This is a genomic window from Alcanivorax sp. 1008 (genome assembly GCF_020667895.1).
Classification (GTDB): domain Bacteria; phylum Pseudomonadota; class Gammaproteobacteria; order Pseudomonadales; family Alcanivoracaceae; genus PGZG01.
Map to the genome: position 1 here is coordinate 1 of NZ_JAFMPS010000009.1, position 109,483 is coordinate 109,483.

General features: G+C 56.0%; 104 protein-coding genes, 1 tRNA gene, 1 other RNA gene and 1 pseudogene. 57 read left to right on the top strand and 50 right to left on the bottom strand.

Annotated elements, in window-relative coordinates; translation table 11 throughout:
* From J1C54_RS11030 to J1C54_RS11045, 4 genes and pseudogenes are all read left to right on the top strand, one after another.
* A pseudogene (locus J1C54_RS11030) lies at positions 1–1,542 on the top strand (type I restriction endonuclease subunit R); the annotation flags it as partial.
* 779 nt (positions 1,543–2,321) lie between these two features.
* A complete protein-coding gene (locus tag J1C54_RS11035; RefSeq protein ID WP_229147620.1) occupies positions 2,322–4,712 on the top strand; it encodes a TnsA endonuclease N-terminal domain-containing protein in 2,391 nt (796 codons plus the stop codon).
* Positions 4,702–5,787: an ATP-binding protein gene (locus J1C54_RS11040; RefSeq protein WP_229147623.1), complete on the top strand. Its 1,086-nt coding sequence runs from the start codon at positions 4,702–4,704 to the stop codon at positions 5,785–5,787. The genes J1C54_RS11035 and J1C54_RS11040 overlap by 11 nt, the downstream gene beginning before the upstream one ends.
* On the top strand, positions 5,784–7,172 hold the full coding sequence (locus J1C54_RS11045; RefSeq protein ID WP_229147626.1) for a hypothetical protein: 1,389 nt from the start codon (positions 5,784–5,786) through the stop codon (positions 7,170–7,172). Before J1C54_RS11040 ends, J1C54_RS11045 begins: the two co-directional genes overlap by 4 nt.
* Before the next feature lie 237 nt (positions 7,173–7,409).
* On the opposite strand, the gene J1C54_RS11050 is transcribed toward J1C54_RS11045, so the two are convergent.
* Positions 7,410–7,486, bottom strand: a tRNA-Arg gene (locus J1C54_RS11050).
* 219 nt (positions 7,487–7,705) lie between these two features.
* Between J1C54_RS11050 and J1C54_RS11055 the strand changes: the two genes are divergently transcribed.
* From J1C54_RS11055 to J1C54_RS11065, 3 genes are all read left to right on the top strand, one after another.
* Positions 7,706–8,395, top strand: coding sequence for a response regulator transcription factor (locus tag J1C54_RS11055; RefSeq protein WP_229147628.1), 690 nt, complete (start codon positions 7,706–7,708; stop codon positions 8,393–8,395).
* Between the two features lie 81 nt (positions 8,396–8,476).
* Entirely contained in the window at positions 8,477–11,038 is a 2,562-nt protein-coding gene (locus J1C54_RS11060) for a CHASE2 and HATPase_c domain-containing protein (protein ID WP_229147630.1), read from the top strand.
* 72 nt (positions 11,039–11,110) lie between these two features.
* Positions 11,111–11,566, top strand: a complete 456-nt coding sequence (locus tag J1C54_RS11065) for a cytochrome c5 family protein (RefSeq protein WP_229147632.1) — start codon at positions 11,111–11,113, stop codon at positions 11,564–11,566.
* Between the two features lie 62 nt (positions 11,567–11,628).
* Here the strand turns inward: J1C54_RS11065 and rep are convergent, their stop codons facing one another.
* On the bottom strand, positions 11,629–13,650 hold the full coding sequence (gene rep / locus J1C54_RS11070) for a DNA helicase Rep (RefSeq protein ID WP_229147634.1): 2,022 nt from the start codon (positions 13,648–13,650) through the stop codon (positions 11,629–11,631).
* A 168-nt stretch (positions 13,651–13,818) separates the two neighbouring features.
* On the opposite strand from rep, the gene J1C54_RS11075 reads away from it, so the two are divergent.
* From J1C54_RS11075 to J1C54_RS11095, 5 genes are all read left to right on the top strand, one after another.
* Positions 13,819–14,577 carry an SDR family NAD(P)-dependent oxidoreductase gene (locus tag J1C54_RS11075; RefSeq protein WP_229147636.1) on the top strand — a complete coding sequence of 253 codons (759 nt, stop codon included), beginning with the start codon at positions 13,819–13,821 and terminating at the stop codon, positions 14,575–14,577.
* A gap of 10 nt (positions 14,578–14,587) precedes the next feature.
* A complete protein-coding gene (locus tag J1C54_RS11080; RefSeq protein ID WP_229147637.1) occupies positions 14,588–15,787 on the top strand; it encodes an acyl-CoA dehydrogenase family protein in 1,200 nt (399 codons plus the stop codon).
* Complete coding sequence (locus tag J1C54_RS11085; RefSeq protein WP_229147638.1) at positions 15,787–16,791, top strand: phosphotransferase family protein; 1,005 nt, start codon at positions 15,787–15,789, stop codon at positions 16,789–16,791. Before J1C54_RS11080 ends, J1C54_RS11085 begins: the two co-directional genes overlap by 1 nt.
* A gap of 4 nt (positions 16,792–16,795) precedes the next feature.
* Positions 16,796–17,152 carry a DUF6285 domain-containing protein gene (locus J1C54_RS11090; RefSeq protein ID WP_229147639.1) on the top strand — a complete coding sequence of 119 codons (357 nt, stop codon included), beginning with the start codon at positions 16,796–16,798 and terminating at the stop codon, positions 17,150–17,152.
* Between the two features lie 122 nt (positions 17,153–17,274).
* Entirely contained in the window at positions 17,275–18,147 is an 873-nt protein-coding gene (locus J1C54_RS11095; RefSeq protein WP_229147640.1) for a metal-dependent hydrolase, read from the top strand.
* A gap of 11 nt (positions 18,148–18,158) precedes the next feature.
* On the opposite strand, the gene J1C54_RS11100 is transcribed toward J1C54_RS11095, so the two are convergent.
* Positions 18,159–20,321, bottom strand: a complete 2,163-nt coding sequence (locus tag J1C54_RS11100) for a sensor histidine kinase (protein ID WP_229147641.1) — start codon at positions 20,319–20,321, stop codon at positions 18,159–18,161.
* Between the two features lie 122 nt (positions 20,322–20,443).
* Between J1C54_RS11100 and J1C54_RS11105 the strand changes: the two genes are divergently transcribed.
* Positions 20,444–21,088 carry a response regulator transcription factor gene (locus J1C54_RS11105; protein WP_229147643.1) on the top strand — a complete coding sequence of 215 codons (645 nt, stop codon included), beginning with the start codon at positions 20,444–20,446 and terminating at the stop codon, positions 21,086–21,088.
* Between the two features lie 14 nt (positions 21,089–21,102).
* On the opposite strand, the gene J1C54_RS11110 is transcribed toward J1C54_RS11105, so the two are convergent.
* The 3 genes from J1C54_RS11110 to J1C54_RS11120 all read right to left on the bottom strand — a co-directional run bounded on the left by J1C54_RS11110 (position 21,103) and on the right by J1C54_RS11120 (position 24,813).
* Entirely contained in the window at positions 21,103–22,587 is a 1,485-nt protein-coding gene (locus J1C54_RS11110; protein ID WP_229147645.1) for a YifB family Mg chelatase-like AAA ATPase, read from the bottom strand.
* 94 nt (positions 22,588–22,681) lie between these two features.
* Positions 22,682–24,568 carry an ankyrin repeat domain-containing protein gene (locus J1C54_RS11115; RefSeq protein WP_229147647.1) on the bottom strand — a complete coding sequence of 629 codons (1,887 nt, stop codon included), beginning with the start codon at positions 24,566–24,568 and terminating at the stop codon, positions 22,682–22,684.
* Entirely contained in the window at positions 24,565–24,813 is a 249-nt protein-coding gene (locus J1C54_RS11120) for an accessory factor UbiK family protein (protein WP_229147648.1), read from the bottom strand. The genes J1C54_RS11115 and J1C54_RS11120 overlap by 4 nt, the downstream gene beginning before the upstream one ends.
* A gap of 302 nt (positions 24,814–25,115) precedes the next feature.
* On the opposite strand from J1C54_RS11120, the gene glnK reads away from it, so the two are divergent.
* The 3 genes from glnK (at position 25,116) to J1C54_RS11135 (ending at position 27,908) form a co-directional block, all read left to right on the top strand.
* The gene (glnK, locus tag J1C54_RS11125) at positions 25,116–25,454 is read left to right on the top strand and encodes a P-II family nitrogen regulator (RefSeq protein WP_229147649.1); all 339 of its coding nucleotides are present in this window, start codon (positions 25,116–25,118) and stop codon (positions 25,452–25,454) included.
* A 96-nt stretch (positions 25,455–25,550) separates the two neighbouring features.
* Positions 25,551–26,825 carry an ammonium transporter gene (locus tag J1C54_RS11130; protein WP_229147656.1) on the top strand — a complete coding sequence of 425 codons (1,275 nt, stop codon included), beginning with the start codon at positions 25,551–25,553 and terminating at the stop codon, positions 26,823–26,825.
* 165 nt (positions 26,826–26,990) lie between these two features.
* Complete coding sequence (locus J1C54_RS11135; RefSeq protein WP_229147658.1) at positions 26,991–27,908, top strand: alpha/beta fold hydrolase; 918 nt, start codon at positions 26,991–26,993, stop codon at positions 27,906–27,908.
* Here J1C54_RS11135 and J1C54_RS11140 read toward each other — a convergent pair.
* Positions 27,901–28,593 carry an START domain-containing protein gene (locus tag J1C54_RS11140; protein ID WP_229147659.1) on the bottom strand — a complete coding sequence of 231 codons (693 nt, stop codon included), beginning with the start codon at positions 28,591–28,593 and terminating at the stop codon, positions 27,901–27,903. The genes J1C54_RS11135 and J1C54_RS11140 overlap by 8 nt on opposite strands.
* 131 nt (positions 28,594–28,724) lie before the next feature.
* Positions 28,725–29,156, bottom strand: coding sequence for a helix-turn-helix domain-containing protein (locus J1C54_RS11145; protein ID WP_229147660.1), 432 nt, complete (start codon positions 29,154–29,156; stop codon positions 28,725–28,727).
* A gap of 137 nt (positions 29,157–29,293) precedes the next feature.
* Here J1C54_RS11145 and J1C54_RS11150 point away from each other — a divergent pair, with 137 nt between their 5' ends.
* Complete coding sequence (locus tag J1C54_RS11150) at positions 29,294–29,671, top strand: hypothetical protein (protein WP_229147661.1); 378 nt, start codon at positions 29,294–29,296, stop codon at positions 29,669–29,671.
* Positions 29,672–29,677: 6 nt separating this feature from the next.
* Here J1C54_RS11150 and J1C54_RS11155 read toward each other — a convergent pair whose 3' ends face one another.
* From J1C54_RS11155 to J1C54_RS11175, 5 genes are all read right to left on the bottom strand, one after another.
* Positions 29,678–30,424, bottom strand: a complete 747-nt coding sequence (locus J1C54_RS11155) for an SDR family oxidoreductase (protein WP_229147662.1) — start codon at positions 30,422–30,424, stop codon at positions 29,678–29,680.
* 12 nt (positions 30,425–30,436) lie between these two features.
* Positions 30,437–31,123, bottom strand: coding sequence for a histidine phosphatase family protein (locus tag J1C54_RS11160; protein WP_229147663.1), 687 nt, complete (start codon positions 31,121–31,123; stop codon positions 30,437–30,439).
* A gap of 1 nt (position 31,124) precedes the next feature.
* Complete coding sequence (locus J1C54_RS11165; protein ID WP_229147665.1) at positions 31,125–32,198, bottom strand: phosphotransferase family protein; 1,074 nt, start codon at positions 32,196–32,198, stop codon at positions 31,125–31,127.
* Position 32,199: 1 nt separating this feature from the next.
* Positions 32,200–33,006: an SDR family oxidoreductase gene (locus J1C54_RS11170; protein WP_229147666.1), complete on the bottom strand. Its 807-nt coding sequence runs from the start codon at positions 33,004–33,006 to the stop codon at positions 32,200–32,202.
* 94 nt (positions 33,007–33,100) lie between these two features.
* A complete protein-coding gene (locus tag J1C54_RS11175) occupies positions 33,101–34,309 on the bottom strand; it encodes an acyl-CoA dehydrogenase family protein (RefSeq protein WP_229147667.1) in 1,209 nt (402 codons plus the stop codon).
* A 108-nt stretch (positions 34,310–34,417) separates the two neighbouring features.
* On the opposite strand from J1C54_RS11175, the gene J1C54_RS11180 reads away from it, so the two are divergent.
* From J1C54_RS11180 to J1C54_RS11215, 8 genes are all read left to right on the top strand, one after another.
* Positions 34,418–35,320: a LysR family transcriptional regulator gene (locus tag J1C54_RS11180; protein ID WP_229147668.1), complete on the top strand. Its 903-nt coding sequence runs from the start codon at positions 34,418–34,420 to the stop codon at positions 35,318–35,320.
* Entirely contained in the window at positions 35,287–35,622 is a 336-nt protein-coding gene (locus J1C54_RS11185; protein ID WP_229147669.1) for a DUF3185 family protein, read from the top strand. The genes J1C54_RS11180 and J1C54_RS11185 overlap by 34 nt, the downstream gene beginning before the upstream one ends.
* Before the next feature lie 149 nt (positions 35,623–35,771).
* On the top strand, positions 35,772–37,043 hold the full coding sequence (locus J1C54_RS11190; RefSeq protein WP_370635651.1) for an APC family permease: 1,272 nt from the start codon (positions 35,772–35,774) through the stop codon (positions 37,041–37,043).
* Positions 37,044–37,080: 37 nt separating this feature from the next.
* Positions 37,081–37,527 carry a YqaA family protein gene (locus tag J1C54_RS11195; RefSeq protein WP_229147673.1) on the top strand — a complete coding sequence of 149 codons (447 nt, stop codon included), beginning with the start codon at positions 37,081–37,083 and terminating at the stop codon, positions 37,525–37,527.
* A 54-nt stretch (positions 37,528–37,581) separates the two neighbouring features.
* On the top strand, positions 37,582–38,163 hold the full coding sequence (locus J1C54_RS11200) for a cytochrome b/b6 domain-containing protein (protein WP_229147676.1): 582 nt from the start codon (positions 37,582–37,584) through the stop codon (positions 38,161–38,163).
* 47 nt (positions 38,164–38,210) lie between these two features.
* Entirely contained in the window at positions 38,211–38,528 is a 318-nt protein-coding gene (locus J1C54_RS11205; RefSeq protein WP_229147679.1) for a PepSY domain-containing protein, read from the top strand.
* A 3-nt stretch (positions 38,529–38,531) separates the two neighbouring features.
* On the top strand, positions 38,532–39,200 hold the full coding sequence (locus J1C54_RS11210; RefSeq protein ID WP_229147680.1) for a response regulator transcription factor: 669 nt from the start codon (positions 38,532–38,534) through the stop codon (positions 39,198–39,200).
* The gene (locus J1C54_RS11215) at positions 39,197–40,531 is read left to right on the top strand and encodes an ATP-binding protein (protein WP_229147681.1); all 1,335 of its coding nucleotides are present in this window, start codon (positions 39,197–39,199) and stop codon (positions 40,529–40,531) included. The genes J1C54_RS11210 and J1C54_RS11215 overlap by 4 nt, the downstream gene beginning before the upstream one ends.
* Positions 40,532–40,610: 79 nt before the next feature.
* On the opposite strand, the gene J1C54_RS11220 is transcribed toward J1C54_RS11215, so the two are convergent.
* Positions 40,611–41,252, bottom strand: coding sequence for an OmpW family protein (locus J1C54_RS11220; RefSeq protein ID WP_229147682.1), 642 nt, complete (start codon positions 41,250–41,252; stop codon positions 40,611–40,613).
* Between the two features lie 148 nt (positions 41,253–41,400).
* Here J1C54_RS11220 and J1C54_RS11225 point away from each other — a divergent pair, with 148 nt between their 5' ends.
* Positions 41,401–42,006 carry a PolC-type DNA polymerase III gene (locus J1C54_RS11225; RefSeq protein WP_229147683.1) on the top strand — a complete coding sequence of 202 codons (606 nt, stop codon included), beginning with the start codon at positions 41,401–41,403 and terminating at the stop codon, positions 42,004–42,006.
* 62 nt (positions 42,007–42,068) lie between these two features.
* Here J1C54_RS11225 and J1C54_RS11230 read toward each other — a convergent pair whose 3' ends face one another.
* Together J1C54_RS11230 and J1C54_RS11235 are read right to left on the bottom strand one after the other, a co-directional pair.
* Positions 42,069–43,634 carry an NAD(P)/FAD-dependent oxidoreductase gene (locus tag J1C54_RS11230; RefSeq protein ID WP_229147684.1) on the bottom strand — a complete coding sequence of 522 codons (1,566 nt, stop codon included), beginning with the start codon at positions 43,632–43,634 and terminating at the stop codon, positions 42,069–42,071.
* Between the two features lie 163 nt (positions 43,635–43,797).
* Complete coding sequence (locus tag J1C54_RS11235) at positions 43,798–45,762, bottom strand: hypothetical protein (RefSeq protein ID WP_229147685.1); 1,965 nt, start codon at positions 45,760–45,762, stop codon at positions 43,798–43,800.
* A gap of 250 nt (positions 45,763–46,012) precedes the next feature.
* Here J1C54_RS11235 and J1C54_RS11240 point away from each other — a divergent pair, with 250 nt between their 5' ends.
* Positions 46,013–47,566: an FAD-binding protein gene (locus J1C54_RS11240; protein WP_229147688.1), complete on the top strand. Its 1,554-nt coding sequence runs from the start codon at positions 46,013–46,015 to the stop codon at positions 47,564–47,566.
* Between the two features lie 18 nt (positions 47,567–47,584).
* A complete protein-coding gene (locus J1C54_RS11245) occupies positions 47,585–48,400 on the top strand; it encodes an SDR family oxidoreductase (RefSeq protein WP_229147690.1) in 816 nt (271 codons plus the stop codon).
* An 8-nt stretch (positions 48,401–48,408) separates the two neighbouring features.
* Here the strand turns inward: J1C54_RS11245 and speE are convergent, their stop codons facing one another.
* The gene (gene speE, locus J1C54_RS11250; RefSeq protein ID WP_229147692.1) at positions 48,409–49,260 is read right to left on the bottom strand and encodes a polyamine aminopropyltransferase; all 852 of its coding nucleotides are present in this window, start codon (positions 49,258–49,260) and stop codon (positions 48,409–48,411) included.
* 195 nt (positions 49,261–49,455) lie between these two features.
* Here speE and speA point away from each other — a divergent pair, with 195 nt between their 5' ends.
* Both speA and J1C54_RS11260 read left to right on the top strand, forming a co-directional pair.
* On the top strand, positions 49,456–51,342 hold the full coding sequence (gene speA / locus J1C54_RS11255) for a biosynthetic arginine decarboxylase (RefSeq protein WP_229147694.1): 1,887 nt from the start codon (positions 49,456–49,458) through the stop codon (positions 51,340–51,342).
* Complete coding sequence (locus J1C54_RS11260) at positions 51,335–51,784, top strand: DUF4112 domain-containing protein (RefSeq protein ID WP_229147696.1); 450 nt, start codon at positions 51,335–51,337, stop codon at positions 51,782–51,784. The genes speA and J1C54_RS11260 overlap by 8 nt, the downstream gene beginning before the upstream one ends.
* 110 nt (positions 51,785–51,894) lie before the next feature.
* On the opposite strand, the gene slyD is transcribed toward J1C54_RS11260, so the two are convergent.
* Both slyD and argH read right to left on the bottom strand, forming a co-directional pair.
* On the bottom strand, positions 51,895–52,380 hold the full coding sequence (gene slyD / locus J1C54_RS11265; RefSeq protein ID WP_229147699.1) for a peptidylprolyl isomerase: 486 nt from the start codon (positions 52,378–52,380) through the stop codon (positions 51,895–51,897).
* Positions 52,381–52,480: 100 nt separating this feature from the next.
* Entirely contained in the window at positions 52,481–53,866 is a 1,386-nt protein-coding gene (gene argH / locus J1C54_RS11270) for an argininosuccinate lyase (protein ID WP_229147701.1), read from the bottom strand.
* Between the two features lie 126 nt (positions 53,867–53,992).
* On the opposite strand from argH, the gene J1C54_RS11275 reads away from it, so the two are divergent.
* From J1C54_RS11275 to J1C54_RS11305, 7 genes are all read left to right on the top strand, one after another.
* Positions 53,993–55,036 (top strand): sensor histidine kinase, encoded by a 1,044-nt coding sequence (locus J1C54_RS11275; protein WP_229147704.1) that lies wholly within the window; start codon positions 53,993–53,995, stop codon positions 55,034–55,036.
* 2 nt (positions 55,037–55,038) lie between these two features.
* Positions 55,039–55,779, top strand: coding sequence for a LytTR family DNA-binding domain-containing protein (locus J1C54_RS11280; protein WP_229147707.1), 741 nt, complete (start codon positions 55,039–55,041; stop codon positions 55,777–55,779).
* Between the two features lie 77 nt (positions 55,780–55,856).
* Positions 55,857–56,168, top strand: coding sequence for a TRL-like family protein (locus J1C54_RS11285; RefSeq protein WP_229147709.1), 312 nt, complete (start codon positions 55,857–55,859; stop codon positions 56,166–56,168).
* 75 nt (positions 56,169–56,243) lie between these two features.
* Positions 56,244–57,185 (top strand): hydroxymethylbilane synthase, encoded by a 942-nt coding sequence (gene hemC / locus J1C54_RS11290; RefSeq protein ID WP_229147712.1) that lies wholly within the window; start codon positions 56,244–56,246, stop codon positions 57,183–57,185.
* Positions 57,185–57,901 (top strand): uroporphyrinogen-III synthase, encoded by a 717-nt coding sequence (locus tag J1C54_RS11295; protein WP_229147713.1) that lies wholly within the window; start codon positions 57,185–57,187, stop codon positions 57,899–57,901. Before hemC ends, J1C54_RS11295 begins: the two co-directional genes overlap by 1 nt.
* Before the next feature lie 19 nt (positions 57,902–57,920).
* Positions 57,921–58,979, top strand: a complete 1,059-nt coding sequence (locus tag J1C54_RS11300) for a uroporphyrinogen-III C-methyltransferase (protein ID WP_229147714.1) — start codon at positions 57,921–57,923, stop codon at positions 58,977–58,979.
* Positions 58,976–60,208: a heme biosynthesis protein HemY gene (locus J1C54_RS11305; RefSeq protein ID WP_229147715.1), complete on the top strand. Its 1,233-nt coding sequence runs from the start codon at positions 58,976–58,978 to the stop codon at positions 60,206–60,208. Before J1C54_RS11300 ends, J1C54_RS11305 begins: the two co-directional genes overlap by 4 nt.
* A 10-nt stretch (positions 60,209–60,218) precedes the next feature.
* Here J1C54_RS11305 and J1C54_RS11310 read toward each other — a convergent pair whose 3' ends face one another.
* A complete protein-coding gene (locus J1C54_RS11310) occupies positions 60,219–60,932 on the bottom strand; it encodes a flavin oxidoreductase (protein ID WP_229147716.1) in 714 nt (237 codons plus the stop codon).
* Positions 60,933–60,990: 58 nt separating this feature from the next.
* Positions 60,991–61,644 carry a ribose-5-phosphate isomerase RpiA gene (gene rpiA / locus J1C54_RS11315; RefSeq protein ID WP_229147718.1) on the bottom strand — a complete coding sequence of 218 codons (654 nt, stop codon included), beginning with the start codon at positions 61,642–61,644 and terminating at the stop codon, positions 60,991–60,993.
* Positions 61,645–61,742: 98 nt separating this feature from the next.
* Here rpiA and ilvA point away from each other — a divergent pair, with 98 nt between their 5' ends.
* Together ilvA and J1C54_RS11325 are read left to right on the top strand one after the other, a co-directional pair.
* The gene (gene ilvA, locus J1C54_RS11320; RefSeq protein ID WP_255612624.1) at positions 61,743–63,275 is read left to right on the top strand and encodes a threonine ammonia-lyase, biosynthetic; all 1,533 of its coding nucleotides are present in this window, start codon (positions 61,743–61,745) and stop codon (positions 63,273–63,275) included.
* Between the two features lie 198 nt (positions 63,276–63,473).
* Positions 63,474–63,620 (top strand): hypothetical protein, encoded by a 147-nt coding sequence (locus tag J1C54_RS11325; RefSeq protein WP_229147720.1) that lies wholly within the window; start codon positions 63,474–63,476, stop codon positions 63,618–63,620.
* Here the strand turns inward: J1C54_RS11325 and J1C54_RS11330 are convergent.
* The 4 genes from J1C54_RS11330 to J1C54_RS11345 form a co-directional block, all read right to left on the bottom strand.
* Entirely contained in the window at positions 63,610–64,194 is a 585-nt protein-coding gene (locus J1C54_RS11330; RefSeq protein WP_229147723.1) for a 5-formyltetrahydrofolate cyclo-ligase, read from the bottom strand. The two genes, J1C54_RS11325 and J1C54_RS11330, sit on opposite strands and share 11 nt — an antisense overlap.
* 47 nt (positions 64,195–64,241) lie before the next feature.
* Positions 64,242–64,424, bottom strand: a non-coding RNA gene (gene ssrS, locus J1C54_RS11335) — 6S RNA.
* Between the two features lie 57 nt (positions 64,425–64,481).
* Entirely contained in the window at positions 64,482–64,781 is a 300-nt protein-coding gene (locus J1C54_RS11340; RefSeq protein WP_229147724.1) for a cell division protein ZapA, read from the bottom strand.
* The gene (locus J1C54_RS11345; protein WP_370635652.1) at positions 64,778–64,990 is read right to left on the bottom strand and encodes a TIGR02449 family protein; all 213 of its coding nucleotides are present in this window, start codon (positions 64,988–64,990) and stop codon (positions 64,778–64,780) included. Before J1C54_RS11345 ends, J1C54_RS11340 begins: the two co-directional genes overlap by 4 nt.
* Positions 64,991–65,142: 152 nt before the next feature.
* On the opposite strand from J1C54_RS11345, the gene J1C54_RS11350 reads away from it, so the two are divergent.
* From J1C54_RS11350 to J1C54_RS11400, 11 genes are all read left to right on the top strand, one after another.
* On the top strand, positions 65,143–65,727 hold the full coding sequence (locus J1C54_RS11350; RefSeq protein WP_229147726.1) for a UPF0149 family protein: 585 nt from the start codon (positions 65,143–65,145) through the stop codon (positions 65,725–65,727).
* A gap of 10 nt (positions 65,728–65,737) precedes the next feature.
* Entirely contained in the window at positions 65,738–67,063 is a 1,326-nt protein-coding gene (pepP, locus tag J1C54_RS11355; RefSeq protein WP_229147727.1) for a Xaa-Pro aminopeptidase, read from the top strand.
* Positions 67,053–68,264, top strand: coding sequence for an FAD-dependent monooxygenase (locus tag J1C54_RS11360; protein WP_229147728.1), 1,212 nt, complete (start codon positions 67,053–67,055; stop codon positions 68,262–68,264). The genes pepP and J1C54_RS11360 overlap by 11 nt, the downstream gene beginning before the upstream one ends.
* A gap of 134 nt (positions 68,265–68,398) precedes the next feature.
* Positions 68,399–69,835 (top strand): DUF4397 domain-containing protein, encoded by a 1,437-nt coding sequence (locus J1C54_RS11365; protein WP_229147729.1) that lies wholly within the window; start codon positions 68,399–68,401, stop codon positions 69,833–69,835.
* Between the two features lie 165 nt (positions 69,836–70,000).
* Positions 70,001–71,011, top strand: coding sequence for a Fe(3+) ABC transporter substrate-binding protein (locus J1C54_RS11370; RefSeq protein ID WP_229147731.1), 1,011 nt, complete (start codon positions 70,001–70,003; stop codon positions 71,009–71,011).
* 57 nt (positions 71,012–71,068) lie between these two features.
* Positions 71,069–72,682 carry an iron ABC transporter permease gene (locus tag J1C54_RS11375; RefSeq protein ID WP_229147734.1) on the top strand — a complete coding sequence of 538 codons (1,614 nt, stop codon included), beginning with the start codon at positions 71,069–71,071 and terminating at the stop codon, positions 72,680–72,682.
* A gap of 83 nt (positions 72,683–72,765) precedes the next feature.
* Positions 72,766–73,836, top strand: coding sequence for a glycine cleavage system aminomethyltransferase GcvT (gcvT, locus tag J1C54_RS11380; RefSeq protein ID WP_229147736.1), 1,071 nt, complete (start codon positions 72,766–72,768; stop codon positions 73,834–73,836).
* 63 nt (positions 73,837–73,899) lie between these two features.
* Positions 73,900–74,292, top strand: a complete 393-nt coding sequence (gene gcvH / locus J1C54_RS11385) for a glycine cleavage system protein GcvH (protein WP_229147738.1) — start codon at positions 73,900–73,902, stop codon at positions 74,290–74,292.
* 66 nt (positions 74,293–74,358) lie between these two features.
* Complete coding sequence (gene gcvPA, locus J1C54_RS11390; RefSeq protein WP_229147741.1) at positions 74,359–75,714, top strand: aminomethyl-transferring glycine dehydrogenase subunit GcvPA; 1,356 nt, start codon at positions 74,359–74,361, stop codon at positions 75,712–75,714.
* Positions 75,711–77,180, top strand: coding sequence for an aminomethyl-transferring glycine dehydrogenase subunit GcvPB (gene gcvPB / locus J1C54_RS11395; RefSeq protein WP_229147744.1), 1,470 nt, complete (start codon positions 75,711–75,713; stop codon positions 77,178–77,180). Before gcvPA ends, gcvPB begins: the two co-directional genes overlap by 4 nt.
* Positions 77,181–77,219: 39 nt before the next feature.
* Positions 77,220–78,416 carry a class I SAM-dependent rRNA methyltransferase gene (locus tag J1C54_RS11400; RefSeq protein WP_229147746.1) on the top strand — a complete coding sequence of 399 codons (1,197 nt, stop codon included), beginning with the start codon at positions 77,220–77,222 and terminating at the stop codon, positions 78,414–78,416.
* A gap of 6 nt (positions 78,417–78,422) precedes the next feature.
* Here the strand turns inward: J1C54_RS11400 and xerC are convergent, their stop codons facing one another.
* The 10 genes from xerC to J1C54_RS11450 form a co-directional block, all read right to left on the bottom strand.
* Positions 78,423–79,367 carry a tyrosine recombinase XerC gene (gene xerC, locus J1C54_RS11405; RefSeq protein WP_370635650.1) on the bottom strand — a complete coding sequence of 315 codons (945 nt, stop codon included), beginning with the start codon at positions 79,365–79,367 and terminating at the stop codon, positions 78,423–78,425.
* Positions 79,333–80,046, bottom strand: coding sequence for a DUF484 family protein (locus tag J1C54_RS11410; RefSeq protein ID WP_229147749.1), 714 nt, complete (start codon positions 80,044–80,046; stop codon positions 79,333–79,335). The genes xerC and J1C54_RS11410 overlap by 35 nt, the downstream gene beginning before the upstream one ends.
* A gap of 12 nt (positions 80,047–80,058) precedes the next feature.
* A complete protein-coding gene (gene dapF / locus J1C54_RS11415) occupies positions 80,059–80,901 on the bottom strand; it encodes a diaminopimelate epimerase (RefSeq protein ID WP_229147755.1) in 843 nt (280 codons plus the stop codon).
* A 158-nt stretch (positions 80,902–81,059) separates the two neighbouring features.
* Positions 81,060–82,208 carry an OmpA family protein gene (locus tag J1C54_RS11420; protein WP_229147758.1) on the bottom strand — a complete coding sequence of 383 codons (1,149 nt, stop codon included), beginning with the start codon at positions 82,206–82,208 and terminating at the stop codon, positions 81,060–81,062.
* A gap of 43 nt (positions 82,209–82,251) precedes the next feature.
* A complete protein-coding gene (locus J1C54_RS11425; protein WP_229147760.1) occupies positions 82,252–83,478 on the bottom strand; it encodes a serine hydrolase domain-containing protein in 1,227 nt (408 codons plus the stop codon).
* Positions 83,479–83,611: 133 nt separating this feature from the next.
* Positions 83,612–84,415: an ABC transporter ATP-binding protein gene (locus J1C54_RS11430; protein ID WP_229147761.1), complete on the bottom strand. Its 804-nt coding sequence runs from the start codon at positions 84,413–84,415 to the stop codon at positions 83,612–83,614.
* Positions 84,412–85,542: an ABC transporter substrate-binding protein gene (locus tag J1C54_RS11435; RefSeq protein WP_229147763.1), complete on the bottom strand. Its 1,131-nt coding sequence runs from the start codon at positions 85,540–85,542 to the stop codon at positions 84,412–84,414. The genes J1C54_RS11430 and J1C54_RS11435 overlap by 4 nt, the downstream gene beginning before the upstream one ends.
* Before the next feature lie 52 nt (positions 85,543–85,594).
* Complete coding sequence (locus J1C54_RS11440; protein WP_229147767.1) at positions 85,595–86,485, bottom strand: ABC transporter permease; 891 nt, start codon at positions 86,483–86,485, stop codon at positions 85,595–85,597.
* A 12-nt stretch (positions 86,486–86,497) separates the two neighbouring features.
* On the bottom strand, positions 86,498–87,514 hold the full coding sequence (locus J1C54_RS11445; protein ID WP_229147771.1) for a fatty acid desaturase: 1,017 nt from the start codon (positions 87,512–87,514) through the stop codon (positions 86,498–86,500).
* A 23-nt stretch (positions 87,515–87,537) separates the two neighbouring features.
* On the bottom strand, positions 87,538–88,410 hold the full coding sequence (locus J1C54_RS11450) for a sugar phosphate isomerase/epimerase (protein WP_229147773.1): 873 nt from the start codon (positions 88,408–88,410) through the stop codon (positions 87,538–87,540).
* Between the two features lie 214 nt (positions 88,411–88,624).
* On the opposite strand from J1C54_RS11450, the gene J1C54_RS11455 reads away from it, so the two are divergent.
* The gene (locus J1C54_RS11455; RefSeq protein ID WP_229147775.1) at positions 88,625–88,996 is read left to right on the top strand and encodes a MarR family transcriptional regulator; all 372 of its coding nucleotides are present in this window, start codon (positions 88,625–88,627) and stop codon (positions 88,994–88,996) included.
* Between the two features lie 62 nt (positions 88,997–89,058).
* Here J1C54_RS11455 and J1C54_RS11460 read toward each other — a convergent pair whose 3' ends face one another.
* Both J1C54_RS11460 and J1C54_RS11465 read right to left on the bottom strand, forming a co-directional pair.
* Positions 89,059–90,174, bottom strand: a complete 1,116-nt coding sequence (locus tag J1C54_RS11460) for an acyl-CoA desaturase (RefSeq protein ID WP_304504406.1) — start codon at positions 90,172–90,174, stop codon at positions 89,059–89,061.
* A gap of 2 nt (positions 90,175–90,176) precedes the next feature.
* Positions 90,177–91,250, bottom strand: coding sequence for a ferredoxin reductase (locus J1C54_RS11465; protein WP_229147776.1), 1,074 nt, complete (start codon positions 91,248–91,250; stop codon positions 90,177–90,179).
* 150 nt (positions 91,251–91,400) lie between these two features.
* Here J1C54_RS11465 and fabR point away from each other — a divergent pair, with 150 nt between their 5' ends.
* The gene (fabR, locus tag J1C54_RS11470; protein WP_229147777.1) at positions 91,401–92,066 is read left to right on the top strand and encodes an HTH-type transcriptional repressor FabR; all 666 of its coding nucleotides are present in this window, start codon (positions 91,401–91,403) and stop codon (positions 92,064–92,066) included.
* A 23-nt stretch (positions 92,067–92,089) separates the two neighbouring features.
* Here the strand turns inward: fabR and J1C54_RS11475 are convergent, their stop codons facing one another.
* The 3 genes from J1C54_RS11475 to J1C54_RS11485 are packed head-to-tail and all read right to left on the bottom strand — an operon-like array spanning position 92,090 to position 95,469.
* Positions 92,090–92,485, bottom strand: coding sequence for a hypothetical protein (locus tag J1C54_RS11475; RefSeq protein WP_229147778.1), 396 nt, complete (start codon positions 92,483–92,485; stop codon positions 92,090–92,092).
* 12 nt (positions 92,486–92,497) lie between these two features.
* On the bottom strand, positions 92,498–94,570 hold the full coding sequence (gene recG / locus J1C54_RS11480) for an ATP-dependent DNA helicase RecG (RefSeq protein ID WP_229147782.1): 2,073 nt from the start codon (positions 94,568–94,570) through the stop codon (positions 92,498–92,500).
* Positions 94,567–95,469, bottom strand: coding sequence for a hydrogen peroxide-inducible genes activator (locus tag J1C54_RS11485; protein ID WP_229147785.1), 903 nt, complete (start codon positions 95,467–95,469; stop codon positions 94,567–94,569). The genes recG and J1C54_RS11485 overlap by 4 nt, the downstream gene beginning before the upstream one ends.
* Before the next feature lie 71 nt (positions 95,470–95,540).
* Between J1C54_RS11485 and J1C54_RS11490 the strand changes: the two genes are divergently transcribed.
* Complete coding sequence (locus tag J1C54_RS11490; RefSeq protein ID WP_229147786.1) at positions 95,541–96,359, top strand: NAD-dependent epimerase/dehydratase family protein; 819 nt, start codon at positions 95,541–95,543, stop codon at positions 96,357–96,359.
* A 1-nt stretch (position 96,360) separates the two neighbouring features.
* Here J1C54_RS11490 and J1C54_RS11495 read toward each other — a convergent pair whose 3' ends face one another.
* The 5 genes from J1C54_RS11495 to J1C54_RS11515 form a co-directional block, all read right to left on the bottom strand.
* Complete coding sequence (locus tag J1C54_RS11495; RefSeq protein WP_229147788.1) at positions 96,361–96,747, bottom strand: Rid family detoxifying hydrolase; 387 nt, start codon at positions 96,745–96,747, stop codon at positions 96,361–96,363.
* 39 nt (positions 96,748–96,786) lie between these two features.
* A complete protein-coding gene (gene spoT, locus J1C54_RS11500) occupies positions 96,787–98,898 on the bottom strand; it encodes a bifunctional GTP diphosphokinase/guanosine-3',5'-bis pyrophosphate 3'-pyrophosphohydrolase (protein WP_229147792.1) in 2,112 nt (703 codons plus the stop codon).
* Between the two features lie 129 nt (positions 98,899–99,027).
* Positions 99,028–99,291, bottom strand: a complete 264-nt coding sequence (gene rpoZ / locus J1C54_RS11505) for a DNA-directed RNA polymerase subunit omega (protein WP_229147797.1) — start codon at positions 99,289–99,291, stop codon at positions 99,028–99,030.
* 27 nt (positions 99,292–99,318) lie between these two features.
* Positions 99,319–99,957, bottom strand: a complete 639-nt coding sequence (gmk, locus tag J1C54_RS11510; protein ID WP_229147799.1) for a guanylate kinase — start codon at positions 99,955–99,957, stop codon at positions 99,319–99,321.
* Between the two features lie 3 nt (positions 99,958–99,960).
* Complete coding sequence (locus J1C54_RS11515; RefSeq protein WP_229147803.1) at positions 99,961–100,824, bottom strand: YicC/YloC family endoribonuclease; 864 nt, start codon at positions 100,822–100,824, stop codon at positions 99,961–99,963.
* Positions 100,825–100,952: 128 nt separating this feature from the next.
* On the opposite strand from J1C54_RS11515, the gene rph reads away from it, so the two are divergent.
* Genes rph through J1C54_RS11530 form a run of 3 tightly spaced genes read left to right on the top strand, consistent with a single transcriptional unit; the run spans position 100,953 to position 102,946 of the window.
* Positions 100,953–101,669 carry a ribonuclease PH gene (rph, locus tag J1C54_RS11520; RefSeq protein ID WP_229147807.1) on the top strand — a complete coding sequence of 239 codons (717 nt, stop codon included), beginning with the start codon at positions 100,953–100,955 and terminating at the stop codon, positions 101,667–101,669.
* Positions 101,670–101,672: 3 nt separating this feature from the next.
* Positions 101,673–102,314, top strand: a complete 642-nt coding sequence (pyrE, locus tag J1C54_RS11525) for an orotate phosphoribosyltransferase (protein ID WP_229147809.1) — start codon at positions 101,673–101,675, stop codon at positions 102,312–102,314.
* A 2-nt stretch (positions 102,315–102,316) separates the two neighbouring features.
* Complete coding sequence (locus J1C54_RS11530) at positions 102,317–102,946, top strand: hypothetical protein (RefSeq protein WP_229147810.1); 630 nt, start codon at positions 102,317–102,319, stop codon at positions 102,944–102,946.
* A 13-nt stretch (positions 102,947–102,959) separates the two neighbouring features.
* Here the strand turns inward: J1C54_RS11530 and slmA are convergent, their stop codons facing one another.
* The 5 genes from slmA to coaBC are packed head-to-tail and all read right to left on the bottom strand — an operon-like array spanning position 102,960 to position 108,679.
* The gene (gene slmA / locus J1C54_RS11535; RefSeq protein WP_229147811.1) at positions 102,960–103,550 is read right to left on the bottom strand and encodes a nucleoid occlusion factor SlmA; all 591 of its coding nucleotides are present in this window, start codon (positions 103,548–103,550) and stop codon (positions 102,960–102,962) included.
* 10 nt (positions 103,551–103,560) lie between these two features.
* The gene (argB, locus tag J1C54_RS11540) at positions 103,561–104,457 is read right to left on the bottom strand and encodes an acetylglutamate kinase (RefSeq protein WP_229147814.1); all 897 of its coding nucleotides are present in this window, start codon (positions 104,455–104,457) and stop codon (positions 103,561–103,563) included.
* Positions 104,458–104,467: 10 nt separating this feature from the next.
* Entirely contained in the window at positions 104,468–106,966 is a 2,499-nt protein-coding gene (locus J1C54_RS16645) for a phosphomannomutase/phosphoglucomutase (RefSeq protein WP_304504407.1), read from the bottom strand.
* A gap of 37 nt (positions 106,967–107,003) precedes the next feature.
* Positions 107,004–107,456, bottom strand: a complete 453-nt coding sequence (dut, locus tag J1C54_RS11550) for a dUTP diphosphatase (protein ID WP_229147818.1) — start codon at positions 107,454–107,456, stop codon at positions 107,004–107,006.
* A 2-nt stretch (positions 107,457–107,458) separates the two neighbouring features.
* Positions 107,459–108,679 (bottom strand): bifunctional phosphopantothenoylcysteine decarboxylase/phosphopantothenate--cysteine ligase CoaBC, encoded by a 1,221-nt coding sequence (coaBC, locus tag J1C54_RS11555; protein ID WP_229147825.1) that lies wholly within the window; start codon positions 108,677–108,679, stop codon positions 107,459–107,461.
* Between the two features lie 178 nt (positions 108,680–108,857).
* Here coaBC and radC point away from each other — a divergent pair.
* Positions 108,858–109,483: DNA repair protein RadC (radC, locus tag J1C54_RS11560; RefSeq protein WP_229147829.1), on the top strand; the 626-nt coding region annotated here is incomplete at its 3' end.

The following is a 109,483-nucleotide window of genomic DNA, read 5'->3' on the forward strand; positions in this document are numbered from 1 at the left end:
CCCGATGCTGACGACACCGAGGTGGAATCGAAAAAGGCCTCTGCCACGCTGGCGCGCTGGGTGCGCTTGCATCCGCACAATATCAACCAGCGGGTAGAAGTGATTGTGGAGCACTTCCGTGGCCATGTGCGCCACTTGCTCGATGGTCAGGCTAAGGCCATGGTGGTCACCGGTAGTCGTCAGGAGGCGGTGCGTTACGCGCTGGCCATGCGCGCCTATGTGCATGACAAAGGCTACGAGGACGTACACCCGCTGGTAGCATTCTCCGGCAGCGTGCCGCCGGATGAGGTGATCCCTGAAGAAGTCACAGAAACCAGCAGCCTGCTCAATCCCGGCCTGCATGGCCGTGATCTGGCACAGGCCTTCGACACCGACGATTTCAATGTGATGATCGCCGCCAACAAATACCAGACCGGCTTCGATCAACCCAAGCTCTGCGCCATGTACGTCGACAAGAAGCTGCAGGGCGTGGACTGCGTGCAAACCCTGTCACGCCTGAACCGGACCTTCCCCGGCAAGGAAACCTTCATCCTCGATTTTTACAACGATCCGCAGGACATCCTCGATGCCTTCGCGCCTTACTACAACAAGGCCGAGCTGGAGAATGTGTCTGACGTGAATGTGGTGTACGACCTGCAGAAGACGCTGGATCAGGAGCAGATCTACCACTGGGAAGAAGTCCGCGAGTTCGCTTTGACGTTCTTTGATCCGACGGCCGCCAGCAGCAAGCTCAGCTATTACTGCCACCCGGCCAAGGAGCGATTCGCCATCCGTTACAAGGCCGCGCTTGATGATATTCGCGTCTGGCGGGAGAGCTTGAGAGCGGTAGAGCGCAATGGTCATAAAGCCGACGGCAAGCGCGCCGAGCAGGAGCTGAAGGAAGCCGGGGAGCGCAAGGACGCCCTGGATCTGTTCCGCAAAAACCTGCAGAGCTTCGTCCGGGCTTATGAATTCCTTTCTCAGATCGTTCACTACGATGACGTCGAGCTGGAGCAGCTGTGCGTTTACGCCAAACACCTGCACCCGCTGCTGCGCGTGGACCGACTGGATGAGGAAAAGGTAGACGTGACCGAGCTACAAATGACGCACTACCGCCTGACCAAGCGCGCCGAACACCAGCTGCGACTGGAGGAAGAGGATGGTGAGTATGGCCTCAAGCCGCTCAGTGAAGTGGGCTCAGGCAAGCCCCATGACCCGGAGAAGAAGCGCCTTTCCGAAATTATCGAAAAGCTGAATGATCTTTTTGGGCTTGAAGTCACCGAACAGGACAAGTTGCATTTCGCTAATGGCATTGCCGACCGCATTGGTCGAGATGAAGAAGTTATGGAGCAGGTGCGTTCGCACAGCGCCGAGCAGGTAATGCATGGCCTTTTTCCGAAGAGGGTCACGGACGCAGTGCTGGATGCCCTTGGCGATCATGAGAAGTTGTCGGTGCCGATTCTGGAAAGCCAAGATACGCAGAGGGAGTTTGCGCTGGTGATTCTCCGGATGCTCGCGGGTAGGCTGGGGGAAAATAGTGCTCCAGAAACCGCCCATTGGTGATGTCATTGCATGCCTGCTATCTGCGGCAGACCCAGCTTAGTTGCTTACATCTTTTGCCCCCCCCCCCCGACATTAATCTTTAATTTTTCAATCGAAGAATTGAAGACGGAAAATGTACATAAAGCATTACCTGACTTCCATATAGAAAAATAGTGCTCGGCCGGGAAAGCAGAAATTACTGCACTCACAATTTATAATTTTTCCTATGATATTCGTAGAATATGGAAGATTTATCTCAATTAATAAGGCGAGATATAGAATAATTCAAATTGAATTCGCGAAGTAATCCTGCGACAGAAAGTGTTTAATATTCGGATTGCTGGCGGGAAAAATGATAATAGGCCGCACTCTATTGATTCGCTTTTATAGCCCTTTTTCAGATCATTTCCCGTATAAAGTATACGATACGGAATCTGATGGAACGTCGATCAAAATCACGCCGAAAGATATTTCAACTCTGCCAGAGAAAACTTCGAGAAATCCCTTCGTCCGTCACAAAGAAAATTGTTGTTCTATGAAAGAAAAATGGTTAGGTTGCCGAGGATTTCGTTGCGACTTATCGTCGCGGTGCCTAATAACTAGTGCGGAGAATCAATATGTAAAGCGGCAGCCATATAGCTGAGAGAGATTGGACCTTGGCGCCAACCAAGGCCCGGGTTCTGCAAATGCCCCCCCCCATCATCTCTCCAAAAATCAGAAGTGTCAATACATCAGACATCTGTCTGCGGGCGTCCTTTGGCCGAACAAAGCCAATATTGCCCCAGACGGGAGGAGAGGCTATGCGCGAAATAAATCAGGGTCGGCTCACGGAGTTGGCACTACGATCAGATCAGTTGACGGCGGCCGGCAAGTACCTCGTGCTTTCCGCTCTTAAGAATGGACCGGTGAGAAGGGTCGGCGACGGTGCTTCCAGGTCAATGTCAGGTTTCTTTTACTCGAGCAAGAATGGATCGACGGTTTATGTAGAGTCGATGACTGAGCTCAGGTTCTGTATGTCGCTTGAGCTCAACAGCCAAGTCATTGGATACGTTGAGCAACCCATGACTCTCAATATCGAAATTCCCGTGAGGGGGAAGAAGAAGGCGAGAAAGGGGTCATATACGCCTGACTTTTTAGTTTTCTACCAGTCTGGGGAGATAGAGCTTTTTGAGGTGAAGACTCGTGATGATCTGGAGTCGCTGTGTGGCAATGAGCCAGACATGTGGAAAAACGATGATGGTAAGGTCAGCTTTGTTCCTGCGGAGGATGCAGCTCTCAGTCTTGGCCTCGGTTTTAGCATATTCGCAGCCGAGATAAACAAGGTAAGGGATGCAAATCTTGAGATCTTATGGGCTTGTATAAACAATAGCGCGTACCTAGAGCATCGCTACGATAGTCAGATTCGGGCGAAATCACTCGATTCGCTAAAACGGCACCTTGGCCGGAGAGGCGATCTCTCTCTTACAGAGGCCAGAGAATATCTTGGCCTAGAAGACTACTCCTTACTAATCTACTGGCTGGCTCATGGGCTTATCAAATCCGATTGGTGTAACTTCCCTATCATATTCTCTGATGACTTTAGTATCTGGGAAGGGGAAAGAGAGGACATTCCACAAAATAGGAACGAAATCTCTACGTCAATAGAGCGAGAGATTTTCGGAATTAAAAGTCCAGAGGAACAAAGGAGTATAGAGAAGGCACTGCACAGGTATGAGTCTGGATCCTTGGCCAGAGCAACGCGGTATAGGTGGAAGAATAAGATTCAAAGTGCGTTGAGTCGTGGCGAAAGCGCGGAGTCAGTAATTCTTCCGAAGCATAAAGAAAAGGGAAATAGAAGCCCCCGTATATCCCCTGAAGAGATGGATGTGCTGCAATCCAGTGTGAAAAAGTACTTCCTCAATAGCGAGGGTAACTCCTTCAAGGTTTCATATCTGAGATACTGGAATGATATGGAGGTATGCTTGCCTGGCAAGCGGCCAGTATCCATCACAACATTCAAGAAGTACTGCAAATCCGTTGACCATGTTTTAGCTGCTCGTGCGCGAGGGGGTCGGCGTCTGGCAAATTCGGTTGCACCTTCTGTTATAGCAGAGCGACGTCGATTGAAAACCGGCCTCCCTTTCATGATCGGAAGCATTGATCATTGGATTATGGATAGCAAATTTATTGTTTCCGCTGGTAGCAAGATAAAAGTTAGACCAATACTGACCGTGCTTGTAGACCATGCAACGCTCACAATCTTGGCCTGGTGCATCACCCTGCTACCGCCCTCTGTGCGTAATATTTCGCTAGTCTTCAGGCATTGTGTCCGGAAATGGGGGCGTATTCCTATGATATGGAACTCGGATCAGGGCGCTGAGTTTCTAAGCAAATTTATGCGCGATGCTCTCGGCGGCTATGAAAGCGGTCATCTACTGCGCCCGCCAGCAAATGGCCGATTCGGCTCGGAGATTGAGGGTACATTTAACAGGATCAGAAATCTATTCTCGCAGGCAATTGGAGGGTTGGTGCATAGATACGATAAATCTAGATCATTTGACAGGCAGTGCGACTCTAATAATAGAGCATCCGTAAACATTACTGAGCTATGCGCAAGATTCTCGATATTTGTGGAGCAATACAACTCGAGAATTATTGGAAATCAATCTGTCGATCCGATTGTCCAGTTGCAGAATCTGCACGGAGACTATCCTTTCTCAGGTACAAAAATTGACGTCACAGATGCATTCTACTTTCGTACTGCGATCGATGTTCCTGACGGCATAAAATTAACCAACCAAGGAATACTTCACAAAGGTACTTGGTATAACTCCGATAGCACTCGCAAGTTCATTGGGAGAAAAGTTCCTGTCAGGTTTGACCCTGAAGAACATTCCATGATCTACGCTCTACTGGGAGAGAGTTGGAAGAAGTTGACAAGTACAAATCATGAAATGGAAAAGCTTAGATCAATTCATGACCATACGGCACACAACGCATGGATGCTTGATGGTCAGGAGATAAGAAAACGAGTAAAGCTAGAGATAGATAGACAAATTCTACGCGAGCAGAAAGATTTTCAGACGAAAATTGACGTGATTCAAGATGATTCCGAGACCAATGAGCCCCAAGGGAAATATGGTCCTAGTAAAGAACCAGTTGAATATTTTGATCCCTTTTCAATATTTGAAGGAGATCATTATGAAGGCTGATAGCAAATCACTTCAGAAGAGATTTCATGCTCTTGATAGTATTTTCGTCCATAAGGCACTTTCTGATGCGGTAGGTCAGATTATCTATAGGATGGAGTACCTTCAAAATAACATCATTACGCTTGTTGGGCCAACTCAGGTTGGAAAGACAACAGCCATGAGGTTGGTTGAGGAGTCGTACTCTGCCCAAGTTGAGGTGGGAGCTATGAGATTTGTCAGGCTAAATCTCAGGGCGGGCTCTGGAAATATCGATAACGAGAGGAAAATCATATTCCAGAAAATTCTTGACCAACTAGCGTTCCCGGGCAAGACCTATCAGGGCATCCCGGATGAGATGATAGGTCTTACCTCAAGCCGAATTAGGAGGTCTTCGCTGACCGAGCTCCGAGTTGCTGCGGAGCGAGCTCTAAGTACCGGCCAGATAACAGTGGTAATTGCTGATGAAGCCCAGGAATTATCTGCGGGTGTCAATTCTTTTATTCCCTGCAAGGGTCAGATGTCGGTACTAAAAGATCTTTCTGGCCACGATAACGTAATTGTTGTGCTGGTTGGCGGGTATGCCGTGATGGATATCTATGCAATAGATCCGCACTTGGGAGGTCGTCTTAGTGTCGTTGGATTTCATCCATATTCATCGACCGGAGATGGGAAACGCGAGTTTGCTTTATCGTTGAATAAATTGACCGAAAATCTACCAGTCAAAAGCAAAAGAGGATCTATGCTCGATTGGTTTGACAGGCTATATGAATTTTGCTGCGGAAATATCGGAATTCTTCAGAAAGTTGTGAAAGAAATTATTGCCGAGGCGGATTTGATGGGCGCAGAAGAAATCACCGAAGAGCATGTTATTTCTAGAACTGAGGATGTGTCTTCGAGAGATGCGCTGCTAGAAGAATATGCAATTGGGCTAAGTTGTTTCCCCAGCGTGCAAATTTTCTCGGCGGAACAGATCATTTCCGCCTACAAAACAAGAGAAGGGAAATCCCCCTCGGTGGGAGGTGGCGTAAAAGGTGGGAGGAAGGGCCGCGCCAAGCAGACCAAGGTATCCGGTGATGTTCGCGGAGGTCTGATATGAAAAAATTTCTAAAAGCGTCAATTATAGGAGTTGGATCATATGAGATCGAATCATTCATGTCATTTTTTTGCAGATGGGCATGGCTTCATTTTCTAACACCTTCTGCCTTTGCTCTGGAGGTCGCGAGGGCCTGGGAGGATATAACGGGAGAGAGATTTCCAGTAAATGCAAAAGGATTTCATAATGTGAGACAACTTTTGAGGCCTGCGGAGTTTTCCTCAGCGTTTCTGCATGCGTCTTCTATCATCTTGGATGATCTTGATCTCGAAAAGGGAACATTCACCCCATTGGAGGATTGTATTTCAATTTCATGCCTTATAAATCCAAGTGCGTCTTGGTGTGGTGATTGTTTTCTTGAGCATCTTGATCATGGCACGACACCATACATTCGGCATTACTGGACGATTAGATCCGTAAAACGATGTCTTCGTCATGGGGGTTATCTGCGTATTGTCTGCCCACACTGCGGATCTCTGCAGGATAGGCTTGTCATTCAGGAGTCGGTAGCTCATTGCCAATCTTGCAGAAAGTTTATGGCTATTAGAGGAGATGGAGGGGATATTCCGTGTCGCGAGAATATCGATGAGCATTCCATCGCAATGATGCACCTCTGCGATCTTGTATCAAATGGGTGGCGTGCTAATAGAGACGTTATTAGAGATAATTTGTTGAAGATACTTAGGGCAAGACCTTTTGCATATAGCCCGCCACACCCGTACAAAAGAAGCGATATTGTAGCGAATGATTATTACAATGTGGTTTCTAATTGTAGGAAGTTCATAGCAAATAGGGATCGCCGCATTTCTGTTCTTGACATACTTAATATTTCTGAGTCAGTGGCAAACATTTCCTTTCTTGAGGTTCTGACGTCGGAGAGACCGGTTTGGCAAACTGCGCTGAAGTTGGGTACCACACTTCGTCTGCCGGCTTATCACATGCCCATTAGGCCGGTGAAAGATCGCCACAGAGATCATTTTGGGGTTTTGCATAGATTCAAGCAGATTGCCTCAAAGGAAGGTGAGATTCATTCGCTTAAGGTAGTCGCGGCGAAGCTGGGGGTCTCGGTCGGATATTTGCAGTATCGATTTCCCTCGGAAGTTTCAGATTACCGACTGAGATATAAGACATACAAAGAGCAGGACCGTCGGCTAAGGCGGGCGAAAGCAATAACGGTTGTGAGGGCTTATTTGGCAGATGCGAGGTGGCCGGAAGAGAGGGTCTCAAGGCCTAAGTTAGTGGAGGAGCTGAGGGTCCGGACGGGGCTCGGGAGGAACGATCTTGATAGGGCTGCGATCATGGTCATGGGGGTCGGCAAGGCCAAGGTTGCTTATCGCACCAAACCTAGATCGAAGCTGCCGTCGAATGTCTTTGAGGACGTTGGCTAGGTCCGTTGACTCGGTGCGGTGGGTATTCTGCGACGGGGCGGATTGCTGAGATGTATTCACATCTAGATGGCTTGAAGCGGCAGGGTACTGGGGGGATTACCGGGGCGTCTGGTCTAGCTGGGTGGGGAAGGCTACTGTTTGGCCGTCTCACTTTATGGTTATGTGAAAAACCATAAAATGAGAAAACGTCTCACTATATGGTTCCACAATCAAGAAACAGCTAGACGGCTGCTTGAATGGCGCACCCGACAGGATTCGAACCTGTGACCCCTGCCTTCGGAGGGCAGTACTCTATCCAGCTGAGCTACGGGTGCGGAAATCATCGTCTTGCAAGACCCGGCACAGGGCCGGGCCGCGAATGATAGCGGCTTTGCCTTCGTAGCGTCCACCGGCATGGTGAAAATGCTCTCTTTCTGTTCCCAGGAGACTTGTGGGCGTTCCCATTTTACAATTTTTTCCAACGACTGATCGGTCAGTTAGCTACTCTTCCCTTAGGGCCGGCCTTGCTTCCTGACCGGTCATGGAGAGATCGATTGAGAATAGCCTATCTGGAAGATGATCCGGCCCAAGCCGAACTGGTCCGCCACTGGCTGACGGGAGCAGGGCACTCCTGTTCCCACTGCAGCAACGGCCGCGAGTTAATGACGTTGTTGCGTCGTGACAGCTTTGATTTGCTGCTTCTCGATTGGGAAGTGCCGGATATGTCCGGCGTCAGTGTGCTTGAGGAAGTGCGAGGTGCGGGCAATAGGGTACCGGTGCTATTCGCCACCCAGCGCGACGACGAGGCGTCCATTGTCGGGGCATTGGGCAAGGGTGCAGACGATTATATGGTCAAGCCCGTCAAGCAGGCTGAATTGCTGGCTCGCATTGCTGCGCTGGGCCGTCGTGCCGGCATTGAAGACTCCCATCAGGAAGAAAGCTTCAGTCTTGGCCCATGGCAGATCGACCGTGGCCGCCGCACTATTTCCGTTGAGGGGACAGTGGTCAAGTTGACAGACAAGGACTTCGAGCTGGCCTGTTACCTGTTCCAGAACGTGGGCAAACTGTTGTCGCGCGGCCATTTACTGGAAAAAGTCTGGGGTATCATGACGCCCATCGAGTCACGCACGGTGGATGTGCATGTCAGTCGTATCCGCCGTAGCCTGCATATTCGCCCGGAAAACGGCTATCGGATCAAAACGGTGTACCAGCATGGCTACCGTCTGGAAGCTGTGACGAACTGATATTTGGCATTCTCTCGTTGCATTCCGTTCACGGTTCGGACTACATAAAGGTGTTATCCGAGCCGGGAAAGGACTCCGATTGTGGCCGATCTGCTATTGCGTCGCCTGCTGTACCGTTTTCACCTTGAGCATCTGACGATTACCGTCCTGCTGGGGCTGCTATGTGCGGTACTGGCCGGGACTGGCGCTCTATCGTCCGTTGATCGGCGGCTCTATGACGGCCTGTCCGGCACTCTTTCGGCAGAGCCAAACCCCGACATTCTGATCGTTGCGATTGATGACTTCAGCCTGCGTCAGATTGGCCCCTGGCCCTGGGATCGCGCCGTCCACGCGGCGCTGGTGAATCAATTGCATGACTACGGTGCCCGCGCAGTGCTGGCTGATTTTCTTATTTCCGGGCCTGACGCCGCCCGACCTGACAGCGATCGGTTGCTGGCCGAGGCGCTGGCAAGGCATGGCCGTGTCTACCTGCCGGTGCATGTCGAGCAACTGCGAGGTGGTCAGACGGTAGAAGGGCTGCCCTGGCGTGAATTTGCCGAGGTTGCCCATCGCCTCGGTCATGTTGATCTGGTTATGGACAGTGATGGTGTGGTGCGCAGCCTGTGGCTGCGCTCTGGCGTTGGCCAGGCGTTTTGGCCTCATATCGGTCTGGCCCTGCTGGAGGACGAGGCTCCCTTAGTGGCCTACCAGTATCAGCGGCGTGAGCGTGGTGACAGCAGCGCCAGACTGAATATTCGCGACTACCCACGGCGCATCCCATTCAGTCAGGGGGAGTATCCACGCGTTTCCGCGGTGGATTTAATCGACGGACGGGTACCAGCAGAGCTGGTTGAAGGGCGTATAGCGCTGATTGGTGCCACTGCAGAAGGGCTGGGCGACAGGTTTAAAACCCCCCGCTATGGCGACCTTTCGGTGCCGGGAGTGGAGATTCATGCACGGGTGCTGGATGGTCTGCTGCGTGATCAATTGATCCGCGACGCCTCGCCGCTGGTCAGCGTGCTGTTGAGCGTGCTGATTGCATCGTTGGCGCCACTGCTGCTGCCATTTTGCCGGCCGGGCTGGGGGGTGCCTTTGATAGGCACGCTACTGCTAGTGGCAATGGTGCTATGCATGGTACTGCTGCGCAGTGAAATCTGGTGGTCGCCGGCAGCGGCAATGGTCACTGTGCTTGCCGCAGGACCGCTGTGGACGTGGCGGCGGCTTGAATATAGTTTCGATTATCTGCAGCGCATCATCAGGCAGATGATGCGTCCCGGCGAACACAGCGGCCGCTTGATGCAGCCTGCCGATATCGCGCCGTTGTTGCGTATGCTGGGGGCGCTGCCAATACGTGCCTGGCGGCTGGAAAATCGGGCAGCCACCGGCGGCCTGCAAACCGGCGGTGAATCAGTGGAAGACTCCAGCTGGCAAGGGCAGTCGGCCAGCCATTACCTGTTCAGTCGCGGCCATGAGCAGTTTGAGCTGAGCTTGTTGTGGCGCAGTCCCCTGTTGGCAGAGCAGCTGGAAACAACGGTCCAGGCCATGCTGGCCAGAGTATCCGCACCGGCACCGACGCGGGCGGCGGCACTGCGATCAGTGGCTGGCTTGGTGGATAGCATTGGTGGGGCAGAACGCAGGCAGCGTGGCTTAACGCGAGCTCTGCATGCTGCCCTGTCGAAGCTGGACCAGGGAGTGCTGCTGGCGGATGCCTGCGGAGAAGTGCTGCTGGCCAACAACCGATTGCTTGACGTGCTGGAGCTGAAGGGACGCTCCTTGAGCGGCTGGCATCTGCTGGATCTGGCCCGTGACCTGAGGCTGGATGATGGCCGTTGGAACGATTTGCTGACCTCCGCCCTGGAGCAAGGCAGGGTGGAGGTTGAGCTGCCTGGGCGCCATGGCGAGTCGCTGTTGCTAGCCATCAGCCGGGTCGATGCCGGTGGCCAGATCGGTCAGGTGATCATTCTGCAGATCAGTGATATCACAGCGTTGGTGCGGGTGCGCCGTACCCGTGCGGAGTTGCTGCACTTTCTGTCCCACGACTTGCGTTCACCCATGATTTCTATTCTGGCGCTAACAGAAAAAATGCGTCAGAGCCCCGGCGGTACCCGCTTGCCGGACTTCCTTGACCAGCTGGATGTTCATGCCCGTCGTAATCTGGGGGTGGCCGAGCAGTTCCTGCAACTTATCCGGCTGGAGTCCATGCTGCAGATCGACATGATTGATCTGGACATGCTGTCGGTGGTGGAAAGTGCCGTAGAGCAACTGCATGAGCAGGCCGAGATGGCGGAGGTAGCCATTCGGGTGGATTACCGTGATGAAGATCAGGTCTGGGTGCGAGGCAATCATGAGCTGCTGACCCGGCTTCTTGTCAATCTGCTTAGCAATGCGGTGCGCCACAGCGTGCCGGGCAGTTCTGTGGATGTGCGGCTATATCTGGACAATGGCGAGGTGTGTTGCGAGGTGCGCGACCGCGGCGCGGGTATTGCACTGAACCGTCAGTCACAACTGTTTAGCCAGCTGCAGGAAGATGGCAAAGGGCTTGGCCTGCGCTTTGTCGGGCTGGTGGCCAGTCGTCATGGTGGCCGGATGTTATTGGCCAGTCAGCCGGGTGAAGGCTGCCGTTTCACTCTCGCTTTACCGGCTCTGGTGTTGGATGAGCTGTAATCCCTACGCGGCGTGGGTATAATGCCGCCCGACTACGGCTCCGGCCGACCCAGGCATAGAGAGGTAACTACCGTGAAAAAGCTGATTGTATCTGCAGCCCTGTCCGCCCTGTTGGCGTCCGGCGTCGTAATGGCCAAGAGCACCAAGGAAATCTCCCCGTACCCGTTGGGTGAGCGTTCCACGTTCAGTGATCGCGCTATTGCCGAGCGCCTTAGCCCGGTAGGCACGGTCTGTGTAGAAGGTGAAGACTGTGGTGGCCCCGCCGCGGTTGAAGTGGCTGCTGGTCCCCGCGCCGGTGATGCGGTTTACAACGGTGCCTGCATGGCCTGTCACGCGACCGGTGCTGCTGGTGCACCGAAAGTTGGCGACAAGGCTGCATGGGCTCCGCGTATTGGTCAGGGCATGGCCACGCTGGTGAAGCACTCTATCGAGGGCTTTAACGCTATGCCGCCGAAAGGCATGTGCATGGATTGCTCTGATGATGAAATCAAAGCTGCCGTGGAATACATGGTTGGCCAGAGCCGTTAATCGCGGCGAAATAGAAAAGGGCGCTGCGGCGCCCTTTTTTGTTGATGTTTTCTAAGCTGATACTAGCGATTGAGCATGGCTTTGATTGCTGCCAGAGTGTCTTCTGCTACTTGCTCGGTTTTTGACTCGTCCACCTGCACGCCTTCCCCCTGAAAATCGATATCATCTGCAGGCATTTCCTCGACGAAACGACTGCGCGCGGTGTCGATTCTCTCTCCATATTGTTTGCGCGATAGCGCGTGTGTCATGGTAAGAGTTTCGCGCGCCCGGGTGATGCCTACGTACATCAGGCGACGCTCCTCGGTGATACTGTCCTCCTCAATGCTTGTCCGGTGTGGCAGCAGCTCTTCCTCCACCCCCATCATATAGACATGGGGATATTCCAGGCCCTTGGCGGCATGCAGGGTAAGCATTTGCACCCGATCGGAATCATCCTCTTCCTCTTGCTGCTCCAGCATGTCGATTAATACAAGCTTGCGGATAACTGCCTCAAGGTCGGAGCTGTCATCCTCCTCTTCCTGTTTGTTAAGCATACGTTCGATGCTGGCCACCAGTTGGCCAACATTCTCCACTTTCTTTTCACCAATACGCGGGCTACTGGCCTGAGTGATAAGCCAGCCTTCGTAATCCATATCGCTGATTAATTCTTTTACTGCCTGCAGGCTGTTGTCGCTAAAACAGTATTGGCGTTTGTGATCCAGCCAGCTTTTGAACTCTCGCAGTCGCGCCGCAGCTTTGCCGCCAAGTGCTTCGTCTAGCGCGATATCGTCACACACATGATACATGCCTTGGCCACGCTTGACCGACCAGTTGGCCAGCTTTTCCAGTGTTGCCGGGCCGATCTCACGGCGTGGTGTGTTGATGATGCGGAGAAAGGCGTTGTCGTCATCCGGGTTAACCAGCAGGCGCAGGTAACACATCAGATCCTTGATCTCGGTGCGGGCGAAAAAACTTTGCCCACCAGACACCTTGTACGGTACCTGCATGGTCTGGAACTTCATCTCAAGCAAGCGAGACTGGAAATTTCCCCGATAAAGAACCGCAAAGTCCTTCCACTTCAGCGCCTTTGTCAGGCGTTTATGGATGATGTCGCCGGCAATCCATTCGGTCTCCGCCTCTTCGTCGCGCAGCGACATCACCCGGATTGGATCGCCGTAGCCATAATCTGACCACAGTGACTTTTCGAAAACATGGGGGTTATTGGCAATTACCGCGTTGGCAGCCTTGAGAATGCGACCGGTGGAGCGATAGTTCTGCTCCAGCTTGATGACTTTCAGATCAGGAAAGTCGCTTTGCAGCTGAGCCAGATTCTCCGGCTTTGCTCCGCGCCATGCATAGATCGACTGATCATCGTCGCCCACCACGGTGAACTTGTTGAGCGGCTCAACCAACTGTTTGACCAGCTCGTACTGACAGCCGTTGGTATCTTGATACTCATCCACCAGCAGATAGCGGATGCGATTGCGCCACTTCTCCAGAATTCGCGGCTGCTCACGAAACAACAATACCGGGAGCAGGATCAGGTCATCAAAATCTACCGCGTTACAGGCTCGCAGCATGCGGTTGTATTCGCCGTAGGTGATGGCGGCGCGCTGCAGCTCTTCGGAGTCGGCACTGGAGAGCGCCTGCTCCGGTGTCACCAGGTCATTTTTCCACTGGGATATCTTGCTCTGGAAAAATTCCACTGCCTGGATATCGCGTTCCGACTCTCCACGATGCAACAGCTCGCGCATCAATTCACGGCTGTCAGATTGGTCGAGAATGGAGAAGCCACTGCGTAGCTTGACTGCGGCCATTTCGGTTTTCAGGATCCGCAGCCCGAGGTTGTGAAAGGTGGAGACGATCAGGCCGCGGGCATCCTCGCGGGGTACCAGCTTCAGCACCCGCTCCTTCATTTCCCGGGCTGCCTTGTTGGTGAAGGTTACCGCGGCAATATGGCGCGCCGGCATGCCGCGCTCCTGAATCAGAGAAGCAATCTTCTGGGTGATCACACTGGTTTTGCCCGAGCCAGCGCCAGCCAGCACCAATAGCGGCCCATCGGTCCAGTTCACGGCTTCCTGTTGACGGGGATTAAGGCGGCTCACAGCGGGGTTCCTTCAGCGGGCCGCCATGATACCAGCTCAAGGCCGGCCGCTGACACCAGCGTCCGCAGGACTGAGCGATTCCGTCCTTGTTGCCGACGGGGGCGTCCTTTAACGTCGGCCCTCTATAGGTTCGCCGTGCGGACCATCTCTGACCTTGAGGGCCCTGTGATGACCGATAACCTGTTCTCCCTGAGTGGCAAACGCGTGCTGATTACTGGCGCTTCCAGCGGCTTTGGTGCTCATTTCGCCAAGGTGCTGGCCGGTGCCGGCGCCGACGTAGTGCTTGCGGCACGGCGGGTGGAGAAACTGGAGGAAACAGCGACCGAGGTTCGGGCGCTGGGTCGTCATGCGGTGGTTCTGCCTATGGATGTGTCCAGCCATGCCAGTGTTGAAGAGGCTTTCAGTGCCATGCCGGAGATCGATGTGGCCATCAACAATGCCGGCATCAACCGCGTTGGCACCTGTGACGGTCTTGATGAGGAAGACTGGGACGCGGTTGTTGATACAGACCTGAAAGGTGTCTGGGCAGTGAGCAAGTTTGCCATTCGTCAGTGGCGCCGCGATAGCCGCCCCGGCAACCTGATCAATATTGCCTCCATCCTCGGCCTGCGGGTCGGAGCCCAACTACCGCCCTATACTGCCTCTAAAGCGGCGGTGATCCAGCTAACCAAGTCTATTGCGCTTGATTACGCTCGCTACAACATTCGCTGCAATGCTATTTGCCCTGGATTTTTTCGTACCGAGATCAACAGCGACTGGCTGGAAACCGAGGCCGGCATAAGTCAGATCAAACGGGTGCCAATGCGACGTACCGGCGAGATGAAGGAAATGAGCGGTCCTCTGCTGATGCTTGCTTCCGATGCCTCTGCTTATATGAGTGGTTCAATTATTGCCGTTGATGGCGGACACCTGTGCTCGTCGCTGTAAGGAGAACATGATGGATTTTTCACTGCCGCAGAATATTGAAAAGCTGCGATTAAAGGTGCGCGACTTTGTCGCCAAAGAAGTCATGCCGCTGGAGCAGAACAAGAGCAATTTTGATGAGCACGAAAACCTCAATGAAGATGTGGTCGCAGCATTGCGAGTGAAAGCAAAAGCGGCTGGGCTGTGGGGTTTTCAGGTGCCGAAAGAATATGGCGGCCTTGATGTCGGCGTGGTGGGAATGGCGGCGTTATATGAAGAAGCGGCGCGCTCGCCATTCGGGCCGGTAGCGTTTAACTGCGCGCCGCCGGATGACGGCAACATGATCGTGCTTAACAAGATTCTTTCTGAGGAGCAAAAAGCTCGCTGGTTGCAGCCCATCATCGACGGCAAGGTGCGCTCTGCTTTTGCCATGACCGAACCGGATGGCGGTTGTGGTTCTGATCCGTCTCTGACCTATACCAGTGCTACCCGGGAGGGAGATAACTGGATTATTCGAGGACGAAAGTGGTTCATTACCGGAGCAGAAGGCGCGCAGATTTTTATTCTGGTCGCGAAAACTTCTGATGACCCACGCAAGGGGCTGACTGCCTTTCTGTTTGATGCGGATCAGCCCGGCTGGGAGGTTGTCCGGCGTATCGGAATCATGGGCCCGGAAGAGCATGGCGGGCACTGTGAGCTCAAGTTTGATGGTCTGGTGATTCCGGACAGTCAGCGCCTGCTGAATATCGGCGATGGCCTGAAAGTTACCCAGATCCGTCTTGGTACGGCGCGCTTGACCCACTGCATGCGTTGGCTTGGTCTCGCCAAGCGCTGCATGGAAGAAGCCGCCGGCTATGTGGAGAAGCGCATGAGCTTTGGCACCACTCTGTCCGAACACGAAGGCGTGCAGTGGATGCTCGGCGATGTGGCCAAGGACATTCAGATTGGCCGGCTGCTGACTATGCAGGCCGCCTGGAAGCTTGATCAGGGGGACTTTGCCCGCACCGATATTTCCATCGCCAAGATTCATGTGGCTGACACGTTGCATAAAGCAGCTGATACCGCGATTCAGTTGTGTGGTGCGCGTGGCTACTCAAAAGACACCTTGCTCGAATGGATCTATCGCTATGCCCGTCAGGCCCGTCTTGTGGATGGCGCCAGCGAAATTCACAAAATGGTGTTGTCTCGTGCCTACCTGAAAGAAAAGGCAGATTTCTTTCACTGGGGCGTGTAATGCAGTCAGTTGAACAGAAGGCCATTGCCGACTGGCTTGCTGCAAAAACTGGCAAGCCGGTGCAGCTCAGTAATGTGCGGGCGCTTTCCGGTGGCGCTATTCAGGAAAACTGGGCGGCAGATATTGATCTGGGTGATGAAGTTATTGCAGCGGTGATTCGCTGCGATGCGCCTTCGTCAGTATCCGACAGTCTTTCCCGGCAGCAAGAGTTCGCGCTGCTTAAAGCCGCCTTTGCCAATGGTGTTACCGTGCCGGGGCCGTTGTGGCTTGGCGATCCGGCGCTATTGGGTCGTGATTTCTTCATCATGCGTCGCGCCAATGGGACCGCCGCCGGGCACAGGCTGGTGCGTGATCTGTCGCTGGCAAATGATCGTCCGGCGCTGGCCCGACAACTGGGTCGCGAGTTGGCACGGATCCATGGGATCAGGCCACCCCGTGATGATCTGGACTTTCTGCCGCTTCCAGAGATTCATCCTGCCCAAGAGTTCGTTGATAGTGCACGTGCATTTCTGGATCAGTATCACAGCGCTTTTCCGGCACTGGAATGGGGACTGAACTGGCTGGAAGATAATATGCCGGCACAGGAGCCGCTATGCCTGGTGCATCGTGATTTCCGTACCGGCAATTACATGGTGGATGAGAATGGCCTGACGGCGGTTCTTGATTGGGAGTTCACTGGCTGGTCACAACCGCTGGAAGATTTGGGGTGGCTGTGTGCGCGGTGCTGGCGCTTCGGCCAACAGGGTGATGATTATGCGGTGGGCGGCATTGGTCATCGCGACGATCTGTTTGCCGGCTATCAGGAAGTATCGGGCCGCAAGCTTACCGCTGAGCAGGTGTACTATTGGGAAGTTTTTGCTCATCTGCGCTGGGCAATGATCGCCATCAAACAGGGTGAAAGGCATTTGTCCGGTGCGGAGCCATCCCTGGAGCTGGCGCTAACCTCGCACATTGTTCCCGAGCTGGAATTACACATCCTGCGTATGACCGGGTTGGAGGGCTAAAACTATGCGTATTCAACCGGACGGAATTAATCTGCTTGATACGGTCACTGCTCTGTTGCGTGATCAGGTGCTGCCGTCTGCTGCCGCTGACCAGCAGTACGCCCTGCGTATGGCTTTGAACGCTATTGGCATTGCCCGTCGACAGCTGGCCAATGGCAGTCAGGCTGAACAGCAGGAGCAGGCATTGATGGCCGAGCTGCTGGCGGAGCAGGGCAGTCACGAGCAGCTATCTCGGCTATTGGCCAGGCAGGTGCGTGAAGGCAAGGTCAAAAGCAGTATGCCGCTGCGTGATTTGTTGTGGCAGGTTACGCTTCAGCGCGTTCGGGAAAGTGCGCCGCGCTATCTCAAGCAGGAAGGATAAAGCCGTTCTCAAATGCCAGAATTTCTGGAACCGCTGTTCCGGATTGGCACAAAATGCCCTGAATGTCTGCTCGGCGACGGCCCATACTTTGGTCATTGCGGATAAGCCACAGGAGTTAGCCAATGAATGCCCGCGCCCAGACAGCCATACGTCGTACTAATAAAAGTGATATTCAGCCGCGCAAGATGGATTTCCAGTTCGATCCAGGCATTGAGCGTTACTGGTTCGGAGGCGATCAGTTCAAGACTCTGTTGCTGACTGCGCTGTCCTGCACTTTTCCTGAGGGGGAGCGTTTCTTCGTCCGTTCAGTGCGCCACTACCAGAAAAATCTTACCGACCCACTGCTCAAGGAGCAGGTAAAGGGCTTCATTGGTCAGGAAGCGCACCATGGCAATGAGCACGAAGTTTTCAATGCCTTTATGGAAGAGCGTGGTGTGCCCACCAGCAAGGTATCGGACTTTGTGCTGAATGGCCTGAAGATGCAGGGCAAGGTGTTGTCGCCGGAGCGTCAGCTCGCCAAGACCTGTGCCTTGGAACACTTTACCGCCATGCTGGCCGAGTTGATTCTTGAGCGTCCTGAATTTCTCGAAGGCATGGATCAGCGCATGCTGCCTCTATGGTTGTGGCATGCCGTTGAAGAGAGCGAGCACAAGGCGGTGGCTTTTGATGTCTATCAGGATCAGGTAGGCAGCTACTGGACCCGTACCAGCGAAATGGCGATCACCACGGTCGAGTTCGTCGGCTTCACCATTTTCCATTACTTCCAGCTGCGTGCGGAGATGGATGACAAGACGGATTTTCGTTCTGTAATGAATGGCTTCAACTGGCTGCTGGGCAAGCCGGGCTGGCTACGTCGTCTGGGGCCGTCCTATCTGGCTTACTTCAAACGAGATTTTCACCCTTCTAAGAAAGACAGCAGTCAGCTACGTCAGCAGGGACTGGAAAAGTTGGCACGCATGCTGAACCGTCCAGAGCTTCTCGAATTCGCTGCCTGAAACACGCCCTATCAGAGCGGGAGAGGGTCTCCCGCTCTATCGTCAACTTGCAACGGCACACGCACGTTTACCCACCAGAAATCCTGCTGCACGCCGATGCCCGCCACACCGCCGAGACGTGTGGCTCGTTGCCTGATAATGCCAATGCCGCGACCTTCGTGGGAGCCCATTTTGTCCTGGTTCAGGCCATCGTTTTCCACCGATATGGCCAGTGAACCTTCCCGCTCAGACAGCTTGATCCTGATTACTGATGGGGCAGCATGGCGTAGCGCGTTGCTGACTGCCTCGCGGACAATTCTTGTCAGGTCAGCAATACGGCGCTGATCAATCTCTGTATCCAGAGAGGCCAGCGAGGAATGCCATTCAAGCGTTACGCCGCCAGCATCGCAACGCTGACGTGCTTCCTGCTCCCACTGCAGGGCTGCCTCATCCAGAGATAGCGTGAAGGTCTCCATAGTGCTGAGCAGGTCACGCAGATCGCGAATGGCATCCCTTACCAGTTTCTGTTCATCGGTGGAGTTGCTACGGTGTAACAGGGTCAGCAGTTTGGCGCCCAGATCATCATGGATATCCTGACGGATACGATCGCGTTCACTACGCGCGCCCTGTTCATGGGCGCTTAATGACTCCTCGACTAAACGATACAACTGCAGAATCAGGGTCGCCGCTTCGATATCGCGGGAAGTAAAAAGTCGCGCGCCTTGATCCGCATGATGTAATCGCAAAACAGTATGATCTGCCGGGCTGGGTAGCTGAAGGCACAGCCCGTTGTCGGTGATTGCTGGCTTGACCAGTGTGCCTTCCGTTTCGGTGATGTCCAGCGGGTTAAATACAGCAGCGGCCGACTGTTGAAGTGCGTTGCCGAGCTGGTTGGTGCGCGAAGCGGAAACCATTGGCGGCATTGCCTGAGCCAGCCAGTCCTCAATGGTTCTGCCGCGCCGTCTGGCCAGCTTGCTCCATAGCCACTGACGCAGAGGAAAATAGATCCATCCCACCAGTGCAACTGCGAGACTCAATGCAATCGGTTTTGACAGCGCCAGGAAGCTGACCAGCAGTAGATCGATGGCGATTACTGCGAGACCGCCAAGAAACCATGCCCAGATAGAAAACCACCAGCGCTCCAGCTGGAATAGCTTGTAGCGGGTTATGCCGAAAGCCAGTCCGATGTACATGATCAGGAACGCGCCAAACATAACGCCTTGAGAAGCTGGCGGCATGACGCCCAGCGCGGCAGGAATGATAATGACGCCGGCGAATAGACCGGTGGCAAGGTAGATGGACAGCAGAAACCAGCGCAAAGCGGCACGGTCGGCCGGCTTGCTGCGCGTGCCCAGCCACTGGAAAAAGGCGAACACAAAGCTGAGGGCAAAAATAGCCAGCACGGACAGATGGAATTGTGCGCTTGTGCTGGTCAGTTGCAGGGTATCAGAGACCCATGTCAGTGCGGCAACCAGATAGCACAGTGAGGCAATGGGAAAGCGGCCGATGCGGATCGGGTAATGCCACAGCAGGCTGGTCAGGGAGGCGGTGAAGAACAGCGCTCCAAAGTGATTGGCGATGGACAGGGTGCGAAACAGGTCACCGTCGATCAGCAGCTCGCGGGTGCTGTATACCGCAGCGGCGGGGGCGAAAATCAGATAGCCAATACCTGTCATGAAGTACAGGGCGGCAGGCAGGCTGCGGAGACGTACGCTCCAGACGATGGCTCCGGTCATGGCGCCAATCATGCCGAACGCCACCTGCAACCAAAACAGCAATGGCAACGAGTGAAGCGGCCGCGTGCTGGTGGCCAGAGCAAGTTGTTCGCCGCTGTCGCTGACCACGGAAAGGCTACCGCTGCTGGCAGCGTTAGCGAGGGTGCTGCTGTCGTCCATCAGTTGGTTGTAATCGGCGTATGCCGGCAGCACATCAGGCTCTTCAATTAGCAGTACTGCGTTGGCGTCGATGTATCTCTCTGCAGCCTGAAAGCCGGTGGCCCGCATGCCATCGGTGAATGTGGCAGCATTCGGCCCATGACGATCGACGCTCTGAACGGTCAGTCCGCCATCAGGGTGAACAGACCAGCTGATCCCGGTCCAAGGCAGTGACAGGGCGGTACTTACGCTTAGCAGCAGAACGCACAGGGCCAGCAGGCCGCTGAGTGTCACGGTCAGGCGGGGAGAAGGATTGAACACAAGTAGGCTTCCTGTCTTACTGATATCAAAAAATACCACCCGCGTTTATGGGGGTAGGTGGCGACGCGACACCGTGCCATCATCGGGATTCTGTGGAAAAAGTCACGACAACGGAAGAGCAAATGGACTGCAGTGATATTTTACTTGTAGAAGACGTGGTCGATGTGAAGGTTTGGCTGACCCGTCTGGTGCACAGCCATTTCCCGGACAGTGTGGTCAGAACTGCTGAGAACCGGGCTGCCGCCTTGCTGGCTGTGGGTGAGCGCCCGCCGTGCCTGGCACTGGTGGATCTGGGCCTGCCCGATGGCTCCGGCATCGACATCATCCGCGCCCTGAAAAAAGTGCGTCCGGAATGCACCTGCGTTGTGACCACAATCTTTGATGACTCTGACCACCTTTTTTCCGCCCTGCACGCCGGGGCCGACGGTTATCTGCTTAAGGATGAGCCGGAGGAAGAGTTCGTTCTGCACCTGCGAGGGATCCTTGCCGGTCGCCCTCCACTTAGTGCTGCAATCGCTCGTAAGCTACTTGGCGTATTCAAACCGGTGCCGGAGGAAACCGTGCGCCTGGCGCCACGGGAGGAGCAGGTGTTGACGCTCATTGCTCGCGGTTACAGCGTGCGCAAAGCGGGCGAGATGCTGGGCATTTCCCAGCACACCGTGGCGGGCTATCTGAAAACCATCTACCAAAAGCTGCAGGTTAACTCGCGGGCAGAGGCCACCCTTAAAGCAGTGGATTTGGGGTTGGTGGCTTCGTTGGTACGTTGAGTATTGGCTCTGGCTCAGGGTTGGCTTAGCCGGTAACTAAGTGCCTCGGCAAGATGCGCAGTGGAAACCTGTGTTTCTTCCTGCATATCTGCCAGTGTGCGCGCCACTCGCAACGTTCGATGTAGCGAGCGGGCGGATAACGTCATCCGTTGCATCGCATCACTTAGCCAGGCGCCATGGGCTGCAACTATGGGCTGTAGCTCGCTACTGCTCAAATGCTGGTTGAGCTTCTCCTGTCTGGATAGCTGGCGCTGGCGAGTGGCACGGACTCTTTCGCGCACTGGGCCGCTGGCTTCGCCTTGATCCAGTGACACCAGCTCATCTGGCTTAACGGCGGCAACCTCCAGATGCAGATCAATGCGATCTAGCAGCGGGCCGGATAGCTTGGACTGATAGCGCCGTGCCTTTTCACAGCTATAGCCGCAACTGCGCTGCGGGTCGCCGAAGTAACCGCAGGGACAGGGGTTCATGGCAGCAACAAGCTGGAAGCATGCGGGAAAGGTGGTTTGCCTTGCGGCTCTGGCAATGCTGACTTCGCCGGTTTCCAGTGGTTCGCGCAGTACCTCCAGCACGCGACGATCGAACTCGGGAATTTCATCCAGAAATAGCACCCCATGGTGGGCCATGGAGATCTCCCCAGGGCGCGGATAGCTGCCGCCACCGACCATGGCAATGGCGGAGGCGGTGTGGTGGGGGCCTCGAAACGGCGGCAGGTAGAACTGCGCCGGTGGGCGCGGCCGGTGTAGTGAATGAATCGCTGCCACATCCAGAGCCTGCTGCTCATCAAGGGGCGGCAGCAGGCCGGGCAGACGACTGGCGAGCAGGCTTTTGCCACTACCCGGCGGGCCACATAGCAGCAGGGAGTGGCCGCCACTGGCGGCGATTTCCAGAGCACGTCGCGCCTGTGGCTGACCTCGGACGTCTGATAGACAGGGCCCAGCGCTATCGGCGGCTGGCATGGCAGGCGGGCTGGCCGGAGATAGTGGGGTGATTCCTTTGAGGTGGGCACAGGCAGCTTGCAGGCCATTGGCGCCGAGCACTGACGCGCCGCGGCACAGGCTGGCTTCCTCAGCATTATCTGCGGGCAGTAGCAGGGTACGACCAGCCCGGGCGCATGCCAATGCTGCCGGTAACACCCCCATCACCCCGCGCAGTGCCCCGTCTAGCGCCAGCTCGCCGATGCATTCGAGGCCATCAATGGTCTTGCCGGACACCTCACCGCTGGCGATCAGAATGCCTAGCGCAATGGGCAGGTCAAATCGTCCGCCATCCTTGGGCAGATCCGCCGGAGCAAGATTTACGGTGATACGGGTCTGCGGAAAAGGAAAGCCTGCATTAACGATGGCGGAGCGCACCCGATCACGTGACTCGCGCACTGCGGTGGCCGGCAGCCCAACAATGGTGAACGCCGGTAATCCGGGGCCAAGATGGGTTTCCACTCTTACCGACGGCGCCTGAATACCTAGCTGGGCGCGACTGAATACCTGCGAGATGGCCATAGATCCTCCTGTTTTGAGGAGTGTCGATGGCGCTTCGGGTTCGGCGCGTACTTGATAGCCGCCACCCCGGGTCAGTGATTGGCGAGAATCGCTGTCAGTACTGCGCAGGGGGCTCCGTTGAGAGTCTGGCCGGTGAAGCCAGTCGCTTGCGCCATGGGCCAATTGCAAACAACACGGCCGCGATGGCCATGGTCAGGTAGTGCTGGCCGGCCGGGCTGCTTATCAGGCAAGGGTCGCATTGATACAGCAGGGCGCTGCTGATCAGAATGGTGCTGGTACTGCTGACAAACATCCACAGCAGCGATGGCCACATCGGCTTGCGTAGCGCCAGAGCAATGCCTGTGACCACCAGCCACAGCGCCAGCATGGGCGACAGGCCGAGAGCGAAGAATGCTGACGGTCGCGCGCTCATAGCAGGCCACTGCCAGCCGGATGTTTCCTCTTTGACCCACTTGTGTTGCAGTGATTCGGGCATGGCCCAGCTATAGCAGTGCAGTGAGCAGCCCTGCCCATTAAGCCGTTGCGGGTCTGCACCATAACGAAGCAGCAGGTCGACCAGCGGCCAGCGCTGCAGTCTGGCAGCGCGTAGCAGCGCGGTTTCTCCCTCGGCGCCAGCCATATCCGGGGACAGCCCGGCGACCAGCAGCACTTCAACGATTTCCGCGCTGGGCTGTTCGCTGCCGACGTAGTCGAGCAGTAGCAGGGGATGCCGGTCAGTAACATCGGGCAGCCCGCGGATGATGGATTGAATGACGGGTAGCCTTCCTGTATCCAGGGCCTTAGGTAGAAGTGAGCGCTTGCCAGTAATGGTGCGGGTCGGGTCGGCGCCTGCTTTGAGCAGGGCCTGGACCAGCCATAACTGGTCACTGTCCAGTGCACGTTCCAACGCCGTCATGCCCTGATTGTCGCGCCGATCTGGCTCCAGACCAGCATTCAATAATTGCTGGAGGCGCTTGTCATCCAGGGATGCGCCGCCCTGATCGAAGGGAGGCGGAGGAGTAATAAATGCTGCCGCCAGAGTGCCGTGTTGGCGCGAGCTCAGGTTGGGGTCGGCGCCACGGGCCAGCAGTCGGGACGTGGCCTGTTCGTTGGCAAAAAATAGCGGTGGAAAGCCGCTCTCCGGCAGCTCATTCAGGGGGAAGCCGCCGGCCAGCAGCCAGTCCAGCTGCTCGTAATGTCCTTCTGTCGCCAGTCGCCATGCCAGATCACCGCCGCCTTGACTGAACACCAGCAGGGCGTCAGCCCCAGCTCGCCAGAAGCTTTCAGCACTTTCCGCCGATGCCCCTTGCCAAAGCAACTGAGCCAGAGCTCGACTGGCGTCCACCGGATCGAGCTCGGTGGTGGGGAAACGGATCAGTAACTGATGAAGCAAGTCAGCACGCTGTGCTTGAATGAGCGCCTCTATTAGTAGTTCTCTGTCCTCGTCGCCAAGATCACCGGCGGCAGTATTCAGCAGCAGGGCAAAGGTTGTGCTGTTGTTGGGGTGGAGTACTGCATGATTGAGGGCATGGTGGCCGTCTCCATCCAGACTGAGCGGGTCGGCACCCAGAGCGATCAGTTCAGCGCTGACTCGACTGTCCGCTTCGGCACTGGCCAGATGCAGTGGTTGAATGCCCCGATTGTCGGCCAGATCGGCCGCTGCGCCGCGGCTAAGCAAAAGTAGCGCAGTGTCCTGATAAAAGGCGGCCTGTGGCGGATTGTCAGCCAGTCGTTGCAGGGAGATATGCAGAGCACTACGACCGTTCGCATCGGTTTGCTCAGCACTGACCCCGGCATCAAGCAGACGTGCCGGCCATGCTTGCGGGGCAACAGCGTCGGCATTCAGAGGACAGTCAAGCAGGCGGTGTAGAACCAGAGCATCCTCGACCAGAGTTTCCAGTGGTTGTGCAGCCAGAGCTTCCTCTCCGGCGCACAGCGGGTCCTCGGCGGCGGCAAGGTGTCCGGCAAAAAGCAGTCCGGCGATGGCGGGCAGCAGCTTCACGGGGTCAGACGACGCTCCAGCTCAGCCACTTCCTTCTCCAGTGCCTCCAGTTTCTCCCGGGTGCGCCCCAGTACTTGCTGCTGGATATCAAATTCCTCGCGGCTAATCAGGTCCAGCCGGCTGATGCCTTCCTGCAGAACCGCGCGGGCGCTGCGTTCCAGCTCGCCCCTTACCTGTTCCAGTCCAGCGGGCAAGTGGCGGCCCAGCTCCGCCACCAGTCGGTCGATAAAGGGTTGGTCTGTCATGATGTTGGTACGTCCACTGGCAATCTTGTTAGGACACTCATGTTAGCACGGCATCCTTGTAGAAAAGAGTTGCACCATTTTGGGGAGTGCAACTTAATCGTGCGCTATAATCGAGCGAGAACCCGAGGCCATGCTTCGGTGTTTTTTTTCAACCCACTGAAAAAACACGCATTTTATCTATTGGCATGGATCGTGCGTTTAGCGAGGCAAGCAGGGGGAAACCTCTGAAGACTGGAATGGGGCACCGCCTCGATTCGGAACAGGTACGACGCCGGTGACGGCGTAGCCATCAGGAGAGAGACATGAAACTTGTCACTGCCGTTATCAAGCCGTTCAAGCTCGACGATGTGCGCGAAGCATTGTCTGAGATTGGCGTGCAGGGCATCACGGTGACCGAAGTTAAAGGCTTCGGGCGCCAGAAGGGCCACACCGAGTTGTATCGCGGTGCGGAGTATGTGGTGGATTTTCTGCCGAAAGTGAAGATCGAGGTCGCCATCGCTGATGGTTCTCTGGATCAGGTGATCGAAGCCATCGCCAAGGCTGCGAACACTGGCAAGATCGGCGACGGGAAAATTTTCGTCACCGAGCTTTTGCAGGCAATCCGAATCCGGACCGGCGAGGCTGGCGAAGACGCGGTTTAACCGCCTGACGCCAAAACGGTTTGCAGTCTCAGGGCTGCACAAAAAACGTCACGATCCATGCCAACGATTTGACGTGTCCATCTGGAGGGTTACACCGTGGAAAACAACATTTACGAACTACAGTACGCTATCGACACCTTCTACTTCCTGGTGTGCGGCGCGCTGGTTATGTGGATGGCGGCCGGCTTCGCTATGCTGGAATCCGGCCTCGTCCGTGCCAAAAACACAACTGAGATCCTGACTAAAAACGTCGCTCTGTTTGCAGTCGCCAGCATCATGTATTTGGTGTGCGGCTACGCAATCATGTACGGCGGTGATCTGTTCCTGTCGGGTATTGCCAACGTTGATGCCGATGCTGTGCTGGGTGATTTTGCTGCCCGCGAAGACGGCTTCCGTGGCGGCTCTATCTATTCAGGTGCCTCTGACTTCTTCTTCCAGGTGGTGTTTGTTGCCACTGCGATGTCGATTGTCTCCGGTGCGGTGGCTGAGCGTATGAAGCTTTGGGCTTTCCTGGCTTTCGCAGTAGTCATGACCGGCGTTATCTACCCGCTGGAAGGTAGCTGGACCTGGGGTGGCAACGACGTATTCGGCATGTACAACCTTGGCGACCTTGGCTTCAGTGACTTTGCAGGTTCAGGCATCGTTCACATGGCTGGTGCTGCTGCCGCTCTGGCTGGTGTACTGCTGCTTGGCGCTCGTAAAGGCAAGTACGGCAAAGACGGTTCGGTGAACGCCATTCCGGGTGCCAACCTGCCGCTGGCTGCACTGGGTACCCTGATCCTGTGGATGGGCTGGTTCGGCTTCAACGGCGGTTCGGTTCTGAAGCTGGGTGACATCTCTAATGCCAACGCGGTTGCCATGGTGTTCCTGAACACCAATGCTGCAGCAGCTGGTGGTGCGATGGCTGCGCTGGTTACTGCTCGCCTGCTGTTTGGCAAAGCTGACCTGACCATGCTGCTCAACGGTGCTCTGGCTGGCCTGGTAGCGATCACCGCAGAGCCGTCCACTCCGACTGCCCTGCAGGCCACCATCTTCGGTGCCCTCGGTGGTGTACTGGTAGTGTTCTCGGTAATCACCCTGGACAAGCTGAAAATTGATGACCCGGTTGGTGCTATTTCGGTTCACGGTGTAGTTGGTCTGCTGGGCCTGCTGCTGGTGCCGATTACCAACGATGGTTCGAGCTTCAGCGGTCAGTTGATCGGTGCTGCTACCATCTTCGTCTGGGTCTTCGTCGCCAGCCTGATCGTCTGGGGCATCCTCAAGGCCACCATGGGTATCCGGGTGTCCGAGGAAGAAGAGTACGGCGGTGTGGATCTGTCCGAGTGTGGCATGGAGGCTTACCCGGAGTTTGTCAGCAGCGGCAACAAGTAATCGCTGACAAGCAATACAGCAAAACAAAGGGCGCCTTCGGGCGCCCTTTTTGTTTTGTCCCTGACCGGGGGTGACCCGGCTGCACAGCCCCAGCGCCATTGCGGTCAACCATATCACCGATGAATGTCATTATCCTTTGGGCGTCGTAATTTCGCTGAGGCCCTCATGCATACCGCCACCACCCAAGTTCTGTCTAACGGTATCTCCTTGCTGGTGCATAGCTGGGGTGATCCGGGCAATACGCCGCTGCTGTTGGTGCATGGCTACCCGGACAACCACCGGGTCTGGCAGCCGGTGGCTGAGCGGCTGGCGGATCGTTTCTATGTGATTGCCTACGATGTGCGCGGTGCCGGTGGTTCCGATGTGCCGGTCAAGCTGTCGGATTACCGCATGGAGCAACTATCGCGAGATCTGCTGGCGGTGGTTGATGCATTAATTCCCGGACGCCAGTTTCATCTGGCGGGCCACGACTGGGGTTCGATTCAAAGTTGGGAGTCGGTTACTACTGAGCCTCTCAAATCGCGCATCCTGTCATTTACCACTATCTCCGGGCCGAGCCTCGACCATATGGGCTATTGGATGCGTAAACGCTTTACCAGTTTGTCCTGGCGTGAGCAGCGCAAGGCGCTCAGGCAGCTGGTGTCATCCTGGTACATCATGTTTTTTCAGTTGCCGGTGATTCCACCGCTGTCGTGGAGGCTTGGACTGGGCAAGTGGTGGCCAACCTATCTGGAGAAGCGTGAAGGTGTGTGCGAAGCGGCGGTAAACCCCACCCAAGCCAAGGACGGTCAGTATGGTGTCAACCTTTATCGGGCTAACTTCCAGTCCAAGCTGCTAAACCCGCAACCTCGCTACGCAGCAGCTCCAGTACAACTGATTGTGCCAACTGGTGATAATTACGTCGGCACCCAGCTGTTCGAAGACTTGCATGAATGGGTGCCGCAATTGTACCGCCGTGACATCGATGCCAATCACTGGGTGCCGCTCAGTCATGCGGACATTATTGCCCGTTGGATTGCCGAGTTCGCCGAAGCGGTGGATGCGGGCAAACTGTCCCAATGGAGTGCGGCGCACCTTAAATGAGAGGGGCACCGCCAGGAAATATCATGCCTTCCGTGCCCGGCAAATGGATGGGCAATTGATCGGCGCTGTCCAGCTGGTAGCGCGGAATCTTCATGCGTTCGTGCATTTTCTGCAGTGTGGTTAGCGGCGCGCGGGTAGCTACCAGATTGGCCAGCCACCCCGGGATCATGCCACCGGGATCAACGAAGGTTTCAAAGGTAATTCGGGTCCAGCCATCGGCTAGTGGTTGCAGAATAAAGCGGTTATCCAAGGCGGGCAGGCGCACGGTGCCGGGTATCTCGTCAATCAGGCCGTGGGCTGCCACGGTATGCAGTACGGTGGTCAGGGTTTGCGGGTCTTGAGTGATCTTGGTGCGAGCGACGCCATCTCGGTCGGACACCGGCCATATTCCCTTGATGTGGATATAGGCAATATCGTCTCCAGCCTCAGGTACCAGCCGGGCGGCATGGCACTGAAAAACCCACTTGGGGAAGTTCTCCACATCGGCCAGCACGGCGATTGCCGTCAACATGGGATAGGGCACTTCGATGCGACCGCGAAAGGCATTCAGGGGGTTGCCCTCAACCGGCTTGACCCAGACGTCCACATCAGTGCGTTCTGTGGCACTGCGTACCTGACGCCATTCACTGGCACTGGCCAGAGCTGGCAACAGAACGAGTAGAGTGATCCAGACGATTTTGCGCATCGGCTTCCTCATGACTTTTGTTGTTGTGGCTATTCAAACTGCAGCGTGATGGCAGAGAATAACAGCGGTGAGCGGCTATCTCTCGTGCTGAGTAAGCCATTGGAAGAGGTCTATGTAGGAAAATGCCGCAATCAGGGCCGCCTTTTTGCTCTACCGGCGGTCTTCCCTTCGCTATCCAGTAGAGCCGTGATGATTCTTGCGAGCGCTTCACGGTTTTCCACGGAAAGTAGTTCGATCATGGTGGCCAGCGCCCGGGCATCGTACTCTGCCGGCTGTTCGCGGGTGGCCTCTTTGGCCGTAGCAGGTGTGCGGTTGGCATCCCCAAAGCGTAGCCATTCCGGTGATACTTTCAGCCAGCGCGCTAGCACCACCAGCTTTTCTTGAGAGGGAATAGAAGTGCCCTCCAGCCAGCGCCGCACCGCCTGTGGTGACACCACGGAATCTGGCGACAACACGTTGAACTTGCGTGTTAAAGCCGTTGGGCTGGCCGTAGAAACCCCGGCCTTCAACAGGGATTGTTGTAAGCGTTCGCTGAACTGAAGTTTTTCAAGATGAGTTGCCATGCCGCTAAAGCTAGCACCGCGGCGATAACTATAAGTTCCGAATTAAAGTACATAATGGTTACCGTAGATGGTAACCACTCCCGTGAGCCTGGATGGCCCAGGGGATAAAAGGACTGCAGGCATAAGGAGAGTGCAGAGTGACTGTTTCAGACCGTTCTATGAGCCGCGCTGACCCGGAAAGGGTAATGCGTATTGGTGGCGTAATGATGTTGGTGCTGCTTATGATGCCGCTGGCCTTCTGGCTGCAGAAAAGTCTGCTGGTTGATAACAGCGTGCCCCGCTGTGATGCGGGTGCTGTGCTGAAGGAGCTTCGTACCCTAACCTCCGTCCGACATCCTCTGGACGCCATGGATCCGATCCGAGATATTCACAGCGTCGGTTTTGATGCGCAAATCGGCCACCGCATATGTATGGCAACCTTGGGGCATGGCGCTCATGCACGACAGGTGAAGTTTGCTATTAGTCATCGCAACAGCTCCCCGCCGATTTTGCGCGTGGAAGCCGTTAGCGACTGAGGGCCGTCAGGACATTCGACTGATCATCTTCAGCGGCATATTGCGCATCAGAAAGCCCATGACCGCCCAAGGCCAGCGCGGCACGCTGGCCTCGGCGGACTCCTTTTCAATGGCCTTGACCAGTAACCGGCATCCGGTTTCAGTGTCCACCATAAATGGGGTGTTTTTCACCTTCTCGTTAATTTCCGAACGGATATAGCCCGGATAAATAGTGCTGACCTTAATTGGCTTGCCAATCATTTCAGCGCGAATGCCTTCGGTCAGTGATGCTACCCCCGCCTTGGTGGCGGCGTAGGTGGTCAGATTTTTGGGCATGCCACGCATGGCGCTCATGGACGAGATCATTACCAGGTGGCCATCATTCTGAGCGCGAAAAATCTCCATGGCCGCTTCGCACTGGGCCAGCGCGGCAACAAAATTAGTTTCCGCAGTTTGCCGGTTGGCCCAAAAGTAGCCGGTGCCAAGGGGCTGGCCCTTGCCCATGCCAGCGTTGACGATAATCCGGTCAATGCCGCTAAACTCTTCGCGAAACTCACGGAACACCTCGAAAACCTGATCATAATTCAGTACATCCAGCGCCTTGATCGAGACCTTGATGCCGGGATGTTTGCTTTCAAGCTCAAGCTTCAACTCCTCAAGTCGATCGGTACGCCGCGCGCATAGCGCCAGATTGCGACCCATGGCTGCAAACTCGCGGGCCATGCCGCGGCCCAAGCCGGAACTGGCGCCGGTAATCAGAATGGTCTTGCGCATTGTTGTCTCCTGTTAGCGATAGGTAAGCAGGCGACGATGTTCGCCTTCGAAATGTCCATGGTCGTTAAAGGTGCTCAAATGCATGCCGCGGCGACCAACCACAATCTTGGTTACCGACGCATTAGCCACCACCCGGTTGAGTTTGCGCCATTCGCCGTCCGGCATATTCCATAGTCTTTTCACGGTGGCACAAATGGCACCACCAGATGTGAAGACCATGGTGCTGTCCACCTGATAGTTAACGATGCTATTCAGTGATTCGTCTATTCGCTGACGGAACATGGGCCAGGTTTCTTTGTATTCGTTGTCGTGTACACCGGACACCCAGCGATCCAGAGCCTGCTCAAAGAATTCCTGAAAGGCATCCTTTGGTCGCAGCGTGCGAGCCATGTCTGCCATCATATAGGTGCGACTCTTATATTTAGGGTTCTGGCGAATGATCAGCTCCTGATGATCGTATTCATTCCAGCCCGGGTCGACGCGCCACTCTGGGGATAATCCCATATGAGTCAAGACATGCTCGGCAGTTTGCTTATGTCTACGCATATTGCCGGCAACAATCATGTCTGGCCGACCGATGCGCTTTAGTAACACACCGCCAAGGTGCTGTGATTGTGCAATGCCGGTGGCGGAAAGTTCGTCATAGTCAGTTTTTCCCCATGACGCCTGACCATGACGAATCAAATATATCACTGCCATATTAGCGCTTGCCCTTGATGACTTTCTTGCAGGTGTGCTGCAGGTAGTGATTAAACAGCCAGAAATGCTTGAATGCAGGGTTACGCGTCTGTTTGTGATGATAGCGGTAGTAGATTTGCTGCACGATCACCGCCAGACGGAAGAGTCCATAAACTTCATAAAAGGTCCAGTTATCTGCTTTTAGATTCATTTTGTCGCAGTAGTAGTCCACCACTTCGCGACGAGTAAGCATACCGGGCAGGTGGGTTGGCTGCCTACGCAACAGGGTATTGATGCGATCATCATCCGCCTGCACCCAATAGGCCAGTGTGTTGCCGAGGTCCATCAAAGGATCACCCAGCGTCGCCATCTCCCAGTCCAGTACGCCGATAATATTTTGTGGGTCATCCGCATCCAGTACAAGATTATCCATGCGGTAGTCGTTATGAATGATTACCGTGCCGACATCGTCCGGCATATTGGCATGAAGCCAGTTGCGTACACTTGTCCAGCCTGGAACATTCCAGGTTTTCGATTTTTCGTAACGATCAGACCAGCCCGTAATCTGTCGCTTGACGTAGCCGCCGCCCTTGCCAATATGCTCGAGTCCGGCTGCTTGGTAATCTACTTGATGTAGCTCGATCAGCTTGTCGATTACGCCATGACATAGCTGTCGGGTCTGCCCTTCGCTGAGGGCTAGCTCCTTTGGTAAATTGGCCCGAGGAATAATCCCCTTGATGCGATCCATGACATAGAAATCACAACCCATCACCGCGCTGTCTTCGCATAGTGCCACCATGGTGGGCACCGCTGGGTAAACTGGTTTCAGAGATTGTTGGATACGAAACTCGCGCGCCATATCGTGAGCGCCTTTTGCCTTATGGCCAAACGGCGGGCGGCGCAGGATCAGATCCCGCTCCGGGTAGCTGAGCATATAGGTGAGATTGGAGGCGCCGCCAGAAAACTGTTTGATTGTCGGCTCGCCTTGCAGGGAAGGCAGTTGTTGTTTGAGCCAATCGTCCATGGCGGAAACATCAAAGCGTTCCTCTTCTCGAACTTCGCGAGGTTTATCCAGCAGCGCCTCATTGCCGGCCATGTTACTTCTCCAGCTTCTTGTAAAAACGTCGGCCGGAGTCGGCCAATCCATAGTTATACAGCGCGGGGACGTAACGCTTGATCAGCGCCAGTGCTTTGCCCTCAGTATGTGGCAGCTCAAGGAAGCGTTGCTTCTGTTGCGCCCGAACAATTTTTGCGGCCACTTGCTCCGCCGAAAGCTTGCCCCCGGATAATAGCTTTCTCACGGTCTGATCCATGCCTGCCTCCGGCGTGCGCATGCTCTCTGCCAGATTGGTCTGGAAAAAGCTCGGACAAACCACAGTGGTATGAATGCCATAGGGTGTCAGTTCGTGGCGAAGCGTTTCGGACAGAGACACCACGCCGGCCTTGGTGACATTGTAGGAGCTCATGGTCGGCGCATTGGCCACCGCTGCGAGAGATGCGATATTGACGATGTGGCCGCTCTTCTGCTTCTTGAACAGGGGAACAAAAGTACGGCAGCCGCGGATGACACCTTTCAGATTGATGTCGATAATCCAGTCCCAGTCTTCCATGCTTATCTTGTCGATTCTGCCGCCCGCGGCCACGCCTGCGTTGTTAACCAGTACGTCCAGTCCGTCCCAGTTTTCTATGGTCCACTCAAGCAGCGTATTCCAGTCTTCATCAATTGTGGTATTTGCCTTGACGAAATGCACATCGCCTAATGGGCGTAGCTCGAACTCTGCCTCGTTGCCGCGCTGTTCATTGATGTCGGTGATCAAAACCCGCGCACCAATTTTCAGATATTGCTTGGCCATCTCTTTGCCGAGGCCCGAGGCGCCGCCGGTAATCAGAACACGTTGCGACATTTTTTGTTCTCCATGAAAAGAAATTCGAAAAGGCAAAACGTCTGAGAGCGATCCCGCTACAGAATCGCTCTCAGAGGCCAGCTGCTATAGCCGATCAGTTCTTGTACTTCATCAACTCAAATTTCGCAATCAGGCCACGATGCACTTCATCTGGCCCGTCAGCAAGGCGCAGCGCGCGCGCTGCGGTCCATGCTGCCGCTAGCGGAAAGTCCTGACTCATGCCGCCGCCACCATGGATCTGCATGGCCATATCGACGACCTTTTGTGCCACGTTAGGGCAGATTACCTTGATCTGCGATATCTCGCTCATGGCTGCGAACACGCCCTTGTTGTCAATTAGCCAGGCGGCCTTGAGTACCAGTAGGCGAGCCTGCTCGATCATGATCCGTGCTTCGGCAATGCGCTCGCGGTTGCCACCCAGATTAACCAGCGGCTTACCAAAGGCCACTCGCTCGGTGCCGCGCTTGCACATCAACTCCAGCGCCAGCTCTGACAAGCCGATCAGTCGCATGCAGTGATGAATGCGGCCCGGCCCAAGGCGCCCCTGGGCAATTTCAAAACCACGGCCGGGGCCAGCTATGATGGAGCTCTTCGGCAGGCGGACATTGGTGAACTCTACTTCGCCGTGGCCGTAGGGCTCGTCATACATGCCCATGGCGGTGAGCATTCGGGTGACTTTAACTCCGGGGGTGTCGCGCGGCACCAGCACCATTGAATGCTGGGCGTGACGACCCGCAGTCGGGTCGGTCAGGCCCATAAAGATCAGCACCTTGCAATTCGGGTGGCCAATACCGGTGCTCCACCATTTGGTGCCGTTCAGTACCACCTCGTCGCCGTCAATCTTCGCTGTTGCCGCCATATTGGTAGCATCGGATGAGGCAACACCCGGTTCGGTCATGCAAAAAGCAGAGCGGATTTCGCCCGCCAGCAGCGGGGTGAGCCACTGGGTCTTTTGCTCTTCATTGCCGTAGTGATACAGCACTTCCATATTGCCGGTGTCCGGCGCGTTGCAGTTAAAGATCTCCGGGGCAATCGCGGAGCGCCCGGTCAGTTCCGCCACTGAGGCATAGTCGGTCACCGACAGACCGGCGCCGAGCTTGTCGTCCGGCAAGAACATATTCCACAGGCCTTCGGCTTTGGCCTTGGCTTTCAGTTGTTCGATGAGTGGTAGCACCACCCATTTGTTGTCCAGACTCTGCAGCTCCTGGTGATAGGCCTCCTCAGCCGGGGTGACGTGCTCGTCCATAAAGCGTTTTACGCGGTCGTAATAGTCCTGGGCTTTCGGGGAAAGGCTGAATTCCATGGTGGTCTCCGCATGGCTGCTGGCTTGGTCAGTGACAGTTGTTCCAGTGAGACTCAGTCTATGGCAGGCTCTACCCATTCATCCAATGAATAGTATTTATTACCATCTATGCATGACGCGAATATATCCAGAATCGACCTGAACCTGTTTGTGGTTTTCGATGCCATCGTCCGCGAGGGCAGCATCAGCGCCGCTGCGCGCAGCCTGAACCTGACCCAGCCGGCGGTCAGCCACGCACTGGCTCGACTACGCGACCGCCTTGATGATGAGCTGTTCGTGCGGCGGGGCCGGCAGATGGCCCCCACCGCCAAGGCGCGCAGCCTGATCGGCCCGGTACGTGAAGCACTCACAGGGCTACAGGCCTGCCTGTCCAGCGGACCCGCTTTTGACCCCGCCTCCGCCCGTCGCACCTTCGTGCTGGGTCTGCGCGATGGTCTCGAGGCCTGCGTGCTGCCACCTCTAATGCACAAGCTGATGGCGGACGCGGCGGGTATTGAGGTGCAGTCGCTCACCGTATCCCGCCGCGACACCCTGCGCGAACTTGCCGCTGGCCGCCTTGATTTGGCCATGGACGTGCAGCTGCCGGTGTCCGGTGATATCTGCCAGCTGCCGTTAGTCCAGTCCCCGCTGGTAGTGCTAATGCGACAAGGACACCTGTTGGCTGGTAAGGCCATGGCTCTGACTGACTACCTCGGCGCAGGCCATGTGCTCGTGTCATCGCGTCGTCGTGGCCCCGGGCTGGAGGACTTTGGTCTGGCACAGGCCGGCCACCAAAGGACAATCACTCTGCGCTGCCAGCACTATCAGGCAGCGATGGAAGTGGTAGCGGCGACGGATCTAATGCTGACCTTGCCGGCGGTGCTAGCTGAGCAGCTTGCGGGTGAGCGGTTTGTATCGGCTGCGTTGCCACTGCAAATACCACCCATGGAAATGCACCTGTATTGGCACCGAGATTTGGATGGCGATCCGGGACATCGATGGTTGCGGGGACTATTGCTGGCTGGGCGCTAGCGCGCTGGCTGACTGCAGGTGAACTATATAAATTGGCAGGTCAGATTATATTATTGTTTGGAATGGTCACTATTGTGGTGTTGGCTATAAAAACAGGTGGAGGAGATGGAATGAAAAATAAGTATATTGGAATCATATTTATTATTGCCGGGGCTATTTTGATGTACTGGGGCTACGATGTGTTTAACTCCGCAGGTTCGAAAATAAGCCGTGCTTTGAATAGTGGCGCTCCGATCGAAGCTTGGGCTGGCATGATAGGTGGAGCGATTTGCCTGGTCTTTGGAATATTCAAGGTGAAATAGGAATGTCTGCTGCCCGGTCCTCTCTGGTGGGGCGACCCCACGCGGATTATTAGTGACTCATCAGCATGCTTTGCCTGCCCATTAGATAGACCAAGTACAAGGCCAATCACATTAAATCTGTCCATAGAAAGCGAAATAAGTCACTTGGAATTCTTGAGCTAATCGCCATTGCTCTTGGCGGCATGGTGGGTGGAGGAATTTTTACCATCCTGGGAATTTCCGTGTCCATGGTCGGGGTTTATACCCCATTGGTCATCATTCTTGGTGGGTTGATAGCGTCCCTTGCGGCTTACTCATATATAAAACTAGGGGTCTATTATAAAGATGAGGGGGCGACCTACTCCTTTTATAAAAGAACCTTCCCCGGCTCCAGTTTTGCGGCTTCCCTTATTGGTTGGTGGGTTATATTCGGCTATATAAGCACTCTTGCGTTGTATGCCTATACGTTCGCATCTTATGCCATCAGCAGTATGCCCTTCGCCGACAGTGAATGGGCTCGAAAATTTGTTGCTGGTGCAGTAATTCTGATTTTTACACTCATCAATATTTGGAGTGTAAAAGGAATGGGTAAAATTGAAGACCTGATGGTTTACACAAAGTTAGTGATACTGGTGGTAATCTCCTTCGTCTTGATGAGTCACAGCCAAACGACCATCCCCGTATTGCTGCAGAACAACAATGACACCAGCATATTATCCATATTTATCGTGGCCTCCATTACCTTTGTGGCATACGAAGGTTTCCAGTTGGTTATAAATGCTGTCAATGAAATGGAAGAGCCGGAAAAGAATATCCCAAGAGCAATTTATTCGGCACTATTTCTGGCCATGCTGATTTATGTTGTTATTTCAATTGGCGCTATATTAGCTATTCCTTTTGAGGCCATTATTCAGAATAAGGAGTATGCCCTTGCAGCCGGCGCAGGGGAGATACTGGGGCATTGGGGGTCGGATTTCGTTATTTTGGGTGCGCTGCTAGCCACCAGCAGTGCTATTAGTGGCACTGTATTCGGCGCCTCACGGCAGATGGCCTCGATCGCTAAGGATGGCTACTTCCCCAAATTTCTTGCACGGCGGGTCAATAGTATTCCTGTTTTCGCGATTATGTGTATGTCGCTACTGGCATTTTTACTGGTCATTGTTGGCAGTCTACAGGTCATTCTTGAATTTGGCAGTGTCACTTTTCTGTTGGTGTCCGTGCTAATGGCCTTTGCCAACTTCAAGATTCGTCATCTAACCAAGTCATCAACATTAATTACCATATTCGCTTTCATTGGGCTTCTGTGTGGCACGGCCCTTATTCTGTTTTATGAGTTTAATAGTCAGCCGCAGCAGTTGGTTTTTATTCTGGTTATCTACGCATCGCTAACTGCCGGCTCATTCTTTTACTCCAGAAGCAGGCGCGTCCAAGCAGGCGTTTAGTGGCCATAATCTGGGCGATTTGAGTAGCAGGTAGAAAATGGAATACCTTTCCGAGCTTGGCTACGTCGGTCTTTTCATTGCCGCATTCCTGGCGGCGACAATTTTGCCGTTAAGTTCCGAGGTGGTGTTAAGCGCCTTGCTCCTGGGTGGACTATCGCCGACTACGCTTGTAATGGTTGCAACCCTTGGCAATGTGTTGGGCTCGCTTGCGAACTATGCTCTGGGCTATTGGGCCAGCCTGGTTATGGTTAAGAAATGGCTGAGAATTTCACAAGATGACTTTGAGCGGGCAGAGCAGCGATTTCGAAAATACGGCATGTTTTCGCTCTGTTTTGCCTGGGTGCCGATCGTAGGTGACCCATTGACGGTTATTGCAGGCGCTTTGCGGGTCCGGCTGCTATGGTTTCTTATCCTGGTGTCTGTGGGTAAATTTCTCCGCTATGTGGTGATCAGCTATATGGTCCTGAATGTCTATTCAGGGTGAATTCAGCTTGGTTTGAGAGACTGTGTCCATCAACCTACTGATGGGCCGAAAACCATGGCTACTAATACCGTTCGTATCTGGGATCCCTTTGTGCGGATCTTCCACTGGCTGCTGGTCGGCGCCTTCGTCGTCGCCTATGTCAGCGAGGATGACTATCTCGATATTCATACTATTGCCGGTTACACCGTTCTCACCCTGCTGATGCTGCGGCTTATATGGGGCTTTGTCGGCACCCGCCATGCTCGCTTTTCCGATTTTGTCCGGCCGCCGAGCGAGGCCCTGGATTATGTCAAGGAGTCCCTGTTGGGGCGGGCCAAACGCTATCTTGGGCATAACCCAGCCGGTGGCCTGATGATCGTGGCGATACTGGTGTCGCTGCTGGTTACCACTTTCTCTGGGATCGTCGTACTTGGCGCCGAAGAAGGCGCCGGGCCGCTGGCCGGAGTGATGGGAGGGGTGTCCCATTCCGTCGGCGAGGCGATGGAGGAGGTCCATGAGTTCTTCGCCAACTTCACTCTGGGTCTGGTGTTCGTCCATCTGGCAGGGGTGCTGTTCGAAAGCCTTCTGCACCGGGAAAACCTTGTCCGAGCGATGATTACCGGTGACAAGCCTGCGCTTGACGATGATTCAAAATAATCACTTGTCCATTTTTCTGTAATTAGTACATTCAAACTCTGGAGATCATGACTATGAAACGTTTTAACCTGATTGCCACTACGCTACTGACAGGCCTGCTCGCCGCAGGAACCACCTTTGCCAGTGACCGGCTTGACCACAATGAGATCTACAAGCTGCGACAGAGTGGAGAGATCATGTCTATGGAGAAGGTGCTGGAGCATGCCCGCACGATTCAGCCTGGTCAGTTGATTGAGGCCGAGCTGGAGCGCGAGAAAGGCGGCTACGTGTACGAGCTGAAGATTATCGATGCTGAGGGTCGTATGCATAAACTTGAACTGGATGCCCGTAGTGGTGAAGCGCTCAAACGCAAGATTGAGGACTAGGCGATGCGCCTGCTGATTGTCGAAGATGATCGGCAGCTAGCCGAGCGCCTTCAGCAGCAGCTCAGCGATGAGGGACTGGTCATTGACCTGGCCCACGACGGAGTGGATGGGCAGCATCTTGGCGAGGTCGAGGAGTATGATCTCGTGGTGTTGGATCTTGGTCTGCCGCGTCGCTCTGGGCTGGATGTCTTGCAGGCCTGGCGCAAGGCCGGGCGGGATATGCCGGTTCTGATTCTGACCGCTCGCGATGGTTGGCGAGAACGGGTGGAAGGTTTGCGCGCCGGGGCTGACGACTATCTTGGTAAGCCATTTCACGGTGAAGAGTTACTAGCCCGTATCCATGCTCTGTTGCGCCGCGCGGCGCCGCAGCAAGCCTTGCGGCTTCAAGTCGGCGCCTGGCAACTGGATGAGCGCCGCCAGTGTCTGGTTGATGGATCCCGTGAGCTGGCGCTGACTGCGACGGAGTTTCGTCTGCTGCGCTATATGCTTCGCCATCCTGGTGAGTTGCTATCTAAGACGCAGCTTGGCGAACATCTCTATGAGTATGCTTCTGAGCGGGAAAGTAACGTGCTTGAGGTCTATATTCGTAGGCTGAGGGAAAAGTTGGGTGCCGATTTCATTGAGACCCGCCGTGGACAGGGTTATGTCATGCATGCGAAGGGGGGTGGGTGAACTCACTGCGTTTACGTTTGCACCTTTTGGTCGTAGCAGGGCTGGCGCTGTTGCTATTAGTGCAAATGCTGGGTCTCAGGCTAATTCCGCAGACCTTGATAGAAAATTATGTGCTCACTCGGCTACAGCACGATTCCGATACCCTGTATGCCAGATTATTGCTCACACCGGAGTTGCCCGCACAGATATATCCAACTCTGGGCACCGTTTATGACACCCCACTTTCCGGGCACTATTTTCGCATTACCGCCGGTGATCATGTTATTCGCTCCCGCTCTCTCTGGGATGAGGACTTGGTCACGCCTACATTAACCCAGTCATTTAGCTCGGTCAGCCACCTTGCCGGGCCTGCCGGACAACAACTACTTAGCTACAGTCATCGTTACGAGGTGCATGGCGAGACACTGACCATTAGTGTGGCCGAGGATGTGACGGTGATGGAGGAAACTGTCCGAGGTTTGGAGCGCCAGCTGTTTGCCCTTAGTTTACTCGCCCTGCTGTTAGTGCTGGTGCTACAGGTTTGGATCCTGCGGCGCGCTCTACGTCCCCTCGACGACGCGGTTGAGTCCTGCGTTCTGTTGGAAAGTGGCCAAGCTCGGGAACTGAAAGAGCAGGGGCCCAGTGAGCTACAACCCCTGTTGCAGACAATTAATCGCCTTAGCCGACATCATGGTTTGCGTTTGGCACGCAGCCGTCGTGCTCTGGGTAATGTAAGTCATGCGCTTAAAACTCCTCTGGCAGTGCTGCAGCAACAGGCAGATGAAATGGATCGGCGTGGCGAGAAGTCAGAGGCCGACGCCATGCGTCTGCAGCTCGCTACCATGGGGCAAACTATCAGTCGTGAACTACATCGCGCGCGCATGGCCGGCAGCGGCACGCCGGGAGCTCGCTTTGACGCGCAGCTAGAACTGCCAGCGCTCTGTGAGGCGTTGAGGAAGCTTCATCACCGCCGGGTGGAAATTGAACTGACGATAACTGGAGAGCCGTGCGCGTTGGATGCGGACGACATGTTGGAGTTGTTCGGTAATCTGCTGGATAACGCCTGCAAGTGGGCTGGACGTCGGGTGCGTGTCTCTGTGCAGCAAAATACAGATGGTTTACGAGCGCAGATTGAAGATGACGGGCCGGGCGTGGAGCAAGAGAATTTAGGAAATTTGACCCAATCAGGCCTGCGGCTGGATGAAAGTCGCCCCGGTCACGGGCTGGGGCTGGGTATTGTTCAGGATATTGTAGAGCAGTATCAGGGAACGCTGAAATTTTCTCGCTCAACCGAGCTTGATGGTTTGCGGGTTGATGTGATTCTACCTATAGGAAAAAACGGCGCAGGCTAGAGGTCGTGTTTTTATATATTTAAGGAAAATCGGGCTATCAGAAGATAGCCCGATTTTTTTGTTAGCACAGCCCGATGAATCAGAACTTTATGCCAATGCCAACCATGTATACCCACGGGTCGATCTCTACATCAATCTTTGCCGCAGGAGCACCATTAACTGTTACTCGGGCGGTAGTGTCGATGGCCACATTCCAGACGCTGGCGCTGAACATCATGTTATCGCTCATGGGAATATCGAAACCGGCTTCATAGGCGATGCCAGTTGAATCGCTCAAGCGCAGGTCGGTGTTGCCACCCAGTGCCGCATCCAGTTCCGGGTCGGTTTTTTCACGGAAGAACATGGTGTAGTTAAAACCGACGCCCACATACGGCTGGAATTTCTCGCTGACATTCGGGTAGTAGTTAACCAGCAGGGTTGGCGGCAGGTGCTCGGTGGAACCAACATCGACACCAGCCAGTCCGCCGCTACCATTCAAATCATGCTCGAAGGGCAGCGCACCCAGCAGTTCAACGCCGACACTGTTATGCACCATATAGGTGGCGCTGATACCAAAACCGACACCGTTGTCGACTTCAACCAGATCCGGGTCGGAGCTGCTGTCTGGGGCCACCAAGGCCGGGCCAAAGCGAACGATGACATCACCAGCCTCGTAGGCAAGAGCCGGGGCGGCGAGACAGGACACGGCTACAGCGAGCAGAGTGGGGCGCAAAGCTTTCATGACTTTTTCCTCTTCTTGATAACTGGGGCTAGTGTGCGCCTGCCACAGAGTTAACTAATGATCTGGATCAAATGACCATGTGGTCTGTATGGGAAAGGCCTGCTTTGCTAAGGTAGCGGCCCCATTGATCAGATAGTAGCTCGCTGATATGCACCGCTATGCCGTAATCGATTTTGAAACCAATGGTCTGATGCCTGGCCAGGGTGGTCGTGCTCTGGAAGTGGCGGCGGTCATAGTAGAGGGCGGCGAGATTGTTGCTAGCTGGCAAAGTCTGATGAACCCGGGTGGGCGGGTGCCGCGATTTATCACTGACCTGACGGGCATTACCCCTGCCATGGTGCGCGCTGCACCGTCGCCTGATGAGGTGATGACGCAGATTCACGAGTTTGTTGGCGATGCCACGCTGGTTGCCCATAACGCCAGTTTTGATCGACGCTTTTGGGAGCACGAGCTGGACCTGTGCGGTCGCTTTTGTTCAAGCGAGTTTTTGTGCACGGTGTTGATTGGTCGCCGACTCTACCCATGGGCGCCCAACCACAAGTTGGCGACGTTGGTGGAGTTACACAATATTCCGGTGGACGGGCGTCATCACCGGGCGCTGGCCGATGCAAGTATGACCGCACGACTATTCCAGCGTATGCAGCAGGATCTGACCACGTTGTATGCAGAGCAGACGGCACAGGAAGGCTTCCTGCAGCGCTACCAGCGCATTAGCAGGGCCCAAGCAAAAAGTATTCCACCGTTTTACAGCTAATAAAAAAGCCGGGTATCCCTGAGGCGTACCCGGCTCTTTATTCTTCTGACTACGTTTTTAGGTCAGGCTTGTTTTGCCGTCTTTTTGCTAGCTGGCTTGCGCTGCGCTGCGCTGGGAGCTTTCTTGGTTTCCGCGGCCACCTTTACCGCTTCCACCGGCTTTGGTTTTTTCAACGCCGGTGGGTTACGGAACTCGAGAATGCCGTCATCGATCTTGGTGTAGCGCAACTGCGCCAGATCGAAGAAATAGTTCTGTTTGGTGGCCCACGGCGCCTTGTTCCCCTGTTTTGGGAAGATATGTTTGGCGCGCTGAATGTAGCCGGACTGCATATCAAGGAACGGTGACTCAGATACATTCGGATCACGCTGACGCGGGGTAACCTGACGTACACCCGTCTTGTCCATGTGATTCATCAGACGGCACAAGTACTCGCTGCTGATATCCGCCTTCAGAGTCCAGGATGCGTTGGTGTAGCCGAAGATCATGGCGGCATTCGGCACATCCGATAGCATCAGCGAGCGATAGGACATTGACTGGGTGATATCGATGGGCTTGCCATCCACCGCCACGTTGACACCGCCAAGCAGCTGCAAAGACAGACCGGTGGCACTGATGATGATATCGGCCTTCAGTTCCTTGCCGGACTTTAGCTTGATGCCGTCTGCGGTAAAGGTATCGATATGGTCGGTAACCACGGACGCCTTGCCTTTGCGAATCACCTTGAACAGATCGCCATTCGGCACCGCGCACAGGCGCTCGTCCCATGGATTGTAGCTGGGGGTAAAGTGGCTCATATCACCGTCTTTACCGAGCTGCTTCTCCACCATGCCAAGCAGCACCTTTTTCATAAACTTTGGCTGTGACTTGGACAGGCGGTAAATGCCCGCCTGAAGAGCAACATTGCGGCCGCGGGCGAGGTGATACACCACCTTCTCCGGCAGAACCTTGCGCAGCTGAACAGAGATCGGATCTTCCTGCGGCACCGTCGCCACATAGGACGGTGAGCGCTGCAGCATGGTGACGTGCTTGGCCTTGTCGGTCATGGCCGGCAGTAGAGTGACCGCGGTGGCGCCGCTACCGATGATCACCACGTTCTTGTCGGTGTAGTCGAGATTTTCCGGCCAGTGCTGCGGGTGAATAAAGGTGCCTTTGTAGTCATCCCGCCCTGGGAATTCCGGGGTGTAGCCTTCGGCGTAGTTGTAGTAGCCGGTACAGCTGATCAGGAAGTTGCCGCGCACTTTGGATTCGCTGCCATCCTTCTTCTGCACCGTCAGGGTCCACAGAGCATCGTCGCTGGACCATTCTGCGTTGACCACCTTGTGACCAAAGCGGATATGACGGCGCACACCGTACTCGTCAGCGGTTTCATTGATGTAGTTGCGGATCAGGTGGCCGTCGGCAATAACCTTGGGCTCGGTCCACGGCTTGAAGTTATAGCCGAGGGTGAACATATCCGAGTCAGAGCGAATTCCCGGGTAGCGGAACAGATCCCAGGTGCCGCCAATGGCGTCGCGGCCTTCCAGAATCATGAAAGTCTTGTTCGGGCAGTCCTTCTTCAGGTGCACCGCCGCGCCAATGCCGGACAGTCCGGCGCCAATGATGATCACGTCTACGGTATCGATGGCCATACTTACACTCGCCAATGTCAGGTTCAGATGAGCTGACCTTACCGGCGTGGCCCGATATGACGAAGGTCATTATGGGCCTTTCATGGGTCTGAACTGGCCGGGGTGACAAATTGGCCCGGTCGTCGGGGCCTTATTTGCTTCGATCATGGAGCAGAGCGCCCTGTTAGTCAGGTAGTGATATGTATCCTTTCTCATACATTTCAGTTTGATGCTTGTTCCAGTCCTGCTGAACCCTGTTGTTGGTGCGTTTCATATTTTCGTTGACGGTTGACCGCCACGCTTCAAGATCTTTTCGTTTCTGCTCTCTGCGCTCCATCTCTGCTATCCGCGCTGCATTTTCCTTTGCAAAAGCCGCTTTGGCCTGCTGCTGCCTTATGTACTCTTCCTGCGCGCGCTGCCTCTCGGCGACATGCTTTTGTAGTAGAATATTGGCGGTTGCGGGATTCCTTTCTACGTAACGACTTCTCTCGCTGTCCGTCGCGTAGCTGGAAAAAAGAAAGTCCTCAGCTATGTCTTTGGATACGTTAGCCGCCCTCTTCATTCCAGCCACATCCCCGGAATTCTTCGCTTTCCGGTAATCTATCCATGCCTGCCTGACCAGTTCGGCCTCCCGGGCTTCGGCGGCAATTCGTTCTTGCCTTTTTTCTTCTCGAATTGCGATTTTAAGATCATTCGCCGCTGCGTTAATGATATTCATACCTTCTTGGATCGAGGCAAATTCCTGCTTGGGAAGCGTTAAATGGAATTCATCAAGGGATATCCATTTGTTGCTGCCTAGTGGCTGCGCAAATAACCACCCGTCCGCGTGATAAGCAATGTCGTTCCAGAGCGGATCCGTCATGAGAGCGAAGTCCGCACTTGCTTTGCCCCAGGAATAGCCGCCAGCTTGATTGTCATAAGCGACCAGCCAGAATTTTGGCGCCAGACCCTCCCGCGTATTGCTGGTTACTTGCCCGCTTTCATTCAAGCGAACCATGATCTCAGCGGGCTTCACGCCCAGAGTACCGGGAGGGGCTTGAAATGTTCCGTCTTCCTGAAGAAAACCATATAGACCTTTGGTGCCCTGAAGGGGCCCGATGACATTCCAGATGACCCTGTGTTCTGTATTTGAAAGGCCTTGAGTGATGTCGGAATCCACCATGGGCTGGATTTTGAATTGCCCTGGCAGAAGTGTTTTGACCTCCTCCATCTTGTCGCCGCTAATGATGTGCAATTTATGAGTGCTTCTCCTCTCAATATCACTCCTGGCGTCTTTTGCAGCGATCTGCTCTGCCTGCGTCATTCTCTCGGGCGGTATGTTTTTCCTGTTGCCATACTGCATTACATAGGCCGTTGGGAAGAAAGAGTATGAATCAATAATGTCGGGCGTATATTTCAGTTTTGTTTCTTCATTGCTGACAAAAGCCAGATTGTTACCGGCCCTGAAAAGATAGTTCATATATTCTCTTGACCTTAAAGCGTATCCACCTCCCTTCTCTTCAAGAAAGTCGTGCTCGAAAGTCTGCTTCTCTACTTTGCCCCAGTGTTTCACTGTTACACCGTCCGCATTGATAAAGACGGCATTAATGTAGCCTGACCTGTCAGTGGGAATCTCGATAAAAAATGCGTCAGCATAGACGCGACCGTTTTCGAACTTCGTTTGATACGGGTGAACAAACACATCTTCAATGTATTTGGTGCCGGATGTATTTTGCGTAGAGCGAAAGGTAATAATTCCATACCTGTCCGTTTGCATAAAACCAATATCGACGTAGCAATCTTCTCGATTGACCTTTGCGCCGGGATATCTCAATCCATACGTCATATTGCCCTGTCTGGAGCCTTCTGATCCGACATCTTCGGACGCAGGATTTCTGCCATAGTATTTGCAAGATTTACCAGACGGCATCTTCCACAAAATGGTGTCTGCATTACCGGTGTGGTCCCTTTTCTCGACGACTGTTGTAGAGCCGGGCTTTGGCCGTTCACATGAAAATATTTGGTATGTGTTTTGTTTTTCAGAAATCGTTGCCACGACAGGACTGTCTTTGACACAGCTATACCAGGAATAATTGATTGGGGCGGAGCTGCACGCGGTAAGGAGGAGGGCAGCCGAAAACAAAGCCGCTTTTAGTTGAAGTTTGGACATCTTTGGCTCCGCTACCATTGGCCTTAAGGGACAGTTCCGAACAACTATACTATTGCTTTATCAAACAGTTCATTACCTCGCTGGGGCCGTGCGCCTACCCGAGCCCGATGGCGATATTGGTACCTTCGTCCTATTTACCTCTCCGGCAGCATAAGTAAGCATCGCTTGCCTGGCTTCAGGAGCGCCGGACGCTTGTCTGACGCGGTAATAACAACAATAGACCCGCCTGTGCGGGCACAGGACCGATACCATGACCGTAACCCTTCCTGCCTTGCTGGCGCGTGGCGCCACGCTGTCCCTGCTGTTGCTGATGTCCGGCTGCTACTGGGAAAACTGGACCAAGACCGAGTCGGTGGAGCCCCAGTATTTGGTGCAGCCGGAAAGTGCCGCGCAGCTGGTGGACTATGTCGGCCGGGCGAGCCGCGCTGGCAAGCGGGTGCGTATGACCGGTTCGGGGCACTCGGCCTCAGAGGTGGCGATTACCCGGGATGTCATGTTTACCCCGGAAAAGCTGAACAAACCGCTGGCGCTGGACCAAAGCCGCCTGAAGAACCCCAATGATCCGACCCTGGCCCGGGTCATGAGCGGCATCCGGGTGAGGGATCTGAACGCGTTTCTTGATGCCAATGGTCGCGCACTGATCAATATGGGTGGTTATGACGGTCAGACCATTGCCGGAGTGATGATGACCGCCACCCATGGTTCCGGTCTCGCCTACGGGCCCATGGCAGACCAGATCGTCAGTTTGCAGGTTGTCGGTGAGCGCGGCCGGATGATGCAGATCGAGCCGGCCAACGGCATTACCAACCCTGCTACCTGGCCTGGCTATCTGGAAGAAAATCGGAAAATTCCGGTTGAACTGATTCAGGATGACGACGCATTTAATGCGGCCCGGGTAGCCATTGGCTCTATGGGTGTGGTGTATGCAGTAACCCTGAAAACCGATCGCAAGTTCTGGCTGCGGGAAAAGCGTTGGAAGACCACCTGGGAGGAGCTGTCAGCGCCAGGCGGTGCCATTGAACGACTGATTGCCGGTCAGCCGGTTTATGCGGATCGTCCATCGCCGGAACATTGGGAGCTGCAATACAGCCCTTATGCCACCGCGGACGGCACCCATTCGGTGCTGGTGACCGAGCGTTACCGTTCCTATACGCCGCTGCCGGAACAGTCGCAGTCTCAGCGCGGCCAGCCCGGCACCGAATTTGTTTCTGGTTTGATTACCCTGTTTGAAAAGCCGCTGGCGTGGATTCTCAGCACCATTCCGAGTCTGGCGCCGACGATTCTCGAAACCACGCTGGATACCCAGCAGGATGATAATTTTACTAATGTCTCCTACCGCGTCTTCAATATTGGAGTGGTTAATTACACCGACGCTATCGCCATTGAGGCGGCCTTTGATATTCGCGACACAGTGGCCGGTATTGAGCGCTCATTCAGCCTGGCGCAATCCATGCTGGCCCGCGGCATTCCTCACACCGGCCCGATTGCGGTTCGGTTCGTAAAAAGCACGGACAACTTTATTGCCATGCAGCAAGGCCGCAATTCCATGTTCATGGAAGTCATTATGCTGGCGGACACGCGGGGCGCGCAGGATTTGCTGAAAACCTATCAGCGCACCATGCGCGATGAGTTCTCGGCGCGACCGCATTGGGGGCTGGATCTGAAGCTGCTGCAAAGTAGCGCGGAGGCGAGCGTCCTGTATCCCAAGTGGAACGACTGGATCACCCAGTTCCGTCGTTTCAACAAAGGCACATTCGACGGCAAGGTTACTGACCGGTTAGGCATTTCCGTCAAGCCACGCTAGATATCAGAAGGAAATGTAATGGCAGGCAAACTGAATTTTCGCGAGCGCTGGGTGCTGGTAACAGGGGCATCCTCCGGACTCGGTGAGGAAATGGCGAATCAACTTGCTGCCGAGTATGGGGCGAACCTGATACTAGTGGCGCGGCGAGCGGATCGCCTGTCAGATTTGGCCGCCAAACTGGAAAGCGCCCATGGTGTTCATTGCAAGGTGATCGCTGCAGATCTTTCCCGACATGGGGATGTGCAGCGTGTGTTTCATGAGGCAACCGCTGAGCATGAAATCCATGGCGTTATTCTTAACGCCGGTATTACCCATTTCGGCAAGCATCAGGATCTTTCCTGGGAGCGTTTTGAAACTCTACTGCAAACCAATTTGGTAGGCGTTGTCTGGCTGGTTAATAACTTTCTTCCCTACTTTGCAGGCAAAGGCATTGATGGGGCGATCATGTTAGTGAGCAGCATGGCAGGGATGATGCCAGTGCCGTATCAGGCCGCTTATGCGGGCAGCAAAGCGTTCCTGACAAACTTCGGTCAAAGCCTATCGGAGGAGCTGCGAGGGGAGGCGGTGTCGATCACAGTTTTCTCCCCAGGCGGAATTGCAACGCCCATGGCGCACAATAGTGATCTTCGCTACTTCGAGAACACCATGTTTCTTCAGGACGTAGCTTCCTGCGCGGCACAGGGGTTGGCCGCTATGGCAGCTCGCCGCAGGCTCTATGTGCCAGGGAAATTTAATCGCTTGCAGCTGTTCTCATCCCGATTTGTCCCGCGTGCATTCTCGGCAGCGCTAACAGGAGCGACTTACCGTAAGGCATTGAGGGCAGCGGGACACTAGGTCGGCGGTCAGCCCAGCGCTTTCTTCATAAACGGCGGCAACTGCAGCGCGCCCTCATGAATGCCGGCGGTGTAGTACTGGGTTTCAAAAGTTTTCCCAGCAGACGCATCCCGGCGGAAGCTGCCAACATCGCAGCCTTTACCGGCCATGGTGCAGCTCCACCATCCCGACGGATAAACCGGCTGCGGGAACGGCAGGGTCTGGGTGCTGGTGAAACCGGCTTCGCGCATGTTGGCGTGCAGGTCCTTAATGATGGTGTCAGCGTGCAGCAGTGGTGATTCGCTTTGCTGGACGATGATGCCGCCGTCGCGCAGCACACGGTGGCAATCACGGAAGAAATCCGCCTTGAACAGGCCTTCGGCCGGGCCTACCGGGTCGGTGGAGTCGACGATGATTATATCAACGCTGCCGGCTTCGCATTCCTGCATCCACTTCACACCGTCTATAAACAGCAGCTCGGCACGGGGATCGTTATTGGACTCGCATAACTCCGGAAAGTATTTCTCGGACATGCGGGTAACCATCTCATCGATATCGATTTGGGTGGCCTTTTCAACACCCGGGTGGCGCAGTACTTCGCGCAGGGTGCCGCAGTCACCGCCACCGATAATCACTACTCGCTTCGGGTCTGCATGGGCAAACAGTGCCGGGTGCGACATCATCTCGTGATAGAGAAAGTTGTCGCGGCTGGTGACCATGGTGCAGCCATCAATGGTCATCAGATAGCCGAAGGTGTCGGTTTCCCACATTTCGATATGCTGGTATGCGGTCTGCACCTGTTCCAGCTTCTTGGTCAGGCGCAGGCCAAAGGCGGTGCCAGCGGAGTCGAAATGTTCAATAAACCAGCGAGATTCGGTCATCGGGGCGGTACCTCTTGTGCTTGCCTGGTCAGGCGCAATGCGTGTCCCGGGGTAGGGGCAGTAAACGGGGCGCATTCTAGCCTGAATAAATGACCAATTCCTTACCTTCCGGCGGCTGGAGTTTTCAATGCGCAAGCCGCTGCTACTGGCGGCGCTGTGCGTCTATACTGCGTGCCATTATTGATTGGAGGTGCCATGAGTAGCTGGAGTACCGCAGACGCCCTGAGAATCTACAACGTGGACCGTTGGGGTGACGGCTATTTTGGTGTCGATAGCGACGGTCATGTCACGGTACGCCCGTGCGGCACGGATGATGGCCCGACCGCGCGGCTTGAGGATGTTTTGGCTGTATGCCGCGAGCAGGGGCTACGTAGCCCGGTGCTGGTGCGCTTCGGCGGCATTTTGCGGCACCGTGTGAAGATGTTGGCCGGTGCCTTTCGTGGCGCTATCAGCGCTCAGGACTACAAGGGCGGCTATACACCGGTTTACCCGATAAAGGTCAATCAACAGCGCCGGGTCGTCACTGAGCTGTTGCGTGGCGCCGAGGGTGATCAGGCGCTGGGATTGGAGGCTGGCTCAAAGCCGGAGTTACTGGCAGTGCTGGCCCTGTCCCGTGGTGCTGGTAGCACCATAGTCTGCAATGGCTACAAAGACCGGGAGTACGTTCGTCTTGCGCTGATGGGCGAGAAGCTCGGCTTCCGGGTCAATATCGTGGTCGAAAAGCTGTCCGAGCTGGCCATGATCCTGCGCGAGTCAGAGGACCTGGGTGTGGCGCCGCGTATCGGCCTGCGGGTCCGGCTAATGTCGATTAGCAAGGGTAACTGGCAGAACTCGGGTGGCGAGAAAGCCAAATTCGGACTGTCAGCAGCACAGCTGGTGGAGGCAGTAGAAATCTGCCGCGCCGCGGGCAAGCTGGACTGTGTACGCATGCTGCATTTTCATCTTGGCTCTCAGGTGGCCAATATTCAGGACATCAAGGCCGGTATGCGTGAGGCGGCGCGCTACTATCAGGAATTACGTGAGCTGGGAGCGGCGGTTGATACTATGGATGTGGGTGGTGGTTTGGGGGTCGACTATGAAGGCACTCGCTCCCGTTCCTACTGCTCAATGAACTACGCCATGGCTGACTATGCCTGGCATATTGTGCAGACACTGAAAGAGTTGTGTGACCGCTCCGGACTGCCCCACCCCCATGTAATTTCCGAATCGGGCCGGGCACTTACCGCACACCATGCGGTGCTGCTGGCCAATGTGATTGATCGTGAGACTCTGTCGATTAGTGATGTCTCGGTGCCTGCGGCGCAAGCCGCTGCGGAAGTGCAGTTGCTGTGGCAGCTGAATGAATCCTTGCGCGGCCCCAGTCCCAACTTGTTGGAGATCTATCAGGACGTGTTGGGGGCCTGGCAGGATATCCATCAGCGCTATTTGCTGGGTGAATTGTCGCTGACTGAGCGCGCAGTGGCGGAGCGGCTATATATCAACTGCCAGATTGCCATTCGTGAGCGCCTTGACGCATCGCGCAAGCATCAGCGCGCCTTGCTGGACGAGTTGAATGAAAAGCTGGCGGACAAGCTTTTCGTCAATTTCTCCGTATTCCAGTCGGTGCCGGATGTTTGGGGTATTGACCAGATTTTCCCGATTTTGCCGCTGTCCGGCTTGAATCGGATGCCAACCCGACGTGCCGTGCTGCAGGATATCACCTGTGATTCAGACGGCCGGATCGACCAGTATGTTGATGGCGAGGGCCTTGAGACCACGCTACCCATGCCGGATGGTGCTGATACGGAGTTGGGCATCTTTATGGTGGGTGCATATCAGGAAATTCTGGGTGACCTGCATAACCTGTTTGGTGATACGGATTCAGTGGACGCGGAAATTGATTCCGCCGGGCAGGTGCAGCTTGATCATGCCATTCAGGGCGATACGGTCAGTAGCGTACTGCGCCTGGTAAATTATGATCCGGAAAAACTACTGGATGCCCTGCGCAGCCATTGCGAGAAAGCTTCGCTCAGCACCGAGCAGCGGCAGCAGTTTGTGTTGGAAATGAGTGATGGCCTAGCGGGGTATACCTACCTTGAGTAAAAGAAAGGAACACGAATACCGTCAGGCGTTAGCGCGTCTGGACAAGTATTCCAAAATGACCGATTCGCAGTTCAGTATTCCATTTACTGGCATTCGTTTTGGCGTTGACCCGATTCTCGGTTTGCTTCCAGTGATCGGTGACTTTATTGGTCTATTACTATCACTGCCGGTGTTGATCGAAGCCAACCGTATCGGTGCGCCGGCAGAGCTTAAGCGCAAGATGATCCGCAATATGATTATCGAAGCGGTGATGGGGGTGGTGCCGGTAGTTGGTGATGTATTCGATATCTACTGGAAAGCCAATACTCGTAATACCGCATTGCTGCGCGGCTGGATCAAGTCCCACATCGTTCCGGAGAAAACCACGGAGCCAAAAGAGTGGCTGATGATTGTTGTGCTCGGATTGCTGCTGGTCGCTCTGTTGGCCTGGCTGATCCTGTAGCGTTGGCTTCAGTCAGGGCTTCTTACAGCGCAATACGCTTAATAAAAAAACGGCCCATAAAGGGCCGTTTTTTATTCTGGCTGATGCAGCCCCGGCGGGGGTGCGTCAACTCAGTGGTGATGACCGCCTTCGCCATGAACGTGGCCATGCTCCAGCTCTTCTTCAGAAGCTGCACGCACAGCAGTCACTTCAATGGCAAAATTCAGCACTTCGCCAGCCAGCGGATGGTTGCCATCTACGGTGACGGTGTCGCCTTCAATCTTGGTGATGGTGAACAGGCGAGGGCCGGCACCGGTGTCAGCCTGAAACTGCATGCCTGTCTCCAGGTGATCAACACCCTGGAAAGCTTCCCGCGGAACTTCCTGGATCAGTTCAGCGTGATGTTCGCCATAGCCGTCTTCTGGATTGACGGATACATCGAACTTGTCACCGGCGCTTTTGCCGGTAAGGGCGTTTTCCAGCCCCGGAACGATGTTGCCATGGCCGTGCAGATAGGCCATTGGCTCGCCGTGTTCAACCGACGAATCAACCTTCTCGCCAGCCTTGTTGGTCAGAGTGTAGTGGATAGATACCACCATATTTTCAGCAATTTGCATCTGTATCTCTGCTGCGGTCGTGGGTTTGAGGGGTTTATCCTACCGGTCTGACGGCGCCCTGCCTACCGCTGCTGGTCGGCAGGGCCGTCGTTGCCGCAGGTCAGAGCAGCTGGCGGGAGCGTGATACGGCGGCGCGAACTTGCTCTGGCGCGGTGCCGCCGATGTGGTTGCGCGCACTGACGGAGCCTTCCAGTGTCAGCACATCAAATACATCTTCACCGATCTCGTTACTGAACTGCTGTAGCTCGCTTAGCGACATATCAGCCAGATCTTTTTTGCTGGCGACGCCATGGGCAACAGCCTTGCCTACAATTTCATGGGCATCACGGAAGGCGATGCCTTTGCGCACCAAGTAGTCGGCCAGATCGGTGGCCGTGGCAAAGCCGCGGCGCGCCGCTTCACGCATGATTTCGCGGTTTGGCTCGATCGCCGGAATCATATCGGCGAAGGCACGCAGGCAGCCTTTCAAAGTGTCAGCGGCATCGAATAGGGGTTCTTTATCTTCCTGATTGTCCTTGTTGTAGGCCAGCGGCTGCGACTTCATCAGGGTTAGCAGTGCAATCAGATGGCCGTTAACGCGGCCGGTCTTGCCTCGCACCAGCTCTGGCACGTCGGGGTTTTTCTTTTGCGGCATGATAGAGCTGCCGGTGCAGAAACGGTCCGGCAGATTGATGAACTGGAACTGTGCAGAGGTCCACAGCACCAGCTCTTCGCTCATCCGCGACAGATGGGTCATGCACAGTGCGGCCAGAGCGCAAAACTCGATGGCGAAGTCGCGGTCACTCACCGCATCCAGTGAGTTAAAGCAGACTTCATCAAAACCCAATAGCTCGCGGGTGCGCTCGCGGATAATCGGATAGGTCGTGCCAGCCAGTGCCGCAGAGCCCAATGGCATGCGGTTAACCCGTTTGCGGCAGTCAGCAAGACGCTCGCGATCGCGCCGTATCATTTCAAACCAGGCCAACAGGTGGTGGCCGAAAGTGACTGGCTGGGCGGTCTGCAGGTGGGTGAAGCCGGGCATGATGGTGGCGGCTTCACGCTCAGCCAGTCCAAGAAAGCCTTCCATCAGGCGCTTCATTTCGCCATCGATAAAATCGATTTCATCACGTAGCCACAAACGGATATCGGTGGCTACCTGATCGTTGCGTGAGCGGCCGGTATGCAGCTTTTTGCCGGTGATGCCGATGCGGTCGGTGAGGCGTGCTTCAATATTCATGTGCACGTCTTCGAGAGCTACCGACCACTGGAACTCGCCGCGTTCGATTTCACCCTTGATGGTGTTCAGGCCCTCAATGATGGCGTCTCGCTCCGCATCGGTGAGCACGCCCGCTTCCGCCAGCATGGTGGCATGGGCGATGGAGCCGCGGATGTCCTGAGCATACATGCGCTTGTCAAAATTGACGCTGGCGGTGAAGGCCTGGACAAAGGCATCGGTGGACTCGGTGAAGCGGCCACCCCAGAGCTGGTTCTGTTGGGTATCGGTCATGATGGTCAGGCTCGGCGGATCAGCACATCGGGCGCGCAGTATATAAGGAACAGGCGCCGGATTCATGCGCCGGCTATCGTCCGCAATGCGGGTGCGGTATAACAGTTGTCGCCGATGAGGGATGCCATGGCCATAGAACAACAACAACGACAGTTCCTGCCTAACCTGTGTAGCACCCATTCAGTGCTGGTGGTTGTAGTGATCGCCCAGCTGCTGGCGCTGGTGACCACTCTGACGGCGGCGCTCTACAGCGATTTCTCCTTCGAGCGGCTGGCGGTTTCCTCCCTGTTTATTCAATGGGTCGCGCTGACCTCTGCGGCGCTGCTATGTGGCCTGCGTCCTACCATCAATAAGTTGCCGCTCGGCTGGGCCAGTCTGGTGGTGGTCATGGTGGTGGTGATTGATGCCTTCTGCTTTAGCCTGATGGCTGGTCAGGTATTGGACTGGATGGCCAGTGAAGTACTCATGGATCGCCGGGTCTGGGTGCGTGAGGCCTTAATCAGTGCCGCCATTGCCGCCATTATTGGCGGGGTGGTGATGCGCTATTTCTTTGTCCAGGAGCAGTTGCGGCAGAAGGACGAGGCTGAGCTGCAGTCGCGCATTCAGGCGCTTCAGTCGCGTATCCGCCCCCATTTCCTGTTTAACAGCATGAATATCATTGCCTCGCTAATCAGTGTCGATCCGGAGGCTGCCGAGCAGGCGGTGGAAGATCTGGCTCGCCTGTTTCGTGCCAGTCTGGGCGAAACAGGTAGCATGGTGACGCTGGAGCAGGAGCTTTCATTGGTGCATCGCTATATCCGTATTGAGCAGTTGCGCATGGGGGATCGCTTGCGAGTGGAGTGGGATATTCGCGTGGACCCTGAAAAGGTCACTATTCCCCAGCTGACCCTGCAGCCGCTTGTGGAGAATGCGCTTTACCATGGTATTCAGCCGCTGGCCGCTGGGGGGCTGTTAAAGATTGCCGTCTGGCAAGAGGATGGCAGGGTGCGTATTCTGGTAAGTAATCCCAAGCCGCCCGGAAACAGTGATCATCAGGGCAACCGGATGGCGCTGGAGAATATTCGCCTGCGTCTGGCCGCGCTGCATGGCAGCGGGGCCAGTGTGGAAGTGACGCCGGCAACAGAACACTACGATGTTCTTTTGACCTATCCGCTCAAGAAGGGAGACTGAATATGCGGGTGCTGGTATGCGACGACGAGAAGCTGGCTCGAGACCGGCTGGCGCGGCTCACCGAAGCAGTGCCGGATACCGAGGTGGTGGGCGAGGCCGCTAATGGCCGAGAGGCAGTTATTCTAGCCCAGTCCAAGCGTCCTGACGTGGTGCTATTGGATATCCGCATGCCGGATATGGATGGCATAGAGGCCGCTCGCCATTTGCTCAAGCTGGAGCACCCACCGGCGGTGATTTTTTGTACCGCCTATGATGAGCATGCCCTGCAGGCATTTAAGGTGCAGGCGGTCGATTACTTGCTTAAGCCAGTATCCAGGGAGGACCTTGCCACTGCTTTGGGGCGTGTTCATGGCATCAGCCGAAGCCGGTTGGATGCGCTGGAAGGGGAGGTCGATCCACAGGGGGCTGCCCAGCGGCGGCATATCAGCGCCCGTACCCACCGAGGTATTGAGCTCGTGCCGGTGAGTGAAATCCGCTATTTTCTTGCCGATCAGAAATACGTCACGGTCAAATACCCCGATGGCGAGGTACTGATTGATGACACCCTGAAAGAGCTGGAGGATGAGTTTGGCGAGCGTTTTGTGCGTATTCACCGTAATGCGCTGGTGGCCGTGGGGTGGCTGGAAGGTATGGAGTTGGCCACCGCGGGGCACTATCAGGTTCGTTTGAAAGGGGTGGAGGAGCGGCTGGTGGTCAGCCGCCGCCACGTGGCCGGATTACGCAAGATGATGGCGCGATTATGACGTGCTATGCTGCTCGCCGGCCTGCCCGGCGTGGTCCGAAGGTTCCAGATATCAGAACAACAACAGGGGATTGCCCGATGAAAAAAGTAATTGTACTGCTCGCCGCTACGGCTCTGCTGGGTGGCTGTGCTTATTCGGCCAGCCCGGTTTCCGGGATGATTTACAGCAATGTTAAAGCACCGTTCACTGCCACAGCTGCTCCAGAGCAACCGCAGCGTGTTGGCCGCGCCAGCGTTCGCTCGGTGCTTGGCCTGATTGCCACCGGTGACGCCAGCATCCAGACAGCGGCACGTAACGGCGGTATTCGTGAAATCCACTTCGTTGACTACGAGTCGCAGAACTTCTTTGGGGTTCTGGCCGAGTTTACCGTGGTGGTGTACGGCAACTGATGTCTCCAGGCGCCCGCCAACAAGCCAAGGCGGGCGCTTTCTGGCACACTTGCGCCTCTGTTCAGAGAGGCCAATATGACTGATTCTCCCCGCACCGACATTCTCCGTATCGCCACCCGCTCAAGCCCACTCGCCATCTGGCAGGCTGAATATGTCCAGCAGCGCCTGACAGCGTTGAATCCGTCGCTGCAGGTTGAGCTTATTCGCATCAAAACCCAGGGCGATATCATTCTGGATACTCCATTGGCGAAAATTGGAGGCAAGGGGCTGTTCGTCAAGGAGCTGGAGCAGGCCATGCTGGATGGCCGTGCTGACATCGCTGTGCATTCTATGAAAGACGTACCGATGGAGCTGCCCGAGGGGCTGACTCTGGCGGTGATCTGCGAGCGTGAAGATCCCCGCGATGCATTTGTCTGCAATACCTATGAACGTTTTGACGACCTGCCTTTTGCCGCCCACGTGGGCACCTCCAGTTTGCGGCGTAGCGCGCAGCTAAAGGCGGCCCGCCCAGACCTGCGCATTTCCAGCCTGCGCGGCAATGTGCAGACCCGGTTGGGCAAACTGGATAGTGGCGAGTTTGACGCCATTCTGCTGGCCGCCGCAGGTCTAAAGCGTCTTGAAATGGGGCACCGTATTCGTCATGAGCTTGCTCCGGAGGTTTGTTTGCCGGCGGTGGGTCAGGGTGCGGTGGGCATTGAGTGCCGCAGTGACGACGCGCGGGTACATGCGCTGCTGGCGCCGTTGAATGACCCGCTGACCTGGGATCGCGTGGTTGCCGAGCGGGCCATGAACCGGACTCTTGAAGGTGGCTGCCAGGTGCCCATTGCCGGCTATGCCGAGTTACAGGACGGCCAGCTCTGGCTGCGCGGTCTGGTGGCCAGCGAGCAGGGCGACCGGGTGCTGCGAGTCGAGGGCCGAGCACCCCGTTCAGAGGCCGCTGATCTGGGCCATGATCTGGCGCAGCAACTACTTAAGGCAGGAGCCGGAGAGATTCTTGCCGAGGTTTACGGTCGCTGATGGCTGCCGAACCGCTGCATATTCTGGTGACTCGACCAGAGGGCCAGCAGCATGGCTTGGTGGCGCTGCTGACCGAGGCCGGTTTTCGGGTTAGTCAGCAAAGTGCACTGACCATCGAATCTCTGCATCTGTCACCGCAGGCCAGACAGCGACTGGTGGATATCGATCAATACCATGCGGTTTTTTTTGTCAGTGCCAATGCCGCGCGATTGGCGCTCGAATCCCTTGATGATTTGTGGCCTCAGTGGCCAGTAGGCGTCCACTGGCTGGCAGTCGGCCCAGCTACTGCGGATATTCTTGCCAGCGCAGGGATACCGGTGGAAATGCCAGCCAGTGGATTCGATAGCGAATCCACCCTGCGCCTTGAGTGTCTGCGTGAACTACACGGCAAGCGCGTGTTGATTTGCCGCGGTAACGGTGGTCGCGAGTTGATGGCGGAAACCCTTAGGTTGCGAGGTGCTGAGGTAGATCAGCTGGTGCTTTATCAGCGCAGCTGTAATGTTGATTTTTGCTGGCCGCAGCAGTTTGTTGATGTATGCCTGGTGACCAGTTTGCAGGGCTGGCACTGTATTGCCGAACGGGTTCCGCCGCAATGCCGGGTGGTCGTGCCCGGTGAGCGTATTGCTGCTCAGGTGCGGCTTAGCCATGCCCATGTGCTGCTGGCTGATTCGGCAACTGATCAGGATATGTTGGCGGCCTGTCTGCAGTTGTCATAACACGAAGCCCGGAGGCTTCGTGTTAATACACCGGTTGCCGGTTGAGCCCCCGGCATTTATTGTCTTGCGCATGGGCAATCTGTTTTCCGAACAAGGACTGGGGAATAATTTGATGACAACTGGCCGGCGTGATGCTTTCTCCCAGCGCGGCGCGGCGCTGCCGTGGCTGTTGGTTTTGCTACTGTTGGTGGCGGCCGGTGGCGCGGGCTGGTTCGGTTGGCAGTGGCTGAATACTAGTGCTGCAGATGTGGACGAGCTGCTTGTCGAGATCGACAGGCTGACGCTGGTGCAGCAGGAGCAGCGCGAGCAGTACGACGACCAGGTGCTATTGCTGGCCGAGCGTCTTAACGGCATCGACCGCATGCTGGAAGAGCGTGACCGCCAGCTGCAGGAAATGCAGCAGGGTGGTATGCGCCAGTGGCTGGTTGGTGAGGCAGAAGCTCTGGCCAGTCTGGCTGGACAGAGGCTGTTGCTAACGGCGGATCTGGCGGCTACCCGGCGCTTGCTGGAAGGGGCAGACGCTACCTTGGCGCGCATCAGCGACCCGCAGACTCTGACAGCACGCCGCGCTCTGGCGACGGATATCGAAGCGGTTCGTGGAGCTGAGCAGGTGGATATTCCGGCGCTGGTTTTGCGTCTGGCGGCGTTACAGGAGTTGGTAGACGAGCTGGCGGTGCCTGCCTTGCCGGTTCAGCCGCAGGCGGATCAGGCTCTGCCTGATGATGCACTCTGGTGGCAGCGTCTGGTGCACAGCCTGCCGATACGTATCCAGCATGACGAGCAAGCAGCGCCCTTGCCTTTGGACGCCACTCAGGCTGCGTTACTGCGCCTGGCTCTGGACGGCTCCCTGCAGCAGGCACAGCTGGCCTTGATGCAAGCTCGACCGCAAGTTTACGACGCCGCTCTTGATCAGGCGGACAGGCTGATTCGCTCCCGTTTCGCCGGCAATGATTCGCGGGCCCGGCATCTACTCGCCTCGTTAGCGGACTTGCGTGATCAGGCAGTGCATCAGGCGCTGCCGGAAATCGGTTCCGGATTGGCGGCTATCCGCGCGCTGAAAGCGGGGCAGCCGCAATGAAGCGGACTTTCTTTGTCGTTGTGCTGTTGCTGGTGGGCGGCTTTTTCCTCGGCCGCTGGCTGCTGGCGGATCCCGGCTATGTGCTGCTGATTCGTGATGGATTGCGAGTCGAAGCCAGTCTTGGCTTTGTGCTGCTGCTATTAATTCTGGCGGCGCCGTTGTGGTCGATTATTACCCTGCTGGGGGTTTCGCTTTTCCGTCTTGCCGGGCTGGGTCGTGCCAGTCGCTGGCGTGAGCTGATTGCCAGACGGCGCCTGCGCGCGGGCTTTTTTGCGCTGGTTGATGGGGACTGGGCCCGGGCCGGGAGACTGTTTGCCGGAGCTTCTGCCAGTCAGACCTGGGCGGTGCCAGCACGTGCTGGCGAGGCATTGGCGGCAGCCGCCCAAGGGAACCATGAGCGAGTTACCGAGGTGCTCAAGCTGGCGGCTCAGCAGCAGCGAGGTCAGCCGATGGCGGATCTGCTGGCGGCGCGTTTGTTGCTCGAGGAGGGCGCCACTCGTCAGGCGCGGGTCAGACTAGAGGGACTCAGTGGGCGAGTGGAGCGTAATCCGCATCGTTTGCGTTTGTTGGCTGAGGTGCTGGAGCGAGAGCAGGATTGGCCCGCGCTGGTTGAATTATTGCCGATGCTGAAACTGTCTATTACTGATCAAAATGCCTTTGCGGTGCTTGAGCAACGGGCTTGGGCGGGATTATTGAATGCTGTGGCGCAGGCGCCAGGGGAGCCCGAAAAACGCTTGGCCGAGTTGCGTCGGACATGGAAGGAAATGCCGGCAACTTTGCATGGCAAAACGTCCATTCGTGCCCAGTACGCTGCTGCGCTGGTAGCCAATGGCGATGGCGCCGCCGCCTTTTCGCTAGTGCGTAAGGAGATCGAACAAAACTGGGACGACCGGTTGATTGCCGTATTGGAGGGCATTGCTAATGTGCCGGCGGAGAAGTTGCTGCAACAACTTGAGCAGTGGCTGGAAGTGCGCCCGGGAAGTATTGCTCTGCTTATTTGCGCTGGCCGCACGGCAATGAAAGCCAAGCTATGGGGCAAGGCGCGCAGTTTCTTTGATGGCGCAGCCAGAGCTGGCAGCGTCACCGCATTGGCTGAGCTGGCCCGTTTGCATAGCTCGCTGGGTGATACGGACAGGGCTCTGGCGGCGCTGGAGCGGCGCATGATGTTGCTTGATGAAGCCTTGCCGGTACTGCCGCTGCCGTCACCGAGACGGCGCGAAGAGTCCTGACGAATCGCGCTTAGCGCGGAGCGTAGTCGAACACGTCTGAATGAATATTAGCGGCCGGCACGCCGGCTGCTACCAGGGCATCAAATACTGCCCAGGCCATGGCTGGCGAGCCGCCGATATGAAATAGCGGCCCTGACGGGTCTTGCAGTTTTGCCAGCTCGGCCAGTGCTGCTTCGTGCACCATGCCGTGAAATTGATTCGCCGCAGGTGCGTGATTGACGGCGATGGTTTCCTGAAAGTCTTTCAGTTGTTCAAGGGTGTTGTCCGGCCATTGTGGCGGATAGATGTCGTCCACCTGCCGCCCCCCTCGGAACAGCCTCACCGGGAGGGAAAACTGTAACTCGGCCAACCTTTCAATCATGGCCCGGGCGGGGGCAAAGCCAGTGGAGCCGCAGATAAACCAAACGGGCCGATCCGGCTGCTGATCAATATAGCGCGTGCCTAGTGGCAAAGTCGCTGCCACCGTCGGCTGACTGCGCAGTTCGGCCATCAGGTCTACGGCGGACTGATTGTCCTCATCATGGCGGATATGGAGCAGCAGCTCGTTACCAGCGTCGCCAACCGCGTTGGCGATGGAAAACGCAGCGTCCTGATTCTGGCCCAATAGCAGGTATTGCCCGGCGTGCCAGTGGATGGGCTGGTCGCTGAGCAGACGCAGCCTGACAGCGCTGATGTTGCTGTTCAGCGGCAGAATTTCGGAAACTTGGCAATGCACGGTGTTCACCGGCCACTCTCCTGGAGCAATAGTTTTACTGGCACCAATCCGACAGGGGTTGCCAGCGTCAATAGCTCTCTACGCCGCGCGATGTTCCCATCAGTACGACATCTGCGGGGCGGCGGGCGAACAATCCATTGGTGACCACGCCAACGATATTGTTGAGCTGTTCCTCAAGCTTGATCGGTCTTGAGATATCCAGATTATAGACATCGAGGATGAAGTTACCGTTATCGGTGACAAAGCCCTCACGGTACTGTGGCCTGCCACCCATGGCAGCTAACTTGCGACCAACATAGCCGCGTGCCATAGGAATGACTTCCACTGGCAGGGGAAATTGGCCAAGCATTTTTACTTGTTTTGACTGGTCTACAATGCAGACAAACTTTTCTGCCACAGCGGCAACGATTTTCTCTCGGGTGAGCGCCCCTCCGCCACCTTTGATCATTTCGCGATGCAAGTTGACCTCGTCTGCGCCATCTACATAGACGGGTATCTGGTCAACTTCATTGAGACCTAATAGACGGATGCCATGGGCCTTGAGCCGCTCCGCTGAGGCCTCGCTGCTGGCTACCGCTCCGCGAATCTCGTTTTTTATGCTGGCCAGAGCATCAATAAAGTAGTTTGCGGTACTGCCGGTGCCGACGCCGACGACGGTGCCGGCCTGTACATAGCCGAGTGCTGCTTCCGCCACCGCCTTCTTGAGTGCTTCTTTGTCCATGGTCCGTTCCCCTGTCGAAGGCGGTGATTATAGGCTCATCCATAGCGTTTTGCCGCTTGCCTGCGTACCATCCTGAGATTATCTGTACCGGAACTACCATGTCTGACCGTTCGCTGCTTGACCAATATGTGCGCCGTATTCTTGAAGCCCGTGTTTATGACGTCGCCGTCGAAACACCGATTCATGCTGCTCCGCTGTTGTCCAAGCGGCTTGGTAATACGGTATGGCTCAAGCGGGAAGATCTGCAACCGGTGTATTCGTTCAAATGCCGGGGTGCCTACAACCGTATGGCCCAGCTCAGTGAAGAGCAGCTCGCCCGTGGGGTGATCTGTGCTTCCGCGGGTAACCATGCCCAAGGTATGGCGCTGGGGGCCAAGCATCTGGGTATTCGCGCGGTGATTGTCATGCCGCGCACCACGCCGGAAATCAAGGTGCGGGCGGTTCGTAATCATGGTGCCAGAGTGGTGTTGCATGGCGATGCTTTCGATGATGCCCTGCTACATGCCCGCGAGCTCGAAGAAAAAGAGGGGCTGACCTTCGTCCATCCATATGATGATCCCGACGTCATCGCCGGGCAGGGCACTGTTGGCATGGAAATCCTGCGTCAGCATGGTGGTCCGCTGGACGCTATTTTTATCCCGGTGGGTGGCGGCGGTCTGGCGGCCGGGGTGGCGGCCTGGGTCAAGTATCTGCGCCCGGATGTGCGCATTGTCGGCGTTGAGCCGGAGGATGCCGCCTGCCTTAAGGTGGCGATGGAAAAGGGTCGTCGCGAAGTGCTTAAGGAAGTTGGCCTGTTTGCCGATGGCGTTGCTGTGAAGCAGATCGGCAAGGAAAATTTTCGGGTACTGAAGCATTATTGCGATGAGGTCATCACCGCTAACACCGATGAGATCTGTGCCGCCATCAAAGATACCTTTGAAGATACTCGCGCAGTTACTGAGCCGGCTGGAGCCCTGGCGCTGGCGGGATTGAAGAACTGGGTGGCAAAGCATGGCGCTGAGGGGAAAGCCCTGATTGCTATTCAGAGCGGCGCCAATGTGAATTTTGATCGTCTGCGGCATATTTCCGAGCGCGCCGAGTTGGGTGAGCAGCGTGAAGCGATTCTGGCGGTGACCATCCCCGAGCGCCCCGGTGCTTTCCGACAGTTCTGTCAGGCGATCGGCAAACGGGCAGTGACCGAGTTCAACTACCGCTACAATGACCCGCAGCAGGCGAATATTTTTGTTGGCGTGCAGACTCGGTCCGGGGGCGCCGACTTGCTGCCCCTGCTGGAGGCGCTACGCGACAAGGGTTATCCGGTGGAGGATATGACCGGCAACGAAATGGCCAAGCTGCACATCCGCCATATGGTGGGCGGCCCTTCACCACGCAACGATCTGGCCGAGTTGCTGTTCCGGGTTGAGTTTCCGGAGCGCCCCGGCGCACTGATGGCATTTCTGCTGGCTCTTGGAGGCCGCTGGAATATCAGCCTGTTCCACTATCGTAATCATGGCGCTGCCTATGGCCGCGTGCTGGTTGGTTTCCATGTGCGCGCCGGTGAGCAGAGTGCGCTCCGCGCAGATCTGAAACAGATCCCCTATCCGATGGTGGATGAATCGGACAACCCCGCTTACCAGCGTTTCCTTGCCTGACCAGCCATTTATGCAAGGCTGTCCATTCGTACAGTTATCCACAGAAGTTAATAAATTATTCCTGATTTGAACGCTAACCTGTTGACACTTGGCATAAAACTGTTCAAATTTTGAACTGATTCTCGGTTTGTAAACAATCCACAGGCTACTGTTGCCGTCTTTGTGGATTTTTCATGTTTTCGTTTGGGGTTGCAGGTCATGAATAATAAGAAGCCGGATGCACTGCTGATTCTGGCCGTACTTTTCGCTGCTGGCGTGCTGTTTAGCGCTATTAGCCATGGCAGCGGGGAAGGAAAGGCAGACCCGCTGGCGGGTGGGCAGTTCGCACCGATTGTTAGTCGGTAATCACATCGTCCAGCGGTTGATCCCAAGGCGCTGCAGGCAGTGATTTAACTTTTTGAAAGGCATGGGCCACGCCAATCAGGTGGGGCCTTTTGGGCTGGCGAATCAAATTGGCCAAGGCCCGGTCGTAGAACCCTCCGCCCATTCCCAGCCGGTTTCCCGCCTGATCAAAAGCTACCAATGGCATCAGCAATACATCCAGACTCCATAGCGGGGCAAGGCTTTTGTGCTTCAGGGTCGGCTCCCCAATTTCATAGCGGTTGGCAACAAGCACTTCTCCCGGAGCCCAGGGAGCGAAGTGCAGGGCTGCGTCCGCATGGCGGGGCAAGATCGGCAAATACAAGGTGCGAGGCGGGTTGTCCGAGGTCAGCAATGCGGGCAGTGGATCGAGCTCACCATCAGAGGCCAGATAGACACCGACCCTGCGTGCCCGGCGAATCATTAACAGGTTGCAAAGATTGTGTGCCAGCCGATTAGAGGCGGCCCGTTGTTCTTTAGGAGAGAGGGCTTGCCGGCGACTGCGCATGTCTCGCCGCAACTGCTGACGTCGTTGCTGCTCGGCGGCGGACAGAGCCATCAGAAAACCTGCTTTCGGGCATCCGGCCCGACGCTGAAGAATTAAAGGCACCCTCCGGTAGAGCCGCTGCCGGCCTGGTCCTTGAACCCAAGGGTTCAAGGTGGAGACGGCAAGTGGAACGTCAGGCTTTCCGCCGCAGCGGACATGCACACAGTGCCACCATATTCGTCCCCGGGGGATAAAGCATCGGCTCAGGGACATAGCCTGGCTGGCGCACAAACCAGAGAACACCTGAAGTAGTATAGCGCAGTCGTTTGCAGATTGAGAGCTGTCCGGGCGGGCCGAAATCAGATATCGCGCAGCGCTGCCAGTTCTGCCTCTACACGATCGAGCAGGCGTCCGACGCGGTCGCCGCCATCCTGCTGTTGGGACAGCTCACCTTTTGCAAGCAGGAGGTCGTGGGCCAGGTTCAGGGCGGCCATCACCGCAATGCGCTCAAGTCCCAGTACATTCGAGGAGCGCACCTCACGCATTTTCTCGTCGAGGTGGCGGGCGGCGCGAATAAGGTTTTCCTTTTCCTCTGCCGGGCAGGCAACACGGAACTCCTTATCGAGCAAATGAACCAGCACTGAAGAGGGTTCGCTCATGGCTCCTGCTCCAGTGATTTGAGTCGGGAAATGATCGCTTCGACCTTGGATTTGGCCGCATCATTTTTTTTCAGAAGGTCGGCGCGCTCTTCCATCAGCTTGTGCTCACGCACCTGCATGGCCTGATTCTCACGGCGCAACCGGGCACTGATACTCACCAGTTCCTCGATGCGTTGTTCAAGTTGTTGAAGCTGCTGTTCCGTGGTCATGGCAAATGGCAAACTGTTCGCCTATGGTTATTATCCTGCGGAGAATCCCCTGACCTCAGACTATAGACACGCGTCTGCGGCCGGTCAACGCGGATTCTGCTTTGCCGCCAAACAGTTAGCGACCTTTTCAACATTTCTTATCAAGTGTGATCATGACTGATACCGATAGCGACCTGTTTCAACCACTGGCCGAGGCACTTAGCCATGCCAGTGTCCGCCATAGCCCGTCTGAGCTGCATGGCTTGATATGTGGCCTGCTCAGCACGGGCATCGAGACCGAAGCGCCGGAATTGCTCGGTGTGCTGGCTAGCCATGTGGACCTAACCGACAACTGGCCAGCACGGGCAGCTGATCTACTGGTGCAGCTGCGTGATCAGGCGGTATCCGCTTTTGACGGCGACGGGCTGGATCTGTCGCTGCTGCTGCCAGATGATGACGAGGAGCTGGCCCTGCGGGTAGCCGCCCTGGGGCAATGGTGTGAGGGGTTCCTGACGGGCTTTGGCACTGGTTCGGCCGGGGTCAAGGATGCAGAGCTGGCACCGTCCCTGCAGGAAGCGATTGCCGATCTGGCGGCGGTCAGTCAGGTGGATGTGCCGGATGGCGACGGAGAGGAAGAAGAAGCACTGCTGTCTCAAGTGACGGAGCATTGCCGCATGGCTGCGCTGATGGTGTTCACTGAATGGCAGCTTAAAGCGAGAGCTCCGGCCAAGAGCGACGCTTCTGTGACCAAGCATTGAGGTAAAAACAATGATTTCCCGCCAGGAATTCGCCCGCCGTCGGCGTGAGCTGATGGATAACATGGAAGAAAACAGTATCGTGATTTTGCCGGCTGCCCCGGAGCGGCGCCGCAATCGCGATATCGACCATGCTTACCGTCAGGACAGTGACTTCTGGTACCTGTCCGGTTTTCCTGAGCCTGAAGCTGTGATGGCGCTGATTCCAGGCCGTGAACATGGCGAGTTTGTTATGTTCTGCCGCGAGCGTGACCGGGAAATGGAAACCTGGCATGGCTATCGCAGAGGGCCGGAGGGTGCGGTAAAGGACTTTGGCGCTGATGATGCTTTTCCAATCTCTGATATTGATGAAATTTTGCCTGGCCTTATTGAGGGCCGTGACCGTGTCTACTACGACATGGGGCGAGATCCGGAATTTGATCGGCAGGTAATGAGCTGGGTGAATAGCATCCGGGCCAAAGTGCGCAGTGGCGCCCATCCGCCGGGTGAGTTTCTTGCCCTGAACCACTTTCTGCACGACCAGCGTCTGTTTAAGAGTTCACTTGAAATTAAAGTCATGCGTCGTGCGGGGGAAATTGCCGCGGCGGCCCATGTTCGTGCTATGCAGGTGGTTGAGCCGGGCATGTACGAATATCAGCTTGAGGCGGAGTATCTGCACGAGTTTATGCGCCACGGAGCGCGCGCGCCGGCCTATCCGACCATTGTCGGTGGCGGGCGTAATGGCTGCATTCTTCATTACGTGGATAACAACCAGAAGCTCAAAGACGGCGATCTAGTGCTGGTTGATGCTGGCGCTGAGTTTCATTGCTACGCCTCGGATATCACCCGTACTTTCCCGGTGAATGGAAAATTTTCAGCTGAGCAACAGGCCGTCTATGAGGTGGTGCTTGCCTCGCAGTTGGCGGCTATTGAGCAGGTGAAGCCGGGAAAACATTGGAATAGCCCCCATGAGGCTGCTGTGCAGGTGCTGACCCAGGGAATGAAAGACCTGGGCTTGCTCAAGGGGGAGGTAAGCGAGCTGATTGAAACAGAGGCCTATCGTCGCTTTTACATGCACCGCACTGGGCACTGGCTTGGTCTTGATGTGCATGATGTTGGTGATTACAAGGTGCACGATGAGTGGCGGGTTCTGGAGCCCGGCATGGTGATGACGGTGGAGCCGGGGATATATATCGCACCTGATGATAGCAGTGTTGCCAGCAAATGGCGTGGCATCGGTGTTCGTATCGAGGATGATGTGGCGGTGACGCGCAAGGGGTGTGAAGTGTTCACCGATGGCGTGCCCAAGTCTGTGGCGGAAATTGAAAAGTTGATGAAGAAAAAACGCCGTGCCGCATAGTGTTGATATTGTCATTGTAGGTGGTGGCATGGCAGGTGGGATGCTGGCCGCCGCGCTTGCAGAGCAATCATTGGATATCGTTCTTCTTGACGGCGCGCCCGAACCACAAATGCCAACGGGCGCGCCTGCTGCGCGGGTTTCAGCGCTGACAGAAACCAGTGAGCGTTTGCTCCGCTCAGTGGGTGTTTGGAAGAACATGCCAGCCCATCGTCTGCAGCCCTATGACAAGATGGAGGTGCGTGATGGCGATGGCACTGGTGAGGTGCATTTTAGTGCTGCCGACGCTGCTGCCAGTCACCTCGGTACGCTGGTAGAAAATGATAGCGTGGTTGCGGCAATTTTCGATTTCTGTCGCGCAGCTTGTCGAATTGACTGGCGCAGTGATTGCCGGGTTGCCAGTGTCGGCCGGCGTGAGCAGGGGTGGCGGGTTGAGTTGGCAGACGGGCAGGTCATTGATTGTCGTTTGCTAGTTGGTGCTGATGGCGCGCGCTCAATGGTGCGCAGTGCCGCTGGCCTTTCTGCGCCTTCTCGGGATACCGGTCATGTTGCCGTTGTCGCCACTTTGCACAGTGCTGTGCCCCATGATAGCTGTGCCCGACAGGCGTTCCTCGACAGTGGCCCGCTTGCGTTGTTGCCGCTATATGGAGACGGCCATCAGTGCTCGCTGGTTTGGTCCCTATGGCCGGATCGTGCCGCGCAGTTGATGGAGCAGTCCCCGGGGAGTTTTTCCCATGCTGTGACACAGGCAAGCCAAGCCTGGCTGGGTGATCTTCAGTTGGTTAGCGAGCCACTGGCGTTTCCGATTCATGACCTTCATGCCGGCGACTACGTTTGCCCGGAGCTTGCGTTGATTGGAGATGCCGCTCACGTAGTCCATCCATTGGCCGGCCAGGGAATTAATCTGGGCTTGCTTGATGCAGCTGTTCTTGCAGAAGAAATTGGCCGCGCCATAGAGTCCGGGCGCGACTGGTCTTCGCTGGCTTTGCTGCAACGCTATCAACGGCGACGTCGCGGTCATAATGCGTCGGTGGTTGCGGCCATGCGCGGTTTCAAAGTTCTGTTTGAACAGCGCTCGCCAGCATTCCGATTTTTCCGTAACACTGGCATGTCGCTGGTGAATCGTCACTCGATGCTGAAGGGCCTGCTTGCAGCTCAGGCGCTGGGCCGCTTTGATGATGCTCCCCAATCTGCTCGCAGTTGAATTTCTCACGCGATAATCACGGGTTTGTCGCAGTTTTGTATTTTATTTATTTCGGATCGTGCAATTGACTTTCGCTTGACGCGGCGAAGTAGAAATTGCGCCATCCAATCAGCAAATCAGAAAGGAGAACGGCAATGAAGGTATGGAAAAGATGGACCTCCGCCGGCGTCATGCTAAGTGCCGCATTGGTGGCAGGTTGTGGTGGCGATAGTTCGTTTTCAAGTGCAGATTTACGGGTCGTTCACGCCTCAGGCAATGCGCCAGCTGTGAATATTAATGTTAATGGAGGGCCGTTGGCTGCTGCGCAGCAGTTGAATTACTCCGAAGCGTCGTCAATTGTGCGGGTTCGTGACGCCACCTATTCGGTTTCGGTGGATGGCATATTGGCGGACGGTTCCGTTAGCGAAGTGCTTGCGCCCACCAATATTCTTCTGAACAAAGATCAAATTACCACTGTGGTTGCCATGGGTAATGTGGGTGGCGCCGGCGATCAGGAGTTTGCCCCGTTGCTGGTAGAGACCATGCGTGAAAAGGTCGCTTCGGACAGCACTCGCGTGCAGGTGGTCCATGCCTCCGTGAAGGCTGACGATGCGGCGCCTGCGGGGGTCAGTGTTTATGTCACCGCTCCAGAAGCTGATCTGCTTGGTGCGACGCCTTTGACCACGTTTAATTTGCGTGAGTTCACGGATCCGCAGACAGTATTCGCCGGGGATTATCGGATCCGCATTACACCAGCCGATAGTGATGCGGTGGTTTTTGATTCCGGGACTATCACGCTTCCGGGCGGTGCTGATTTGCTGATTGTTGCTGTCGATAGTTTTAGTCCTGGCTCGCCGGTAAAGTTATTGGTATCCACGGGTGACGCGGATACAGATTTTGTTATCGCTGATGAGAATATGCCGGCGGAAGTTAGGGTGGTTCATGCTGCTTCCGGTGTTGGTCCGGCGGAGGTATTTGCTTCATCGGTGGAGCTGGCTTTGGACAATGCGGAAATCGTTGGCAGCATCGGCTTTCGTAGCGAAACCAGCGTGCCGGATCTGGATCCTGCAACTGATTATGTCGTTCGGGTAAATGCTGATGGCGCCGGTGCTGTGGGCGCGCCGATTGAAGTCAGCGACATTGAATTAAAGTCCGGCAGCTACTACACCGCAATTGCGGCCGGGGACCTGCCAGGGGTCGGCGACCCGGACCTGGCCTTGCTGCTCGGTGAGGACGATCGTCGTCCTGTGGCCACGGAGGTGCGCCTGCGGGCTATCCATGCCGCCTCACTGGCCGGCACCGTCGCTGTGTTTGTTACGCCTACGGCTGATGCAGTAACCGTCGAGAGCATTGAAGTAGGCGATAGGGACCCAACTCTGCCTGCATTTGAATATCAGGAAATCACCTCGTACTTGCGCCTCGCGCCGGCCAACTATGATGTCCGCGTAGCGGTGCCGCAGCCGGGCGACAATTACTCGGTGGCCATAGATCTGGCAAATGTGGCGCTGGCCGGGGGGGATGTGGTGACACTGGTGGCATCCAATCCGGGTGGAGGGGATCCGGACTTTGACTTTGTCATCGTCAACGACTGAACCACGTTCAGGATCAAGAAAGGGCGGCCACCAGGCCGCCCTTTTTGTTGATACGGGTCAGCGTCGGTGTGTCAGTGAAGGGTGACAATGCGAGTGCTTGAAATCCATCTGCAGATATAGATAATGAGAACCATTATTATTACTGTTGTCATCCGGAGTACTGCAATGCGCATCGTCATCCGATCTCTCGCTGTTTCTCTACTGGCTGGTTGGCTGGTGGCCTGTTCGGAGCCTCCGAAGGAGCCGGAGGTGGTGGTGTATACCTCCCGCAAGGATCATCTGATACGCCCGGTATTCGACCTGTACACCAAGGAAACCGGGGTCAAGGTGCGCTATACCACGGATGATGACGGCGCCCTGATTACCCGTCTTGCTGCGGAAGGCAGCAATAGCCCGGCGGACCTGCTGATTACTGTAGATGCTGGCAACCTTTGGCAAGCTGCCGAGCAGGGTCTGTTCCAGCCGGTATCATCAGAGGTGCTGAGTGCCAATGTTCCTGCCAACCTGCGCGATAGTGAGAATCGCTGGTTTGGCCAGACCGTGCGTGCGCGCACTCTGGTTTACAACACCCAGCGGGTGGCGCCGGAAGAGTTGAGCACTTACGAGGCGTTGGCAGAGCCACAGTGGAAGGGCCGCCTGTGCCTGCGCACTTCCAAGAAGGTGTATAACCAGTCTCTGGTCGCCACTCTGATCGAGCGCCATGGTGAAGAGCAGGCAGAACAGATCGTTCGTGGCTGGGTTGAGAATCTGGCCACCGATGTATTCTCCAACGATACCGCATTGATGGAAGCTATTGCCGCGGGGCAGTGTGATGTGGGTATCGTCAATACCTACTACCTGGGCCGATTGATCACCGATAAACCCGACCTGCCATTGGCACTGTTCTGGGCCAATCAGGGTACCAGCGGTGTGCATATCAATATTTCCGGTATTGGTCTGACCAGACATGCACCGCACTCGGAAGAGGCCATCCGGTTGATGGAGTGGATGTCCACGGAGTTGCCCCAGCGTGTGCTGGCGGAGCAGAATCTGGAATACCCGGTAAACCCTGCAGTATCGCCCACCGGTTTGGTAACCGGCTGGGGGGAGTTCCAAGGTGATGACCTGAATGTATCAGTCGCTGGCAGTCGCCAGGTGCAGGCGGTCAAACTGATGGATCGTGCCGGCTATCGTTAATCAACACAGTTCACTGCGCACCCGCCTCGGCGGGTGTTGCCGTTTGTGGGGTAAGGGTTGTCTGCTTTAACGTTATCGTTGCCGCGCCGGGTCATGCCCCGGCTTGACCCGCTGACCTTGGTAGCGCTGTTGCTTGCCTTGGCAGTGCTGTTCCCGGTTGCTGTGCTTGGTTTGTCCTGGTTGGGGGACGAATCCGAAGTATGGCGTCATCTCGCTGACACGGTGTTGATCAGTCTGCTTGGCAATACTCTTCTGCTTGTGCTTGGTGTCGGCGCCGGGGTGTTGGTGCTTGGCGTCAGCCTGGCGTGGATTACTGCAACTCTGGAGTTCCCCGGGCGCCGGTTTTTCGATTGGGCGCTGCTGCTACCGCTGGCCGTGCCGGCCTATGTGCTCGCTTTTGTTGCCCTTGATTTACTCGATTATGCCGGGCCGGTGCAGTCCGCACTGCGTGGCTGGCTGCCATTTTTTGACGGCGTCAGTGCGCGTCAGCCGGTCATGGTTATCCTGACCTTGTCGCTGGTGTTCTATCCCTACGTCTATATGCTGGCGCGGGTTGCGTTCCTTGCTCAGGGGCGGACCCTGATGGAGCAGGCGCGGATTCTTGGCCTGTCGCCACTGGCGGCATTCTGGCGCGTGGCGCTGCCCATGGCGCGCCCCGCCATTGCTGCCGGACTGGCGCTGGCGTTGATGGAGACCCTGGCTGATTTCGGTGCGGTATCGGTGTTCAATTTCGATACCTTTACCACTGCCATTTATAAAAGCTGGTACGGCTTTTATAACCTGAATGCAGCGGCCCAGTTGGCATCACTGCTTCTGCTCTTTGTTCTGGTGAGTTTGCTAGTGGAGCGCGCTGGCCGCGGTCGTGCGCGCTATGAGCAGCAAGCTGCCAGACGCCTGAAACGAGCTCGCCCCAGACGATCAAAGCAGTGGCTGCTGTTTCTCTATGCAGCTGCCGTGTTTTTGCTGGCCTTTGCCATTCCGGTGTCGCGCTTGCTCTATTGGGTGATTAATACCGGGGCCAGAGATTTTGATTCCCGCTATTGGGGACTGGTCGGGCATACGCTTACGTTGGGCGCCGGCGCGGCGCTAGTAACCGTATTGGTTGCGGTGTTCCTTGGTTACGTCAAACGCACCCGCAATCACTGGCTTACCAGCGCCTCGGTTCGTGGTGCGACGGTGGGCTACGCCATGCCGGGCTCGGTGCTGGCAGTTGGCATCATGCTTAGTTTTGCGGCAATCGATCGTTGGCTTGATACCAGATTCGATAGTGGGGCGGTGTTGATCGGCGGCCTGTTTGCCCTGGTGCTGGCCTATGCGGTGCGCTTTCTCGCCGTAGCCTATGGCCCCATTGAGGCGGCCTTTGAACGTATTCGCCCGCGACTGCTCGAGGCGGCCCGAACGCTGGGGGCAACGCCGGCAGAAACGGTGCGCCGAGTTTGGCTGCCACTGCTCACTCCAGGGGTGTTGTCGGCGCTATTGTTAGTGCTAATCGATGTAATGAAGGAAATGCCGGCAACCTTACTGCTCAGGCCGTTTGGCTGGGATACTCTGGCGGTGAGGGTTTTTGAGATGACCTCAGAGGGCGAGTGGTCCCGGGCAGCATTGCCTGCGCTGACCCTGGTTATCGTAGGCCTGCTCCCGGTATATCTTTTAATGAAGCGGACTCGCTGACCCAGCGGTCATGGCTGCCATGACCGGGGCCGGCATTCGTTGTAGAATGCCTGCCTCATCAAGCTACCGGTATGCAGGCTTCCATGGGTCACCGCACTCCCCTTTATGACGCTCACTTGGCCGCAGGCGGCAAGATGGTCGATTTCGGCGGCTGGGACATGCCGATCAATTATGGTTCGCAGATTGAGGAGCACCATCAGGTACGTCGTTGTGCAGGCATGTTTGATGTATCGCACATGACCGTAGTGGATGTGGCTGGCGCCGGTGCGCGTGAGTATCTGCGCCATCTGCTGGCTAATGATGTGGATCGAATCGAGCAGGGACGGGCGCTGTACTCCGGCATGCTCAACCCGCATGGCGGCGTTGTCGATGATCTGATTGTTTACCGTCGAGACAACGATTATCGCCTGGTGGTGAACTGCGGCACTCGTGAAAAGGATCTGGCCTGGATGGAAAAGCAGGCTGCGGGTTTTGATGTGGCTATTAGCGAGCAGCCGGCCTTGGCGATGATTGCTATTCAGGGGCCGAAAGCGCTGCAGCTTGCCAAGCCACTACTGCCGGCCGCGGATACTCTGTTGGCCCTGAAACCTTTTCACTTTGTTGAAAGCGGCGACTGGTTATTAGCGCGTACCGGCTATACCGGTGAAGATGGTGCTGAAATTATTCTGCCTGGCGATCAAGCCGTCGCGCTGTGGGAAAAATTGCGCGCTGCCGGCATTGCGGTATGTGGGCTTGGCGCGCGCGATACCCTGCGGCTTGAAGCTGGCATGAACCTGTACGGCAATGACATGGATGAGTCTGTTACTCCGTTGGAGGCCGGTATGGGCTGGACACTGGTGTTTAACGATCGGGATTTCATTGGTCGCGCCGCGTTAGAGGCCCAGCAAATCAAAGGTCATCAGGTTCTGGTTGGCCTGGTGATGGAAGAAAAAGGCGTCCTGCGCGCCCACCAAAAAGTTTTTACAGCCAATGGCGAAGGCGAAATCACCAGCGGTACTTTTTCGCCGACTCTGGGTCTTTCCGTTGCTTTGGCTCGACTGCCAGCGGGTAGCCGAGGCGATGCTGAAGTTGAAATTCGCAACAAGCGGTTACCGGTAAAGATTGTTCGGCCACCATTTGTCAGAAACGGAAAGCAGGTTTTCAAGATTCTGTAATTGCGGCACTGGCCGCACAAAAATCCAAAGAACGCACCAAAACCGCCACTAAAGGACAGAACAATGAGCAACATCCCCGCCGAGCTGCGTTACGCCAAAAGCCACGAATGGATTCGTCTGGAAGATGACGGCACCGCCTACGTCGGTATCAGCGAGCATGCCCAGGAAGCCATGGGCGATCTGGTTTATGTTGAGCTGCCCGATGTTGGGGCGGTTGTTGCATCCAGCGATGAAACCGGCGTGGTGGAATCTGTAAAAGCTGCATCCGATATTTATGCGCCGGTATCAGGTGAGATCATTGCCGTTAACGAAGCCCTGAGTGATAGCCCTGAGCTGGTCAACCAGGACTGCTACGGCGACGGCTGGTTATACCAGATCAAACTGAGTGACAAGGCTGAACTGGAAGACTTGCTTGGCGCAGAAGACTACGCCGCGCAGCTCGAAGAAGACGCCTGATTCGACAGGTTTTCCTCCCCGCTTTCGCGGGGAGGCTTTCATCATGTTATCCAACACGGATTACCCATGCCTTATATCCCCCACACCCCGGATGATGTGCAGGTCATGCTCGACGCCATTGGCGTTGCGCGTATTGAAGATCTGTTCGACGAAATTCCCGCCCATCTGAAAGCTGGAGCGCTGGAGAAGCTTCCGGATGGCCTGACGGAAATGGAAGTGACCGCATTGATGTCTGCACGAGCCAGACAGGATGAAGGCGCGGTCTGTTTTATCGGTGCTGGTGCTTACGAGCATCATATTCCTGCGGCGGTCTGGGAAGTTGCCACGCGCGGTGAGTACTACACTGCCTATACCCCGTATCAGGCTGAAGCGAGTCAAGGGACGCTGCAGACCATTTACGAATACCAGTCGATGATTGCGCATCTGACCGGCATGGATGTGAGCAATGCCTCCGTTTATGACGGCGCCTCTGGTCTGGCGGAAGCGGTGCTTATGGCATTGCGCGCCAACCGTAAGTCCAAGACGAGTCGGGTGCTAATGCCCACTGCTGTGCATCCGCTATACCGTCGAGCCACTCGCGATATTGTCACCAATCAGGGTGTGACCATCGAGGAGGTGCCGTTCTGCAACGAGCGTGGCGTCACTTCGGTGGATGCGTTGGCGCAGTACGCTGGTGAAGATTATGCGGCGCTGGTTATCGCTCAGCCTAACTTCTTTGGCTGCCTGGAAGATGTTGATGCACTAACTGACTGGGCCCATGCCAACAATATGTTGGTGATTGCTGTAGTTAATCCAACCTCGCTGGCGTTGCTCAAGCCGCCGGGCGAGTGGGGCGAAGATGGCGTTGATATTGTTGTTGGTGAAGGACAGCCGCTCGGTGTGCCGCTTTCTTCCGGTGGCCCGTACTTTGGCTTTATGTGTTGTAAGCAGCAGCACGTCCGGCAGATGCCGGGCCGAATCATTGGTCGTACCGTGGACATGGACGGCAAGCCGGGCTTTGCTCTGACCTTACAGGCCCGTGAGCAGCATATTCGCCGCTCCAAGGCGACCTCGAACATCTGCACTAATCAGGGCCTGGCGATGACGGCGGCGACGATCTATATGTCGTTGCTCGGTGCTGATGGCCTGGCTAGCGTTGCCGGCCATTGCCATGCCAATACTAATTTTCTGGCCGAAAAGCTTTGCGCAATCAAGGGCGTGACGCGTCGTTTTTCTAGCGCGACTTTTCATGAGGTAGTGATTGAACTGCCCCAGTCCGCCAACCTGACCCTGAAAGCGCTGGCGGCAAAAAACATTCTTGGCGGTTATTCGCTGGCGCCGGCCTATGGCTTTGATAATGCGGTGCTGATCTGCGCTACCGATGTGCGTACGCAGGATGAAATCGAACAGTATGCAGCCGCGCTGGCGGAGGTGTTGGCATGAACCGTGACGCCCAATTGATTTTTGATGTGTCGAAGGCCGGTCGTCGTGCTTTCTCTCAGGCACCGAAGCCTGTGGCCGATGACAAACTGAGTGATCTGCCGGCAGGTCTGCGCCGGCACAGCAAGCCGATGCTGCCGGAGGTGTCCGAGCTGCAGGTGGTGCGTCATTACACCAATCTGTCGAGCAAGAACTTTGCTATTGACAAGCAGTTCTATCCGCTCGGTTCCTGCACCATGAAATATAACCCTCGCGGTGCCAACCGTGCTGCCATGCTGCCGGGCTTCCTCAAGCGCCACCCGTTGGCCCCGGAAAGTCACAGCCAGGGCTATCTTGCCTGCCTGTTCGAGCTGCAGGAGTTTCTCAAAGAAGTAACTGGCATGAAGGGGGTGTCTTTGACGCCGATGGCGGGGGCTCAGGGGGAATTCGCCGGTGTCGCCATGATTCGTGCCTATCACGAAGCTCGTAAAGATCACGCGCGTACAGAAATCCTCGTGCCAGAGGCAGCCCACGGTACCAACCCCGCCACCGCCGTGATGTGTGGTTACAAGGTCCGTGAGGTGCCAGTAAACGACAGCGGCGACGTTGACCTTGAAGCTCTAAAAGCTGCCTGTGGTCCGCAGACCGCCGGCTTGATGATGACCAACCCTTCAACCTGTGGTGTGTTCGAGCGGCAGATTGAAGCAATTGCCAAAGCGGTACACGAGGCTGGTGGCCTGCTGTATTACGACGGTGCCAACCTTAACGCTATTCTTGGCAAGGTGCGCCCAGGCGACATGGGCTTTGATGTGATTCACATGAATCTGCACAAGACCTTTGCTACTCCGCACGGAGGCGGTGGTCCTGGCGCCGGTCCGGTGGGAGTGTCAGAGCGTTTGAAGCCGTTCCTGCCGACGCCAATTGTTGGTCAGGATGGTGACAGCTATCGCTGGCTCAGCGACGCTGACTTGCCACAAACCATCGGACACCTTTCCGCATTTATGGGTAACGCCGGTGTATTGCTGCGAGCCTACTACTATGCCCGTGCGCTCGGTCGTGAGGGGATGTTGCGGGTTGGCGAGTATTCGTCGCTGGCAGCCAACTATATGCTCAAGCGTTTGCAGCAGGTGGGCTATACCGCCGCTTACCCAGAGCGTCGCGCCAGCCATGAATTCATCATCACTCTGGCGAAGGAGTCCAAGGCATTTGATGTATCGGCGATGGATGTGGCCAAGCGATTGCTGGACTATAACCAGCATGCACCGACCACCTACTTCCCGCTGCTGGTGCCAGAGTGTCTGCTGATTGAGCCCACGGAGACAGAAACCAAGGAAGCTCTCGACGAGTTTATCGACGCCATGGCGAAGATCCTCGAAGAGGCTCGGGAGAGTCCGGAGCTGGTAAAAGGTGCCCCCTACAGTCAGCCGGTGCGCCGCCTTGATGACGTGCGTGCAGCTCGTGAGCTGAATCTGGTCTGGAAGCCGGCGTAATTACATAAGCGGCGCAAGCCGCTGCTACGGGTGAATTTCATGGCAGTTCCGGTGTTGAGACTCAAGCGCGGCGAAGAGCGGCGCATCCGTAGTGGCCATCTATGGGTCTATTCCAATGAGGTGGATACAGCTGCCACGCCTCTAAAGGTCCTTGCTCCAGGTGGCGAGGTAGTGGTTGAGGATAGTCGCGGCAAACCTCTTGGCCGAGCCTATGCCAATCCCCATTCGTTAATTTGTGCGCGCCTCTTTTCTCGAGATCCGAACCAGTCTCTGGATCGTGCCTTTCTTGAAAAGCAGATTGCCCAAGCTGTTAGTCTGCGCGAGTCACTGTTTGCAGGCGGCTGTTACCGTGCTGTGTTTGGCGATGGTGATGGTTTGTCCGGTCTGGTGATTGATCGTTTCAATGACACGTTCGTGATCCAGTCCGGCACCGCTGGCATGGATGCGGTGCTTGAGGATATTGCGCAGGCATTGGATCGTCTTTATCAGCCGAAAAATATCGTCGTCAAAAGCGAAAGCGCGGTGCGCGAGCAGGAAGGCCTGAGCTCTATGGTTCAGGCACTGAAAGGCGAGCTGCCGGCTGAAGTGCTGCTTAACGAAAATGGTGTTAATTATTACGCGCCACTGGAAGAAGGGCAGAAGACAGGTTGGTTTTACGATCACCGGGCGGCACGTCGCCGGATTCTGCCATTGGTGGCCGGCGCCAGAGTGCTGGATGTGTTTTCCTATTGCGGAGCCTGGGGCGTGTTGGCTGCTGCCCATGGCGCCTCATCGGTAACCTGCGTAGATTCGTCGGCACGGGCGATGGAGTTTGTTCAGCGCAATGCCGAACTTAACGGTGTGGCGGATCGCATGATAACGCTGGCCATGGAGGCTAATGCGGCCATGAAAGAGCTGATCCTGCAGGGTCAGCGGTTCGATGTGGTTGTTATCGATCCTCCTGCATTTATCAAACGGAAAAAGGATTTTAAAAATGGCTTGGCCGGCTACCATGCCATCAATGAGCTGGCCATGCGTCTGGTGGAGCCCGGCGGTGTGTTAGTGAGCGCCTCGTGCTCCATGCATCTGTCCCGTGATCAGCTTATGGACGTGGTGCGCTCAAGCGGTCGTCATATTGATCGCTTTGTGCAGGTGTTTGCTACCGAGGGGCAGGCCGAGGATCACCCCATCCATCCGGCAATTCCGGAGACGGAATATCTGAAAAGTGTTTTTGCCCGGGTGCTGATGAACCCCTGAGTGGAATTATTTCTTCCGCTGCGCCCGCGGGTGCGCACCATCATAAACGCTGGCCAGATGCTGAAAGTCGAGATGGGTATAGATTTGCGTGGTCGACAGATTGGCATGGCCAAGCAACTCTTGTACGGCGCGCAAGTCCCCGCTGGCCTCAAGCATATGTGTGGCAAATGAATGTCGCAGCATATGCGGATGCAGGTGCTGACCGAGGCCGCGCAGTTTGGCGGCCCGCGCCAGACGCTGCTGCACCGTGCGAGTTGAAACGCGATTGCCCCGCGCATTCACGAACAGGGCCTTTTCATGGGGGTCTTTGAGCAGAGACGGGCGCTGTTTAATCCATTCGCGCACAGCGGTAATGGCTGGAGCCCCGACAGGTAGTAAACGGGCCTTTGAGCCCTTGCCGGTTACTACCATTTCACCATCACGGAGGTCGATGGTGTCCATATCCAGACTGACCAACTCTGCAAGCCGCAGGCCAGAGGAATAAATCAATTCCATCATGGCCTGATCGCGCAGTGCCAATGGGTCGTTCTCGCCATTGCTATCAAGCAGATGACCGACCTGCTCCTGATCCAGAGTTTTCGGCAAACGTTTTGCACTTTTGGGCGCGCGGATACCGCCAGCGGGATTGTCGCTGGCCAGCCCTTCGCGCAGCAGGAAACTATAGAAAGTGCGCAATGATGACAGCATGCGCTGAATCGAAGTGCCACCTTTGCCGCGCCGATGCCATGTGGCTACCAGTGCCCGTACGTCGTGCTGGGTGACCGCCGACCAGTCACACAGGCCGCGCTCCTGCAAAAGTGCCGCAGTTTGCTGCAGGTCGCGCTGGTAATTACTCAGGGTGTGGGGCGAAAGACGTCGCTCGCTGCCAATGTGTTTGGCGAAGGCCTCAATGGGCTGGGCGAGCGACGCGGGCAGCTCAGGCACGCTTGGCTTCAAGACGGCGCGAGTCACGCAGGGTGTCCGCCAGACGCCGGGCAATGACATCGCCCAGATGGGTAATGAACAGGGTGCCGAGGGAGCTACGGAAGTGGTGCTCATCAAAGCTGCCGATGGCCAGCAGGCCCTGACGGCCCTGAAAGTCCAGCGGCACCATGGCGGCAGATTTCACATCGTCTGCATGCCGGGGGAACAGCTCGCGGACTTCATCGTCGCGCAATATCCCGCACACAGCATTGCCCTGTCGCAGCAGTGTTTGTAGAGCATCGTGCAGGGCGCTGCTGTCGACCACGCGGACATGCTCGCGTAGCGCTCCATCAATAGAAATATCCCGATCATAGATCAGCAGGGTTACGGCGTCGGAGCCAAACTGGCTCTTCAGGCTATCTACCAGTGCTTTGCACAGCGGCTCCAGGCCTTTGGCTTCGATCAGTTTCAGGGTGAGCTGGCGAGTCTTCTCGAACAGGCTGTCGTTCTCGCGGGCGATATCGAGCAGAGCATTGAGGCGTTCACGCAGCTCGGTGTTGCGGTCACGGAGGATGCTGGCCTGCCGCTCCAGCAGGGATACGGCCTTGCCACGAGGATCTGGAAGAAGCATCAATTCGAGCAGGTCCGGCCTGCCCTGAAAAAAATCCGGGTGGTGGCGCAACCAGGCGGTAACCTGCTCGGCGCTGGTGGCGTGTTCCTCACTCATCCTCGAGTCCCCTTAGATATCAATGCGGCCATCATAGACGTGCGCCGCCGGGCCTGTCATCTGAATGCCGCCCTTGCCCGTATAGCTAATCGATAGCCTGCCACCAGGCAAGTCCACCTGCACGGTGTCATCGAGCAAGCCGCGCCGCTGACCGACCACCACTGCTGCGCAAGCACCAGAGCCGCAGGCCAGAGTCTCTCCCGAGCCGCGCTCGAAGACGCGCAGGCGGATATGGCCGCGATCGACGATCTGCATAAAGCCGACGTTGACCCTCTCAGGGAAGTCACCGTGGCTCTCCAGTAGAGGGCCAACGCTCGCCACTGGCGCGGTATCCACGTTCTCCACCAGCAGGACACAGTGGGGATTGCCAAGGCCAACGGCGCCGACCTCAAATGCCTGACTGCCGGCGACAATGAAGTAGCTGTCAGATTCCTCGCTGGCATTCAGCGGAATATCTTTGGGGGCCCAGCGGGGCGCCCCCATGTCTACGGTTACCTGACCATCGTCGGTCAGGTTCAGCGTCATTTGACCTGCGGCGGTTTCAACTTGAATGGAGTCCTTGTCAGTCAGGCCCTGATCTCGCACGAAGCGGGCAAAGCAGCGTGCGCCATTACCGCACTGATTCACCTCAGAGCCGTCGGCGTTGAAGATCCGGTAGCGGAAATCCACCCCGGGAGCAGCCGCTGGCTGGACCACTAATAGCTGGTCAAAGCCGATGCCGAAGTGGCGATCAGCCAGCGTACGAATACGCTCCGCAGACAGCGGTAGCCCTGTGGATGGCAGATTCTGACGCACGCCATCGATGACCATAAAATCATTGCCAAGGCCGTGCATCTTGCTGAACTGAAGGCTCATGGACTTCCCCGCTGATTATTGGGGGTCATTGTAGGGGGTGTGTGAGTCCGCGGGTAGGGGCTGGGGTTGGCGTAGCGCAGCTGGAAGGGGCTGGAATAAAAAAGGCAGCCGGCGTCTGCCGGCTGCCTTTGCTGTGACGAGCGGTGTTCCGCTCAGTGCTACTGGGTCACGGTTTTCTGTGCTTGCAGTACCGCCTCTACCCGACGGTTCTTGGCGCGTCCGTCAGCGGTGTCATTGCTAAATGCCGGTGCATCCTCGCCGCGACCAACCGCATCAATACGGCTGCCGTCGATATTGAAGCGCTCGATCAGGACTTGCTTGACTGCATCGGCTCGCTGCTGGGACAGACGGCGATTCAAATCGGCGCCGCCAGAGCTATCGGTGTGGCCTTCCAGCAGTAACTGCACGTCCGGAAATTCCCGCATACGCTGTGCTACGCGGCCGATATCTTCGAAAGATGCCTCTGCGACTGTGCTGCCACCAGTACTAAACTGCACATACAGGGTTTCGCGAATATTTTCTGTGAGGACAACATTGCAGCCAGTTTCATCAACCTTGCTGCCAGCACTGGTGTCGGCACACTTGTCCAGAGCGTCAACCACGCCGTCACCATCGCTATCGACAGCGGCTGTGATAGCGGCTTTCGCCTCATCGGCCATCTCAGTCACTTTGTCTTCGGCCATCTCGCTGGCGCTGCTATTGCTGCCCGTGTCGCCACCGATGGCGAAATTGATTGCAGCATAGACCTCGCCATCCCAGCGCTCATTGTCAAAACTGTAAGCCGGACGCACGCCCAGATCGATAATAAAATTCCTGTGCAAACCGCGCTGCAAGCCCATCTCAAAGGCGCCGAGCGTCTCCTCGTTGCCGTCTATCTCGAGCTGGCCTACGGCAGCGCCACTATAGGGCTCGAAGCCAAGCCACTGTGTGTCCTTATAGTGATGGCGGGCAGAAATAAAGTAGTGGGTAAACTCGGCATCGCCGCCACCCGCTTCAAAATCCATATCGCCCTGACCCCACCAGCCTTGAATAGACCACTGGTCTTTGAAGCGTACACCGAACTGAGCGCCGGGCATCAGTCCTTCATCGAAATCTGCAGGCGCAATATGGCCACCCAGATCAAAATAATGCTGGGAAAGATGCAGGCCGATATAGGAATAGTTTGAAGGTACATTGTGTTCCGCCAGTGCTGAGCTGGAAAGGGCGGTAACGCAGGCGGCAAGAAACAACTTCTTCATAGTTACGATCCTGATGGTCTTGATAAAGCGCACACTATCGCCGTCAATGGCCTTTGGTTCAAGCACCATCGATGGAATCAATAAAATGACCCATTTGTATGAAGGGATACTGCTATCTCAACGAGTTTGCACCGCTAAGCGCAGCCGCGCCAAGCTTGAGTATGCGCATGTCCCCCCAGGGGGTGCCGCTACCAGCATTCACGGTGAGTGCTATAGACAGATTGCGTGTTGGATCGGCCCATGCGCCGGAGCCGCCGAACCCAAAGTGGCCAAAAGCCTGACGAGGCCTGCGTCTGGTCAGCACATAGGGTTGGTGATAGCCCAGCCTCCAGCGCATCGGTGAGAATAATGCCCGGTCGAGGGTATCAACTTGCTGGGCGCTGATCACGGGTAGCATATTGGCATCAAGAATCCGTACCCCGTCAAGTTCGCCGCCGTTGGCCAATGCTGCATACATACGTGCCAGTGATCGTGCTGTAAAGGTACCGTTCACTGCTGGCATGGCAGCACGCAAGCCCTCAGCGGTGACCAATTTGCGTGGGTGAAAGTCTCGTACGGTAACGGCGTCTTCGAATGGCGAAAAATCGGGCGCCAGTCCGTGTTTGTTTAAAGTAATCAGACCGGATCGCAGGTTGCCGGCAATTTTCTTTCTCAGCGACGGCTTTTTTCCGGCAGAACGTGGTGGTTCGTCAACCGGGCGCCCCATGAGCAGCATGGCCACGCGATGATGCTCGCTATCGGGAACGCCGATATGGCAGCCATCCAGCCCCAGGGGCAGAGAGATTTTTTCCTGTAGCTGGTTAGTGATTGAGTCACCGCCCGCACGACGGATTACTTCGCCCACCAGCCAGCCGTAAGTCAAAGCGTGATATACACTGTAGGGTGCCTTTTCCCTGTTGCTCGGTGCAGCAGCTAGCGCGGTACAGGTCCTGTCCCAGTCAAGCAAGTCCTCGAATGAAAGCTTCAGCGAGCGCATGCCATAAAGCCCCGCTCGATGAGTCAGTAAATCGCGAACGGTGATCGAGGCTTTGCCATTTTCGGCGAATTCCGGCCAGTAATGGGATACGGGGGTGTCGTAATTAACTTTCCCCTCGGCCACTAGTTGGTGTAGCAGGGTTGCTGTGACACCCTTGGTGGTGGAAAAAGAAACACTGAGCGTATCTTGCTGCCAAGGATTGCCACGGTCATCACGCACGCCCCCCCACAGATCGACCACCTTTCTACCCCGGTGATAGACGCACACTGCGCCACCGCCAGCGGTTTTCTGTAACTGACTACGAAACACGCGCTCTACTGCCTGAAATGCCGGGTCAGAGTAGCCGTCTACTTGTTTGATCATTGACTGGGTCATGGGGACTGGGAGGTTGCCTGAATTGACGACTGGTTATACCGGCTCAAAGGCATAACCACAATTGCTCGCCATCCTATTGGCTCAACCGTCCGTGACGGCGCCGCTACCCCCCAGCGGCTGGCTAGTGGTTGTGACCTTCTTCGCGCATCATCGACAGGATGTCTCTTTCCATGGGTGCATAATCAGAGTGTGCACGTAGCGACTCACGAGTGCAGATGGCATCGTCAGACTTAAAGGGGGGATGAAGAATGGTGCGCACACGCCCTGGATGGCTCGATAGAAAAACAATCTGATCGCCCAGCAGTAGCGCTTCTTCAACATCGTGGGTGACCATCACAACTGTCATTCGCTCTTTACGAATAACATTGAGAAGTAATTCCTGCATTTGCCAACGGGTCTCCGCATCAAGTGCACCAAACGGTTCGTCCATGAGTAATAGCTGGGGTGTTGTGGCGAGCGCCCGGGCAAGAGCAACCCGTTGACGCATACCTCCGGACAACTGGTGAGGCCATGCATCAGCAAAGCGACTAAGCCCTACCCGTTCCAGATAATGGTCGACGGTGCCCTCGCGCAATGCGTAGGCATCACCGTTGATGCGTAGACCATAAGCCACATTTTGCCGCACAGTGAGCCACGGGAACGAGGTGTAGCCCTGAAATACCATGCCGCGTTCCCGGTGTGGCCCGACAACCGGATTGCCATTCAGACTGATGCCACCGCTGCTTGGCTGTTCCAGTCCCGCTATCATGCGCAGTATAGTCGACTTGCCGCATCCTGATGGCCCCAGCAGGATGCACACCTGACGGGGCTCAACGCGAAAGCTTACATCCTCAACCGCAATAACTGGCTTGTCGCGACCGGGGAATATTTTCCCCAGCCGCGCTACTTCCAGTCCGCCGCATTCAATTTCCAGTGCGGCGTTCATTGTGCCTCCGTAATCAGGCCGCTCTCCTTCAATACAGCTTCTAACGGCGCAGTGACAACGCCGGTGGTCCAGTCATGCATTTCCGTGGCCTGACCAAACTTGATCCACCACTCGTTGGTGGTATTCCAGTGCTGAACGATCTGGCCGCTAGTGAGACCGAGGGGAAGGTCGTCCGGCAGTAGTCCCATAAATGAACCTGCTTCCTGTTTGTCGAATACCCAGATGCCGCCTTTGTTGATCTGGCCATCACCACCGATCACCATCTCAACATCTTCAACAGTGAACTGGATTGCATCTGCGATAATCTTGTTGCCTTCCGCGGGGTTTTCCTTCCACCAGTCAACCGCGGCGAAGTACGCTTTCATTGCCAGAGCTGCGGCTTCAGGGCGATCGTCAAGCAGAGCTGAAGTCATATACATGCCATCACCAAGAAGGGCAGTGCTGATCCATTTTTCTTCTGCTGATGTGGCCATTACCTGAGCACCTGGCATGCCAGCCAATACCTTGCTGCCAAAGGGTTCCCAGAATTCTGCGGCTGCTACGTCACCGCCGAGCATGGCGCCGACCGCTTCATCCATAATGACATTAACGAACTCCACCTCGTCGATCCCAACACCGTTCTCTTCAAGCCATATGCCCATAAAGATCTGAGTTAGTCCGCCCTCAAGAACGGCTATCTTTTTTCCCACCAGCTCCGTTGGTGAAGTAATTTCAGGGCGCAGAATAATTTTGTCAGTGCCATAGGAAGGGTTGGTATAGGTCACCAACTTCACCGGAACATCCTTATCAACTGCGATAGGGCCATACTCAACAGTGCTAGAGGTAATATCCAGCTGCCCCGCACTCATCAGGCCGAAGCTTTCGTACGGATCTTCGATAATCTGGATGTCGAGATTGAGCTCTGGAACCAGATTTTTCTCCTTGGCAATAAACCAGAATCCATACCCGGGCCAGGAAAACAGCGACACCTTGACGGTTTCTGATGCTTCCGCCGCCTTCGCCGGAGGCTCTGGAGGCGTTTCGGTCTTGCTTGTCGGTGTCTCAGGGTCGCTACAAGCGACTAGCATGGTAGCCGTGGCAAGCCACAGCAGGGAGTGTCGAAGGGTCTTGGGTATCGGTATTGACATGGTGTTACTCCTCTTCGGGGAAACGGTCTTTGAATGATCAGTTTTCAGTGCGTCAGCGGCGCCGCATGTAAGGGAACATCAGCCAGTGCAGGCCGCGAAAAGCCAGGTCACAAAGCAGTCCAAGCGCGCCGATAACAAGAATGCCAGCCATAATGTCATCCACATGAACAAAGCGCCGGGCGCGCATCATCATGGCGCCAATGCCATCAGTGGCGGCGACAATTTCTGCGATAACCAGATACGTCCAGCTGACCGCCAACATCTGTCGGCAGGTGTCGACAATGCCTGGCAGTGACGACGGCACCACAACAGTCCAGAGGATGGTGCGTCTTGAGCCACCAAGGGTCCGGGAGGTTTCAATAAAATCCACCGGTGTCTGTTTGACGGTGTCGCAAACAAGGGTGATCAGAAACCAGATGACCCCAAGTACAAGTAGAGCAATCTTCTGAGTGTCACCGGTGCCAAGCCACATAAGTAGCAACGGGATAAACGCTGGCGCAGGAAGGTAGCGGAAGGCGGACACTAGAGGACTGAAGAAAGCCTCGACTGCAGGGAAGGCGCCCATCAACACTCCGGTGGGCACCGCAATAGCGACCGCAAGACCGAAGCTGATAAGAATACGCTGTAAGCTGGCCAGTACATCGCTGTGAAATCCGCGCTCGGCAAACAGGTTCCAGAGCGAGTCCGAAACATCTACCGGAGAAGGGAATAGTGGATTTGCTTCAGTGCCGCTAGTTGCAGCCAAGTGCCAGCCGAGCAGAAACAGAATCCATGCACTGATGCCGAGCAGTAGCTTGCTGCTAGTGGATACAGGCTGCTTGAACTCCAGCCAACGCCGCCTGACTGCAAGAGCAGGCGGTGCTGCCGGGGCCTGACTGGCCACGGCAACTGGGCCCGTAGTCGGCTGCTCTGGTGGTGGCGGCGATATGATTGGCTGAAGCATTGTAATTTCCTTTCAGAATGCGGTTAGAAATGACAATGCATTGACGCCTGTGGCATCACCGTTGCGTAGTTGAGTTACCACATCATCTTCGCCGTAATGTTCGGATAGCACTCTTGCCACACGGTGGCGATGAAACTCCACCAGTTGTGGCCAGAAGGTCAGTTGTTGCGGACACTGGTCCGGATAAAGACTGGCATGCAGTTCAGGTAGTCGATGCCAGCTCAAAGTGGGCTTGGCATGGTGAGCATTGTGGTAGGAAAAGTTTAGCGCGATCAGGTTCAGCCAGGGCCAGCGTTGGGAAATAAGGTTGCTATAGGTGTGGCTTTGCTCGTACTCAACATCCCCCTTTAATGGGGGCACGAAATCAGGGTCATTGAGACGGTAGAATATCTCATAGCTATGCTGGAAGTTGTCCATAAATCGCAAGAAGGTAATGAACAGCACATAGGCAAGGACATAACCCAGTGCCGCGATGGGTGATAGCCATGTGATCAGGGCAAACAGAGAGAAACGCAGCAGTACAACGCGCATCACTCTGCCGCGCTGGGAGCGTTTGTCTTCATAGACAAACGGCGCAATTATCTGCATGCCATGCATGATCAATTCGACTGCCGGGATATAGGCCCACTCAAGTGCATTTACCACGCGATGAACAACCGGGTGGCGCTTTAACCAGCTGCGGTAGTCAAAAGTCACCGGCTCGCAGTTATCCACATGATGGCGCATATGCTTGTAGCGCATGTCTTCGTAGGTGCCGTAGTTGCTTCCGCAGATGACATTGAGCCAGCGGCCGAGTCGGGAGTTGAGTTCAGTGTCCTTGAAAATGCTGTTATGACCGCAGTCATGCATAAGGTAGGCGGCAATGGTCATGGCATGGGCTATGGCCACAACGCCGACAATAAACAGAGCAGTGCTGCCCTGAAAAAGCGCCCACCACCCACCGAAATAGCCCAGCAGGATATATCCTATGGCAGCTGTGTTTGGCCAAAGGCTGGTGGAATCGCGCAATAATGCTCTTACGGATGACATGATTTCCTCCTGTTCGGCAAAGGTCAGCCTGCACTGGCCTGACGAAGATTTGTTGATGTGGCGAGCCAGTCTGCGAAATGACTGCGCTGACGCTCACCGATCCAGCGGTTCACCTGCCAAAGATCGGCCACAGGTGCGTTAGTGAATGGCAGGCAGTGCAGGTATCCATCGGGGCCAAATTCAGGGGTCATGGTGCTGCGCTGGTAGCCACGTTTCATCTGTGAGGACCAGATGGCTTCCCAGCATCGTTCGTGGGATTCGAGTGCTGCACGATATTCCGGTGCTGCCGGGTGGGGCACCTGGGGGCCCTGGTCGTAGCCGACACGGCCATGGATATGGTGGGCTTGACCGGCAACTTCAGTGATTACGTCCCATTCGCTATCCATAAGTCGCTCGCATACCACCACCCAGTGGCTGAAGTCGCAGGTAATCGACAAGTCCGGAAGCGCTCGCAGCACATCTCGCGTCACCCATGGATTGAAAAATGATCGGCCGCGGTGAGTTTCAAAGCTGCACAAAACGCCATGCTGGTCGGCAATTTCCTTGGCTCGACGAAAAAAATTAATTTGCATGTCCAGCGGCCACGCGTCGCAGCCACCCATGACATTGAAAAAACGAGGTCCCAGTGGCAGACCCCGTTGAATCTTGTCCTCAAGGTCGAGCAGGTGCTGCTCTGGAGTTGCATGGCGCTCAGGCACGTAACTTCCTGTAGTGCAGATCTCGCAGATGTAATCCAATTGGTAATTGGCAAGCGCTTGCTTCAGCTCCCTCAGCTCTTCATCATCACGCGGCGCCGGAGCCTCAATGCCTTGAAAGCCAGCTTGCGCAGCCAGCTCGGCACCATCGGCGACGCTGCCGTTGTGTCCCCAGAGTGTTTTGAATAGGGCAAACTGCATAGTGTTCTCCAGATTCCGGACCTGATGGCTACGGAGCCGGGGAGATAGAGGCAAGGTTCATGCCATAAGTATGTCAGTTTGCATAGATTGCTTAATTACATGCAAAACAGCATATTATTCAGGGGCGCGTGGCTTTGCCGGATAAGGGGATGCGCCATTACGGGGCCAGAGGGCCTGTGTCATGCACCACAATTAGTCATCAGGAGGGCCGGGCATGACCCGTCGCTATAACATGGGTAGCCGCACGGAAGCTGCGGTAGCGATTTTTGATATCGACAGCTTTTGGGCGAAGAGCTTTGCGGATACAAATCTTAATGACTTGAACTACTGTGACCTGTTCACGCAAATGTGGCTAAAGCGCGATAGGCCTTTAGCGAAGACTGAGCTGTATGAGCTGATGCCTAATATCAGCCGCCGCACTGCAGTGAAGTATGTCCAGAAGGCGATTGATCAGGGCTTGCTGGATGAGTGTGAGAGCGAGCAGGACAGGCGGGTTCGTCTGGTCAGTATGTCGGCTGACTGCCTGCGCCGTGTTGACCGATTTCTTGATTTTACCTGCCAGCGTTTCGCACCAGTTGGTCTGTAAAACGTTTCGCAAAGCCTGGATATGGCGGCGGAAAATATCTGCTTCATTCCGCCGCCGCCGTGTTATGCAGAAGCCTTGATTGGCACATACTTGCTCGGTAGTGAGTAGCGCAGAATGCGCCAAATCACCTGAGAGAACTGTTTAATCAAGGGGCCCCGATTGTAATGCACGCCATAGCGCTGACAGATGGCGCGTACTTCCCGTGACATTTCCTCGTAGCGGTGAGCCGGAATATCCGGGAACAAGTGATGTTCGATCTGGTGGCTCAGGTTGCCGCTCATTATGTGCAGCAGTTTGCTTCCGGTCAGGTTAGACGAGCCTCGAATCTGGCGGTAGTACCACTGTCCGCGGGACTCATTTCTAAGCACGCTTTTCGGGAAGAGTTCCACGTCAGCGGTAAAGTGACCGCAGAAAATAATCATATAGGTCCAAAGATTACGAATGCCATTGGCAGCGAGATTGCCCAGAAAAACCGGCAGAAAAAACGGCCCGGCAATTAGCGGGAAAATAACATAATCCTTAATTAGCTGCCGGCGGCTCTTTTTCAGGAAAGGCTTCATTTCTTCGAGCATTTCCTTGCCGGTCTTCTTGCCTTTGAAGTACTGGCCGAAACGCAGGTCCTGAATTGCAACGCCCCATTGAAAGAGCAGGGCAAATATCAGCGCATAGATGGGCTGACCGATAAAGAATGGCCGCCAGCGCTGCTCCGGGAAAAGCCGCAATACGCCGTAGCCAATATCCTCGTCCATGCCTTTGATATTGGTATAGGTGTGGTGGCTGTAGTTATGGGTTTTGCGCCAATGGTCAGCTGTGCCGACGATGTCCCACTCAAAAGTTTTACCGCTCAGGTGAGGGTCATTCATCCAGTCGTATTGGCCGTGGATGACGTTGTGCCCCAACTCCATGTTGTCGAGAATTTTCGAGATGCCGAGCAGTAATGTGCCGACGATCCAGGCCGGAGGAAACAAGCCAAAGAACAGCAGGCCGCGACCGATGACTTCGGTGTAGCGCACGGCGGCATAAATACGGCGGATATAGCGCGCATCGCGCTCACCCAGATCTGTCAGGGTGCGTTCGCGCAGTGCATCCAGCTCAGCACCGAAGGCAGCCAGCTGAGTATCATTCGGGCGGTTGGTTTTGCCGCTGTTTTTCAGGACGGAAGTCATTGATGACGTCATGGTCAGAGTTCCAGAGTCAGATCAGAGTTAGCGCTGTTGATGCACAGCCTTACGGCGCCCGGCTCACTGAAGGTGTTGCCGTTGCGTGTGTCGGTGGTAGTGCCCAGTTGTTTCTGACAGGAGCAGGTGTTGCAGATGCCCATGCGACAGCCGTAGGCTGGTTTGAGGCCTTCTGCTTCGAGCGCCTCCAATAGCGGCACGCCCGATGGAATTTGTACGCTGATGTTGCTCTTGCTGAGGAACAGATTAACCGGTGCACCGGCGGTGGTGACCACCGGGGAAGGGCTGAAAGCCTCGGCCTGAAACAGAGCGGCTTTATCCGCCAGCAAGCTTTCAACGCTCTGCACAAATCCGTGTGGGCCGCAGGCGTAGATACGGCGGCGTTCAAGGTCCGGCACCAGATTACGAAATAGTGACTCTCGTGGATGGCCGTCCAGCTCGTTTTCCAGACGATTGGGCTCACGGGTCAGCACCGTGTGGACCTTCAGCAGGGGGTCGTTTTCCGTCATCTTGTGCAGTGCTTCGCTGAAACACAGGTCCGCCCGAGTCCGGGCCCAGTAAATTAACGATGCTGGCTGTTGTAGTGGCTTCTGCGTCAGGGTATTCAGCAGGCTCATGATCGGCGTAATGCCTGATCCTGCGGCGACGAACAGCCACGCATGAGGCTCTTCCGGCAAGGTCATGTCGCCGTAGGCGCTGCCAAGCTCGACCACATCACCGATCTGGCAGCTATGCACCAGATGCTGGCTGACCTTGCCTTGCGCTATGGCCTTAATGGTCAAGCGAATACGACCATCCTTGTGCAACGAGTCTGATGGGCTGTAGCTCCGCGTCAGCCGCACGCCATTCACTTCCACAGTGACATTCAGATGCTGGCCGGGCTGAAAGCCGGTAAACAGGCCGTTCGGTTTGAGAGTCAGGCTAACAGTGTCGCGCGCCTCCACGTGGCGCTCCACCACCCGGGCCAGACAGCGATCCCAGCTAAGAGTGGGGTGGACCTTCTGCGCCCAGAAGTCATAGACGGCGGGATCCACCAGCGGGGCAACAAGGCGTTTCAGGGTTTGGCTAGCCGTCATTTCGGGGGCTCCGACATGTAGTGCCAATAATTATACATATGTATAGACAATAATCTATACACTTGTGCATAAACTAAGCGGTAGCATAGTGGTACGATTTACCCACATTCCGGTATTACTATCCGATCTGCCGGCTACAGGAACATGACCATGAACGAGATCGCCACCGACGAGCAGCGCCAGAGCAGTCGCCCCCATCAAGGGCGGCGGGCGGTGATCTCCAGAGAAGATCTGATGGTGGCGGCCATGCAGCTGGTCGGCCCTAACCGCAGTATCTCCACCCTTAGCTTGCGGGAAGTGGCCCGTGAGGCCGGCATCGCACCGAACAGCTTCTATCGGCATTTCCGCGATGTGGATGAGTTGGCGGTGAGTTTGATTGAGCAGGCTGGCGGTGCCCTGCGCCAGGTGATTGGTCAGGCCCGGCATCGAGCCACTAGTGGGCGTAGTGTGGTGCGCAGTTCCATTGAGGCATTTATGGAGCAGCTGTGGGGCGAGCAGAAGTACATGCAACTGCTGCTGCGAGAGGGCACAGTAGGCTCCGAGGCGTTCAAGGCGGCGGTTGAGCGCCAGCTGGTCTATTTCGAGGAAGAGCTGTGCGCCGATCTGGTACGTCTGGCAAGTGCCAACGAAACCGGAATCTATAAGCCGGCGCTGGCGGCCAGAGCAATTACCCGGTTAGTGTTCACCATGGGCGCATCGTCCATGGACTTGCCGGAGGAAAAGCGCCCGCAGGCCGTGGAGGATATGTCGACCATGGTGCGCATGATTGTGGTGGGTACTCAGACTATTGCTGAAGGGCATATTCAAGTCGACTGAGCAGGCTTTTTCCGAAGCTGATCCTAAAGGATCAGCTCCAACGAGCGCACCATGTCCTTTACCTGTGCCATTTCAATTGAGCGATCTTCTTCGTTGCACACGTAGCTCACCACCACTGCCAGTTTGTTGGCCGCTAGATACCAGTTGTGTCGATACTCTCCGTCAGCCTGCAGGGCGATGCTGAAGCCGCGAAAATGCTTGTTGCGGAAATTTTCTTTGACTGCCTTCTTCGGTGGCTCGCCAGCGAAAGTTTTCAGGTCCTGCTCAGAGATATCATCGTCACTTTCCATGGCGGTGATCTGCAAAACGCCAACGCCATCAGGGTCGGTGAATACCGACGTATCCCCATCATCATGGCCTTCCCAGCCATCAGGAAGGTCAATTGACCAGCCAGTGTCCGCGGCTTGCTCTTCTGCCATCTCTGCTTCTCCTCAAATATCTGCGTAATTTTCGCCACCCTTTAACCAGCGACGAATCAGTGGCTCAACGTGCTGCGGATAATCACGCTGCATGATCTCTGCCATCTCCCTGGCTGGCTCCATTAATGCTTCGTCGCGCATCAGATCGACCACGCGGAACGCCAGCTCGCCAGTTTGTCGAGTGCCGAGCCATTCGCCCGGGCCGCGTAGTCGCAGATCCTCTTCAGCAATGCGGAAGCCGTCATTGGTTTCGCGCATTACTGCCAGGCGGCGCTGAGCGGTCTGCGACAGAGGCGTACTGTACATCAGGACGCAGTAGCTTTTCTCGCTACCACGACCTACCCGGCCACGTAACTGATGTAGTTGAGATAGACCCAGACGCTCAGCATTTTCGATCACCATCAATGAGGCGTTGGCGACATCGACACCCACCTCGATAACTGTGGTGGCTACCAGTAACTGTGCTTCTCCGTTGGCGAAGCGAGCCATGCGCTGGGCTTTTTCCTGTGTCTTGAGGCGGCCATGGACAAGTTCTATGTTCAGCTCCGGCAGAGCCTCTTGCAGGAGAGTGCAGGTTAGCTCTGCCGCGCTTGCCTGCAGAGCCTCAGACTCTTCGATAAGGGTGCACACCCAGTAAGCTTGGGCGCCTGATATACAGGCATTACGAATCCGTTCGATTACCTGTGGCCGGCGTGACTCGCTGATGACTACGGTGTCGATGGCTTGTCTGCCCGGAGGCAGTTCATCAATCACTGAAGTGTCCAGGTCACCGTAAACACTCATCGCCAGTGTGCGTGGAATGGGGGTTGCAGTCAGTACCAGTTGGTGTGGTACCTGATCGCCAATATGACCCTTCTCCCTGAGCGCCAGACGTTGGTGAACGCCGAATCGGTGCTGTTCATCAATGATGGTCAGGCCAAGACGGTGAAAGCAAACGGCTGGTTGAAACAGGGCATGGGTGCCGACGATAACCTGAGCGCTGCCGTCACTGATTTGCTGGTTGGCCTCCCGGCGGGCCTTGACACCAAGACTGCCCACCAGCCACGCCACATTAATGCCAAGCGGCTTAAGCCAATGGCAGAAGTTGCGGTAATGCTGCTCAGCGAGGATTTCAGTGGGTGCCATCAGTGCGACTTGATAACCAGCTGAAATTGCCGATAGCGCGGCGCAGGCTGCTACCAGTGTCTTCCCTGAACCGACATCACCCTGCACAAGTCTAAGCATGGGATGTGGAATCTGTAGATCTGCATCGATTTCGCCAATCACTCTTTGCTGAGCGCGGGTGAGGTCAAACGGTAACGAGCCAAGTAGCGATGTGCGCAAACCATCGGTTTCAAATAATGGTGCCTGATGTGCGCGCTGGCCTGCGCGGCGGCCAAGCATGCCAAGTTGATGGGCGATCATTTCCTCAATCACCAGACGTCGCACACTGGGGTGCTCGCCTGCCAACAACATATCCACCGGGTCATCCGGAAGCGGAGCATGAAGTTTATGTAGAGCTTGTTGTAGTGACGGCAGTCCCTGCTGCTGCATTACTGATTCGGGAAGAAGATCTCGTGGCGGCTGGCGAGAAAGAATCTGCAGCGCTTCGATCATCAATTTGCGTAGCAATAATTGACTAACCCCATCGGTAGTTGGGTAGACCGGGGTCAGGGCCTTCTCCAAAGGAGGAAGTGAGGATCGAGCGACTTGATATTCGGGGTGATAAAATTCAAGCCCAGAGGCGCCAACCCGTGCCTCGCCATAGACCCGTATTCTCGCGCCGCGCTCAAGGTTGTTTTTCTGAGCAGCACTAAAATGATAAAAGCGCAGCGACAGTGTGCCCGTGCCATCGCTGACCTTGCATAGCAGGCTACGGCGTTTGCCAAATATAATATCGGCCAGTAGTACTTCACCTTCAATGACAGCGGACTGCTCTGGCCGGAGGCTGCCGATGGGTACTACGCAGGTGCGATCCTCATAGCGAAATGGCAGATGGAACAGCAAGTCTTCGACTGACTGAATGCCAAGGTTTTGCAGGCGCTCGGCCACTTTGGGCCCAGCGCCTTTAAGGCGGGTAACCGGCGTTTCCGCCAGAGAATTCACCGGGACAGACCTTCCTTGGGCACCGCCTGGCGGACCATCTCAATAGCCTTTGGCCGGGGAAAGCTGTCACGCCATACCAGGGCGATGGTTCGGGATGGGACGGGCTTTATGAATGGACGTACCGCAAAGGTATCCTCGCTGTAGTTGTTATGGCGCAGCGCGGAGTTCGGCAAGATGGTGATACCAAGACCTCCGGCTACCATATGGCGCAGGGTTTCCAGTGAGCCACCTTCGATCTGAACCAGATGCTTCTGCTTGCTGGAATCAATGGCCGGGCACAGCTCCAGAACCTGATCCCGGAAACAGTGTCCTTCGCCGAGAAGAAGAAGCGTTTCATCAAGCAGTTGATCTGGGCGAATGCTTTTTTGGTTGGTCCATGGATGATTGGCTGGCAGCAAAACGGAGAAGGATTCTTCGTACATTTTGGCTCGAACAAGACCTCCGCCGGAAAACGGCAGTGCTACGATAATGGCATCGAGCTCACCATTTTCCAGCTTGGTGCGCAGTACATGGGTGTAGTTTTCCTCAATAAATAGCGGCATCTGCGGCGCTGCTTTACGAATCTGAGGAACAATTACCGGGAACAAATAGGGAGCTACAGTAAAAATTGCGCCAATGCGCAGTGGAGCGCTTAACTGATCCCGTTGTTTGTCGGCCAGTTGCTCAAGTAACTCGGCCTGCTCCAGAACCCGCTGCGCTTGATGAATGATGGGCTCCGCCTCGGCGCTAACCCGAACCTCCCTTGGCCGGCGCTCGAACAGGGTCATGCCTAAATGGTCTTCAAGTTTTTTGATCGCGGCGCTGAGGGTTGGTTGGCTGACGTTGCACACATCAGCGGCGCGGCCAAAATGCTTTTCCCGGGCCAGTGCGACGAGATAGCGTAGTTCTGTTAGAGTCATGGTCGGCCTTATGTTGATAGAGTTTGACTATGGCAAAGTGTAACAGCTAACTGTGCAGGGGGAGAGAGCATTTGGCGCATATTCTTGTCGCTGGTCTGGGTGATTTGGGGTCGGCTCTGGCGCAGGGGTGGTTGGCCTCTGGCCATCAAGTCAGTGCTATTCGTCGCGGCACTGAGGCTCCCGCCGGGATAGATCTCTATCCTCAGGACTTGTTTTCTGATCCCGTGCAGTTGCCACCGGATCAGATCGATCTGCTGTACATCATCATGACGCCCTCAACCCGTGATGAGGCTGGTTACCGGGCTGCCTATCTTACTGCTCCTGCTCGTCTGCTGGATGCTCTGATCGAACAGCAGCCATTGCCGCCGGTGATTTTTGTATCCAGCACCGCAGTTTATGGCGAGCAAGGCGGTATGCCGGATGAACTGCAGGAGCCCAGGCCGGAAGCATTCAATGGCCGTATTCTGCTGGCCGCAGAGCAGGAAATTTCGCTGCGCACCTTATCCTCCGCCGTGCGTTTCTCGGGAATATATGGGCCGGGCCGCGAACGGTTGCTGCATCAGGTGAATGCCATACGTCAGGGTGGCAAAGGGCCATCGCCGCGATGGACTAACCGCATTCATAGTCAGGACTGTGTTGGTTTGCTGTATCGCATTGGCGAAGGCTGGCTGCGCGGAGAAATGCAGTGGCCGGTTGTGGTTGGCACGGATGCGGCGCCGGCGCTAAACGTCGCGGTGCTTAACTGGATTGCGGAGCAAACCGGGCAAGCCATTGATCTGGCAGAGCCGGATATTGCCCCGGGCAAGAGGATACGCAGCAGGTTTATCGAAGAGGGAAACTATAAGCTGAGCCACCCGGATTATCGCAGTGGTTACGCTACACTGATATAGCTCAGTCGATCACCATCACGCCATCCATTTCCACCTGAGCGTCCTTGGGCAGCGCGGCCACAGCAACGGCAGCGCGGGCCGGGTAGGGCTGCTCAAAATAACGCGCCATCACTTCATTGACCAAAGTAAAGTGCTGCAGATCGATCAGGAAAATGTTCAGTTTGACGATTTGCTGCAGGCTGCCGCCTGCGGCTTCGCATACTGCTTTCAGGTTTTCGAACACACGCACGATCTGGGCTTCCATATCGCCTGTGGCCAGCATCATGGTTTTCGGATCAAGCGGTATCTGGCCGCTTAGATAAACAGTATCGCCAACCTTTACGGCTTGCGAGTAAGTGCCGATAGCTCGCGGCGCTTTTTCGGTCGAGATAATTGAGCGATTGGGCATGAAAAATCTCCTGTGCCTCAGCCGTGGCAAAAAAGTTGTTCAGAGCCGCTGGATGCGGATCACGTTGGATAGCATGCGTAGCTTCTTGATGATTCTGGCCAGATGAATGCGGTCGTGAACCATGATAATCGCATTGATGACAGTCAGAGTGGCATCTTTTTCAGCCATGCTTATGTTTTCGATATTGGAACCCTGCTCGGAGAGGAGTGTTGCCAATGTTGCCAGCACACCTTTCTTGTTGATCAGTTCGATGCGCAGGGCGGCACTAAATTCATGGTCGACTCCTGAATCCCAGCCCAAAGCGATACATTTTTCCGGATTGTTTCTTAGTTCCGCCAGGACATTCTTGCAGTTATCGCGATGTACCACGATGCCACGCCCGGCGCTGAGATGGCCGAGGACATGGTCGCCAGGTAATGGGTGGCAGCACTTGGCATAACTGACCAGCAGGCCTTCTGTGCCTCGGATGGCAATCGGCTTGCGCTCTTCGCCGGATGTGGACTCTTCTTCGCGGCCGCCGAGCAGTTTACGCGCGACCAGTGGAGCTAGCCGATTGCCCATGCCGATTTCGCCGAGTAATTCGTCGAAAGAGGTGTAGCCGTTCGCGGCCAGTTCTGAGACGACTCTTTCTACGGGAAGCTCATTCATGGTTTTGCCATAGGCGGATAATGCCTTTTCCAGGAGACGTTCACCCAGTTCCACGGACTCTTCATGGCGCTGGCTCTTCAGGAAGTGGCGAATAGTCGAGCGTGCTTTCGCGGTAACAACGAAATTAAGCCATGCCGGATTGGGAGTGGCATTTGGCGCTGTAATAACACGTACGGTTTGGCCGGATTCCAGCGGTGTTGATAGCGCCGCCAGCTGGCCGTCGATACGAGCGGCCACGCAGGTATTGCCAATTTTAGAATGAACGGCGTAAGCAAAGTCCACCGGTGTGGCGCCTGCCGGCAACTCCTTGATCTGGCCCTTCGGCGTAAATATGTAGACCTCGTCGGGAAACAAATCTACTTTGACGTTCTCGATAAACTCCATCGAGTCGCCCGCTTTTTGCTGCATTTCCAGCAGCCGCCCCATCCACGACTGGGCTCTGCTCTGGGTTGGGCTGCCGGTGGCCGGGTCATCAATTTTGTATAACCAGTGGGCGGCAATGCCGTTATTGGCCATTGCTTCCATTTCTTCGGTTCGTACCTGAATCTCCAGCGGTAAACCGGAGCGCGCCTTCAGAGTGGTGTGCAGTGATTGGTAGCCATTGGCCTTTGGTATGGCGATGTAGTCTTTGAAGCGCCCGGGAATGGGTGTGAAGTAATTATGCGTGGCGCCAAGTACCCGGTAGCAGGTGTCTACCCGGTCAACAATAATGCGAAAGCCATACACGTCCATGATGTCAGCAAAGCTTTTTTGCTGCTCCTTCATTTTCATGTAGATGCTATAAAGGTGTTTTTCCCGGCCAATCACCCGCGCTTCAATGCCTTCCTGTTCCAGGCAGTGTTCGATGCTCGCTTTGAGGGTTGAAAGAATTTCCTTGCGATGACCTCGTGCGGATTTGACTGCCTTGGCAATCAGTCGCGCGCGCATGGGATAAATAGCATTAAAGCCGAGATCTTCGTATTCCACGCGCATGTTGTACATGCCCAGACGATTGGCGATAGGAGCGTAAATCTCCATCGTCTCAAGCGCTATGCGTTTACGCTTTTCCGGTGGCATTACATGCAAGGTGCGCATGTTGTGCAGGCGGTCGGCCAGCTTCACCAGAATGACGCGGATATCGCGGGTCATGGCGAGCATCATCTTGCGCAGGTTTTCAGCCTGCTGCTCAGCCTTTGATTCGAACTTGATCTGGGCGATTTTAGACACGCCATCAACCAGCTCGGCGACCTCTGGACTGAACTGGGCGGCCAGTTGATCCTTGCCCACGCCGCAGTCTTCGAGCACGTCGTGGAGCAGGGCCGCCATCAGGCTCTCGTGGTCCATGTGCATGTCGATGAGGATGTTGGCCACTGCTAGCGGGTGGGTGATGTACGGGTCCCCGCTACGCCGGTACTGACCTTCGTGGGCCCGCTCGGCGAACTCGTAGGCACGGACAACCCGGGCGATCTGATCATCGTCCAGATAACTTTTCAGCCGTTTAACAAGATTGTGGATGGTGGCCAAGCGTGCCTTCAGGGTTCGTGTGTCGACCCTTGGGAGCTTAGGAGGGGCGTGGCGATTTGTCTATGACGCCTTCTCAAGAAGGCGTCATGACTTATTGAAAAAGAAAGGATTTTACAATCCCCTCAGCGGTTAGTTGCTGAACGACTCGGTCAGCAGGGCAAGTTCGTCGATTGCGTCCCGGCGGGCTTCGCTGTCGTTGTCGACAAAATCGCGGGTTACCAAGCCATCGGCGATCTCGCGCAGGGCGACAACACTTGGCTTGTCATTCTCCCAGGCGACACGGGGTTCCTTGCCACCGGTCTGTAGCTGGCGGGCGCGGCGGGCCGCTACCAGAACCAGTTCAAAGCGGTTTTCCATGTTTTCCAGGCAGTCTTCAACAGTTACACGAGCCATAGGTCACCTCTTAAGCGGATGGCGATTCTACTGTGTTGGGGCCACTCCGGACAACAGGTCACTGATCAGGGCTATTCGGCCATTCTCCTGGCGGGGGGTGCGCTGACGTTCAGCGCGGATGATCGCGGCCATATCGGCCAGCGCCCGCTCAAAGTCATCATTGACCACCAGATAGTCATATTCGCCGTAGTGGCTGATCTCGTCACGTGCGCCGGCAAGGCGCTGGGCGATAACCTGCTCCCCGTCCTGACCGCGAGCACGTAGCCGCTCAGCCAGCACCGGCAGGGAAGGGGGCAAGATGAAAATACTGACAGTCTCCGGCACCAACCGGCGGATCTGCTGGGCGCCTTGCCAGTCGATTTCAAGGATCACGTCCATGCCGCTCTTGAGGGTCATGCTGACCCAGTCAGCTGAGGTGCCGTACAGGTTGCCGAATACCTCTGCGTGCTCAAGAAAGCGGCCCTGCTCCACCAGCCGGACAAAGCTGCCACGATCGGTAAAGTGATAGTTTACCCCGTCAGTCTCGCCGGGCCGGATCGGCCGGGTGGTGTGTGAGATAGACAGGCAAAGGGTGGAGGACTGCTCCAGCAACTTGGCCAGCAGGCTGGTTTTGCCGGCACCAGAGGGTGCCGAAACGATATACAGGGTGCCTTTGATGATGGTCATGGGCTACTCGATGTTCTGTACCTGCTCACGCATTTGCTCAATAAGTACCTTGAGTTCAATGGCGGCCTGAGTGGTTTCGGTATCAACGGATTTGGAGCCCAGTGTATTGGCTTCGCGATTCAGTTCCTGCATCAGGAAGTCCAGCCGGCGGCCAATCTGGCCTCCGTCCTGCAACGAGCGGCGCACTTCTCCGACATGGCTAAGGAGTCGGTCCAGCTCCTCGGCGACATCCATCTTCTGGGCGAGGATAACGATTTCTTGCTCCAGGCGCTGTGCATCCGGGCTGGCAATAACTTCTTCGACGCGCTTTTTGAGCTTATCGCGCAGGTTGTCGAGGATCGCCGGGAGAGCGGTGCGGACTCGCTCAACCTGCACCACAACTGCGGCCAGCCGCTCGTTGATCAGGCTGGCGAGAGTTTCACCCTCGCGGGCTCGGGCTTCCGCTAGCGCTCTCAGGCCATCATCCAATAACGTCAGCGCAGTTTTGCTATGTCCGGACAGGTCCGTTTCCATGCCCTGCATAACCCCGGGAAAGCGCAGAATGGAGGTTATATCCACCGGAGCAGGGTGGCGCATGATATCGCCAACCTTGCGGGCGGCGCTGGCAAGCTGCTGCACCAAGGCTTCATTCAGGGTCAGCTCACCTTCGCCGCCCTTTAGCTGATAGCGCAGGCCTACCTCAAGCTTGCCCCTTCCCAGCGCCTTGCGGCACTGCTCGCGCAATGGCCCCTCAATGTCGCGGAAAGCTTCCGGAAGCCGCGGGCTAACCTCCAGATAGCGGTGATTGACCGATTTCAGTTCCCAGATCAGAGTGACGTCATCAAGCTGTTTCTCGACCCGGGCAAAGGCGGTCATGCTGTAAATCATGGCGGGTCCCTGATTGTGCAAAGCGGCGATTCTAACAGCTCCGCAGGAATGCTGTACGTTTTCACCACCCCGAAGCCGGCCCATGTGGTCTACAATAGCGCCCCGCCCATCGACCCAGGACAGATTCAATGCGCCCTTCCGGCCGACAGCCTGATCAGCTTCGCGAGATCCGTTTCACCCGTCAGTACACCCGTTATGCCGAAGGCAGCGTGCTGGTGGAGTTCGGTAACACCAAGGTGCTGTGTACCGCCTCTGTGGAGGAGAACGTGCCGCGTTTTCTCAAGGGCAAGGGACGCGGCTGGGTGACCGCAGAGTACGGCATGCTGCCGCGCAGTACCCATACCCGCAATCAGCGCGAGGCCAGTCGCGGTCAGCAGGGCGGTCGGACACTGGAAATCCAGCGCCTGATCGGTCGCTCGTTGCGCGCCTCCGTGGATCTGAGCAAGCTTGGCGAAAACACCATTACCCTCGACTGCGATGTGCTGCAGGCCGACGGAGGCACCCGCACAGCCTCTATATCCGGAGCCTGCGTTGCCATGGTGGATGCGTTGAGTCATCTATTGGAGAAAAAGCGCATCAAGGATGACCCACTACAGTCGCTGGTGGCGTCCGTATCCGTTGGCATGTACAAGGGAGTGGCAGTGCTGGATCTGGATTACGATGAAGACTCCAACGCCGAGACGGATATGAATGTGGTGATGAACCAGCACGGCGGATTTATTGAGGTGCAGGGCACTGCCGAGGGAGCTCCCTTTACCCGTGATCAGCAGAACAGCATGCTGGCGCTGGCGGAACATGGCATCGCTGAAATTGTCACAAAGCAACAACAGGTATTGGGCTGGTAATTGATGGAAGCCTACAAAACACAGTTCATTGAGTTTGCCATGGCCCGTGGGGCCCTGAAGTTTGGTGAGTTCACCTTGAAATCCGGGCGCCAGAGCCCCTATTTCTTCAATGCCGGCACCTTCAACACTGGTGCGGCATTGGCGGCATTGGGGCGTTACTACGCGGATGCCATTGTTGCCAGTGGTTTGCAGTTCGATATGCTGTTTGGGCCGGCATATAAGGGAATTCCTCTGGTGGCGGCAGTTGCGGTGGCGCTGGCTGAGCATCATGGCCGTGATTTGCCATGGGCCTTCAATCGCAAGGAAGCCAAGGATCATGGAGAGGGTGGCTGGCTGGTTGGTGCGCCCCTCACCGGGCGGGTTCTGGTAATCGATGATGTGATTACCGCAGGCACGGCAATTCGCGAGGTGGCGGCAATGTTTACCAGAACCGAGGCGCAGATGGCTGCAGTGCTGGTGGCATTGGATCGTCAGGAAAAGGGCCAGGGAGCGTTATCGGCAATTCAGGAAGTTGAACAGGTTCTCGGTGTGCCGGTCCATAGTATTGTCGGCCTTGCCGATATCATCCAGTATCTGGCTGACCAGCCCTCTCAGGAGCAGCAGTTGGTGCAGATGCAGGATTACCGTCGTCAGTATGGCGTTTGATTATGCGAAATAGCCTTGCAGCATTTTTGATGTTAGTTGTTTTGTTGCCTTCGGCGGCAAGTGTTCACGCGGGTCCGCCGGGTCTTGGCGCAGATGCTGATGCCCTGCCCCCGGGCGCGTTGTATCGATTCCGCGCCGCCGACGGCAACCTGATGATCAGCAGTGTTTTGCCGGAGCAGGCCATTCAGAGCGGCTACGAGGTGATTGATAATCGAGGCCGGGTGCTAAAGGTGGTTGATGCGGCAATCCCGGAGGAAGAGCGCCTCAAGATGCGTCAGGAGATGCGCATCCGTCATCAGGATGCTCAGTTACGCCGTCTGTACCCCACTCCAGAGGATGCGGAGCGTGCCAGAGACAGGCAAACGTCCTCGTTTCGGCTAGGCATTGATTACGCCCGGGGGATTATCGGCCAGCTCGATAGTAAGCTCGCCGAGGAGGTGGCCAAGGCCGCAGCCGCAGAGCGTGCGGGAAAGCCAGTGCCGGAAGTGGTGCAGGGGAATATTGATTTATACACCCGGCAAATCCGCGAGCAGGAAGAAAAGATCGCCGAGTTTGAGCAGGATATTATCGCTGTAGGTGAAGACTTTGCCCCGATCATTAGTCGTCTCAAGGCAATAGAGGACAGCAAGTAAGTGCGGCTGTCCGTTACTGCCGGAAAATGATTGCCTGCAGTAGCCCCCACTGGTCATTCCAGTCCCGTGTTGGGGTATCACGGAAGCCCGAACGAACGAATTGGGCGATACGGCCCTCCACCGCTGCCAGCAGCAGGTTGGCAGTGATAGTGGGGGTGGCATGGGTGCGTAGGCCCTGCTTCAACTCTGCGTCCCGCAGTACTTGCTTGAGCTGGCTTTCCACCCGGCTGTAGAACTGTTCGATGCGCTGGCGCAGGCGATCATTTTCACCGGTCAGTGCATCGCCGGTTAGTAGCCGGGTGATGCCCGGGTTGCCTTCGGTAAAGGCCAGCAGTAATTGCAGCATCTGCCTCACCTGAGATAGCGCATCAGGGGTTTCCTGAATGATCCGGTTAATGCGCGAGAAGATGCTGTCTTCAATAAAGCCGATCAGCCCCTCGAACATCTTGGCCTTGCTTGGAAAGTGCCGGTAAAGCGCGGCTTCCGACACACCTACTTCCCGGGCCAGGCCGGCGGTGGTGATGCGCCCGCCTGGGGTGGCCTCCAGCATGTGGGCCAAGGCCTGCAGAATCTGTTCCTTGCGAGAGGGTGCCTGCTCATTCATCGGGCTTTACCTATTTTCTTGTTATCAGAGTACCGATACCGCGATCGGTGAGGATTTCCAGCAGTACCGCATGAGCTACTCGACCATCAATAATATGAGACGAGGAAACCCCATTTTGTACCGCGGAAAGGGCGCAATCTATCTTCGGCAGCATGCCGCCGAAGATGGTGCCATCGGCAATCAGCTCCTGAACACGCTCGGCGGACAGACCGGTGAGAATCTTGCCTTGTTTGTCTTTGAGCCCGGCAACATTAGTTAGCAGAATCAGCTTTTCTGCCCGCAAAACCTCGGCCATTTTGCCGGCCACCAAGTCGGCGTTGATATTGTACGACTGGCCTTGATCGTCGACGCCGATCGGGGCAATGACGGGAATGAAATCGCTGTTCAGCACCATGTCCAGCACCCGTGTATCAATGCCCTGTACTTCGCCAACGTGACCCAGGTCGATAATTTCCGACACTTTCAGCGCCGGGTCATCAGCCCCCGGCGTTAGCAGCATCTTGCGAGCGCGGATCAGCTCGCCATCCTTGCCAGTCAGGCCGATGGCGCGACCACCATTACGGTGGATCAAATTGACGATCTGTTTGTTGACCAGACCGCCCAAAACCATCTGCACCACATCCATGGTTTCGTTGTCGGTGACGCGCATTCCTTGTATGAATTTCGATTCCTTGCCCAGACGAGCCAGCAAGTCACCAATCTGTGGGCCGCCGCCATGCACGACTACCGGACGCATGCCGACGGCTTTCATCATCACGATGTCGCGTGCGAAGGAGTTTTGCAGCTCCTCCGAGTCCATTGCATTGCCGCCGTATTTAATCACCACGGTCTTGCCAGAGAAGCGCTGGATGTAGGGCAGTGCTTCGATCAGGACGCGGGCGATATCCCCGGCGCGAGTCTGTTCCATGTTTGCTCCGTCAGAAAGACAGTTTCAGAGAAGGATCAATGGCCAGAAGCTGGTCATGAAAAAGTTTGCTGATGCGCTTGAGCGCTGCATCATCACGACCTTCAAATCGAGCCACCAGCACAGCGGTAGTATTTGATGCGCGCACCAGTCCCCAGCCATCTTCGAAATCAACCCGCAGGCCATCGATGGTGCTGGCTGAGCCGCCAAAGCTTTCCGCCTTGGACTTTAACTTTTCCACCACAGCAAACTTTTCCCTGTCTGTGGAGGGAATATTGATTTCCGGAGTGGTGATGCCGGTTTTTAACTGGCCGAATACGTCATCCGCATCACCACTTTCAAGAGAAAGAATTTCCAGCAACCGGGCCGCGGCATAGGCGCCATCGTCAAAGCCATACCAGCGATCGGCAAAGAAAATATGGCCACTCATTTCGCCAGCCAGTGGTGCACCGGTTTCCTTGAGCTTGGCCTTGATCAGGGAGTGCCCGGTGCGCCACATCAAGGGGCGACCGCCGTTGCTGCTGATAACCCGAGCAAGTTCGCGGCTACATTTAATGTCAAAAATAATATCCGCCCCCGGGCTACGTGACAGCAGGTCACGGGCGTATAGCATCATCAGGCGGTCCGGCCAGATGATCTCTCCCTTGGGAGTGACGACGCCAAGGCGGTCACCGTCGCCGTCGAAAGCGATGCCAAGATCACAACCCTGCTCTTTTACTGCGGAGATCAAGGCGCCATAGTTCTCTGGCTTGCTGGTATCCGGGTGGTGGGCGGGGAAGTTTCCATCTACTTCCATATTCAATGGCACGATTTCACAGCCCAGAGCGGCAAATAGTTTTTCCGCCACGGGACCAGCGATGCCATTGCCGCAGTCCACGGCAACCTTCATTGGCCGGGCTAGCACGATATCGCGAGAGATTTCGTCCACATAGCGCTCGCTGACGTCCTGTTGGCGCACCTTGCCTTCGCCGCTGGCCAGCTCACCCCGGGCAATGCGCTCGCGCAGACCGCGAATCCTGTCGCCGGTCAGGGTAACGCCATCAATAACGATTTTCAGGCCATTGTGATTGGCGGGGTTATGACTACCGGTCAGTGAAATTCCCGATTGGCTATCAAGAATGTGGGTGGCGTAGTACAGCACGGGTGTTGGTGCGGCGCCGATATCAATAACATCGCGGCCGCTCTGTGTTAGTCCGCGAATGAGCGCTTCTGCCAGCTTTGGGCTATGCAGGCGACCATCACGACCGACCACGACAGTTTGCTGTCCAGCCTGCAGCGCCTCTGTGCCAATTGCCCGGCCGAGCAGCTCGACGGTTTCTTCGGTCAGAGTGTCACCAACAATGCCGCGAATATCGTACTCACGGAAAATGGATTCCGGTAGCTGGTGTCCGCTGGCTGCTGGAACGCCAATGTCCGCCGCATCAGTGAGCAAAGTGCTGTCCGCATTGCTGACCATAAACTCGTCCGGGATACTTTCCTTCGCGGCAAACTTCGCGCTGGCTGGAGCGCCCTTTACACCACCCAGTTCGGCTAGCTTTCTCAGGCTGCTAACCACTGCTTCAAGCGGCGGGAAAGATAGCGAGCCACGTGGTGAGGCCTGACCGTGGTCGCTCAGGTCTTCGGCAAAATGGGTGAGTAGGGCCGCATCTTTGCGCAGCCCGCGTGTTGCCGCAAAAAAGGCAGAAAATATGCCGGTAACGACAATTAGCAGCATACCTGTGCATACCAGTGCAAACAGGGTTAGCAGGCCGGGGTCCTGGGCGCCTTTGGGTACAGTGACAACAACTTCCACATCACCGGCAGCTTTGCTGTCAGCCTGCTGCCCTTCCGCTGTTGGTTGGCCGCTGGTGAAAAGTGGCTGGCCGCCTGGTTGGCGAATAACCAAATGAATTTGGTCCGGGGCCATACGTGCCATAAGTTGGCCTAATGCCCCCATGGGCTGCTTCATCAGCACCAAACCGCCGCCGCCTGCCTGCTGGGCGACGTAAAGCATCGGCGGATTACCCGGAACCATAGCGGACACGGCGGACTCAGTTTCACGAGCTTTCTGTAGCAAGTCGCGGGCGGTAAATGACAGGGTTTCCGGGGGCAGAACCTGATTTGGAGGCAGCAGGGTTAGTGTGCTGTCCGGGAGGCCGGCGGCCAGCGCGCCGGCGATGCTGCCCGAGGCGTCATCAAACGCATAATCAAGTGCCGGGTTGGTGACAATACTGTTTACGGATGCCTCAGCATCACGCACCACGTCGGCCAGCAGGGATGTGTACTGGCGAGCCAATGTTCGGGCAATAAGCTGCTCGCTCATCGCCTGATGGCGGCCAAATTGCAACCAGCCCAGCGCCAGACTGCCCGCAATGATTACCACGGCGCTGAGCGCTACTGCGCCAAACATATAACCGGCCATGCCTGAGCCAGTTCGATGGCTCTGCTTGGCAGCCTTTTTGTCTTGCTTTTTCCTGGCCTTGGCGGCCTTGTCATCGTCCTGAGTATCTGCGGCAGCGGATTTTTTCTTCATCTAATGATCCCCCTTCAAACCAATTTCCAGCGTCTGCTTAACGCCGGCCGCTGTGGCCAAATCCACCAGCCCCTCTTTCGCTAGCGGAGAAGCTTTCAACTTGACGTAGAGATACTTGTTGTACCGGCACGATCACCAGCTGGGCAATACGGTCTCCCGGCTCAATGGTGAATGGCTGCTCGCTACGGTTCCAGCAAGACACCATCAGTTCGCCCTGATAATCAGCATCGATCAGGCCGACCAGATTGCCAAGCACGATGCCATGTTTATGGCCCAGGCCGGAGCGTGGCAAGATCATGCCCGCGTAGCCTGCGTCTTCAATATAAATTGCCATGCCAGTGGGTAGTAGCCGAGTCTCGCCGGCTGCCAACACGGTTGTTTCCTGAACCATGGCGCGCAGGTCAAGGCCGGCGGAGCCATCGGTAGCATGGGCAGGCAATGGAAATTCGTGACCTAGCCGTGGATCGAGAACCCGAAACTGCAGCTCCATTTCTACTCCTGAAATTGTCGGTTGCCGGTGCTCTGGCGGATGGCGATTAACTCAATCAGTTGCTTGGCGATCTGCCTTTTCGAGGCCAAAGGCAATACCTTGTGGCCACCTGGCCAGATTACTGTGACCGCATTATTGTCGCTGTTGAAGCCGACGTTGCTGCCGGAGACATCGTTGGTAGCGATCATGTCGAGCTTCTTGTTTTCCAGCTTGCCCTGAGCATAGCTAACCACGTCTCGAGTTTCTGCGGCGAAGCCAACGGTAAAGGGGCGCCGCTCATGGGCAGAAACAGCAGCCACGATGTCCGGATTTTTGATCAGTGTCAGATGTACTTCTTCGGTGGACTTCTTGATCTTGTGATCGGCGGTGATCATGGGGCGATAGTCCGCTACTGCGGCGGTAGAAATAAAGATGTCACAGCCTTTATTGACCACATCCAGACTCGCCTCATACATATCCAGAGCGCGGACCACGTCGAAGCGCTGTACACGGTTCGGAGTTGGCAGACTGACCGGGCCGGCGATCAGGGTGACTCGGGCACCGGCCTCCGCCGCTGCTTCGGCCAGAGCGAAGCCCATTTTGCCGGAACTCTTGTTGGTGATGTAGCGAACCGGGTCAATGGCTTCGCGGGTTGGGCCAGCGGTAATCACCACATGCCGACCGGTAAGCAGCTGGTGGTCAAACATGCCGGCGGCGGCCAGTGCCAGCTCTTCAGGCTCGAGCATGCGCCCTGGGCCAATATCACCACAGGCCTGACTGCCGCTGGCTGGCCCGAGCACCCGGATGGCCTTTTCCTGCAGGATCAGCAGATTGCGTTGGGTGGCCGGGTCTGCCCACATTTGCTGGTTCATGGCTGGAGCGATGGCTATCGGCGCGCCAGTGGCCAGACAGAGGGTTGATAGCAGGTCATTAGCATGGCCGTGGGCCAGCCGCGCCATAAAGTTGGCGCTGGCCGGTGCAATCAGCACCAGATCTGCCCAGCGAGCCAGCTCTATATGACCCATGCCGGCTTCGGCCTCCGGGTCCAGCAAGGTGGTATGCACCGGGTTCCCTGACAGGGCCTGCATGGTCAGAGGGGTGATGAATTCGCAGGCGCTGCTGGTCATGACCACACGCACATCCGCGCCGGCATTCTGCAGACGACGCACCAGCTCGGCACTTTTGTAGGCGGCAATGCCACCAGTCACACCCAGCAGGATGCGTTTATTGACCAGTCTTTCCATGGCGAAGTGGCGCTTTATTCTGAGGTGAAGAGGGTGCCTAGCGTACCACCACCGCCGCTGGTTGCGTAGTGACCACACACTTTGCGGCAATCTCCCAAATCAACTGGCGGTAAAAGCTGGCAAGACGGCGTCGGTGAACGTGAAACAGTGGTCCTTTATGGCACGGAGCAGACAATACATGGCAATTAGCGACTGGCCAGCAGCGGAGCGGCCACGGGAAAAGCTCCTGCAGCGCGGCGCCGAAGTGCTCAGCGATGCCGAGTTGCTGGCAATCTTTCTGCGCACCGGGGCCCGTGGGCGCACTGCAGTGGATCTCGGCCGCGAGCTACTTGGCGCCAGCGGAGGACTACGCGGGCTGCTGGATATGCCGCTGTCAAAATTACGCAGTCAGCCGGGTCTGGGTAATGCCAGACTGGCCCAGCTACTGGGGGCGCTGGAGCTTGGGCGCCGTTATTTGGCTGCGGAAATGGTGCGCGAGCATTCACTTACAAAACCTGATGATGCTGGTCGTTTTCTGATGGCCAAGCTGCGTCATTACCCCCATGAGGTGTTTGCCTGCCTGTTTCTGGATAACAAGCACCGGGTGCTGGCATTTGAGGAGTTGTTCCGTGGCACTATTGATGGGGCCGCCGTTTACCCTAGAGAAGTGGTCCGACGCAGTCTTGAACATAATGCGGCGGCGCTGATTTTGGCGCACAATCACCCGTCTGGCGTGGCCGAGCCCAGTGAGGCTGATCGCTCCATTACTCGCCGTCTGGTTGAGGCGTTGGGACTGGTAGATATCCGGGTGCTGGATCACCTGGT

What these genes read in the sequence shown, in the direction of transcription:
- rph (WP_229147807.1), top strand. Translation starts at nt 100,953, where the DNA reads ATGCGCCCTTCCGGCCGACAGCCTGATCAGCTTCGCGAGATCCGTTTC.
- gcvH (WP_229147738.1), top strand. Translation starts at nt 73,900, where the DNA reads ATGAGCAACATCCCCGCCGAGCTGCGTTACGCCAAAAGCCACGAATGG.
- pepP (WP_229147727.1), top strand. Translation starts at nt 65,738, where the DNA reads ATGATTTCCCGCCAGGAATTCGCCCGCCGTCGGCGTGAGCTGATGGAT.
- J1C54_RS11305 (WP_229147715.1), top strand. Translation starts at nt 58,976, where the DNA reads ATGAAGCGGACTTTCTTTGTCGTTGTGCTGTTGCTGGTGGGCGGCTTT.
- speA (WP_229147694.1), top strand. Translation starts at nt 49,456, where the DNA reads ATGAGTAGCTGGAGTACCGCAGACGCCCTGAGAATCTACAACGTGGAC.
- J1C54_RS11210 (WP_229147680.1), top strand. Translation starts at nt 38,532, where the DNA reads ATGCGCCTGCTGATTGTCGAAGATGATCGGCAGCTAGCCGAGCGCCTT.
- J1C54_RS11240 (WP_229147688.1), top strand. Translation starts at nt 46,013, where the DNA reads ATGACCGTAACCCTTCCTGCCTTGCTGGCGCGTGGCGCCACGCTGTCC.
- J1C54_RS11530 (WP_229147810.1), top strand. Translation starts at nt 102,317, where the DNA reads ATGCGAAATAGCCTTGCAGCATTTTTGATGTTAGTTGTTTTGTTGCCT.
- argH (WP_229147701.1), bottom strand. Translation starts at nt 53,866, where the DNA reads ATGACCGATACCCAACAGAACCAGCTCTGGGGTGGCCGCTTCACCGAG.
- J1C54_RS11420 (WP_229147758.1), bottom strand. Translation starts at nt 82,208, where the DNA reads ATGGTGCTTGAACCAAAGGCCATTGACGGCGATAGTGTGCGCTTTATC.
- J1C54_RS11365 (WP_229147729.1), top strand. Translation starts at nt 68,399, where the DNA reads ATGAAGGTATGGAAAAGATGGACCTCCGCCGGCGTCATGCTAAGTGCC.
- J1C54_RS11155 (WP_229147662.1), bottom strand. Translation starts at nt 30,424, where the DNA reads ATGCGCAAGACCATTCTGATTACCGGCGCCAGTTCCGGCTTGGGCCGC.
- J1C54_RS11280 (WP_229147707.1), top strand. Translation starts at nt 55,039, where the DNA reads ATGCGGGTGCTGGTATGCGACGACGAGAAGCTGGCTCGAGACCGGCTG.
- glnK (WP_229147649.1), top strand. Translation starts at nt 25,116, where the DNA reads ATGAAACTTGTCACTGCCGTTATCAAGCCGTTCAAGCTCGACGATGTG.
- J1C54_RS11165 (WP_229147665.1), bottom strand. Translation starts at nt 32,198, where the DNA reads ATGGCCGGCAATGAGGCGCTGCTGGATAAACCTCGCGAAGTTCGAGAA.
- J1C54_RS11435 (WP_229147763.1), bottom strand. Translation starts at nt 85,542, where the DNA reads ATGTCAATACCGATACCCAAGACCCTTCGACACTCCCTGCTGTGGCTT.
- J1C54_RS11495 (WP_229147788.1), bottom strand. Translation starts at nt 96,747, where the DNA reads ATGCCCAATCGCTCAATTATCTCGACCGAAAAAGCGCCGCGAGCTATC.
- J1C54_RS11195 (WP_229147673.1), top strand. Translation starts at nt 37,081, where the DNA reads ATGGAATACCTTTCCGAGCTTGGCTACGTCGGTCTTTTCATTGCCGCA.
- J1C54_RS11035 (WP_229147620.1), top strand. Translation starts at nt 2,322, where the DNA reads ATGCGCGAAATAAATCAGGGTCGGCTCACGGAGTTGGCACTACGATCA.
- J1C54_RS11410 (WP_229147749.1), bottom strand. Translation starts at nt 80,046, where the DNA reads ATGAGTGAGGAACACGCCACCAGCGCCGAGCAGGTTACCGCCTGGTTG.
- J1C54_RS11295 (WP_229147713.1), top strand. Translation starts at nt 57,185, where the DNA reads ATGGCTGCCGAACCGCTGCATATTCTGGTGACTCGACCAGAGGGCCAG.
- dut (WP_229147818.1), bottom strand. Translation starts at nt 107,456, where the DNA reads ATGGAGCTGCAGTTTCGGGTTCTCGATCCACGGCTAGGTCACGAATTT.
- J1C54_RS11460 (WP_304504406.1), bottom strand. Translation starts at nt 90,174, where the DNA reads ATGACGTCATCAATGACTTCCGTCCTGAAAAACAGCGGCAAAACCAAC.
- J1C54_RS11340 (WP_229147724.1), bottom strand. Translation starts at nt 64,781, where the DNA reads ATGAGCGAACCCTCTTCAGTGCTGGTTCATTTGCTCGATAAGGAGTTC.
- J1C54_RS11515 (WP_229147803.1), bottom strand. Translation starts at nt 100,824, where the DNA reads ATGATTTACAGCATGACCGCCTTTGCCCGGGTCGAGAAACAGCTTGAT.
- J1C54_RS11275 (WP_229147704.1), top strand. Translation starts at nt 53,993, where the DNA reads ATGGCCATAGAACAACAACAACGACAGTTCCTGCCTAACCTGTGTAGC.
- J1C54_RS11455 (WP_229147775.1), top strand. Translation starts at nt 88,625, where the DNA reads ATGACCCGTCGCTATAACATGGGTAGCCGCACGGAAGCTGCGGTAGCG.
- J1C54_RS11475 (WP_229147778.1), bottom strand. Translation starts at nt 92,485, where the DNA reads ATGGCAGAAGAGCAAGCCGCGGACACTGGCTGGTCAATTGACCTTCCT.
- J1C54_RS11200 (WP_229147676.1), top strand. Translation starts at nt 37,582, where the DNA reads ATGGCTACTAATACCGTTCGTATCTGGGATCCCTTTGTGCGGATCTTC.
- rpiA (WP_229147718.1), bottom strand. Translation starts at nt 61,644, where the DNA reads ATGGACAAAGAAGCACTCAAGAAGGCGGTGGCGGAAGCAGCACTCGGC.
- J1C54_RS11350 (WP_229147726.1), top strand. Translation starts at nt 65,143, where the DNA reads ATGACTGATACCGATAGCGACCTGTTTCAACCACTGGCCGAGGCACTT.
- J1C54_RS11285 (WP_229147709.1), top strand. Translation starts at nt 55,857, where the DNA reads ATGAAAAAAGTAATTGTACTGCTCGCCGCTACGGCTCTGCTGGGTGGC.
- argB (WP_229147814.1), bottom strand. Translation starts at nt 104,457, where the DNA reads ATGGAACAGACTCGCGCCGGGGATATCGCCCGCGTCCTGATCGAAGCA.
- coaBC (WP_229147825.1), bottom strand. Translation starts at nt 108,679, where the DNA reads ATGGAAAGACTGGTCAATAAACGCATCCTGCTGGGTGTGACTGGTGGC.
- J1C54_RS11230 (WP_229147684.1), bottom strand. Translation starts at nt 43,634, where the DNA reads ATGGCCATCGATACCGTAGACGTGATCATCATTGGCGCCGGACTGTCC.
- J1C54_RS11345 (WP_370635652.1), bottom strand. Translation starts at nt 64,990, where the DNA reads ATGACCACGGAACAGCAGCTTCAACAACTTGAACAACGCATCGAGGAA.
- J1C54_RS11445 (WP_229147771.1), bottom strand. Translation starts at nt 87,514, where the DNA reads ATGTCATCCGTAAGAGCATTATTGCGCGATTCCACCAGCCTTTGGCCA.
- gcvPB (WP_229147744.1), top strand. Translation starts at nt 75,711, where the DNA reads ATGAACCGTGACGCCCAATTGATTTTTGATGTGTCGAAGGCCGGTCGT.
- J1C54_RS11175 (WP_229147667.1), bottom strand. Translation starts at nt 34,309, where the DNA reads ATGGAATTCAGCCTTTCCCCGAAAGCCCAGGACTATTACGACCGCGTA.
- pyrE (WP_229147809.1), top strand. Translation starts at nt 101,673, where the DNA reads ATGGAAGCCTACAAAACACAGTTCATTGAGTTTGCCATGGCCCGTGGG.
- J1C54_RS11325 (WP_229147720.1), top strand. Translation starts at nt 63,474, where the DNA reads ATGAATAATAAGAAGCCGGATGCACTGCTGATTCTGGCCGTACTTTTC.
- J1C54_RS11180 (WP_229147668.1), top strand. Translation starts at nt 34,418, where the DNA reads ATGCATGACGCGAATATATCCAGAATCGACCTGAACCTGTTTGTGGTT.
- J1C54_RS16645 (WP_304504407.1), bottom strand. Translation starts at nt 106,966, where the DNA reads ATGAAGAAAAAATCCGCTGCCGCAGATACTCAGGACGATGACAAGGCC.
- J1C54_RS11465 (WP_229147776.1), bottom strand. Translation starts at nt 91,250, where the DNA reads ATGACGGCTAGCCAAACCCTGAAACGCCTTGTTGCCCCGCTGGTGGAT.
- J1C54_RS11080 (WP_229147637.1), top strand. Translation starts at nt 14,588, where the DNA reads ATGGATTTTTCACTGCCGCAGAATATTGAAAAGCTGCGATTAAAGGTG.
- J1C54_RS11045 (WP_229147626.1), top strand. Translation starts at nt 5,784, where the DNA reads ATGAAAAAATTTCTAAAAGCGTCAATTATAGGAGTTGGATCATATGAG.
- speE (WP_229147692.1), bottom strand. Translation starts at nt 49,260, where the DNA reads ATGACCGAATCTCGCTGGTTTATTGAACATTTCGACTCCGCTGGCACC.
- J1C54_RS11450 (WP_229147773.1), bottom strand. Translation starts at nt 88,410, where the DNA reads ATGCAGTTTGCCCTATTCAAAACACTCTGGGGACACAACGGCAGCGTC.
- J1C54_RS11160 (WP_229147663.1), bottom strand. Translation starts at nt 31,123, where the DNA reads ATGGCAGTGATATATTTGATTCGTCATGGTCAGGCGTCATGGGGAAAA.
- J1C54_RS11205 (WP_229147679.1), top strand. Translation starts at nt 38,211, where the DNA reads ATGACTATGAAACGTTTTAACCTGATTGCCACTACGCTACTGACAGGC.
- J1C54_RS11370 (WP_229147731.1), top strand. Translation starts at nt 70,001, where the DNA reads ATGCGCATCGTCATCCGATCTCTCGCTGTTTCTCTACTGGCTGGTTGG.
- J1C54_RS11040 (WP_229147623.1), top strand. Translation starts at nt 4,702, where the DNA reads ATGAAGGCTGATAGCAAATCACTTCAGAAGAGATTTCATGCTCTTGAT.
- J1C54_RS11425 (WP_229147760.1), bottom strand. Translation starts at nt 83,478, where the DNA reads ATGATCAAACAAGTAGACGGCTACTCTGACCCGGCATTTCAGGCAGTA.
- J1C54_RS11430 (WP_229147761.1), bottom strand. Translation starts at nt 84,415, where the DNA reads ATGAACGCCGCACTGGAAATTGAATGCGGCGGACTGGAAGTAGCGCGG.
- J1C54_RS11110 (WP_229147645.1), bottom strand. Translation starts at nt 22,587, where the DNA reads ATGGCCATCTCGCAGGTATTCAGTCGCGCCCAGCTAGGTATTCAGGCG.
- fabR (WP_229147777.1), top strand. Translation starts at nt 91,401, where the DNA reads ATGAACGAGATCGCCACCGACGAGCAGCGCCAGAGCAGTCGCCCCCAT.
- slyD (WP_229147699.1), bottom strand. Translation starts at nt 52,380, where the DNA reads ATGCAAATTGCTGAAAATATGGTGGTATCTATCCACTACACTCTGACC.
- J1C54_RS11075 (WP_229147636.1), top strand. Translation starts at nt 13,819, where the DNA reads ATGACCGATAACCTGTTCTCCCTGAGTGGCAAACGCGTGCTGATTACT.
- J1C54_RS11135 (WP_229147658.1), top strand. Translation starts at nt 26,991, where the DNA reads ATGCATACCGCCACCACCCAAGTTCTGTCTAACGGTATCTCCTTGCTG.
- J1C54_RS11330 (WP_229147723.1), bottom strand. Translation starts at nt 64,194, where the DNA reads ATGGCTCTGTCCGCCGCCGAGCAGCAACGACGTCAGCAGTTGCGGCGA.
- gcvPA (WP_229147741.1), top strand. Translation starts at nt 74,359, where the DNA reads ATGCCTTATATCCCCCACACCCCGGATGATGTGCAGGTCATGCTCGAC.
- hemC (WP_229147712.1), top strand. Translation starts at nt 56,244, where the DNA reads ATGACTGATTCTCCCCGCACCGACATTCTCCGTATCGCCACCCGCTCA.
- J1C54_RS11170 (WP_229147666.1), bottom strand. Translation starts at nt 33,006, where the DNA reads ATGTCGCAACGTGTTCTGATTACCGGCGGCGCCTCGGGCCTCGGCAAA.
- rpoZ (WP_229147797.1), bottom strand. Translation starts at nt 99,291, where the DNA reads ATGGCTCGTGTAACTGTTGAAGACTGCCTGGAAAACATGGAAAACCGC.
- J1C54_RS11235 (WP_229147685.1), bottom strand. Translation starts at nt 45,762, where the DNA reads ATGTCCAAACTTCAACTAAAAGCGGCTTTGTTTTCGGCTGCCCTCCTC.
- J1C54_RS11120 (WP_229147648.1), bottom strand. Translation starts at nt 24,813, where the DNA reads ATGACAGACCAACCCTTTATCGACCGACTGGTGGCGGAGCTGGGCCGC.
- J1C54_RS11440 (WP_229147767.1), bottom strand. Translation starts at nt 86,485, where the DNA reads ATGCTTCAGCCAATCATATCGCCGCCACCACCAGAGCAGCCGACTACG.
- J1C54_RS11105 (WP_229147643.1), top strand. Translation starts at nt 20,444, where the DNA reads ATGGACTGCAGTGATATTTTACTTGTAGAAGACGTGGTCGATGTGAAG.
- J1C54_RS11085 (WP_229147638.1), top strand. Translation starts at nt 15,787, where the DNA reads ATGCAGTCAGTTGAACAGAAGGCCATTGCCGACTGGCTTGCTGCAAAA.
- J1C54_RS11225 (WP_229147683.1), top strand. Translation starts at nt 41,401, where the DNA reads ATGCACCGCTATGCCGTAATCGATTTTGAAACCAATGGTCTGATGCCT.
- dapF (WP_229147755.1), bottom strand. Translation starts at nt 80,901, where the DNA reads ATGAGCCTTCAGTTCAGCAAGATGCACGGCCTTGGCAATGATTTTATG.
- J1C54_RS11140 (WP_229147659.1), bottom strand. Translation starts at nt 28,593, where the DNA reads ATGCGCAAAATCGTCTGGATCACTCTACTCGTTCTGTTGCCAGCTCTG.
- J1C54_RS11095 (WP_229147640.1), top strand. Translation starts at nt 17,275, where the DNA reads ATGAATGCCCGCGCCCAGACAGCCATACGTCGTACTAATAAAAGTGAT.
- J1C54_RS11145 (WP_229147660.1), bottom strand. Translation starts at nt 29,156, where the DNA reads ATGGCAACTCATCTTGAAAAACTTCAGTTCAGCGAACGCTTACAACAA.
- ilvA (WP_255612624.1), top strand. Translation starts at nt 61,743, where the DNA reads ATGTCTGACCGTTCGCTGCTTGACCAATATGTGCGCCGTATTCTTGAA.
- J1C54_RS11220 (WP_229147682.1), bottom strand. Translation starts at nt 41,252, where the DNA reads ATGAAAGCTTTGCGCCCCACTCTGCTCGCTGTAGCCGTGTCCTGTCTC.
- J1C54_RS11090 (WP_229147639.1), top strand. Translation starts at nt 16,796, where the DNA reads ATGCGTATTCAACCGGACGGAATTAATCTGCTTGATACGGTCACTGCT.
- J1C54_RS11185 (WP_229147669.1), top strand. Translation starts at nt 35,287, where the DNA reads ATGGTTGCGGGGACTATTGCTGGCTGGGCGCTAGCGCGCTGGCTGACT.
- J1C54_RS11400 (WP_229147746.1), top strand. Translation starts at nt 77,220, where the DNA reads ATGGCAGTTCCGGTGTTGAGACTCAAGCGCGGCGAAGAGCGGCGCATC.
- slmA (WP_229147811.1), bottom strand. Translation starts at nt 103,550, where the DNA reads ATGAATGAGCAGGCACCCTCTCGCAAGGAACAGATTCTGCAGGCCTTG.
- gmk (WP_229147799.1), bottom strand. Translation starts at nt 99,957, where the DNA reads ATGACCATCATCAAAGGCACCCTGTATATCGTTTCGGCACCCTCTGGT.
- gcvT (WP_229147736.1), top strand. Translation starts at nt 72,766, where the DNA reads ATGGGTCACCGCACTCCCCTTTATGACGCTCACTTGGCCGCAGGCGGC.
- J1C54_RS11245 (WP_229147690.1), top strand. Translation starts at nt 47,585, where the DNA reads ATGGCAGGCAAACTGAATTTTCGCGAGCGCTGGGTGCTGGTAACAGGG.
- J1C54_RS11485 (WP_229147785.1), bottom strand. Translation starts at nt 95,469, where the DNA reads ATGACTCTAACAGAACTACGCTATCTCGTCGCACTGGCCCGGGAAAAG.